We start from the raw sequence: 110,135 nt of genomic DNA, 5'->3' as shown, positions 1-110,135 counted from the left end.
GTCTTGCCGTGATCGACGTGACCGATCGTGCCGATGTTGCAGTGCGGCTTCGTGCGGCTGAACTTTTCCTTGCCCATCGGGGCCTCCTCAATTCGTAATCAGTTGCGGAAGAGAAAGTGCGCTTAGGCGTACTTGGCGATGACCTTGTCGGCCTCGCCGCGCGGCACTTCCTCGTAGTGATCGAACTGCATCGTGAAGTTGGCGCGTCCCTGCGAGAAGGAGCGCAGCTGGTTCACGTAGCCGAACATGTTCGCCAGCGGCACCATCGCGTTGATGACGTTGGCGTTGCCCCGCATGTCCTGGCCCTGGATCTGGCCGCGGCGGGAATTCAGGTCACCGATGACCGAGCCGGTATACTCCTCGGGAGACACCACCTCGACCTTCATGACCGGCTCGAGCAGCACCGAACCGCCCTTCTGGAGCGCCTCGCGGAAGGCCGCGCGGGAGGCAATCTCGAAGGCGAGCGCCGAGGAGTCGACGTCGTGGTAGGCGCCGTCGATCAGCTCGACCTTCACGTCGACCACCGGGAAGCCGGCGAGCACGCCCGCGCCGAGGACCGAGTTGAGGCCCTTCTCGACGCCGGGGATGTACTCCTTCGGCACCGCGCCGCCGACGATCTTCGACTCGAAGGCGAAACCGGCACCCGGCTCGTTCGGCTCGACCACGAACTTCACCCGGGCGAACTGACCGGTACCGCCGGTCTGCTTCTTGTGGGTGTAGTCGATCTCCTGGCGGCGGGTCAGCTTCTCGCGATAGGCGACCTGCGGCTGACCGATATTCGCGTCGACCTTATAGGTGCGGCGCAGGATATCGACCTTGATGTCGAGGTGAAGCTCGCCCATGCCGCGCAGAATGGTCTGGCCGGATTCCTGATCGGTCGAGACGCGGAAGGACGGATCCTCGGCGGCGAGCTTCGAGAGCGCGATGCCGAGCTTCTCCTGATCGGCCTTCGACTTCGGCTCGACGGCGATCTCGATGACGGGCTCCGGGAATTCCATCTTCTCGAGGATGACGGCGTCCTTCGGGTCGCACAGCGTGTCGCCGGTACGGGTGTCCTTGAGACCGGCCAACGCGACGATGTCGCCGGCGAAGGCTTCCTTCACGTCTTCGCGGTTGTTGGCATGCATCAGCAGCATGCGGCCGACGCGCTCCTTCTTGTCGCGCGACGAGTTGATGACGTTGGCGCCCGACTCGACCTTGCCCGAATAGACGCGGCAGAAGGTGATCGTGCCGACGTGGGGGTCGTCCATGATCTTGAAAGCGAGCATGGAGAAGGGATCGCTGTCGCTTGGACGGCGCACCACCTCTTCCTCGGTCTTGAAGTCGAGACCCTTGATCTCGCCACGATCGGCCGGCGACGGCAGGTAGTCGACGACGGCGTCGAGGAGCGGCTGAACGCCCTTGTTCTTGAAGGCCGAGCCGCACAGCACCGGATGGAAGGCGCGCAGCTGCACGGCGCGGCGCACGAGCTTGCGCAGCGTCTCCTCGTCCGGCTCCACGCCGTCGAGATAGGCGGTCATGGCGTCGTCATCGAGCTCGACGCAGGCCTCGATCATCTTGGTGCGGTATTCCGCAGCCTGATCGGCGAGATCGGCCGGGATCTCCTCCTCGGAGAAGTTGGCGCCGAGCGCCTCGCCGGACCACACGATCGCCTTCATCTTGATGAGGTCGATCACGCCCTTGAAGTTCGACTCCGCGCCGATCGGCAGCTGGAGGCAGACCGGCTTGCCGGCGACGCGGCCGATGATGTCGGCGACGCACTTGAAGAAGTCGGCGCCGATCTTGTCCATCTTGTTGACGAACACGACGCGCGGCACGTCGTACTTGTCGGCCTGGCGCCACACGGTCTCGGTCTGGGGCTCGACGCCCTGGTTGCCGTCGAGCACGCAGACGGCGCCGTCGAGCACGCGGAGCGAGCGCTCCACCTCGATGGTGAAGTCGACGTGGCCGGGGGTGTCGATGATGTTCAGGCGCTTCTCGCGCCAGAAGCAGGTCGTCGCGGCGGACGTGATGGTGATGCCGCGCTCTTGCTCCTGCTCCATCCAGTCCATCGTGGCGGCGCCCTCATGGACTTCGCCGATCTTATGGGACTTTCCGGTGTAGTACAGGATCCGCTCGGTCGTCGTGGTCTTGCCGGCATCGATGTGGGCCATGATGCCGAAGTTGCGGTAGTCCTCGATCGCGTGCGTGCGGGGCATCGGGGTCTCTCCGGAAGAAGCGGGCTAGGAGCGCGGCCCCTTGGCCGCGCTCGACAGGCGAATTACCAGCGGTAGTGCGAGAAGGCGCGGTTGGCCTCAGCCATCCGGTGGGTGTCTTCACGCTTCTTGACGGCGTTGCCGCGGTTGTTGGCGGCGTCGAGCAGCTCGGCCGACAGGCGCTCGATCATGGTGCGATCGTTGCGGCCGCGGGCGGCCTGGATCAGCCAGCGGATGGCGAGGGCCTGACGGCGCTCGGTCCGAACCTCGACCGGCACCTGATAGGTGGCGCCGCCGACGCGGCGGGAGCGGACCTCGATCGCCGGAGCGACATTCTCGAGAGCAGCGCGGAACACCTCGATCGGGTTGGCCCGGGCGCGGTTCTCGACGATGTCGAAGGCGCCGTAGACGATCCGCTCGGCGGTCGACTTCTTGCCCTCGTACATGATCGAATTCATGAACTTGGTCAGAACGACATCGCCGTACTTCGGGTCCGGGATGATCTCGCGCTTCTCGGCAGAGTGACGACGGGACATCTGTTTGCTCTCAGAAATATCGACTTATGCACCTCGCGCAGGCCGCCTTGAGCATGACGCCGGCGACATCCTTGCGAGGCCGTGGAAACGACCGTCCGAAGCGACTTACTTCGGACGCTTGGCGCCGTACTTCGAACGGCGCTGCTTGCGGTTCTTGACGCCCTGCGTGTCGAGCACACCGCGGAGGATGTGGTAGCGCACACCCGGAAGATCCTTCACGCGGCCGCCGCGGATCATGACCACGGAGTGCTCCTGAAGGTTATGGCCCTCACCGGGGATGTAGCCGATCACCTCGAAGCCGTTGGTCAGGCGCACCTTGGCGACCTTACGAAGCGCCGAGTTCGGCTTCTTCGGGGTCGTGGTGTAGACGCGGGTGCAGACGCCGCGCTTCTGCGGGCAGGCGTTGAGCGCCGGCACCTTGTTGCGCGCCTTCTGCGCCTTACGCGGCTGGGCGATCAGCTGGTTGATCGTCGGCATCCTGTGCCCTCTTCATCCGGCCGCCCTCGAGCGACCAAAGTCTGAACTGTCGAAGCCCCTTGCGGGGCGCCCGCACCGCGGGAGAACCCGCGGCAAAACGAATAGCGCCAGAGGCCGGTAAGGGCCTTTGACGATGGTGAGGCAGAGGATCACGCCGGAAACCGACGCGTTCTTACCCGCTGATCTGACGAATACGTCAGGGTATGATGCCGGTATCGGTCTGACGACGGTCGCCGAAGCCCCTGGCCTCGACCCGAAAGCGACTCTCGATCCACCGGAGTGGCGCGCTTCTAAACGGGGGACTCCGGGGCGTCAATGCCCGTGGGGCATAAAGTTCGGTGAAGATCGGCCCGGATTTGACGTTCCGTGGGCGTGTTTCGCGCGCTCATCTCTATTCGGCGGCGTCGGAGATGCGAAACGCCTCGATTCCCTGACGTTCCGGATTGATCGCCGCCAGCGCGCGCTTGGCCGTTTCGAGCGGGTGCTCTGATTCGATTCGTACCGACGTCAGATCCGGGCTCTTGTAGACGGTGACCACGGTGTCCATCACCTCGGTCAGCGTCGTGCGCTTGTCCTCCGGTGCGGCGATCAGGAGCTGCAGGCCCCAGCCGGCGAACAGATCGACCAGCGACTGGCTGTTGCGCACGTCGAGCTTCGAGAAAGCCTCGTCGAGCAGGCAGAGGCCCAGGCCCGGGGCGTCCTCGCCGGGGCGGTCGCCGGGATAATAGGCGGAGGCCATGGAGGCCGCGATCGCGACGTAGAATGGTGCCTGCGCTTCGCCGCCGGAGCCCCGCAGGGCCCGGCTGGACAGAGTGGTGCGGTTGCCCGCCCGGTCTCTCATGCCGATCTCGTAGACGAAGTAATTGCGGTAGTCGGCGAGTCGAACGGCGTTCTCCTCGCCCTCGATCAGGGCCGTGATCTCGGCGAGGGCCGCCGCGAGATGCGCGTTCCCGGCCAGGGCGCCGTCCTCGGCTGCCGGCAATACCGCCTGGGCGGCATCGGGCGAGCGGGCGACCTCGGTGGCGAGCTGATGGACGGCGGCGTAGCGCCGGTCCAAGGCCGCCTCGAAGGCGTAGGTCTGGCCGGTGAAGGTCTGCGAGGATAGGCGCTCGTTGAGCGCGTCGAGGCGGGCCTGCATCCGCTCGAACTTGTCGGCCAGGCGCGTGAGCAGATCCTCGGTCATCAGCCGCCGCATCTCGGCCTCGGCCCGCAGGGACTGATCGCGGTAGCGGCGCAATTCGTGCCCGGCCACCTCGTCGCGGGCGCGCACGGCCCAGGCATAGCCGAACGAGGCCGGCGTCTCGCCGGAGCCCAGCGGGTTCTCGACGCGCCAGGCGGCGCAGTACTCGGTGAGATCGCGCTCCGCGGCGCGGCCCTGGTGACGGGCGGTCTCGGTCGCCTCGCGGGCGGTCGCGCGGGCCTGGGACGCCAGCGCGGCGAGCGCCTTCGCGTCGAGATCGGCCCGGGCGGCCCGCGCCCCGGCGATCCCGTCCGTCACCCCCGGCGCATCGGCGGGCGCCGGCCCGGCGAGGCGGATGCGCACGGTGTCGCCGGAACTCCAGCGCTTCACCGCCGCGCGATACGTCGCGAGGGCGGCGCGGGCCGCCTCACGGCCCTGGTTCCGCTTTGCCTTCAGCCCGGCCTCCTCGGCCAGCAGGGCGTCGCGCTTGGGCTCCAGCACCTGCACCAGTTCGGTGAGGTAGGCCGAGCGCTCCCGCGCCAGTTCCTTGAGCTCTGCCTCGATGGCGCCGTTGTCGGCCTTGGCCACCGCCTCCTGCTCGGTGGTCAGTGTGCGGCGGCGGCCCTCGATGGCATCGGCCTCCTCCCGCAGGGCCGCCACGTCCACGGGCGTCTCGGCCAGGCGCGCGCGCAGCTGCGCGGCGATGCGGGCGGCCTCGCGCATCACGTTCGCCTCGGAGCGCAGGCTCCGGGCCTCGATCTCCGCCTCCTCCAGCCGCCGACGGGTCTCGGCCGTGGGACCGCGCTGGCCGCGGGTCATCATCAGCGGCACGGGGCGCACCACCGAATAGGCCATGCCGGAGGTCGAGCGCCCGCTCGGCGCCACCGCCCGGCCCATGCGGGCCAGGGCGGCATCGTCCGGAGCGAGGTCGTAGCCGCCGAGCCGGGCCGCGAGGAACGCTTCCGCATGGGGGCTGTCGGTCTCGATCAGACCCATCGGCCCGTCGTCGATGCGCCGCGCGGCGCGGCGGGCGGTGTCGGTGGTCTTGACCAGAAGGCAGCGGAAGAACTGGTTCTTGCGCGCGTCGAGGAGCGCGAAGGCGCGGTCGAGCCGGTCGGGCTCGACCACCAGGGCCTCGCGGGCGCGGCCGAGCAGGCCTTCGAGCGCCGGCCCCCATTTGGGATCGACGATCTCGGCGAGTTCGCAGATCGGCACCGCCTCGATGCCGAGCCGGCCCAGCTCCTCGCGAAACGCGTCCGTATCGGCCGAGAGTCGGGCGGCGGTGGAGCGGCCGGACTGGACCTGGGCCGAAAGGGCGCGCACCTCGTTCTCGCGCTCACGCGCCTTGAGGCCGAGATCCTCGGCGGCACTCTCCAGAGAGAGCGACAGGTCGGGCATCTGCCAGAGCCCTTCCAGGAGGCCCGCCAGCGGACCGCCGGCCCTGAGCGTCTCCTCCGGCGGGGCCTCGCGGCGCAGCCCCGAGCGGGCGCAGGCCTCGACGATGCGGACGGCATCGGGCGCGACCCGGCGCAGGGTCGCGCTCACGCTCGCGAGACGTCCGGCATCCTGAACGAGGCCGACCACGTGACCGAGGCGCACGGTGAGGTCGCGCCGGTCGCGGGCGAGCATCGCGAGGCCGGCATTCGAGGCGGCGAGCCGCGCCTCCGCCGCGCTTCCGGAGAGGAGCGCTTTCCGGGCCGCGATCTCGGCATCGATCTCGCGCACGAAGCCCTGGCTGGTCGCGACGCTCTCGCGGGCGATGCGCAGGCGCTCGGCCACCTCCGCCAGCGCCTCGCGGTTGCCGGCCCAATCGAGAATGCGTCGGCGCAGATCCGCGCCGGCGGCCCGAACCTCGTCGAGAGCCGCCGCGAGGCTCGCCCGCGCCCATTCCTCGTAGCGTTTGCACAGACGATCGAGATGGGCGAGGCGCTTCTCCAATTCCTCGATCGTCTCGAGCAGCCGTCGCCAGGTCTCGATCGACTGGCGGATGCGGGCGACATCCAACGGCTCGGGCTCCAAAACGAAGGAACGGACGAAGGCGCTGGTGTCGAAGATCGGCTTGAAGGCGACCGCGTTGGAGAAGGTGCGCAGGAACTGGCGCGGATCGGGGACGGGCGCGCCCTCGCGCAGGGTCGCCAGCACGGCGGCGGTGAAGCGCTCGCCCGAGGTGCGGTATTCCTCGAACGTCTCGGAGCGGCGACGCAGATCGGCGGCGATCTCGGACCAGGGCGCGACGAAGCTGCCCTGGTCGGTCTCGCGCACGTAGTCGGCGATCTCGAAGCGGTGGCCGACGGCGACGAAGCGGGAGAGCGTCTCCTCCTTCGGCTCCTCGGCGCGCGCCGCCAGCGCCAGCCCGACGGTGACGATGCGCCCGCTGCCCGCATGCTCGAAGACCAGGGCGATGACGGTCTCGCAGGCCTCGCGGGTCGGGCGTCCGCCCTCGGCCGGATCGCTGATCCAGCCGAGGCAGTAATCGCGGACGGTGCGGGCGGAGCGGCCGGAGGCGGAGGCGTTGAGTGCGAGACGGCTGGCATTGTTGCCGGCCAGGACGGTGCCGACGGCGTCGAAGATCGTCGACTTGCCGGCCCCTGTCGGACCGACGAGCGCCGCCGCGCCCCGGATGCGGATCTGCTCGCGGCGGATGAGGTACCAGTTCGAGATCGCGATGTCGGTGAGGCGATACACGGCGCGCCCGCCAGCCCCTGTGGTTGCCCGGAGGGTCAGGGGCATGGACGCTGCGGCCCGCCCGCGCAAGGGCCGGGCCGGCGACACCGGGGGATGGCCGCCCCGCTCCCCGCGCGGAGAGAAGCGGGACGACAGGATCAGGCGAGGGCCGCGCCCTGCGTGAAGCGGCGCGACAACCAGTCGGCGGCGGCGGCGAAATCCGCCTGCGACAGGTTATGCCCCGCGGGCTGGACCGTGTGGGTCACCTCCGCCCCGGCCGCTTGGAGGTCGTCCACGAGCCGCGCCGCGTTGTCCGTGGGCACGATCGGGTCGAGGGCGCCCGACAGCAGCAGGACCGGACGTCCGCCGAGATCGACGGAGGGACGCTCCGAGAGCGGCACCATCGCCCGCAGCAGTACCGCCCCGGCCAGCGTTTCGGGATGCAGGAGAAGCGTTGCCGCGGCGATGTTGGCACCGTTCGAGAAGCCGACGGTCACCGGCGCCGCGAGCCCGTATTCCGCCCGCGCCTGCGCCACGAAAGCGGCAAGATCCCCCGCGCGACGGCGGACATCCGCCTCGTCGAACACGCCTTCGGCGAGCCGCCGGAAGAAGCGGGGCATCCCGTTCTCCAGAACCGGACCCCGCGGCGAGAGCAGAGCGGAACCCGGCGAGAGGGCGCGGCCGAGACCGATCAGATCGTTCTCATCGCCGCCGGTGCCGTGCAGCAGGAGAAGCGGCGGGGCTGCGGAATCGGCGCCGGGCTCGAAGCGGTGATGGAAGCCGGCGAGAATGTGGATGGTCATGATGGCCTCCTCCGTGGAGAGCGATGGTTTCTCGCGTCGATGATGTCGGCGTCTCCGGCTCCCTTCTCCCATTTTCGAGGAGAAGGGAGCCCGAAGACCCGCGCCGGGCGGTCACGCCACCTTGGGCAGCACCGCCTCGATCCGCCCGCGATGCGGCTCGAGGAAGGGCGGGAGCTTGAGGGCGGTGCCCAGCGCGTCGGACGGCTCGTCGATGGCGAAGCCCGGCGCGTCGGTGGCGATCTCGAACAGCACCCCGCCCGGCTCCCGGAAGTAGATGGAGCGGAAGTACTGCCGGTCCCGCTGCTCGGTGACGGAGAGCCCGTGATCCCGGCGCAGCGCCTCCGCCATCGCCTCCTGCGCCGCATCGTCGGCGGCCCGGAAGGCGACGTGATGGACGGAGCCCGCCCCCTGGCGACCGGGCAGGAAATCGCCCACCGATCGCAGGGTCACGAACCCGCCGAGAGCGGCGCTGCCCTTCAGCCGGGTCTGCGTGCCCTCGCTGCCGACGGGCTCGAAGCTGAGCACGCCCGTCAGGATCGCCGCGGTCGGCCCCGCCGCGCGCAGGAGCAGGGTCACACCGTGGAACCCGCGGATCGCCTGATCGGGGGCGATGCCGGACGCTGCCCAGGCGACCTCATTCTCCGCCCCCTCGACCCCGACAAGGGCGAGCGGCATCCCATCGGGATCGCGGAAATGCAGAACCGTCTCGCCGAAGCTCTGCACCGGCGCCTCGTGGGCGACCGCCATCGCGACGAAGCGGTGGGCCCAGGCGCCGATCGATGCCTTGGGCACGCGGAACGCCGTTTCCGAGACTTGGCCCACCCCGACGCGGCCGGGAGCCGCGTGCTCGATGGGGAAGAATGTGAGGATCGTCCCGGGCGTACCGGCCTCGTCACCGAAGTAGAGATGATAAGTACCGGGATCGTCGAAATTGACGGTCTTCTTGACGAGGCGCAGCCCGAGCACGCGGGTGTAGAAATCGACGGTGCGGGCGGTCGGGCCGGAAAAGGCCGTGACGTGGTGGATGCCGTGCTCGGACATGGGGTGGCTCCTGTCTCAAGGATCGCTGCTCAAGGATCGCTCCTCGAAGATCTTGGACGATCCGCGTGAGCCCAATCTGGCCCTTGCCTTGTCCCGCGAAAACAGAAACGATCGAAACGTATCGTTTCGGAAATTTGCGAATGACCCGTCTTCCGGATTTCGAGGCCTGGGCGGTCTTCGCCACGGTCGCGGAAGGCCTGTCCTTCTCCCGTGCCGCCGACGATCTCGGCCTGTCGAAGGCGACTGTGTCGAAGGCCGTGGCGCGGCTGGAAGCGCGGCTCGGCGCACGCCTGTTCCACCGCACCTCGCGTCGCCTCGCCCTGACGGAGGCCGGCCGGGCCGCCCGCGAGGATGCCGCCAACCTGCTCGCGGCCGGCGAGGCGGCGGAGGCGCGGGCGCTCGACGCCAACGGTGTGCCGCGGGGGCGGGTGCGGCTCGCCGCGCCGATGTCGTTCGGGGTGGCCCATGTCGCGCCGGTGCTTCCGGACTTCCTGGCGGCCTTCCCGCAGGTCTCCGTCGACCTGCATCTCTCGGATGCCCAAGTCGATCTCGTCGGCGGCGGCTTCGATCTCGGCCTGCGGATCGCGGCGCTGGCCGATTCCTCGCTCCGGGTGCGGCGGCTCTGCGGCGTGCGCCGCTCGCTGGTGGCCACCCCCGGCTACCTCGACCGACACGGCCGGCCGGAGCACCCGGACGACCTGCGACGCCATTCCTGCCTCGGCTACGCCTATCTGCCGACCCCGGACCGCTGGCATTTTGCCGACGCGTCCGGCGCCGCCGCGTCCGTGGTGCCGGAGGGGCCGCTGCGCGCCAACAACGCCGACGCCCTCGCGCCCGCGCTCCGGGCCGGGCTCGGCCTCGCGGTCCAGCCGGATTTCACCATTTGGGACGACCTTCGCGCGGGCCGGCTGGAACGGGTGATGCCCGACTGGCAGCCCCCGCCCATCGCGCTGAACCTCGTCATGCCGCCCGGCCTGCCGCGACCGGCGCGGGTGAGCGCGCTGATTTCTTACCTGGAACGGGCTTTCTCCGCCGTCCCGTGGGCGCAGGAGGTGGAACCAGTCGGTTCCCCCGCTTCCCTCCGACATGCAACCTCATCCTGAGGTGCCGCGTAGCGGCCTCGAAGGAGACCTCCAGCCGATCGCGCGATCCCTGGAGCTCTCCTTCGAGGCCCGCCGAGGCGGGCACCTCAGGATGAGGGGATCGGGTTGGGGGCGGTGGGCAGAACCGCGGTCTCACCCTGCGCCGCTCCGCCCCTCCCCGGCGGAAGCCCAGGCCCGCACCTGATCCATCCAGGCATCCGGCGAGAGCACCGCGATCCCCGGCATGACGGTGAGCGGCGTCACCCGCTCCAGGCGGTCGCGCTCGCCCAGCCGCAGGGCGCCCTTTCGGGAGAACAGGCGCAGGATCTCGATGAGGCGGGCTTCGTCGGGCGGGTCCGAGCGGGCGGCGGAGCGGATCGAGTCGGCAATGTCGTCCGTGGTGCATTCCACCGTGCCGTCGGTGGCGACCCGGGAGTCGCGAAGCCCCTCCTCGTAGGCCAGCCGCAGGGCCAGCAGCACCAGGGTCTCGTCCTTGCGCAGCCGCTCGCCTTGCGCGTCGTGGCGCACGCCCTCGGGAGGCAGCGCCAGAAACACCATCTGATCGCGGTGGGCCACCTCGAAGCGGTAGCCGAGGCAGGCGAAGTAATCGCGGAAGAACGGCGCGTAGTGCCGCGCGAGTTCGTAGGAGCGACCGATGCCGGATGTCGCGGCGTAGATGCATTGCCCCTTGAGGATCACTTGGAGGGCGCGGGTCAGTTCCTCCTCGCTCGGTACGGGGCTGCCGGGCGGGGGCGGCTCGTCCCCGTCGAGAATGGCGCGAAAGGCGTCGAGCATGGGGATCAGCGGTTCTCGCGGGTCTCGGCTTCGGCGGGCGCCCCGCGCCGGCCCTTCGGTTCGGCGACGCGCTCGATCGTGAAATCCGGGCAGTCGATCCAGTCGTTGGTCAGCCGCCCCTCCCCCGGTGCGAGGCGGTAGCGCGCGCGCAGGGCCCCGTCGAACAGCACGTCGATCTCCCGCAGACGCTGGAACACCACGAAGGCATCGACATCCGCGATCGCGATGTCCGAGCCGCGCAGGCTTCGCCCGGGCTTCAGCCGCGCGTCGAGGAACGCCGCGATCCGCTCCGGCGTCACGGTGGTGCGGCGGCGGAAGGCGTCCTTGGCGAGCACGAAGGCCTCGATCGCCGGATCGGTCTCGATCTCCGGCAATGGCTCCGACTCGATGGCGCGCCGCGGCATGCGCGGGTTGGTGAGTTGCGGTGGGCCGATCGGCGGGCGCAGCAGCGAGACCTCCGGGGCCGGCATGTCGGCAAACGCCGCGTCCGGGGCTGCGCCCGCCGCGCGGAGGGCCGCGGCGACGCGCTCGATCCGGTCCGCGTCGCGGGGCTCGCGGTAGCGGAGCGTCGCCGCGATGCGCCGCTCCAGCCGGGCCACGACCGCGGCGACGGCGTCGAGATGCGGGTCGAGTCCCTCGAAGATCGCCAGGATCTCCACGAGATCGGTCCGCACCATGCGTTCGGCGGCAGCCAGATCCCCGGCGCGCCCCTCACGCAGATTGCCCTCGGCGAGCACCCGGAGGGTCAGCGGATCGCGCAAAGCCCGTCCGGCCTCGCGCACGATCCCGGAGCGAAAGCGGAACGGATTGAAGCGCGTGTGCAGCGTCCGGTAATCGGAGACGAGGTGGCGCTCGACGAATTCCTCGAAATAGAGGCGCAGGGCGGCACCGACATTCTGCTCGCGCAGGATGCGCTCCTCGACCTTGCGCAGGCCGCCGGCCAGTCCGCGCAGGTGCGCCAGGAAGGTGCGGGCGGCCTTGGCGGCGTTGCGCAGGGCCTCCGAGCGGTCGGCCGGGTTGGCGATGGCACTCTCGAGGGCGCCCAGCACCTCCAGCACCGCCCCCCCGTAGGATCGAGTCTCGCCCCGGTCGATCCGGGCCAATTCCTCGATCAGGATGCGGGCCTCAGGGTCGAAATCGACCACCGGCACGTAGCGTTCGCGCCGCTCGACCAGCCAGCCTGCCTCGATGAGGCGCCGATAGACGTAGGAGCGGCGCTCGATGGGATCGGCCGGAGCGGTCTCGTCATCGGCGATCTCGGCCTGCGACCAATCGGCGGAGAATTCGCCGATGGCGACGATCAGGTCCGCTTTGCGCAGCGGCTCGGCGGCGTCGCCGAACACCGTGGCATGCAGGTGCAGCAGCAGGGCCGCGTTGAAGACGCGGCTCGGCGAGGCAAGCGGGCGAAAGAGGTCGTCGGCGAGATGGGTGAACAGCATGGCGGACCTGAGCGCAGGCAAAGCGCGGTGCGTCCCGCGGGTCAATGCCGGGCCCGTCGCGGCAGGCCTGCGCAATCGGCGTCACCCCGCTTCATCCCCGGCCTTCCGCGTTCGACCCCATACCTCCGGTGCTGCTCCGGTGATCCGGCCAGGACACGGAAGGCATGCCCGAACCGTACGCGCTCCGAAATCTCACTACGGGCGAGACCCGGCGTATCGACGGCGCCGTGCGGATGCATCGCCTCGGGGGGCCACCCGTTGTCCCAAGGGATTCCCGGAGGCCACCATGCGCATCGAGACCGTCTTCCTGTTCGACCTCGACGGCACGCTCGTCGACAGCGTCTACCAGCACGTGCTCGCCTGGAAGGAAGCGCTCGACGCGGAGGGCATCCCGCTGTCGGTTTGGCGCATTCATCGCAAGATCGGGATGAGCGGCGGCCTCTTCACCCATCAGCTGCTCCGCGAGACCGGCCTCGACATGGACCCGGATCGTATCGACCGGCTCCGTCGTCTTCACGCACAAGCCTATGGCCGCCTCTCGACGGGCGTGGTGCCGCTGCCCGGCGCCCGCGAACTCCTCCAGACCCTCACCGACAACCGCATTCCCTGGGCCATCGCCACGAGCGGACGGATGGAGACCGCCAGCCACAACCTTCTCGCCCTCGGCGTCGACCCCGGACGCGTACCGGTGGTGACCCGAGACGACGTGAAATACGCCAAGCCCGATCCGGACCTGTTCCTGGCGGCCGCCGAACGGCTCGACGCACCGATCGAGCATGCGGTGATCGTCGGCGATTCGATCTGGGACATGCTGGCCGCCCGGCGCTGCCGCGGCCTCGGCGTCGGTCTCCTGTCGGGGGCTACGGCACGGAGGAGCTGGAGCGCTCCGGCGCGGTACGGGTCTACGACGATCCGGCAATGCTGCTCGATCATCTCGACGAGGTCGGCGGTCGACGCTGAAGGCCCACCTTGACACTCAAGGTTAGCGGGCCGGACGGGAGCCCGTCTGGACGCGCCAAATCTGTATGCAGGATCCTGTCGATTGGATGAACGGCCGGTTGAAGGGTCGTTCATGCGACAGGACGTAGCGTCAACATCACCAACTCGGGAGTGAACCGATTCCGATGCGCGACCGTTGGGGAGCCATCGGATCAATGATCCCCCCTCATGGAGATGTCTTCACAATGAAGAAGCTCGCAGTCCTCTCCGCCGCCGCCGTGCTGGGCGTCGGCGCCCTCACCTCGACCGGCGCCGAGGCGCGCTGGCGCGGCGGTGGCGGCGGCGCGATCGCCGCGGGCGTGATCGGTGGCCTCGCCGCCGGCGCCCTGGTCGGTGCCGCGGCGTCCAACAGCTACGGCTACGGCGGTGGTTACTACGGCGGTTACGGCTATGCCCCGGCCTACGGCTACAGCTACGCCCGCCCGGCCTACGGCTACCGCAGCGTCGGCTACTACGACGACGGCTACTACGCCCCGCGCACGTATTACCGCCGCAGCTACTACGGTGGCGGCTACGGTTACGGTGGTGGCTACGGTGGCTACGGCTACGGCTGGTAAGACCGCCCACGCTTGAGGCGTGACGAAGGCCGCGCTCCCGAGGGGCGCGGCCTTTCTTCGTTTCAGGCCCTCGAACCTGCGTCGCGGGCCGCGATGGTCTCGGACCACACCACCGAACGGCGTGCCATACCGATATGCTGGCGCTCGTACATCCGTCCCTCGACCTTGATCGCCGCGCGCTTGGCGTTCTCCGGCAGATTGAAGGCCTCGATGACGAGACGGGCGCGGCGCACCTCCTCCTCGGTCGGGGCGAAGGAGGTGTTGGCGGGCTCCAGCTGGTTGGGGTGGATCAGCGTCTTGCCGTCGAAGCCGAGATCGCGGGCCTGTCGGCACTCGGTGCGGCAGCCGTCGACGTCGGAGATGTCGTTCCACACGCCGTCGAGGATGGTCAGGCCCTCCGCCCGGGCGGCCGCGAGCGTCAGCATGATCCAGGGCAGCATCGGCACCCGGCCCGGCACGAGTTGCGCCCAGGTGTCCTTGGCCAGATCGTTGGTACCGAGCACGAAGCAGGTCAGCCGGGTGCGCCGGTCACGCCGGGCCTTGGCGATCTCGTGGATGTTGAGGATCGCCGCGGGCGTCTCGATCATCGCCCAGACGGCGATGGAATCGGGCGCGTCGAGGGCTTCCAGATGGTCGGCGATGCTCTCGAGGACGGCGGGCGAGGACACCTTCGGCATCAGGATCGCGTCGGGCTTGGCCTCGATCGCGGCGCGCAGATCCCCTTCGCCCCACGGGGTCTGGGGCGCGTTCACGCGGATCACGAGTTCGCGATGGCCGTAACCGCCGCCCTTCACCGCGGCGCAGACCTGCTCGCGAGCGAGTTCCTTTTCCTCCATCGACACGGCGTCCTCGAGATCGAGGATCAGCGAATCGGCCGGGAGGGTCTTGGCCTTCTCCAGGGCCCGGGCGTTCGAGCCCGGCATGTAGAGTACGCTGCGGCGCAACCGCAAATCCGACATCGATGGTCTCCTCCGTTAGGCGGGCATCGATGCCGCGCCGCACCATTTTGAATGCGGAATACGAGAGAACCGGTTCGGTTGGAAGCGGCCGGGCGCAGTTCTACCTTAGCGGTACGGCCGGCAACCGCCAGAGGCCGCGTTTTTCCCGTTCCGGAGACCCACCATGCCCCTCATGCGCTTCGACCTGCTGGAAGGACGCAGCGATGCCGAGCTGAAAGCTCTGCTCGATGCGGCGCACGAAGCGATGCTGGAAGCCTTCAACGTTCCCCCCGGCGACCGCTACCAGATCGTGACCGAGCACAAGCCCACGCGGATGATCGTGGAGGATACCGGGCTCGATATCCCGCGAACGAAGGACGTCGTGGTGGTGCAGATGATCACCCGGCCGCGCGGTCGCGAGAAGAAGGAGTTGTTCTACCGGCTGCTGACCGAGAAGCTCCAGGCCGCCTGCGGCATCGCGCCGGCGGATGTCATGGTCTCGACCGTGGAGAACACGGACGAGGATTGGTCCTTCGGCCATGGCCGGGCGCAGTTCCTCACCGGGGAATTGTGAGCGAGGCGGCGCCCTCCGCCACGAGCCACTCGACGAAGGCGGCGAGGGCGGGCGTCTTGTCGGCGTCGAACGGCGTCAGCACGAAATAGCCGGGCCGCTCGACGACGATGCCCGGATAGGGGGCGGCGAGCCGGCCCTCCGCGACCGCCCGGTCGAGCACTGGGAACGGTCCGATGCCGAGCCCGGCGCCGTCCTCCAGAGCCTGCAGCGTGACGAAGAAATGGTCGAAGATCCGGGGGCGTGCGCCCTCGGGTCGGACAGCGCCCGCCGCCGCGAGCCAAGCGCGCCAGTCGCCCGGTCGCGTCTGCGTCCCCAGGAGGACGCGACCTTCGAGATCGCCGGGGCTGGCGAGGGGCGCTCGCAACAGAAGGGCCGGGCTCGCCACCAGCGTGTCGACCTCCGCCAGGAACGGCACGGCATAGTGCTGCGGCCAGGGTTCCGGCCCGCGTCGGATGGCGAGGTCGAAGCCCCCGCGCAGTTCCTCCTGCAGGGTCGTGGTCGTCGTGACCGTCACCTCGGTATCGGGCCGCGCCGCCCGGAAACCGTCGAGGCGCGGTATCAGCCAGCGCATCGCGAAGGTCGTCGGTGCGCTGACCCGCAGCACCCGCGGTGCGAGCGGTCGGCCGCAGATGTCGGCGGCTTCCGTCAACCGGTCGAAGGCGAGGCTGATCTCGGTGGCGAAGACCCGCGCCGCTTGCGTGGCCACCATCCTGCGCCCGACGCGGGCGAAGAGCGGCTGCCCGAGCCACGCCTCCAGGGCCGCGACCTGCCGGCTGACCGCGCCGTGGGTCAGGCCGAGTTCCGTGCCGGCGGCGGCGTAACTCCCGGCCCGCACGGCGACCTCGAACACGCGCAGGGCATGGAGAGGCGGCAGGTGGCGCATGGCCGATCGCTCCGATCCGTGAGGAAAACGCACGATATCGGTGATCGAACCGGGCCTGATACCGGAATTGTCACGGATCTAATCTGGACGGAGCTCCAAGAGAGGATCGTGCCGCGTGAGCCGGACCCTGGATATCGACCGATCGGATCGCGCGCTGCCGGAGGCGACGACGACGCAACGGCGCAGCCTGGGCGGCGCCTGCATCGCCCACGTCTTGCACGATGGCTACACCGATCTGCTCTACGTGCTCCTGCCGGTCTGGCAGGCGGAGTTCGGGCTGTCCTATGCCGGGCTCGCGGCGCTTCGCAGCCTCTATTACGGCACCATGGGCGGGCTCCAGGTGCCGGCCGACCGGATCGCCGGGCGCCTCTCGATCCGCGCGGCGCTCGCTCTCTCGACGCTGGTCGCGGCGGCGGGTTTCGTCGTGATGGGCCTCAGCGGCGGATTGTTCGGGCTCTGCGCCGGCCTCGTCCTGGCCGGAATCGGCTCGAGCATCCAGCATCCGCGCGCCTCGTTCCTCGTCTCGGACGCCTACGGGCGCGCCGCGCGGGGGCCGCTCGGCATCTACAATTTCGCGGGCGACATCGGAAAGGCGACGTTTCCGGTGGCGGTCGCCGTGCTGCTCGGTGTCCTCGCATGGCGGCCGGTGGCCGGCTTGATGGCGCTCGTCGGGCTCGTTGCGGCCGTCACGCTGGTCGCGGTGCTGCCCCGCCGGCCCCTGGTGCCGGCGCCGACGCGAGCCGCGAAGAGCGGGGCGGGTTCATCCCGGACGGGCTTCACCCTGCTGATGGCCGTCGGCGCCCTCGACACCGCCACCCGAATGGGAACCCTGCTGTTCCTGCCGTTCCTCCTGGAAGCCAAGGGCGGGACCGGCACCACCACCGGTCTGGCCCTGGCCCTGGTCTTCGCGGGCGGCGCCTTCGGCAAGGCCGTGTGCGGCTGGCTCGGCGAACGGGTGGGCGTGGTGCGCAGCGTCGTCGTCACCGAAGCGATCACGGCGCTCCTCGTCGCCGCCCTGCTGCCTTTGCCGCTGGTGCCGACCCTGGTCCTGCTGCCAGCGCTCGGGGTCGCCCTGAACGGCACCTCCTCCGTGCTCTACGGGACCGTGCCGGATCTCGCGCCCCGCGGCGATACCAGCCGGGCCTTCGCCCTGTTCTATACGGCGGTGATCGGCTCGGGCGGGATCGCCCCCATCGCCTACGGTGCCTTCGCCGACCGGGCAGGCGAGACCGCCGGTTTGCTCGCCGCCGCCGCCACCGCCCTCGCGACGGTGCCGCTGGTGCTGGCTCTGCGCGGGCCACTCAAGGCAGCACAAACGCATACCCAGGAATGATCCCAGGCCGAACGCACCGTCCATTCTGCAGATGTAGGCATCCGGCAAGAACAAGCGCGACTATTCGGGCCCGGACCCCGTTTCGCGAAGTCACGACAGCTCCGACAGGTCACCCTTTCGTCAAGATCGACCGTCAGAGGCGTCCCTACACTTCTTGAGGGGACGAACCTGATGCGAATGATGTGCCTCGGCCTTGCGGTGGTGGCCGGCCTCTCTGTTTCGGCACCGGCACAGGCCGAGAGCCGCACCGCGATGGGCGTCGGCGCGGGTGCGGTGGCGGGCGCGCTGGTGGGCGGACCCATCGGCGCCGTGGTCGGCGCGGTGGCCGGCGGCGTCATCGGGTCGAACAGCGAAGCGCGCCCCCGCAGGACCCGTCGCGCCCGCGCCGCGGCGCGTCACCGTCAGGCGCGTCTGACCTCACCGGCCCCGCGCCGCTCGGCGATGGCCGAACCGCCCGCCTCCGCGGAACCGACCCGCACCGGCAGCACCGGCCCGGCTTCGGTGAACGCGGCGCCCGCCCCGGCAGGGTCGGGCTGGCGCGATCCGCGCTGACAGCGAACCGCTTGGGGCCGGGAAAGTGTCACTCCGGCGCCACAGCCAGGGAAATGCGCAAGCGTGACCGGCCCCTTGCCATTTTCATGACGCGTTGCAGCGCGCAGGATCGTCCTACGCCATGTCCGAGAGCGAGGAAGCGATGGTCGATCCCGACAAGCCGGACAGATTTCCATCCCCGATGGGCGAGGCCGACCTCTCGGTCGGCCGGGTGACCAAGGGGGTCGCCTACGCCATCGGCAAGCGCCTCTCGGTCGAGCGCGACGCCGCCCTGCCCGACCGCCTCGCCCGTCTCGTGGACCGCCTTCATGCCGGCCCCCTCGGCCGCTCTTCCCTCAAGCCTCGTCGAGTAGCCTGAATGTCCAAGTTCGAACGCGCCCTCAACGACGCCAACGTGGTCGCCTTCCCGTCCGCCGCCACGGAAGCGGTCGCCGACGAGAACGTCGCCTCCATCATCGAGGTGCTGCAGGATCAGCTCAAGCTCGCCCGCGAGGGCAAGCTGCGCTCGGTCGCCGTGGTCTCGGTGTCCCACGACGGCGGCGCCATCGGCACCCAGTGGTCCTGCGCCCACGGCGACGTGGCGAGCCTCATCGGCAAGCTCACCGTCCTGTCCCACGACATGATGGCCGCCCGGAACTGATCACCTTTCGGGGATCTCGACCGCAACATGAAAGGGCCGGCGCCTGAAGGCGTCGGCCCTTTCGATTCCGGGTCGCTGCGTCGCGGGGTTTCCGGACGAGGGTGGCGATCACCGCCTCCGGCAGCGATCCACCCCTATCGGGGCGGCCTCAGGCCTCCGAAGTCTCGCGGAAATACGGCTCGACCGGGCCCTTCAGCTTCACCGTCATCGGGTTTCCGGCCCGGTCGAGGGTCTTGCCGGCGGAGAGCCGCACCCAGCCCTCGCTGACGCAGTATTCCTCGACATTGTTCTTCTCGACGCCCTTGAAGCGGACACCGACGCCGCGGGCGAGGATCGCCTCGTCGTAGAACGGGCTGTTCGGATTGACCGACAAGCGGTCGGGAAGCTGGTCAGACATCGGCGCTGTCTTCGGTTGTGAGCGAATGCGGGCCGGTTACGGCAATCGCGGCGGCGTCGCAACGGCGCGCTCGGCCCGCACTGCGGCGATCAACGCGTCGATCTGCCCGCTCTGAAGCAGCGGAATCCACCGCTGCACCGTGTCCTTCGGGAATTCCCACCAAGCCGTTTCCAGAAGTGCGGCCACCGTCGCCTCGTCGAAGCGGCGGCGCACGATCCGCGCCGGGCTTCCCACGACTACCGTGTAGGGGGGCACGTCGCGGGTGACGACGGCCCGGGCGCCCACCACAGCCCCGTGCCCGATGGTGATCCCTGATAAGATCAGGCAGCCGGATCCGAGCCAGACATCGTGCCCGATCACCACATCACCTTTGGAGAGGTGGTGATCGGGCGCATCGGCCCCCGGCCACAAGTCCGGCATCGCCGTGAAGGGGTAGGTCGAGACCCAATCCAGCCGGTGACCGCCGCCGAGCTGAATCTCGACCTTGTCGGCGATGGAACAATAGCGGCCGATCGTCAGCCGCCGCCCGGATTCCGGGAAACGCACCTTCGGTCGGCCGTAAGAATATGGGCCGATTAGATAATTCCATCGGCGCGCCAGGACACGGAGATGCAGCCGTGTCTCGTTGTGCGGGTTGCGCCCCCGCTTCAGCCGTTGCAACAGATGCCTCAACGGCGCACCCCTCCGCGATGAGAGGCGACGGTGCGCGACGAGGATGCGGGAGAGGACGGCATCGCCATGGCCGACAATATGTCCGAGGATCTGAAATCCGGGGCGCTCGTCTACCACCGCCTTCCCAAGCCCGGAAAGCTGGAAATTCAGGCGACCAAGCCGCTCGGCAACCAGCGCGACCTCGCCCTCGCCTACTCGCCGGGCGTGGCGGCCGCCTGCATGGCGATCCATGAGGACTCGCAGGAGGCCGCGACTCTCACGATCCGCCAGAACCTCGTCGCGGTGCTCACGAACGGCACGGCCGTGCTCGGCCTCGGCGATATCGGCCCCCTTGCCTCGAAGCCGGTGATGGAGGGCAAGGCGGTCCTCTTCAAGAAATTCGCCGGTATCGACGTGTTCGACATCGAGGTGGACGAGAAGGACGTCGACAAGCTCGTCGACGTGGTCTGCTCCCTGGAGCCGACCTTCGGCGGCATCAACCTCGAGGACATCAAGGCGCCGGAGTGCTTCGAGGTCGAGGAGCGCTGCCGCGAGCGGATGAACATCCCGGTCTTCCACGACGACCAGCACGGCACCGCGATCATCGTCGCGGCCGCCGTCCTCAACGCGCTCGAACTCGCCGGCAAGCAGCTCTCCGACGCCAAGATCGTTACCTCGGGCGCGGGTGCGGCGGCACTCGCCTGCCTCAACCTTCTCGTCTCGCTGGGTGCGACGCGCGAGAACATCACGGTCACCGACATCAAGGGCGTGGTCTACAAGGGCCGCACCGAACTGATGGACCGCTGGAAAGAGGTCTACGCGCAGGAGACGGAGGCGCGGACGCTCGCCGAGGTGATCGGCGGCGCCGACGTGTTCATCGGCCTGTCGGCCGGCGGCGTGCTCAAGCCCGAATATCTCGAGAAGATGGCGGACAAGCCGCTCATTATGGCGCTCGCCAATCCCTATCCCGAGATCATGCCGGATCTCGCCCAGGAGAAGCGCCCGGACGCGATGATCTGCACCGGGCGGTCGGACTTTCCGAACCAGGTCAACAACGTCCTGTGCTTCCCCTACATCTTCCGCGGCGCGCTCGATGTCGGCGCGCATGCCATCAACGAGGAGATGAAGAAGGCCGCCGTGAAGGCCATCGCGGCGCTCGCCCGCGAGACGCCCTCCGACGTCGTCGCCCGCGCCTATGGCGGCGAGGCGCGTCCCTTCGGACCGCGCTCGCTCATCCCGAGCCCGTTCGACCCGCGCCTGATCCTGCGCATCGCCCCGGCGGTCGCCAAGGCAGCGATGGATTCGGGCGTCGCCGGGCGCCCGGTGGAGAACATCCAGGCCTACACGGATTCCCTCGACCGGTTCGTGCACCGCTCCGGCTTCATCATGAAGCCGATCTTCTCCAAGGCGAAGGAGGATCCCAAGCGCGTCGTCTACGCCGAGGGCGAGGACGAGCGGGTGCTGCGCGCCGCCCAGGCGCTGGTGGAGGACAAGGTCGCCCGCCCGATCCTGATCGGGCGCCCGCGGGTCATCGAGACGCGCATCAAGCGCTTCGGCCTGTCGATCCGCGCGGGCGACCATTTCGACCTGATCGATCCCGAGGACGATCCCCGCTACCGCGACTACGTGTCGACCTATCTCGAAGTGGCGGGCCGGCGCGGGATCACCCCCGATCTCGCCCGCACCCTGGTGCGCACCAACAACACGGTGATCGGTGCGCTCGCCGTGCGGCGCGGCGAGGCGGATGCGCTGATCTGCGGCCTCGAAGGGCGGTTCGAGACGCGCCTGCGGGTGATCCGCGACATCATCGGCCAGAGCCCGGACGTGCTCGACTTCGCGGCGATGAGCCTGATCGTCACGAAGAAGGGCGCCTACTTCCTCGCCGACACCCATGTCCGCCCCGATCCGTCGGCGGAAGAGATCGCCGACGTGGCGATCGCCTGCGCCGGCCATGTCGCGCGCTTCGGCCTGACGCCGAAGATCGCGCTGCTGAGCCACTCGGATTTCGGACAGTCGGATTCGGTCAGCGCCCGCAAGATGCGCGGCGCGCTGGAGCAGATCCGTGCCCGCGCCCCGAAGCTTCAAGTCGATGGCGAGATGCAGGCGGATTCCGCCCTGTCGGAACTGGTGCGGGACCGGGTGCTGCCGGGTTCGAGCTTCAAGGGTGCCGCCAACATCCTGATCTTCCCGAATCTCGACGCGGCCAACATCGCCTTCCAGTTCGCCAAGGTGCTGGCGGATGCCCTGCCGGTCGGCCCGCTCCTGATCGGTCCGGCCAAGCCCGCCCACATCCTGACGCCGTCGGTGACGGCCCGCGGCATCGTCAACGTCACGGCCGCCGCCGTGGTGGAGGCGCATGCGGGCTCTGTGGCCGAGATCGCGGCGATGGCCGAGCCGGGGGCGACGCCGGTCTCGGAGTGAATGGACGCGTGACGCCGACGAAACCCTCTCCCATCTCGGGAGGGGGTTGAACGCGCAGTGGCTCGCTTTACACGGCCGGCCACGCCTCTCCCTTCGCCGGCCGATGCGCTGAAAAGCATCCGCCCGGAAACACCGCGGCCACGCCCGGCCGCTTCAGGCGCAAGTCCCAGACCCGCAGTTCCGCGTAGCGCAGGTTCCAGGTCCGGCCGTCGCCGGAGTGCGTGAGGAAGCTGCGCTCGAAGGCGAGCAGCTGCGTCGGCATCGGCGGGTGCGGGCCCGCGGCGGTGTCGATGTCGAGGGCGAGGCTGTCCTGGCGACCGGCCTCGAAGGCCCGCAGGGCGTCGAGCAGGGCGTCGTATTCCAGTCCGTCGACGCAGAGCTGAAGGCAGACCCGCGGCGCGAAGGCTGCCCCCGGATCGAGGGGATGTTCGCGCTGCCATGTCAGCGAGAAGCGCCCGCCCTCGGTCTCGGGCAGGATGAGAATGTGGTCTTCGCCCACGCCGTCCAGCGCCCGCAGGCGATCCGGCTCGATCGGCGACGGAGCGGCCTCGCGGCCCTCCGCCCGGCCGTCGTTGCGAAAATGAACCAGCGGGTTGACGCCGGCCGCCACCACGTCGGGGTACCGGGCGAGGTAGAGAGCGGTGCTGAAGGCCGGGCTCGGATCGAGTCCTCGGGCCGCTCCCTCCCGCAGATAATGGCGCACGGGATCGAGCCGGGTCGCGCCGCTCTGGCGACGGTAGAAGACCGTGTCGAAATCCGCGTTCGGATTGTGGCCGGACCGCGCGCCCAGCCAGACGTAATGCAGGAAGGGGTCGAGGCCGCTCTTGGCCACGCCCGGATGACGGGCGCGGTAATAGGCGGCGTCGAACAGGCGCGGCACCCGTCCGTACAACGCGCGGCGCAGGAGGCCCGAGACGAGGCCGACGAGGCGGGTCGTGGGAGACAGGGCGCTCATGCGACGGTCTGGGCCTCGCACAAACCGCGCAACGCGGCGCGGAAGACGGACGGGTCGCATTCGGCTCGAATACGGGCGAGTCCTTCGTCGCGCACGCTGCGCCACAAGGCGGCGTCCTCGTGCAGGCGGATCAGGGCCGAGGCGAAAGCGTCCGGATCCCGCCAGTCCCGGGCGAGCAGGCCCGTACCTTCAGGCCAGCCGAGCTGCTCCGAGAGAATCGGCGTGGCGAGACAGGGCAGGCCGTGGGCCACCGCCTCGTGGACCTTGTGCGGAATGCCCGCGGCGAAACGGGTCGGCGCCAGGAAGACCCGGGCGGCGTCGAGATAGGGCTCCGTACGCGGCACCCGACCGGTGATGCGGACGCCGTCGCGGATGAAGCGGGCGCGGATGGTATCGGCGATCTCTCCGACGAGGGTCAGCTCGGCCTGGGGCAGCTCTGCACGCACGAGCGGCCAGACATTCCGGAAGAACCAGTCGAGGGAATCGACGTTCGGCTGCCCCTCGCGGCCGAGCGCGCCGACGAAGACGAAGCCGGAGCGCGCGGCGAAATCCGGGCTCGCTGCTGCCGGAGCGAGGGCGTGTCCGAGCACGGCGACGTTGCACGCCGCGTAGCGCGCGAGCACCCGCGCCTCGGCGGGCGAGACGCAGACCACCGCATCGGCCAGCCCGAAGCGGCGCGCCTCGCGCTCGGCCTGCCATGCGAGATCGGCCGCGACCGCGTGGCCGCCGGTAGCCGCCTCGGTCACGAAATCGCGCAGGCAGAAGAGAGCCTCGGAATCGAAGATCACCCGGGAGCGTGCGAAGCCGCGCGGATCGAGTCCCTGCGCATTCAGGGCCTGGAGTACGAACAGGATGTTGTGCGGACGGCTGACCCAGAGCACGTCGTAGACGTCGCGCCGCTCGCGGATGAGCCGGGCGAAGCCCTCGTCGCCGCTGGCGTGACAAATCTCGATGCGCCCGTCGAGATCGCGATAGCGCTGGGATTCCTCCGCATCCGCCTCGTAGTTCGGGAAGAAGGTCACGGCATAGCCGAGCCCGGCCATGGCGTTGAGGATCGCGTTGGCGCGGGGCAGGCCGGCGCCGAGATCGAGGTGAGGAACCTGATCGTCGACGTAGAGAACCCGCAGGCGCCAGGGATCGTGGTCGAGGCTGGCGCCGGGTCGCGGTTGAGGCCCCTGTGCGAACAGGTTGGCGCGGTGCCGATCGCGGAAACGGGTGCGGTTGCGGTCGAGCAGCGCCTCGACCTCCTCGCGCTTGGCGCTGGTGGCGTTCTCGTAATGGATCGCGGTGGCCCGCGGCTGCACCAGGACCCGATAGCCGGCCTGATGGCAGCGCAGGCAGAGATCCGTGTCCTCGTAATAGGCCGGTGCAAAGAGCGGGTCGAAGCCGCCCAGTTGCTCGAACAGGGCGCGCTCGATCATCAGCACGGCACCCGAGACGTACCCGACATCGCGGGTGACCGCATGCTCGGGCGCCAGGGGATCGGGATCGCCGCGCCCGTGCGGATACGTGAGTGCCGCGTCGTCGCGAAAACCCGCCCCGGATTCCTGCAGGAAGCCGCCGGGGAAAACGAGGCGGGCGCCGACGATGCCGACATCCGCCTGATCCCGGAACGCTGCAACCATGGCGGCCAGGGCACCCGGCATCAGGTCGACATCGGGGTTGAGGAACAGGATGAAGCGCCCGCGCGCCCGCGCCGCCCCCGCGTTGCAGGCCGGGCCGAAGCCGGTGTTCTCGTCGTTCTCGATCAGCGTGACGCCGTCGAGGCGGGGATAGAGGGCACAGGTTTCCGGGCTCGACGCATTGTCGACGAGGATCACCTCGAAGCCCACCCCGGCGAGGGACTGCTGGCCGCAGAGGCGATAGAGGGTGAGGGCCAGGAGATGGCGGGCGTCGCGGGCGACGATCACCACGGAGACGTCGGGCTCGGGCTCGGGCCGAAAGGCGAGGCGCACGCCGTTGCGGTGGATCGCCTCCCAGATCAGCGCGGCCTCCACGAGCGCGGCGCGACGGCCGATCTGCGGATCGACGGTGTCCAGACGCGGAATGGGGGGCGTGTCGCTCATGCTGCGGACGCCTTCAGGATGATGCGGCCGATGCCGTCATCGGTCAGGATGAGCAGGCGTCCGTCGCCTGCGGGTGGCTCGGCGGCCTCGCGAAAGCTCAGGCTGACCGGAATTGGAGCGGGCAGACGCCCGGTCTTGTCCGTGTAGGCCGCGGGCCGGCGCAGTTGCAGCGGCGTCACGCGCTCCAGGCGCAGTTCGATGGCGACGCCGTCGCCGATCCAGAATGCCACGGCGGGATGCGTGCCCGAGGCCAGCACGCCGGGCAGGAGGGTCGCGATCTCGAGCCGGTCGCCGGCCCGTCCGACGACCTGCCCCCTCGTCTCCCAATCCGCTTCCATGTCGGCGAAGGCGAGCGCCAGGGCGGCGCGGGCGGCCTGTGGCAGCGCGCGGGTCCGGACCCATTCGGGCGCGAGCGCGACGTCGAGGGTGCCGAGACTGGAGACTGTGCCACCCGTCTCCGCAGCCCGCGCGAACCAGCGCCGACGCTCCGGCGCATAGGGTGCGGCGCTGCCGTCGCCGGGCCGCCGCTCGGTGGCGACGAGCACGCCGCGATCGGGATCGGTCGCGGGGAGGGAGCGCGCGGAGGATTCGCCAGTGAGGACGAGACCGCCGCCCGAGACAACCGAAGGCTCACCGATCCCGGCAATATCCGATGATCCGAGCCCATCTGCTCGCGTCGTCCGTGGGAGGGGGTGTTCGCGGGCCGCCTCATGCGCACGAAGCAACGCGATCAGTTCAGCTTCCGCCGCCTCCGTCACCGCCGCGTAGCGCGTGAACAGCCGCTCGCTCGCCGCCGTCAGCCGGGCCAAGGCTTCCCGATCCGCCACGACCGACAGCACCGCCGCCTTCACCGCGTGCGCGTCGCGACAGCGATGGGCCGGGTCCTCCGGCTCGAAGCCTTCCAGGCCGATCTCGGTGCCGATCACCGGGCGCCCGAACGACAACGCCTCGCCGACCTTGATCTTCAACCCCGAGCCCATCAGCATCGGCGCCACCACGAGATCGGTCTGCGCGTAGAAATCAGCGAGACGATCGAGATATCCGAGCAGCCGCACGCCGGGGCCCTCGATGCCGGTCAGGCTGCGGCAGATCTCGCCCGCGATCACGAGTTCGGGCCGGTCCGGCGTCCAATCCTCGGCCCAGGCCCGGGCGAAGCGGCCGATGGAGAAGAGGTTCGGATCGTTGCCGTGGCCGAGGAAGCCGATGCGGCCGACGCGGCTCGGCACCGCGAACGGCTGCTGAGGCGGAAACCGAGGTGGGAGCAGCAGGGTGCGGGTCGAGGAAATGCCGGCAAAGTACCGGGCTTCCGCCGCCTGGATCGCCAGTACCGCATCGGCGCGGTTGAGGCCCGCCGCCTCGCCCGCGACATCGGTGTAGAAGAAGTTCGGCTCAGCACGGAACGGGCGATACTGGGTCTGACGTCCCGCGAAGCGATCATGGGTGTCGATCAGCTTCAGGACGCCGGACGGCACCCGTCTCAGGGCGGCGGACAGGAAGACGTAGTTCACCAGCGCCGCGCCGGTCTCGGGAAACTCCGAGAAATACCAGTCGACGAACGGGCCGAGTTCGGCCGGACACCAATCGTCGATGTCGAAGAAGGGCGCCCGCGTCTTGAGCGGGATCACCGCCCGCGGTTCGATCAGGAAGACGTTGCGAAACGCCGCGCCCATGGCGGCCAGATCGGTCGGCGGATGCTGGCCGAAGCGGCGATAGATCTGATCCTCGTGGGCGACATAGGCGAGATCGACCGCGAAGCCGCCGCGGATCAGGGCTTCGCAAGTAGCCACCAGCCGGCGGCGGTTGCCGGCGCTCGCGGGGGCGGCGGGCATCGGTGCGAGGACGAGGATCGCCGGTTCGCTCGCCATCACGCGGCCCGGACGGTGAGCGGCGTGAAGCCGTGAGCGTGGAGCGCGAAGGCCGCGCGGATGCCCTCCGGCCTCGTCCCCCAGAGCGGATCGAGCGCGAGCTCTGTCCGGGGACCGCCAGCGAAGCGAAGCCGACCCGCCGCGACCCGGACGCAGCTCCAACCGTCGGCGGCGTGCAGCAACAGGGCGTGCGGCACGGCCGTGCCGGTCAGCGCATGGTGCGGCCCTTCGGCGATCAGGGCGGGCGCCCCGTCCTCCGGCGCGAAGGCAGCGAGCGCCGTCTCGATCAGCGGAAACAGGCCCGCCAATGCCGGCAGACCCGCGGGGCCAGCCGTGAGCAGGGCACGGGCGAGCAGTTTCCGCTCGGCGCCGCCCAGTGCATCGGGCGAGGCGGCTTCGGGGCGGATCGAGAGATCGCGAAAGTGGGTGGCGAGGGTGAGATCGCTGCCGGGAATGCCTTCGAGCGCTACCAGGCAGACGGGTCCACCGGTTGCACCCTCCTCCAGGCCGGAGAACGCCCAGGTCGCGAGCGTCACGCCCTCGGGCGCCGCGATGCCGAGGGGTATCGGCAGCGAGGGCGGCAGGGGAAAGCGGAGCACGGCGGTGCTCTGAGAGCCGGCGAAGAGCTGGCCCGGGGTCGGATTCAGGCTCATGCGGATTGCGACGGAAATCCCGGGCGCGTCCTCATCCTGTGGCGGCGGCGCGCACCAGCCTCAGGATGAGGGGGATGGGTGGGATGAGCCTGGGTTCGCATCAGCCCCGTGCATCCGCGAGGGCCTGAAGGATCCGCGCCCAGGAGCGCGTCCCCTTGTGGAAGCTCGACAGCTCGTACTTCTCGTTGGGCGAGTGGATCCGGTCATCATCGAGGCCGAAGCCGATCAGGAGCGTGTCGAGGCCCAGGATCCGCTTGAAATCGCCGACGATCGGGATCGAGCCGCCCGCGCCCACGGCGACGGCCTCGCGTCCCCATTCCTCGGCGAGCGCCCGTTTGGCGGCGTCGAGCTGCGGCATGTCGTAGGGCAACGCCACGGCGCGGGAGCCCTTGTAGCAGATCACCTCCACCGAGCAGTCGGCGGGCACCCGCTCACGTACGAAGGCCTCGAAGGTCCGGGCGAGCTGCTCCGGGTCCTGATCGTCCACGAGGCGGAACGAGACCTTGGCCGAGGCCTGAGAGGCGATGACGGTCTTGGTGCCCTCGCCCGTGTAGCCGCCGATGATGCCGTTGACGTCGCAGGCGGGCCGCGACTGGATCAGCTCGATCGGCAGGCGCCCGCGCTCGCCCGCCGGTTCCTTGAGACCGATCGGCCCGAGGAAGTTCTCCGCGGTCAGGCCGAGGCCGCGCCACTGCTCCAGCAACGCGGCCGGCGGCTCGCGCACGCCCTCGTAGAAGCCCGGCAGCGTCACGCGGCCGTCCTCGTCATGCAGAGCGGCGAGGATTCTGGAGAGAACATGGATGGGGTTCGCCGCCGCCCCGCCGAAGAAGCCCGAATGCAGATCGCGGTCCGCGCAGGTGACCTTGACCTCGAAATAGGCCAGCCCCCGCAGAGAGGTGGTGATCTGCGGCGTCTGCCGGTCCCACATGCCGGTGTCGCAGACGAGCGCCACATCGGCCTTCAGCCGTTCGCGGTTCTGCGCGACCCATTCTGGCACGCCCTGCGATCCGTTCTCCTCCGCCCCCTCGACCAGGATCGTGACGCCGACCGGTAGGTCGCCGTTCATGGCGAGATGGGCCCGGCAGGCCTCGACGAAGGTCATCACCTGACCCTTGTCGTCCGACGCCCCGCGCGCGACGATTCTCTTCGAACCGTTCTCCTCGGCGATCCGCGGCTCGAAGGGTGGCGTGTGCCACAGGTTCAAGGGATCGACCGGCTGCACGTCGTAATGGCCGTAGAACAGGACGTGCGGTGCGTTCGCCTTGGGCCGATGCGCCAGCACGACCGGATGCAGCGAGGTCTCCTCCACGCTGGTCTCGAAACCGAGCGCGGTCAGGTTGCCGGCGAGCCAGGCCGCCGCCTCGCGGCACTGACCGGCATAGGCCGGCTCGGTCGAGATCGACGCGATGCGCAGCCACGCGAACAGCCGCTCCAAAGAATTGTCGAGGTCGCGGTCGATGTCGTTGAGGACGGGATCGAGCGTCGCGGACACGGGCGGCTCCTGGGGCGGACGGCGATGTGAGCCGAGCTAACACCGCCGTGCCGCCACGAAAAGCCTCGCGTCGCCGGGGCAGTCCCGAACCCTCTCCCGAACCCGCGGGCGACATCGTTGTCGCACCGCAATCAACCGCGCGTGTGCCGATCGCCCGGAACGGCTGCACCTTGGAACGGTTATGGAATCGACCCCGGCGTGGGCTTCAGGCCCGCCCTCCCATGACGCGAACCCCCGCCCGGCTTCGAGGAGGCGATCCTCCCGGCCGTCGCGGGGCAACGCCTCGCCACGGACAACACCATGCTTATCGACAGCGGTTCGCCCGGCGCGGTCGGAACCATCGGCATCACCTTGACGATCAACGGCGAGCGCCGCGAGATCGCGGTGGCGCCCTGGACGACGCTACTCGACCTCCTGCGGGAGCGCCTCGATCTCACCGGTACCAAGAAGGGCTGCGATCACGGCCAGTGCGGCGCCTGCACGGTGCTGGTCAACGGCACGCGCATCAATTCCTGCCTCGCCCTCGCGGTGATGCAGGACGGGGCCGAGATCACCACGGTCGAGGGGCTGGCGAGCCTCGCCGCGCGGGAGGGCAAGAACAGCCTGCACCCGATCCAGGAAGCCTTCGTCGAGCACGACGCCTTCCAGTGCGGCTATTGCACGCCCGGCCAGCTCTGCTCCTCCGTGGGCCTGATGAACGAGGGTCACGCCAAGACCCGCGACGAGATCCGAGAGGCGATGAGCGGCAATCTCTGCCGCTGCGGCGCCTACACCAACATCGTCGATGCCATCGAGGACGTGATGCAGGGAGCCGGCCGATGAACCGCTTCGATTACGTCCGCCCCAGCACCGTCGCGGAGGCCGTGCAGGCGCTCGGCGCGGACCCGGACGCCCGCTTCATTGCCGGCGGCACCAACCTGATCGACCTGATGAAATACGATGTCGAGCGGCCGGGCCGGCTCATCGACATCACCCGCCTGCCGCTGCGCGCCATCGAGGCAAAGGATGGCGGGCTTCGCATCGGCGCGCTCGTGACCAACGCCAGTGCGGCCTACGACGCGCAGGTGAAGGAGCGCTACCCGCTCCTGTCCAGCGCGATCCTGGCGGGCGCTTCGGCCCAGCTGCGCAACGCCGCCTCGACCGGCGGCAACCTGCTGCAGCGCACCCGCTGCTACTACTTCTACGATACCGCCACGCCCTGCAACAAGCGCGAGCCGGGCTCCGGCTGCGGCGCCATCGGCGGCGTCAACCGCATCCACGCGATCCTCGGCGCGAGCGAGCATTGCATCGCCACCCATCCCTCCGACATGGCCGTAGCCTTGGCCGCCTTGGAGGCCGTCGTGCAGGTGAGCGGGCCGAACGGCGAGCGGGCGATTCCGATCTCGGACTTCCATCGCCTGCCCGGCGACGATCCGGCCAAAGACACGAACTTGGCCCCGGGCGAGATCATCGTCGCCGTCGATCTGCCGGCCAAGACCTTCGCCACGCATTACACCTACCTGAAGCTCCGCGACCGGCTGTCCTACGCCTTCGCGCTCGTCTCGGTCGCCGCCGCCCTCGAACTCGACGGGGACACGATCCGCACCGCGCGCCTGGCTCTGGGCGGCGTCGCCCACAAACCCTGGCGCAACACGCAGGCCGAGGCCCTGCTGCAGGGCAAGCCGGCCAACCGCGAGACCTTCAAGGCGGCAGCCGACCTGGTCCTGCAGGAGGCGAAGCCCCAATCGACCAACGGCTTCAAGATCGAGCTGGCGCGTCGCGCCATCGTCCGCGGCCTCGAGCAGGCCGCCGCGGGCACGCCCCAGTCCCAGTCCGACAAGCGCATCCAGTAAGGAGCCGTCCATGACCGTCCAGTTCAGCCCGGCGGCCGGCCGCGACCGTTTCGTCGGCCAAGCCATCAGCCGCGTCGACGGCCCGGCCAAGGTGACCGGCCTCGCCAAATATGCCGGTGAATTCGCCGCTCCCGACCTCGCCTACGGCGTCGTCGTCTCGAGCGCCATCGCCAAGGGCCGCATCAAGCGCATCGACGCCGCCGCGGCCGAAGCCGTGCCCGGCATCGTCAAGGTGATCACCCACCAGAACCGCCCGGCGACGTCGCAGAAGCCGGAGGATTACCAGGACGCGGTGGCGCCTCCCGGCGCGCCGTTCCAAGCCTTGGCGAGCGACCGCATCGTCTATTCGGGCCAGCCGATCGCCCTCGTCGTGGGCGAGGATTTCGAGACGGCGCGCTACGCCGCCTCCCTCGTGCGCGTCGAGTACGAGACCGCAGCGCCCCTCACCGACCTCACCGCCCAATCGGGCGCGTCCTACGATCCGCCGATGAAGCGATCCGGCATCAAGCCGCCGCCGGAGCCGTGGGGCGATGCCGCACAGGCGTTCGACACGTCCGAGATCCGCGTGAACGCGCAGTACCGGATGGCCGACGAGCACCACAACCCGATGGAGCCGCACGCCTCCACCGTCGTGGTGGAGAAGGACGGCACCTACACGGTCTACGACAAGATCCAGGGCGTCTCGAACACCCACGACTACATCGCTGGCGCCTTCGGCCTGAAGCCGGAGCAGGTGCGGGTTCTGAACCCCTATCTCGGCGGTGGCTTCGGCTCGGGTCTACGGCCGCAATATCAGCTGTTCCTGGCGATGCTGGCCGCGAAGGATCTCGGCCGCTCGGTCCGGGTGACGCTGACCCGTGACCAGATGTGGTCCTTCACCTACCGTTCCGAGGCGATCCAGACGGTCTCCCTCGGGGCCGACCGCTCGGGCAAGCTCACCGCGCTCAAGCACGACGCGGTTCAGGGCACCTCGACCTACGAGGATTACCAAGAGGTGATCGTCAACTGGTCGGGCGTTCTCTACGATTGCGACAACGTTGCGCTCACCTACAGCCTGACCAAGCTCGACACGCCGACGCCCGGCGACATGCGGGCCCCCGGTGCCGTGACCGGCGTCTTCGCCATCGAGACGGCGATGGACGAACTCGCCCACGCCACCGGGCAGGATCCGGTGCAGCTCCGACTCAAGAACTACACGGAAGGCGATCAGACCGAGGACAAGCCGTTCGGCTCGAAGGAGTTGAGGGAGGCATTCCGTCAGGGTGCCGAGCGGTTCGGTTGGGACAAGCGTCAACCCGAGCCCCGCTCCATGCGCGACGGCCGCGAACTCGTCGGCTGGGGCATGGCGACGGGCATCTGGGAATCGATGATGATGCAGTCGAGCGCGCGGGCCGTGCTCGGTGCGGACGGGCGGTTGGAAGTCGGCAATCAGACCGGCGACATCGGCACCGGCACCTACACGATCCTGACCCAGATCGCCGCCGACACCCTGGGCCTGCCGATGGATCACGTCACGACGAAGCTCGGCGACACCAAGCTCGCCCAGGCACCGGTGGCGGGCGGCTCATGGACCGCCGCGTCCTCCGGAACGGCGGTCATGAAGGCCTGCCGCGATATCGCCGAGCAGGCGTTCAAGCTGGCGCGCGGCATGGACAACTCGCCCCTCGCCAACGTCGATTTCGAGCGCGCGGTCTTCACCGGCGGGCGCATCGAGGTCGCCGGCGATCCCTCGAAGGGCGTCGCCCTCACGGACATCCTGAAGGCGACCGGGACGGAACGGCTGGAGGCGACCGCCGAAGCTGCGCCGGACAAGGACTTCGAGGAGGCGTACAACGCCTACACCCATTCCGCGATCTTCGCCGAAGTGAAGATCGACGAGGAACTCGGCGTCCTGCGCTGCACCCGCGTCGTCTCGGCGATCGCGGCGGGCCGAATCCTCAACCCGAAGACGGCGCGCAGCCAGATTCTGGGCGGCATCGTCATGGGGATCGGCTCGGCGCTGCATGAGGAGTCGATGCTCGATCACCGCATCGGCCGCTTCATGAACCACAATCTCGGCGAGTATCACGTGCCGGTCCACGCCGACATCCACGACATCGATGTGATCTTCGTCGATGAGGAGGACAAGGCGAACCCGCTCGGCGTGAAGGGCCTCGGCGAGATCGGCATCGTCGGCGTGGCCGCCGCGATCTCGAACGCCGTGTTCCACGCCACCGGCAAGCGTATCCGCCACCTCCCGATCACCATCGACAAGATCGTCGCCGAAGGCTGAGCGGCCTTTGACGCAGAATACTCGGAGCGGCCCGACGCGTGAGCGTTCGGGCCGTTCTCGTGATCGGCAAGCGCCTGTCCGTACGAGACAGCACGAAACGAAGACGCTTCCACCCGTTCGGGGTTACGGTTTACCGGGGCTGCGTTTGCTGCGAAGAGGGCGGCCTGTCAGGGCCGGCTGAGCCGGGACGAGGGCTCAGGACACGAGCTCAAGACAAGGGCGAGGACAGGGGCCGGAACGAGGGTATGCGCCGCATTCTGCGAAAGATCAGACGCCGCTTCGCCAAGACCGCGCCGCCGCCCCCGCCGCCGCCATTCCGGCACGAGTACAAGCGCACCTGGGAGGCGCTGGCCGAGACGGAAGACAGCGCCAAGATGGCGGTGAGCGGCTATCTCGACGAGGGTATGTACCGCAGCCATGGCCTCAAGACGAAGGCCATGCTGGAGGACACCGTCGGGCTGAAGCCGGACGACGTGATCCTGGAGATCGGTGCGGGCGTCGGGCGGGTCGGCGCCGTGCTCGCCCCCGGCTGCAAGCGATGGATCGGGGCGGATGTCTCGTCCAAGATGGTCGGGCATATGCGCCGCCGGCTGGCCGACCTGCCGAATGCCGAGGCGATCGAAATCAGCGGCCACGACCTCGCGCCGATCCCCGACGCCTCGGTCGATCTGGTCTATTGCACCGTCGTGTTCATGCATCTCGAGGAATGGGAGCGCTACCGCTACGTCCGCGAGGCGTTCCGGGTGCTGCGCCCCGGCGGTCGGCTGCTCGTCGACAACGTCAACGCCCTGGATGACGGGGGGTGGGCCTTCTTCGAACACCTGTTGTCCTTCCCGCCCGAGAACCGCCCGCCCTTCGTGAGCAAGACCTCGACGCCGCAGGAACTCGTGAATTATCTCACCCGCGCCGGCTTCCACGGGATCGGGCAGCGCAATGTCGACCTCTTCATCGTCGTGCACGGCGTGAAGCCTTAACACCGGGCCAAACCAGCGCTCGCGATCTCGATATCGTCGCGGGGCGGGCTTGTGCGCCTCGCCGACGGTGCCGGACCCGGCATGATGCCTCCGGCACCGGCCTTGCTCGGGGTCCGGTGTGACCTTGGCATGGAGTGCGGACCTGTCGTGAACACCCTCCTGGTCTTCCTCGGCGCGGGCCTCGGCGGCGTCCTGCGCCACGGGGTCAACGGCGCGGCCTTGCGCTTCGGCCAAGCCTTTCCCTGGGGGACCCTCACCATCAACGTGGTCGGCTCGGTGCTGATGGGTGTCGTCACCGGGTGGTTCGCCCTGCGTGGCGGCCCACCCCAGGCGCGGCTCTTCCTGGCCACCGGCGTGCTCGGCGGCTTCACCACCTTCTCGACCTTCTCGCTCGAAGCCGTCACGTTGATCGAGCGTGGCGATTGGGGTGCGGCGCTCGCCTACGTGCTGGTCTCGGTGCTGGCCGGCATCGCCGGCCTCGCCCTGGCGCTCGTGGCCATGCGGCACCTGCTGTGAGGGATGCACCCATGAGCGACCTGTTCTCGTCCTGTCGCTTCTGGGCTCTTCTCTCGGCCGCCTTCGCCGCGGCGACCGCGATCCTCGCCAAGGCCGGCGTCGAGGGCGTACCGCCCGATGTGGCCACCTTCCTGCGCACCGTGGTGATCCTCGCCCTGACCGGCGGCATCGTCGTCTGGGCCGGGCAGGTTCCAGACCTGGCCCGCCTGCCCGGCCGGACCGTCGGCTTGCTCGTTCTGTCGGGCCTCGCCACCGGCGCCTCGTGGCTCTGCTACTTCCGGGCGCTGAGCCTCGGCGAGGCCTCTCGCGTCGCCCCCCTCGACAAGCTGAGCGTCGTGCTGGTCGCGCTGTTCGGAGCCGCCTTTCTCGGCGAGCGGCTCGCGCCGCATCACTGGCTCGGCGTCGCCCTGATCGCTCTCGGAGCAGGGTTGCTGGCATGGCGGGGGTGATGCGGGCGAGCCTGACGCTGCTGGCCCTGGCCGGCGCCGACCCTGCCGGGGCCGATCCCTTCGTCGATGCGGCCGGGATCGTGCCCGGGCTCACCGTCGAGATGCGCTATGCCTGCTCGAACAATTTCGTCGGCCGCCCCATCGCCGGCTACGAGGCCCCCCGCTGCCTGCTGACGCCGCCGGCCGCCCGGGCGCTCGCCCAGGTCCAGGCCGATCTCGCGCCGGAGGGCCTGGGGCTCAAGGTGTTCGACTGCTACCGGCCGGTTCAGGCGGTGGCGGATTTCGCCACCTGGGCCCGCGATCCGGCCGAGATCCGGATGAAGGCTGACTATTATCCTCGGATCGACAAGGCGGATCTGTTCCGCCTCGGCTACATCGCCGAACGCTCGTCCCATTCCCGCGGCTCGACCGTGGACCTGACCCTGGTGCGGCGTGCCGACGGCGCCGAACTCGATATGGGCACGCCGTTCGACCTGTTCGACGAGGCCTCGGCCACCGACTCTCCGCGGGTCAGCGCAACGGCGCGCGCCCATCGCAGGCGCCTGCGCGCGGCCATGATTCGCGCGGGCTTTACCCCCTATCCACAGGAGTGGTGGCACTTCACCCTCGCGCGCGAACCGTTCCCGCAAACCGCCTTCGACCGACCCGTCCGATGAGCGCGCCCTGTGCGACGTCTCAAACCGCCGAAAAATGGCGTCTTTTCAGGACCGATTGAATTCTTCTAAATTGAGAATGGTACCCCGGCGAGCCAGAGCAAGTTAAAGCTCTTCCAATGTTTTCCGCAGGACTTGCGATGATGGGAAAACGCGCGCCATCATCAGGTTATGGCGCACATCTTCAGCTTTCCATCGTCGTCCCGCCCCCGCTCGACGCGGCCTGCTGCGGAAACGCTTCCGGCGCGATCCGAGCCCATGCTCGAAACCTTGCTCGACGGCTTGCGCAGCATGTGGTGGGACGGGTCCTCCCTCGGCCTGAGCCGGGCCGGACTCGAAGCCCTGATCGGATTGGAACCTGGCGACGCTACCCCGCGCCGGAGGCTCTGGGCATGAGCGGCTCCTCGCAAGCCAAGGTCACACAGGCCCCCTCGGCCGAGAGCAGGGCTCAGACGGCTCTGGAGCGTGCCCTCACCGTGGCGTTCTGGCAGGCGCTTCAGCAACGGCCGATGCCGGCCATGGCCGCCTTGGAATGCGCCGCCCGGACGGTCGGCGCCCTCTACCGGCAGGTCGCCGCGGCGCATGGCCCCCATGGAACCTGCCCCTGCGGCTGGGAGCCAGACCCCGAAGCCGACCTGATCATGCTCGAAGCGATGCTGGCCGCCGGCCTGATGCATCCTCCGGCCGCCGCGGACCTCGCCACCATGGTGCCCGCCGGGCGGGCGTGAGCGGCCGGCCTCCCGGCATGTCATGACCCCTGCCCCGTCTCGCGTGCCCTTCAAACACCGATGCATGCGAGCGGTACACTGACGAGGGCGGGACAATTCCGGAAGTTTAGGCCACCTCCCCGAAGTCCGCTCTCGCTTTCGGATTCGTGGCGATTGCTTCGCGATTTCGCCGTTGAACCGGCTTTGATGGCGATCTCGCGCGGCCGGCCCGCGCGACCTTCCATGCCGCGGCTCGGGAATGACAACCCCGCACGAGGCCGACGACAAGACCCGCAGTTCCACGCGTCCAGGCCTCATCCGAGGCGCGCCTGAATCGCTTCGCGACGGGGAAGCGACTTCTTCCTGATCCTCCGAGCCTCGCGGCCACCGAGAGCAGCGGGCTCAATCCGCGTTGAGGACTGCGGGATCGCTTCGGCAGCAGTTCCTTCGCATTCGCCGGTCAAAACAGGGCGCGGCCGGGAAGGAGGGGCCGGGCCAGCATGCCCGGTGACAGTCTCTTTCAAGAAATTGCGGTGACTGCGCCTATGGGCGCTACCGGTTGGGGCGCGTCCCGATACGGTCGGCGAAACTGCGCAAGCATGGGTCTGGAGCCAGGAATCTGTCCCAGGCGTGAGGGCCGCGGCCATGATGGTTCACGGGGCGGAGCGCGGGCCTGTCAGTCCGCGTCAGTTCCTCACGGCTGCGAGGGCCTGCAGCCTGCCCAGTGATCGCAGCGCTTCGATCCGAGCGGGCGAAGCGGCCCCGGCTCCCGTCCTGATTGACGCTTTGGATACCATTGCGGCCGATCCTGAGCCGGACGCGGGGCCGATTCGACCCCGCGAGCCGGGAGTGTCCCATGGATCAGCTCTATCGCGGCGTCGAGACCTCGCTTCTCGTTCTCAGTCTCGCCCTCGTCCTGGCGGTGACCGCCATCCCATCCTTCTCACCCCGCGCGGCGCTGGAAGTGACGCTGCCGATGATCAGCGTCTCCGCCAGCGACGCGCCCTGATGCTTCAGCGCGAGGCGACCGGGAGCGGCCCGTCCGTTCCCCGACGCCGCAGCGTCAGCAGACCGGCGACGATCGCGATGAAGAGGATGGCGAGCTGCGTTCCGAGGGCTTCCCAGCTGCCGTTGCTGAGGTCCCATTCGGACACGAAGGCCGGCATGCCCTCGGTGGTGTAGGAGATCAGCTGCTGCTCCTGCACCTCCTGGAAGGCTTGCCCGATCATGCGCAGGCCCATCAGGAACAGGAAGGCCGAGGTCACGACGAACATCGGCCGCAACGGCAAGCGGAAGGCGAGCCACTGCATCGCCACGAACATCGCGGCCAGCGCCACGGTGGCGACTGCGAGACCGGACAGCAGCGCCGTGTCGAAGCCGCTGCCGCCCTTAGCGAGAGCATGCAGGAACAGGATCGTCTCGGCGCCCTCGCGGAAGACCGCGAGGAAGGCGATGCCCGCGAGCGACAGAACGGTGCCGGCCCCCAGGGCCCGCTCGGCCAGCCGGTTCAGATCCGCCTGCCAGGCCTTCGGATCCTGTCGCACGAACATCCAACCGCTCATGTAGAACATGAGGATGGCGGCGGCGACCATGACGACCGCCTCGAACAGATCGCTGTGGTTACCGTCGTAGAAGACTTGGAACACCCAGGCCGTTCCGAGGCTTGCGACGACGGCTGCGAGCGCACCCATATAAATCGGTGCGATCCGGTCGGGCGCACCGGCCCGCCGCAGGAAGGCGGCGAGAGCCGCGATCACCAACATCGCCTCCAACCCTTCGCGGAACAGGATCGTGAAGGCCTGTACGAAGGTCGATCCATTTTCCATATCGACGACTCCTGGGTTCGCTCCGACAGCGGGCGTGCCGGCTTGAGACGGAAAGAGACACGGCCCCGCTGAGCCCGTCGCTTGATTAAAAATCCTCAAGCAAAACAACGCAAAGGAGGATTTGAAACGATTCTAAACAAGTCGCGTGATCGTCTGATCGGCAACGATTCGGTTAATGTTCACGCGTGATCTGCCCTACAACTCTTCGCGACGGCGCGGCAAGCATTCCTCAGCCTCGCAGCCTCGCGGCGAATGCACGCTTGTCCCGCCAGGCGGACAAATTTCCGCCTCTTTTCCGATCCGGGGCGAAACCATGCCGGCCGGTCAGGGATTGATAGGCAAAGGCACGGCGTGGCTTGCGGAGCAGGTCATCGGCCCGTGCGCAGCGAGCACAGGGAGCGCGCCCCAGTTTGGCGCGCAGGCAATTGATCATGACCTCCAAGTTTTCCGCCGCGGCCGGTCTCGGCCTTGTCCTGTTCGGCATGGGTGTGGCCACGGCGATGGCCGCTCCAGGCGGCGATCGCGACACGCGGCAAATGGCGGAGGCGACGCAGGTTCGCCCCGTCTCCGACATTCGCCCCGCCGAAGCAGAAGCCGAGGATGACGGTGCCAATTGCAGCAAGCTGCGGCGGCGCCTCTGGATCGAGGGCGAGGGTTGGCTCGTCCGCCGCGTCACGATCTGCCGCTGATCGCGGCCCTCTCCGCAATCTGCATCGCTGGCGCCGAACCTTGGGCCGGAACGAGCATGGGCAGACGGATTTGATCCCCCGAGTCGCCGCCCGGGCGGCGCGCCTATCCGGAGAGCCGATGCCCACCCAGCCCCGACGCCCCGCCCGCCTCCTCGTTGCGGGTGCCTTGCTCGCGCTTGCCTGCGGGAGTGCGACGGCCCAGCCTCTGTCGTATGGCGGCTACGGGCAGCCCGTTTACGGCGCCCCCAGCTACGCCTTCGCGGGCAACGCCGTCAGCGGCGCCTATATCGGTGCACCTTTCACCCGCGTTCCCAGCCCGAGTCGCCTCGTACCGCCCGCCTGGGGCTACGGCACCTACGGTGTGCCGACGGTCGCCGGCATCCGCGAGGCACCGTCGGCGCGCCCGGCGCTCTACGTGATCGAGCGCCAGGGCCGTGCCCAGACCCGTCTTCTGCCCCGCCGGAGCGCCAAGGTCGTATCCCGTAGAAATGACGGCCGCTGGACCGATGTCGGCCCTCAGGCCGGGATCGGCGCCGCCGAACGATCGGCCATCGAGGGCAGCGGCGCTCAGGTCGTCTCGGTCCGCGTGCCATCGCGGTAACCGACCGCGCCGCACGAAACCGGCAGCATCTCGTGACCGCCCGTTAAGAAGTCTTGTGCACGATCCGCCCGACGGGACAGGGGAAGATCGTGCACATCGTCATCGTCGATTCGAGCCGCGTCATCCTCAAGGTCGTCGCTGGGATGCTGGAGCCGCGCGGCCATGTCGTGACTCCCTTCACCGATTCGGCAGAGGCCCTGGCCTACGTCACCGACAATCCCCGTGTGCGGGCGCTCATCACGAGCCTCGAGGTCCGTCCTCTGTCCGGGCTGGAATTGTGCTGGTCGGCCCGGTTGCTGGCCGAGGCCAGCCGGCCGCTCTCGATCATCGTGATGTCCTCGGTGCGCAACGCCCGCAACCTGTCCGAGGCTCTCGACAGCGGCGCGGACGATTTCATCGACAAGCCGCCGGGTGCGGAGGAACTGCAGGCTCGTCTGCGCGCCGCCGAGCGTCTCACCAGCCTCCAGAGCGAACTGATCCGCCTCGCCGAGACGGATTCGCTCACGGGCCTTCTGAACCGCCGTGCCTTCCTCCAGCGCACCAACGAGGCGGCGGAGCGCGCGGGCTCGTTCGGCCGGCTCTCGGCCATCCTCCTCGACATCGATTATTTCAAGCGGATCAACGACGAGTACGGCCACGATATCGGCGACGTGGCGATCAAGGCCGTGAGCAGCCTGATCGAGGAGGCGGGCATTGCCGGACGCCTCGGAGGCGAGGAATTCGCCGTGGTCCTGCCCGGCCATAGCCTGACCGAGGCGGAGGGCTTGGCCAATCGCCTGCGCCTCAAGGCGATGGACTTGCGCATCCGTTCCCCCCGGGGGCCGGTGCGCCTCACCTGCTCTTTCGGCGTCAGCGAATGGGGTGAGGGCGAGACCGTCGAGGGATTGCTGAAGCGGGCCGATATCGCCCTCTACGAAGCCAAGACAAGCGGCCGCAACCGCGTGGTCTCGGCCATGAACGACCTCGTGCTGGCTCGGACGGGCTGAGCACCCGGCTGTCGTCACGGATCGCTGGCGCGGCACATGTCCCACGGGGCGTTCCGAAGCGGGACAGTCGCTTCGAGGTGACCTCGGTATTTTCTCCGGAATAGACGATTCACCCCCCTGAACCGGCCCTAAACGCCTGGAACGACTCTTGTTCTGTCTCCCGTACGATGCGGCGCCGTCTCGCGCCGACACGGAAGGGGGAGCGGCATGAGTTCAGCCGTTGACGTTCTCATCATCGACGAGCCGCCGGGCCTCGACGCGACCCAGCGCGCCATCTTGGAACATGAGCCCACGCTTCGTACGGTCGGCGAGGACGATGACCTCATGATCGACGGGCGACCCGTGGTCGCCCTCGTCTTCGTCCATGAGGCCGAGCCCGAGGCGGGCTGCGCCCGGATCGCGGCCCTGCGCGACGGACGCCCCTGGTTACGGGTGCTGGTGGCGTTCCGCAGCCTCGATGCGAATGCGATGTTCCAGCTGATCGCGGCCGGCGCCGACGCCTTCGTCGGACGCAGCAGTCCGGCTCGCGAGATCTGCGCCGCTCTCCTGGCGCTCAGCGGCATGGCGCCGTCGGCGGATCGCCTCGGGACGGAGCCTTGCGAGAAGACGGCCGATCCCGTCGCCCTCACGCCGCGTGAGGCGGAAGTGCTACGGTTCCTCAGCGCCGGCTTCAGCAACAAGGAGGTCGCCCGCCGGCTGTCGCTCAGCGTGCGGACCGTCGAGACGCACCGGCTCAATCTGCGCCGCAAGACCCAGACCGGCCGCCTCAAGGACCTCGTCTCCCTCGCACGGCAGCTCGGCCTCAAGCCCGTGCTCGACACGGAGCCGCCGCGATCGCCAGCGCGTCACGCGATCCATGCGGCGGGGCTCTGACGACGCGTCCGATCTTTCGGACTAGGCCGCACGGCCGATACCGAACGATACGGATCAAAACTGCATTTATCGATATTTTAATACGATCGACCAATCTTCGCCGAGTACGGGAAGGTCGACGGATGCAAGTACACCGGCAGTTGCTGTCGTGGCAGATCGATGAGACTCCTGCCGCGGGGGATGGAACGATTCCGGCGCTCACCGCCGAGGTCGGTCGCATTGCTCAGGACAAGATCGGGCAGATTCAGCGGATCACCGCCCAGACCAAGATGCTGGCACTCAATGCGCTCATCGAGGCGGCCCGCGCCGGGGAACAGGGACGCGGCTTCTCGGTGGTGGCGCAGGAGGTGCGGGCCATCGGGACGGCGGTCGAGACCCTGTCGCGCGAGCTGGAGACGCAGCTCTCGGCCCGCATCACCGCGTTGCAGCGCGCCACCGATGCGGTCAGCGAGGACGCGCAGGGCGAGCGCCTGACGGACCTCGCTCTCAACGCCGTCGAACTCATCGACCGCAATCTCTACGAGCGGACCTGCGACGTGCGCTGGTGGGCGACCGATCCATCCGTCGTCGCCTGCGCGGCCCATCCCGACGCCGCCGCGGCCGCCTTCGCCACCGAGCGTCTGGGGGTCATTCTCTCGGCCTATACCGTCTATCTAGACATCTGGCTGTGCGGGCGCGACGGCACCGTTCTGGCCAATGGCCGCCCCGATCGCTACCCGGCCCTTCGGGGGCACGACGTCGCTCGGGAATCCTGGTTCCGCACGGCGATCGCGCAGCGTGGGAGCGATGCCTACGTGGCCGGTGAGGTTCGTGCCGAAAAGCTGCTCGACGGCGCGCCGGTCGCGACCTACGCGGCGCCGATCCACGACGGATCGGGCACGGGCTCCCCATGTGGCGTGCTTGCCATCCATTTCGACTGGGAGCGTCAAGCGCGGGCGATCGTCCAGGGCGTTCGCATCGGCGCCGAGGACCGGGCCCGCACCCGCGTACTGCTGGTCGATGCCACCCGGCGCATCCTCGCCGCCTCGGATGGGGGCGGCGTCCTCACGGATACGCTGGCCTTCGATCCCGGAACCCGCGAGAGCGGCACCGTTCGCGATGCCGCCGGCACCGTCACGGCCTTTCACCGCACGCCGGGCTACGAAACCTATCGCGGCCTCGGCTGGTACGGCGTGATCGTCCAGCGCAAGGCGTGAGCTTCCGCCCGGCTCACGATCCCTCCACCCTGACGAGGCCCACCTGAGCGAGGCTCACGGCGGGTTTGCCGGGAAGGAGAGGCGAGCGAACCCCTTACGCCGCCTTCTCGGTCGCGGTTCGCTTGGCCGCCGTCGTGCCCTTCCGCTTGCCGGTTCGACGCGGCGCGTCCGGTGCGGTCACCTCAGCGAGACGGCCGCGCAACAGGCCGAGCACCGCCGCTTCCTCGGGGCGAAGGGTATCGAGGCCGTTGCGCAATTCCCCCTCGACCGCGTCCTTGATCTGCAGGAGCAGCCCACCTTCGAGGTAGCAGCCGAGGATCTCGGGGTGGATGTAGCATTTGCGGCAGATGGTCGGGGTGTTGCCGAGCCGGGCCGCCACGCCCTCGATCGCCGCCCGCAGGTTCTTCTTGGCGCCGGCCTCGCTGTCGAAGGCCTCGAACTCGCGCAGGGCCAGAGCCGCCAGGACGGTCCCGGCCCAGGTCCGGAAATCCTTGGCGGTGAAATCCTCGCCCGTGATCTCGCGCAGATAGGCATTGACGTCGGACGAGGTGACGTCGCGACGCTCACCCGCGTCGTCGAGATACTGGAACAGCTCCTGCCCCGGCAGATCCTGGCACGCCTTGACGATGCGGGCGACACGACGGTCGCGCACCGAGACCGACCATTCCTTGCCGCTCTTGCCCTTAAAGCGGAAGCGCATCTCCGAACCCGCGATCTTCACGTGCGGATCGCGCAGGGTGGTGAGGCCGTAGCTCTTGTTGGATCGGGCATAATCGTCGTTGCCGACACGGATCAGCGTCGTCTCGAGCAGGTGAACGATGGTGGCCAGCACCTTCTCCCGCTTGAGGCCGCGCTGGCTCATATCGGCGTCGATCCGGGCGCGGATACCCGGTAACGCCTCGGCGAAGGCCATGATCCGATGGAACTTGGAGGCCTCCCGCGCCTCGCGAAAACGGGGATGATAGCGGTACTGCTTGCGCCCCTTCTCGTCGCGGCCCGTCGCCTGGATATGGCCGTTCGCATGCGGGCAGATCCAGACATCGGTATAGGCCGGCGGGATCGCGAGGCTCTTCAGACGTTCGATCTCCGCCGCGTCCCGGATCGGCGCGCCCTTGGTGTCCAGATAGCGGAACCCCTTGCCGCTGCGCTTGCGCCGCAGGCCCGGCCGGGTGTCGTCCACGTAGCGCAATCCCGCCTCGCGGGCGGCCTCGCGCGGCTCGGCCACTCCGGCCCCGCCCCCGTCCGACAGCATGGCGACCTCCCGCCTCATTCTATTCACGACTCTGCGACGTTGAACGAGAACGGGAAGACGGGGCGGCCTGTTCCGGGACGATGCGCAGCGTCCGCTCCTTGCCGGGGGATCGGCCGTGCTATGGCCAGCGGATGAGCGCATCGCATGCCCGCAGGACCCTCGTCTTCGTCGTCACGGAGGATTGGTTCTTCGCCTCGCACTTTCTGCCGATGGCCCGCGCGGCGATCGGCATGGGGCTGTCGGTCGCGGTGGTGACGCGGGTGCGCGAGCACCGCGCCGTGATCGAGGCGGAGGGCGTCCGGGTGGTGCCGCTGGAGGCCGAGCGCTCCAGCCTCAACCCGATGACGGCGGGCTACGCCGCGGGCCAGCTCTCCGGCATCCTCAAGGCCCTGAACGCCGACATCGTCCACTGCATCGCCCTGCGCGGCATCCTGGTCGGGGGAACGGCGGCGGCGATGGCCGGCATTCCCCGCCGGGTCTTCGCTCTGACCGGCCTCGGCCTGCTCGGTGCCCGTGAGGATGCCACCGGCCGCCTGTCGCGGCTCGCCCTCAAGGGCCTGATCCGGGGACCGTTGGCGAGCCGCCAGACCCGCTTCCTCCTGGAGAATCCGGACGACGCCCGCGCCCTCGGCCTCGATCCATCCGACACCGCGGTCACGATCGTCGGCGGCGCGGGCGTCGATCCCGACGCCTTCGCGCCCCGCCCGCTTCCGCCCCCCTCCCCGCTCAGGATCGCCATCGTGGCGCGGATGCTGTGGTCGAAGGGCATCGACGTGGCGGTGGAGGCGGTGCGCCGCGCCCGCGCCGGGGGCGCGGCGGTCGAACTCTCGCTCTACGGCGCGCCCGATCCGTCGAACCGCCGGGCGATTCCGGAAGACACCCTGCGCGGGTGGGCCGGCGACGGCGTGACCTGGCACGGGCCCACCCGCGACGTGGCCGGAGCGTTCGCGGCCCATCATGTCGGCTGCCTGCCCTCGCGCGGCGGCGAGGGCCTGCCGCGTACGCTCCTCGAAGCCGCCGCCTGCGGGCGCGCCCTGTTGACCAGCGACGTACCGGGCTGCCGCGCCCTGGTGCGAAACGGGGTCGAGGGTGTGCTGGTGCCGCCGGGTGACGTGGACGCCCTCGCGGCGGCGTTGACCCAGCTCGCCGCCGATCCGGATCGGGTGGCACGGATGGGCGCGGCGGCGCGGACGCGGATCCTGGAAGACGGCTACACCGAGGCGGCGGTCGCGGCCTCCGTCGCGACGATCTACGCGGAGCTTCTCGCATCGTGACGCCCGCCCGCGCCCCCCTCGCCTTCATCCGCTCCCACACCCGCCTGCGGCCGGTGCCGCACGCGCCGGAGATCGCGCTGCATGTCGCCGACGAGGCGACGGCGCTCTGGCAGAAGACGGAGGAGGAGTTGGAGGCGATCGGCCTGCCGCCGCCCTTCTGGGCCTTCGCCTGGGCCGGCGGGCAGGCGCTGGCCCGCTACATCCTCGACCATCCGGAGACGGTGGCGGGGCGATCCGTCACCGATTTCGCCTCCGGATCGGGTCTCGTCGCCATCGCGGCCGCCAAGGCCGGCGCCGCACGGGTGCTGGCGAGCGATCTCGACGCCTTCGCGCTCCACGCCATCCCCCTCAACGCCGCCGTCAACGGCGTCGCCGACCGGATCGCGACGACCGGCGCGGACCTGATCGGGAGCGATGCCGAGTGCGTGCTGGCGGCGGACGTCTTTTATGAACGCGACCTCGGCCAAGCGGTCGGGGATTGGCTAGCAAGGCTACACGCGGCCGGTCGCACTGTTCTCATCGGCGATCCGGGCCGTTCCTACTTGCCGCGAGAGCGGCTGGTACCACTCGCGACCTATGAAGTCCCGGTCACACGCGATCTCGAAGACGCCGAGATCAAGAAATCGTGCGTTTGGACTTTTCGCTAGAGCGCGCAACCCCATCCTGAAAACGCCGAACTTGGTGTTCAGTCAGCATTCAAGCCGCGCGATTTCAATGCGGTAACGACCCGACGCGGATGCGCGCCGGGCAGGAGATGCGTCCATGTCCTGGTCGTCCCGTATCCTCGCAGCCCTGCTCTGTGTGGTGATTGGCCTTGCGCCGGGGCTGTCGGCCTCGGCCCAGGACACCGCGCGAAGCCAGAAGCGCATCGCCCTCGTGATCGGCAACGCGGCCTACGAGGCCGGTGCCCTCGCCACCCCCGCCAACGATGCCGGCCTCGTGGCGCAGACGCTGCAGGCCGCGGGCTTCGACGTGGTGGGTGCCCGCGACCTCGACGAGGATTCCCTGCGCAAGGCCCTGCGCGACTTCACCGATAAGGCGCAGAGTTCCGGTCCCGACACGGTCGCCTTCGTCTACCTCGCGGGCTACGGCCTCCAACTCGCGGGCGAGAACTACTTCGTGCCGGTCGATGCCCGCATCCCGGCCGCCGCCGACGTGCCGTCCCGGGCGCTGCGCCTGTCCGACTATACCCGCCAGCTCGCCGCCCTGCCGCTCGCCGCCCGCTTCGTTGTGCTGGACGGGGCGCGCAACGCCCCCTTCGCCCGGACCGGCGACCCCCTCGCGGGCGGCCTCGCCCTGACCGAGGCAGAGCCCGGCTCGCTCATCGCCTTCAATGCCAGCCCCGGCACGGTCGGCCCGGACGAGAAGGGTCCCTACGGCGCCTACGCCACGGCCCTCGTCGAGATGATCCGTGAGGGCGGCCTCGCCCCGGCTCAGGTGTTCGATCGGGTGCGCCTGCGCGTGGACGAGACCACCAAGGGTGCCGAAGTGCCCTGGCACTCCTCTCGGATCGACGCACGCTTCTCCTTCTTCGAGCGTGCGGCGGATGCGCCCGCGATCGGTCGGCCCGAGGAAGTGGCGTCCCTGCGCGCGCGTCCGCTTCGGGAGATCGGCGCCCGCGATGCCTACGCGGTCTGCCTGCAGCGCGACTCGATCGACGGCTACCAGGAATTCGTCCAGGCTTATCCCCGCGACGACATGGCCAAGCGCGTGCGCGCCCTCATCGCCGCCCGCCGCGAGGCGGTGACGTGGCGCCGCACCTGGATGGCCGACAGCCGGGACGCCTACTGGTCCTATCTCGACCGGTACCCGCGCGGACCGCACGCCTGGGACGCGCGCCGCCGCCTGCGCCAACTCTCGGCCGCGCTCGAACCGCCGCCGCGCTTCGTGGCGATCAGCTACGACGTTCCGCCGCCCCCGCCGGAGGAGATCGTCTATGTCGAGCGCCCGGCGCTCTATCTGGATGATCCGATCTACGCGTTCGCGCCGCCGCCGCCACCGCCGCCGATCTTCCTGCCGCCGCCGCCGGCCTACATCGTCGAACTCGCGCCGCCGCCGCCGCCGGTGGCCTATTACGCCTTGCCGACGCCGCTCTTCGTGCCCGTGCCGACCTATGTCAGCGCGCCGACCTATGTCGAGCCGCCGCCGAACAACGTCATCTATCAGAACATCCACAACGTCACGGTCATCAACACCATCAACGAGCGGAACATCGCCATTTCCCGCGATCCCGGCTCCGCACCGGCCGTCTCGCCGGGGCTCGCTGCCGGGGCGGGGGCGGTGGCCGGCGCCGCGATCGGTGCGGCGGCGGCCCGCGTGGCTCTGCCCCCGGCGGTGGCACAGAAAGCGGCCCTGCGCAGCCCGCCGACGAATTCGGCCCCGGGAACGCCGGGCTCGTTCGGCACTGCGCAGTCCGGCAACCCGCAACCGGGAACCGCACAGCCCAACACCGCTCAGCCGGGGCGCTCGGGGCCGTTGCCGGGCTCCGTCCCAGGCCAAGTGGCGCCGCAGCAGGCGGGCCAGCCCCAGCCCGTGCCGCCGCAAGCCAGCCGCCCCGGTGTGGCGCAGCCGAACGCGGTACAGAGCCAGCCCGGCCAGCCGAATACGCCCCTGGGCGTTGCCGGTCGCAACCCGCCGGCCCAGGCCCTTCCGGGAGCGAACGGCCAGCCGCTCCCGGCGCAGCCCGGCCGTCCGGGCGTCGCCCAGCCGGCCACCCCGAGTCAGCCCAGCGCCCCGGCCACCAATCAGCCGGCTCCGCAGCAGGCGGGCCGTCCTCTGCCCGGCGCGAACGGGCAGCCGCTGCCCCCGCAGCAGGCCGCACGTCCTGCGACGGGACAGCCGCTTCCGGCCCGCCCGGACGCCGCGCCCGGACGGGCCCAACCGGGCCAGCCCTTGCCCGGCGCGAACGGACAGCCGCTGCCGCCGCAGCAGGCCGGGCGCCAAGCCCCCCCCGGCAGTCCGACGGCCAGCCCCGCCGGCCGGCCGCAAGGTGTCAGCCCGCAGGGTGCCGAGGCACCCGACCGGCCCGCGCCCCAGCAGGCCGGCAGGCCAGGCCCTGCACCGGCCGGCCTCGCTCAGCCCAACGCTTCCCAGCCGAGCGCCGCCCAGCAGCGGCAGGATGCGGCCGCCCAGCGCCGTCAGCAGATCCAGGATCAGCAAGCCCAGGCCGCGCAGCAGCGTCAGCAGCAGGCGGATCAGGCCCGGCAGGCGGCCGCTCAACGCCAGCAGCAACAGGCGGATCAAGCCCGGCAGGCGGCGGCTCAGCGCCAGCAGCAGCAGGCGGATCAAGCCCGGCAGGCGGCAGCCCAGCGTCAGCAGCAACAGGCGGATCAAGCCCGGCAGGCAGCCGCCCAGCGTCAGCAGCAACAGGCGGATCAAGCCCGGCAGGCAGCCGCCCAGCGTCAGCAGCAGATGCAAGCGCAGCAGGCAGCCGCCCAGCGCCAACAGATGCAAGCGCAGCAGGCCGCCCAGCGTCAGCAGATGCAGGCGCAGCAGGCTGCAGCTCAACGTCAGCAACAGATGCAGGCGCAGCAAGCGGCGCAACAGGCGGCGCGCCAGCAGCAGCAGATGATGCAGCGCCAACAGGCCATGCCGCGTCCGGGCCCGCCTCCGGGCGGGAATGGCGGGGGACATGGCTGCCCGCCCGGCGTGCCCTGTCGCTAGGGAAACGGCCCGTTCGATCGTCGAAGGCGTTCGGACGGGCTGAGGCGGAATCGACCGGGAGCGTCGCTCGAACCCGCCGCCCAGGAGAGGTTTCGCCTGTGGGCGCGGCGTTCGCGACGATCAACGCGCATCCGAATCGAGCAAACCGCAGCGCAGTCTCCCGGATCGTCGGAAATCGCGCCCTTGCGATCCCGAGATGGATCGCGCATGCGCCCGATACGGATGGTTCGGGCCCGCGCAGAAACAGATGCTCGACAGATTGCTCCATGCCGGCGCGAGCATCGCCCTGCTCCTCGCAGTAGCGTTCGCGTTCTCCCTGAACCGGCGGGCGGTCCGGCCACGGGTCGTGCTGGCGGCACTCGCGCTTCAGGTCGGGATCGGAGCGCTGATCCTGTTCGTGCCGGCCGGGCGGGCGGGCCTCGAGCGCGTTGCCGGACTCGTCACGACGATCCTGTCCTTCGGCGACAAGGGCACCGCCTTCCTGTTCGGCGGCCTCGTCGAGCCGCGGATGTTCGAGCTGTTCGGGGGCTCGGGGTTCATCCTGGCGCTGCGGGTCCTCCCGCAGATCCTCTACGTCTCGGCGCTGATCGGCGTGCTCTACCATCTCGGGCTGATGCAGCGCCTCGCGCGCGTCCTCGGCGCGGGATTGCGGCGCCTGCTCGGTACGTCCTCGATCGAGTCGTTCTCGGCGGTCATCACCATCTTCATCGGCCAGAGCGAGATCGCGGTCGCCCTTCGGCCGTTCCTGACGCTTCTCACGAGCGCGGAGCTCTTCGCCGTGATGACAAGCGGGGCCGCCTCCACCGCCGGCTCGATCCTGGCCGGTTACGCCGCCCTCGGCGTCCCCATGGAGTACCTGCTGGCGGCCTCGTTCATGGCGATTCCCGGCGGGCTCCTTTACGCCAAGATCCTGTTCCCCTCCGAGGAACCGTCCCGCGTTCTGACGACGCGCGTCGAGTTCGGCGAAGCACGGGCGGCCAACCTGATCGAGGCCGCCGCGGACGGCACCCAGAAGGGCCTCGGCGTGGCGGTCGCGGTCGGGGCCATGCTGATCGCCTTCGTCGGGCTGATCGCCCTGCTCAACGCCCTGATCGGATGGATCGGCGGGCTTGCCGGCTTTCCCGACACGTCGATCGAGGGCATCCTCGGATGGCTGCTCTCCCCCCTGGCCTGGCTGCTCGGGGCGCCGTGGGAGCAGGCGCGCCTCGTCGGCGGTGCCATCGGCCAGAAGATCGCCTTCAACGAGTTCCTGGCCTACGCCACCCTCTCGCCGACCCTGAAGGCCGGCACGCTCGATCCGCGTACGGCGGCGATCGTGTGCTTCGCCCTGTGCGGCTTCGCCAACCTGACCTCGGTGGCGATCCAGCTCGCGAGTTTCACGAGCCTCGTGCCCGAACGCCGGGCCGAGATCGCCCGCCTCGGCCTGCGCGCGATCCTGGCCGGCACGCTCGCCAACCTCACGAGCGCGGCCATCGCCGGCCTTTTCATCGCGACCTGACGTTTTCCCTTCGCATCGCCATATGGCGGGCATGGATGGAGCGGGAGACGGAACCATGACGGTCACGGCGCAGGCGGTCACCGCGAAGGATTGGGACGCGCGGGTCGATCGCGCCTGTGCCAAGCTGCCGGAGCGCGGCCAACGGATCGTCGCATGGCTGCGGGAGCCCGCCCGCTTTCCCGTTCGGGTCGTGGCCGCGATTCTGCTGATCCTGGGCGGCATCTTCTCGATCCTGCCCGTGCTCGGCCTGTGGATGCTGCCCCTCGGCCTCGCTTTGCTGGCGCAGGACGTGCCGGCGCTCAAGGTGCCGATGGAGAAGACCGCCCTCTGGATCGAGCGGCAATGGCGGCGCCTGAAAGACCGGTTCAAGAAGGATGGGACTGGAACGGACCGCCGCGACTGATGATCCACCTCGTCTCCTTGATCGAGAGCGACAGCGTCAATTCGAGTGGTCCCAAGCCTTTCGGCGGCGGCGGCACCTTGAGCCCGACCGGGACGATCCGGAGGCCTAGATCGTCCACGGGCCGAAGCCCGGAGGACCGATCGATCTCCGATTTCGACACGGTGCCGTCTCGCTCGACCGTGTAGCGCATTTGGATCCATTGCCGGGCGAATGTGGAGACGGGAAGCCCGTCGATCCGGCGGCGAAAGAAGAGGTCGAGCTCACGCTGGTAGGCCGCCATTTCCGCCGGCATGACGGCCGGCCGCGCGTGGAATCGCAGGGGCACCGTGACGGTGAGTTTCGGAAGCACCGCGGCCGGGAGGGGCGGGAGCTTCAGCCCGACCGGAACGATCGTCAGAGCGACGCGGTCGGTCATCTTGTGGCCCGACGACGCCTGGATTTCCGATCGCGTCACCACGCCATCCCGCCCGATCGTGAAACGAACCGCGACCATTCCGGCCGGCGGGCGATGCCGGAGATTTTCCAACCGCTCCATGAGGATCGGGAGGATCGCTTCCCGATAGGCCCGTAGGCCCTCCTGATCGTTCGCCTCGTTGGCGCGTGCCGCGGACAGGCTGACGAGGCCGAGGAGCAACAGACCCAGCACCCAGATCGCACGCCGCACCATTCCCGCACGCTCCCGTCGTCGCGCTCAAGCTTGTAGGCGGCATCTTCGTCCTTCAACGAAAAATTGCAACATTTGTTATGAATCACTTCGCGTCCGGTTGCGGCATCGCGTTCACCGCCTGTCGCACCGCCTTGACAGTCAATGCCGGGCGGTCGACCCATCGCAGCCGTGAAGTCGGTCGAGAACGCGTTCTTCGGAGACGAGTGGTGAACCCGGTGCGTCTGTCCCTCCGCCGCCTGGCGGTCGCCATCCTGCTCACGGGGGCGGCGACGGTGACCTCCACCCCGCCCGTTCGCGCTCAGGCGGTCCAGGCCCAGGACGCCGTATTCCCACCGAGCTCCCGTTTCGGGTTCTCGGCGCCCGCGGGGATGACGGCCTCGAAGCGCTTCACTGGGTTCGAGCGTCGGGGCGGCGGCGCCGTCGTCTCGGTGGTCGAGTTGCCCGGCCCGGCCTACGAGGAGATGAAGCAGAGCTTCACCGACGAGACCCTGAAGACGCAGGGACTCGTCGTGCGCAGTCGCGAGCCGGTGACGCTCGCCGATGGTCTTGAGGGCGTGCTGTTCACCGGCGAGGCCACCGCCGCCGAGGGCATCCCCGCCGTCAACAAATGGCTCCTGATCGTCGGCGGCGGCGACGTCACCGGCCTCATCATCGCTCAGGTCGCGGTGGGCACCGAGAGCGATGAGAACATCCGGGCAATGCTCACCAGCGTGAAGCTGCGCCCCGCGCTCAGCCTCGACGAGCAGGTCGCCGCCCTGCCCTTCCGCATCGGCGATCCGGCGGGCTTCCGGCCGGTTCGGGCACTCGCCGGCAACTCGGTGCTCATGACGCTCGGCCCCCGCGACCAGATCTCCGCCATCGAGCAGCCGATCCTCGTGATCGCCCAGGCGACGCAGGCGCCGACGCCGCAGGAGCAGCGCGACGGCCTCGCCCGTCAGGCCCTGTTCGCCAACCAGACCATGAAGGACTTCCAGATCGAGCGCTCGCAGAGCTACCGCCAGAACGGCGTCGACTGGCACGAGATCGTGGCCCGCGCCGTCGACGTCCCGACGAGCACGCCGGTGGTCGTCGCCCAGACGATCCGCTTTAACCCGGACGGCTACATCCGCGCCGTCGGCGTCACCCGCGCCGAGCAGCGCTCCGACGTGCTGCCGCTGTTTCGGCAGGTGGTGGACAGCCTGCAGATGAAGTGAGGGTCAGGCGGGCGCCCTCACCCCCCGATCCCCCGCTCCTTCAGGCTCACCCCGATCTCCTCCAGCACCGCCGGATCCTCGATAGTCGGCGGCATGGCGAAATCCTCGCCGTCGGCGATGCGCTTCATCGTGGCGCGCAGGATCTTGCCCGAGCGCGTCTTGGGCAGGCGCCCGACGGTCAGGGCGAGGCGGAACGCCGCCACGGGGCCGATCTCGTCGCGCACCTTGGCGACGAGTTCCCGCTCGATGGTCTCCGGCGCCTTGTCGACCCCGGACTTGAGCACGACGAAGCCGCAGGGCGCCTCGCCCTTGAGGGCATCGCGGATGCCGATGACGGCGCATTCGGCCACGTCCGGGTGCGAGGCCAGCACCGCCTCCATGCCCCCGGTGGAGAGGCGATGGCCGGCGACGTTGATGATGTCGTCGGTGCGCCCCAGGACCGTGACGTAGCCGTCCGCATCGACCACGCCGGCATCCGAGGTGTCGTAATAGCCGGGGAAGGTGGTGAGGTAGCTCTGCTGGAAACGCGCATCGGCGTTCCACAGGGTCGGCAGGCAGCTCGGCGGCAGCGGCAGCTTGAGGGCGATGGTGCCCATCGTGCCCGTCGGCACCGGCTTTCCGGCCTCGTCGAGGACGTGGAGATCGTAGCCCGGCATGGGCTTGGCCGTGGAGCCGTGCTTCACGGGGAGCGGCTCGACACCGAGCGGATTGCCGGCGATGGCCCAGCCGGTCTCGGTCTGCCACCAATGGTCGATCACCGGCTTGCCGAGCGCCCGCTCGGCCCAGGCGACGGAATCCGGGTCGGCCCGCTCGCCGGCCAGGAACAGGGCGCGCAGGCGCGACAGGTCGTAATCGGCGAGCTTCTCGGCGCGCGGATCTTCCTTCTTGATGGCGCGCAGGGCCGTGGGAGCGGTGAACAGCGTCGCGACGCCGTGCTCGGCCGCGACCCGCCAGAAGGCGCCGGCATCCGGCGTGCCGACCGGCTTGCCCTCGTAGAGCACCGTCGTGCAGCCGTGCAGCAGCGGCGCGTAGACGATGTAGGAATGGCCCACCACCCAGCCGATGTCGGAGGCGCAGAAATACACCTCGCCGGGCGCCACGTCGTAGAGATGAGTCATCGACCAGGTCAGCGCGACGCAGTAGCCGCCGGAATCGCGCACCACGCCCTTCGGCCGCCCGGTCGTGCCCGAGGTATAGAGGATGTAGAGCGGATCCGTCGCCGCGACCGGCACCGGATCGGCCCGCCGCCCGTCGCGCTTGGCCTGCTCGACGCTGTCCGCCCAATCGCGATCGCGGCCTTCCGTCATCGCGGCGACGGCCTGGGGCCGCTGCAGGACGAGGCAGGCATCCGGCTTGTGGGCGGATCGGGCGATGGCGGCATCCAGCAGCGGCTTGTAGGCGACGATGCGGGACGGCTCGATGCCGCAGGAGGCCGCCAGGATCACCTTCGGCGCCGCATCCTCGATGCGCGCAGCGAGTTCGTTGGCGGCGAAGCCACCGAACACCACCGAGTGGATCGCCCCGAGCCGGGCACAGGCGAGCATGCCGAACAGGGCCTCGGGCACCATCGGCATGTAGATGACGACCCGGTCGCCCCGGCCGACCCCGAGATCGGCCAGCAAGCCGGCCAGGACCGCCACCTCGTCCCTCAGTTCGGCGTAGGTGATGGTCCGCCGGGTGCCGGTGACCGGTGAATCGTGGATGATGGCCGGCTGATCGGCGCGGCCGCCCTCGGCGTGGCGATCGACGGCGTTGCGGCAGACGTTGAGGCGGGCCTCCGGGAACCAGCGGCCATAGGCGCCCTGACCGGCATCGAAGGCGCGTGTTGGCGCGACGTCCCAATCGATCGCCCTGGCGGCCTCGAGCCAGAAGCCTTCGCGATCGTTCAACGACGCGGCGTGGAGATCGGCGTAGAGGCGCGGGGCCTGGGTCACGGGAACGTCTGACATGGGGCGTCTCGGGGCTTCCTCGATGGCCCGGTTCGGTCCGGGCTCGTCGGCGGCGATGATAGCGCGGATTTGCACGCCGCACCCCGAAAACGAAAGCCGCCGCGCTGGTTGCCCAGGCGGCGGAGAACGCGATCGACCAAAAGAAAAGGCCCGGCGGCGTTTGCCGCGGGCCCCGGGGGCTGCGCCTAGTGCAGTGTCTCGCTGGATTGCAGGCGCTGAATTTCGTCCTTGAGCTGCAGTTTCTTACGCTTGAGTTCGGCGATCCGAAGGTCGTTGGTGGAAGGTGACTGGATCGCGTCGTGGAGCTCGCGCTCAAGGGCGTCGTGCTTGGCGGCGAGCTGGCTCAAATGCGTCTGCAAGGACATGAGGTGTAGCTCCTCTATCGTTTCCGACTCGGGCAGACTGACACGGATTCGCGGCCCTGTCGAAGCCATTCGGCGGCAAAATGGATGCGGCTCTAACAAGCTGATTTCAAATTTCGCGGTCTTGGCGAAACGTTCTTTCCCGCCGTCATCCCCGCTCGAATCGGGCGTACCAAGCCTGCCGCCTTGCCCCGCCGGAAGGCTTGGCGCATGGTCGCGCCGGTCGGTGCGATGGCGTGTTTCGAGCGATGATGGCGGACGAGGTTGCCAACGATGTGAGCCCGGATCCGGCGGGCGAACTCACCCGTCTGCGCGAGGAGCACCGGGATCTCGACGAGGCCATCGAGGCGCTCAAGCTCAGCGTGGCGGGCGATCAGCTCCAGATCCAGCGGCTGAAGAAGCGCAAGCTCGTGCTGCGCGACCGGATCTCTCATCTCGAAGATCAGATGACGCCCGACATCATCGCCTGAGGCCGGGCGCCCGCGCGGTTCGGTTATTTCGCCAGATAGGCCGTGACGCTGGAGACGCGGGTGCCGACCATGCGGACGGCCTTGCGCAGACGCTCGTCGGAGACCTGCAGCAGATCGGCCCAGTGACGGCGGCTGGCGGTGTCGTGGATGTCGATGTGGGACGGGGTGCGGGCGCGCGTGGTCGGGTCCTGAACGGACATCGGAAGGCTCGCTGATGTGAAGGAAGGCCGAAAAGGCCGTTTCGCTCACAACGCGGAGGAGTGGTTTCGGCTCCGGACGATCCGCACGATCTGCAGCTTTTTCTTAAGGTATCCGCGGCTTGGCGGCCGCGCGGGTCCGGCCGCGCTTGCGGCCCTGCGCGCACGCCTGTTATGCGACCCGCTTCGCGGGCCGGGCCCGCCCCTCGGTCAGAGCGGATCAGGACGACGATGGCGGGATCTCCCCCGATCGCGATCATCATGGGAAGCCAGTCGGACTGGGCGACCATGCGGCATGCCGCCGAGACGCTCGACGCGCTCGGGCTCGTCTACGACGCGCGCATCGTCTCGGCCCATCGCACCCCCGATCGGCTCGTCGCCTTCGCCAAGGGGGCGCGGGAGGCCGGCTTCAAGGTGGTGATCGCGGGCGCGGGCGGTGCGGCGCATCTGCCGGGCATGGCCGCGGCGATGACCCCGCTGCCGGTCTTCGGCGTCCCGGTGGAATCGAAGGCGCTTTCGGGGCAGGACAGCTTGCTCTCGATCGTGCAGATGCCGGCGGGCATCCCCGTCGGCACGCTCGCCATCGGACGGGCCGGCGCCGTCAACGCGGCCCTGCTCGCCGCCGCGGTGCTGGCGCTGACCGATCCCGATCTCGCGGCCCGTCTCGATGCGTGGCGCGCGCGGCAGAGCGAATCCGTGGCCGAGCGGCCGGACACTACCCAACCCTGACAGATTCTCAGATCGCGATGACCCTCTCCACGCCTCAGCAGGTTCGGCCCGGCGCCACCCTCGGCATCGTCGGCGGCGGCCAGCTCGGCCGCATGATCGCGCTCGCGGCGGCGAATTACGGCCTCAAGGTCCATGTCTACGCCCCCGACGCCGACAGCCCGGCCTTCGATGTGGCCGCGGCCCATACGGTCGCGCCCTACGAGGACGAGACCGCCCTCGCGGCCTTCGCGGATGCTTGCGACGTCGTCACCTACGAGTTCGAGAACATCCCGCACGCGACCGCCGCGGTCCTCTCCGAGCACGCCACCGTACGTCCGAGCGCGCGGGCGTTGCTGACCACGCAGGACCGGCTGGTCGAGAAGGATTTCGTCAACGGTCTCGGCATCCCGACGGCGCCTTACCGGGCGGTCGAGACCGCGGCCGAACTCGATGCGGCTCTGGCCGATCTTGGGCGCCCGGCAATCCTGAAGACGCGTCGGTTCGGCTACGACGGCAAGGGCCAGCGCAGCATCCGCGCGGGTGACGATGCGGCCGCGATCCTGGCCGGCTTCAACGGCGTGCCCTGCATCCTGGAGGGCTTCGTCCCATTCCTGCGGGAGATCTCGGTGGTAGCGGCCCGCGGGCCCGACGGCGCCTTCGCGGCCTACGAACCCTGCGCCAACGAGCACCGCGACCATATCCTGGCGCTCACCCGCGTGCCCGCCCCCGGCCTCGACGCGGCGACCGGCGCGGCGGCGATCGACATCGCCCGGGCCATCGCCGAGGCGCTCGATTACGTCGGCGTCCTCGCCGTGGAGCTGTTCGAGGTGGAGGGCCCGGCGGGCGCGTCCCGCCTCGTCGTCAACGAGATCGCACCGCGGGTGCACAATTCCGGACATTGGACCACGGAAGGCGCCCTGACCTCGCAATTCGCCCAGGCGGTCCGCGCGGTCTGCGGCTGGCCCCTGGGCGACACCGCCCGCACCGGCGGCATGGCGGTCGAGATGGAGAACCTGATCGGCGATGCCGCCGACCGCTGGCCCGCGCTGCTGGGCGAGCCCGGCGCGCATCTCCACCTCTACGGCAAGGCCGAGGCCCGGCCCGGCCGCAAGATGGGCCATGTCACACGGTTGGTTCCGCCGCAGACCGAGGGCTAGGATCAGCCCGTAAGGTTGGTACCGGCTTTCGAAGAAAGCCGCCGCGATACAGAAGCTGAGCGGATCGCGCTGGATCCGAAATCCTGGGCGACCTGTCAGGCTCCGCTCTCGTTGCCAACCGACGTCTGCGCGTCCCGCAATTCGGCCACCAGCCGCACGAGCTGGGGTTCGCGGAACGGCTTCTGCAGCAGCGGCACGCCGGAGAATTGCTCCGGCACGGCGGCCGCATCGTAGCCGGTCGCGAAGAGATAGGGCACGCCGCGGGCATCGAGCGCTTCGGCCAACCGGTAGGCCGTCTCCCCGCGCAGACCGATATCGATGACGGCCGCGTCGAGCGGCTGGGCGAGCCCCGTCTCCATCACCTCGGGCAATTGCCCGAATGGGCCGACCACGGCCCCTCCGGCCCGCTCGATGACCCTCTGTGTTTCATGGGCGGTGAAATACTCGTCCTCCACCAGGAGGATGCGGAGGCCCGCCAGAGGGTATTGCGACGCCATTACCAAGACTCGTTCAACGATGCGGCCCAAATGGCCGCTGAGGAGACCCGAACGCCATGCGTTGCATCGTCACGGTATCGTGATGAGATGGGGCTCACAACGATGCCGTGACGGTCGCCCAAGATCGGGTCGAGAATTCCGGCACTCGGCGATAGGCCTTCATCGTAAAGCCTGTCGCGCATCGGCAACAGCCGACGAAAGTCCAACCTGAGCAGAACCTCTCCTTCGCGGCCGCCAAGGAGGGGCCACACCTTCGCCACATCGCAGCGCTTGAGCAGCGGGATCGGGCGTCGTTCTCGCGGACCTTAAGCGCCCGTTCACCGTGTTGCGGCAGCGTGTGCCCGACGCGAGGCGAACAGGTCCGCCGGGGCCGGCATCCGCGGCGGCGACGCGGGGGAGATACGGGAATGATCGGGATGACGCTGCAGGGGCCGAAGGCGAGGCTGGTCGGCGCCGTCGCACTGACGGCCGCGGCGCTCGCCGGCTGCGAAACCTACGGCACTGCGACCGCGCCGCGCCAGTTCGCGGTGGTCGAGGCCGACACGACGGGGGCCACCAACGTCAACATTGCCTCGCTGTCGGACGTGATCTCCCGCAATCCGTCGGATGCCGGTGCCTACAACACCCGCGGGGCCGCCTATGCCCGCTCAGGCCAGTTCGGCGAGGCGATCACCGATTTCTCGAAGTCGATCCAGCTCGACCCGAACTCGGCCTCGGCCTACAACAACCGCGCCCTGGCCTATCGCCAGACCGGCCGCACCGATGCGGCCATGCAGGACTTCTCGAAGGCCATCGCCAACGATCCGAACTTCTCCGCCGCCTATATCGGCCGTGCGAACCTGGAGCGGGCACAGGGCGATCTCGACGGCGCCTTGAACGACCTCAACGTCGCGATCCGCCTGGCCCCCGAATCGGCGGAAGCCTATCACGCCCGCGGTCTCGTGCGGCAGAAGCAGGGTCACAACCCGGAGGCGGTGGGCGACTTCGCCGCCGCCATCGATCGCAATCCCTTCGTCGCGGCCCCCTACGCCGCCCGAGGGCAGAGCCTGATCGCCATGAACCAGTACGACAAGGCGATCGAGGACTTCAACGCGGCGCTCAACGTCAACTCGAAGGATTCCGCGTCCTGGGCCTATCGCGGCCTCGCCTACGAGAAGACGAACCGTCGCAAGGAAGCGACCGAGAGCTATCAGCAGGCAGCCCGCCTCGATCCCAGCAATGCCATGGCCAAGCAGGGGATCGGCCGCACGCAGGGCGGCGGCGGCTTGTTCTGAGAAGTTCGAAGCGAGGACGAACCGGGTCTCATACCGCGAAGTTTCCCTGGCGAGGGTCTCGTCTCCGCTGCCGTCCGGCACGGAGACGAGCAAGACGCCGAGGGAACGTGATGATGCCACGATCCGAATTGCTTGCAGGGCGGAGCGTCCTCGTCGTCGAAGACGAATACTTCATCGCCGACGACATGCGGCGCATCTTCGAAGAGGGCGGTGCGACGGTGATCGGCCCGGTCGGCAGCGTCGGCGACGCGCTCAAAGTCATCGCCGATACGCCGAAGATCGACGGGGCGGTGCTCGACATCAACCTGCGCGAGATCATGGTCTTCCCGGTCGCCGATGCCTTGAGGCAACGCGGCGTCCCCTTCGTCTTCGCCACCGGTTACGAGCAGGCCGCGATCCCGCCGCACCTGCGCGACGCGGTTCATTGCGAGAAGCCGGTCGAGGCCGCCCGCATCGCCGAGATGCTGTTCGGCCGTTCGGCTCGCTGAGCGTGCGAGCGTCGTCCCGTCAGACCGGGGGAGACGCCTCCGGGCGGCGATGCTCGCTGGCGATGCGCCGGACCGTGCCGGTGTTCGAGCGATAGATCACCGTCTCGGTCTCGATCCGACCCGGGCGGAAGCGTACGCCGCACAACAGCGCTCCCGTGGTCACGCCGGTCGCCGCGACGATTACGTCGCCGCGGGCCATGTCGTGCATGTCGTATTTCCGGGTCGGATCGGTGATGCCCATCTTGGCCGCCCGCGACCGCTTGTCGGCGGAATCGAGGATCAGCCGGCCCTGCATCTGGCCGCCGATGCAGCGGAGCGCCGAAGCCGCGATCACGCCCTCGGGCGCGGCACCGCTGCCCATATAGATGTCGACACCGGTCTCGTCCGGCTTGGTGCAATGGATGATCGCGGCGATGTCGCCGTCCGAGATCAGCCGAATGCCGGCACCCGTGGCGCGAATTGCGGCGATCAGGTCCATATGCCGGGGCCGGTCGAGGATGATCGCGGTGATGCCGGACGGATCGACCCCCTTGGCACGGGCCAGCGAGGCGATGTTCTGGGCCGGGCTCCAATCGAGATCGACCGTGCCGGGGGGATAGCCCGGCCCGATGGCAATCTTCTGCATGTAGACGTCGGGAGCGGCCAGGAGGCTGCCGCGCTCGGCCACGGCCATCACGGCGATGGCACCCGGCATGTCCTTGGCGCAGAGGGTCGTGCCTTCCAACGGATCGACGGCGATATCGACCGCCGGGCCCGTGCCGTTGCCGACGCGCTCGCCGATGAAGAGCATCGGTGCCTCGTCGCGCTCGCCCTCACCGATCACCACGGTGCCCTCGACCGCGAGCACCATCAGTTCGGCCCGCATGGCATCGACGGCGGCTTGGTCGGCCTCCTTCTCGCGACCATGGCCGCGCAGCCGCGCCGCCGCGATGGCGGCGGCCTCGGTGACGCGCACCAATTCGAGGGTCAGACCCCGCGCCGTGGGATCGCTGAAGATTCCGGTATCGGCCGCCGACATCGCCCTGATCCCCTCGTCCCGGAAAGCCCGGCCGTCGCCGCCGCTGCCAGAACCGCCTACATGCACGGGAGTTCATGCAGCAACCGTCGACAGTCGAAAAGCCCGGCAAAATCCTGCCGGCACGGCATCCCCGTTATTCGCGTTCGATGCGGATCAATTGGGGCGCTTCCGCGAGCAGCCCGTCCCGGTCGATGGCGGCCAGCGCCTCGCGCACGGTCCCCTCGGTGGCCGCGTAGGTGATGAGGACCAGCGGCACCGGCTGGCCGGAACGACCCTGCGGATCGGTCGAGGCGGCCTTGGCGGATCGGCGCTGGACGATGCTCTCGATGGAGATCCCGGCCTCCGCCATGCGGGTCGCCACGCCCGCAGCGACGCCGGTGCGATCGTGAACGGTGAGGCGGATGTAGTAGCCGCCTTCGTGACGCTGCATCTCGACCCGGCGGGGCGCCGCCAGCCCGGCGACCGGGCGGCCGAAGGTCGGGCGCCGCACGCCCGCGGCGATGTCGGCGATGTCGGCGACGACCGCCGAGGCCGTGGCGTTCCCGCCAGCGCCGGGGCCGATCAGGGTCAGTTCACCGACCGCATCGGCATCGACCGTCACGGCGTTGGTGACCCCCATGACCTGGGCGATGGCCGAGGCCTTGGCCACCATGGTCGGGTGGACGCGCTGCTCGATGCCCGCCTCGGTCGCCTGGGCGACACCGAGGAGCTTGATGCGGTAGCCGAGTTCGTCGGCCATGGTGAGATCGAGCGGCTTGACGCCGGAAATGCCCTCGACGGACACGCCGTCCGCGTCGATCTCGACCCCGAAGGCGAGGCTCGTGAGGATCGCGAGCTTGTGGGCGGTGTCGAAGCCCTCGACATCGAAGGTCGGATCGGCCTCCGCATAGCCGAGCGCCTGCGCGTCCTTGAGGCAGGCCTCGAAGGTCAGCCCCTCCGCCTCCATTCGGCTGAGGATGTAGTTGCAGGTTCCGTTGAGGATTCCGTAGACGCGGCTGACGGCATTGCCGGCCAGGCCCTCGCGGATCGCCTTGATGATCGGGATGCCGCCGGCCACCGACGCTTCGTAGGCCAGCGCCACGCCCTTCTCCTCGGCCGCGTTGGCCAAAGCCGCGCCGTGGCGGGCGAGCAGCGCCTTGTTGGCGGTGACCACGTGCTTGCCGGCGGCGATGGCCGCCTCCACCGCATCCTTGGCCGGACCGTCCGCACCGCCGATCAACTCGACGAAGACGTCGATCTCCTCGGAGCGGGCCAAGGCCACCGGATCGTCGAACCAAGCGAAGCCGGACAGGTCGAGGCCGCGGTCGCGGCTCCTGTCGCGGGCCGAGATGGCGGTGACGGCGACCGTGCGGCCGGAGGCGGACAGCGCCTCGGCGCGACGCGCCACCATGCCCAACACGGCGGCGCCGACGGTGCCGAGACCGGCAATGCCGAGGCGAAGGGTCTGGGTCATGGGCGTGCCGTCTCGATTGTTCGGATGCGCGGCCCGGGCGGCGGTGGCTTTTCCCGGAGCCTCGAAGGGAGGCCGGCGAGAGGCGCGACGGCGCGTCCGGAACGGCGGGCACTTCTGCAACGATTTCGGCAGGCACGCAAGGAAACCGGGCTCGCCCCGACCGGCCGCCCGGGGACGGGGCGCGCCCCTTGAGCGGGAGGCCAGAAGCAACGGGAAGAGTATTGAGCAATAAACAGTCGAGAGGCTGGTATTTTGGTTTATTACAATACAATACTGCAACAAATTTGAAGACTGCAGCCTATTCGGAGGACTGCATCCTATCTAAAAGATGAAATCAACACAGAAAAAATCATAAGCCCCATCGCTGCGGCGACGCGCCTTGCGGCACTGTTCACTCTCGCCTCCGCGCAGGGCGGGTCGGCGGCGCCGACGGCCGTGCCGGAGAACGGCGCCTCGCCGGCCCGCAAGGCCCACCCGAGGAAGGCCGGCGACAACAGTGGCTCGGCACCGAATTTCCGGGATCCCGGCAGCAGCACGGGATCCGACGGCAATGCCACCCGGGATTCCTGCACGACCCCGAGCAAGATCCGGTCAAAGGCGCCGGGGACGGATGCTGCTGCCGGTCCCCGCGCCGTTCGATCACCGGACCGTAACATCGGGCCGGTGCGCCGTGCCGAAGGGGCGTCAGCCCTCCTCGTCGTTGTCGGAATCGTTGTCGATCAGGTCGGAGACGTCGTCGTCGCCGTCCTCTTCCTCGAGGAAGGTATCGTCGTCGCCGCCGGAGCTGGCATCGTCGCCGCCCTCCTCGTCGTCGACGCTGATATCGGCATCGTCGGTGGATTCCGCCTCATCGAGAGAGACGATTTCCGGGCCGCCCTTCTCCTCTTCCTCCTCGTCGTCATCCGCGGCGCGGCTGGCGATCGGCGGAGCGACGCGACTGGTGGCGACTTGGTAAATCGTGCCGCATTTCGGGCAGGTCGCCGGGTCGCGGTCGAGATCGTAGAACTTGGCACCGCAATTCATACACTGGCGTTTGACGCCAAGTTCCGGTCTAGCCACGGCAGCGAACCTCTGGGCAGATGTCGAAGGAAGGGGTCTGGGGAAGCGGCCCCGTTAGTCGCACCCCCTGCCCATGTCAAATGGGTTCGCGGTCCGTCCGAATACCTCGGCAAACCGACCGAGAAGGCCGTTCGCACCGACCACGAATAAAGAAAGGCGCGCCATCGTCGGGATGCGCGCGCCTTCAGGTGGTTCCGGGTCTCACAAAGGAACTGGCCAGAGGATTATCGTATCCCTCCGGCGTGCGATGTGCCTCGATCGCCACAGATCCCCGGCCCGCCGCCGTCATCGATCCGTCATAGAGCGGGCCTTCAGGCTTGGGGCGGCGGAGCCTCCGCCGCGCTCGCCCGCGATGCCGGATCAGGACGGGTGTCCGTGCGGCGAGCCAAGACACTCTGGCGCCGGTCGACGGCGACGCGCAGGAGGCGGATCAGAGGGACGTTGCTCGCCGACGGTCCGCGCTCGACGGCGTGAAGGACCGCTTCGAGGGCGACGACGCGCTCGCTCGGTCGGGCATACGCCGCTTCCAGCTCGGTCAAAGCATCGTGGATCCGCTCGGACAGGGTCGAGTCGGCAGCCGCAACGGCTTGGTCGATCGTGTGCAGGCAGCGGCGCACGGGCAGCATGGCGTCACATCATAGACATATGTTGTCGGCTGTCGATCCGGCCACCCGTACAGGCCCGTATCGCCAGAGCCGATCTCCGTTCGCCACGAGAACTGGGCATGAAAGCCCGGACGGGCCTTCCGGATGACGCGGACGGGCCCGCATGGTAACGGGCCGCAATCCTGCCGGCCCCCGTACCCGGCGCGGAGGTCCCTCGACCGAAGCGTCACGCGAGGTCTCGGCTCCTCTCTCTCGCCGGAAGCCCTGGACTCTCGTGTCGCACGATTCCGCACCGCAGCCCCTCACCGCGCGTCCGGGCCACGCACTTCGTGGCGACCTGAAGCCGCCGGGCGACAAGTCGATCTCGCACCGGGCGATGATTTTCGGGCTGCTGTCCATCGGTGAGACGCGGGTCGAGGGCCTGCTCGAAGGCGACGACGTGCTCCGCACGGCCGAGGCAGCCCGGGCCCTGGGTGCCTCCGTCAGCCGCGAGGGCGAGGGGCGCTGGCGCGTCGTCGGCACCGGCATCGGTGGAATGCAGGATCCGGCCGGCGTGCTCGATTTCGGCAATGCCGGCACCGGCTCGCGGCTGATGATGGGCGTCGTCGGCGGCCAACCCGTCACCGCGACCTTCGATGGGGACGCCTCGCTCCGCAAGCGGCCGATGCGGCGCATTCTCGATCCGCTGCTGCAGATGGGCGCGCAGATCGTCTCCGAGGCCGAGGGCGGGCGCGTGCCGCTGACGATCAGGGGCCCGCGCGAGGGCATCCCGATCCGCTACGAGCTGCCGGTGGCCTCGGCCCAGATCAAGTCGGCTGTGCTGCTCGCCGGGCTCAACGCACCGGGGGTCACCACGGTTATCGAGCGCGCCGCCTCCCGCGATCATACCGAGCGGATGCTGCGCCTGTTCGGGGCGGACGTGACCGTCGAGCCCTATGGCGAACACGGCCACGGCCGAGCCATCGCGCTCACCGGCCAGCCGACGCTGCGTGGCACCGACGTGATCGTGCCGGCGGATCCGTCCTCGGCGGCCTTCCCGCTGGTGGCGGCGCTGATCGTGCCGGGTTCCGACGTGACCTTGCGCGGCGTCATGATGAACCCGCTGCGCACCGGGCTCATCACCACGCTGATCGAGATGGGCGCCGCGATTGAGCGCCTCGACGAGCGCGAGGAGGGCGGCGAGACGGTGGCCGATCTGCGCGTGCGGGCGAGCCGCCTGCGCGGGGTCGACGTTCCCGCCGAGCGCGCGCCATCGATGATCGACGAATACCCGATTCTCGCGGTCGCCGCGGCCTTCGCCGAGGGCACCACCCGGATGAACGGACTGCACGAATTGCGGGTGAAGGAATCGGATCGCCTCGCCGCGGTCGCGGCGGGCCTGGCCGCCAACGGTGTCGATCATCGGATCGAGGGCGACGACCTGATCGTGACGGGCAACGGCGCGGCGCCGACGGGCCGCGGCACGGTGGCGACGCATCTCGATCACCGCATCGCCATGGCCTTCCTCGTGATGGGAATGGCTTCGGCCCATCCCGTCACGGTCGATGACGGGGCGATGATCGCCACGAGCTTCCCCAGCTTCCGTCCCACCATGGCGGCGCTCGGCGCCGAGATCGTCGAAGAGGCGGCCACCGCATGAGCGCGCCGCTCGTCATCGCCATCGACGGCCCGGCCGCCTCCGGCAAGGGCACCCTGGCCAAGCGCCTGGCCGCGCATTTCGGCCTGCCGCATCTCGATACCGGCCTGCTCTACCGCGCCGTGGCGCTGACGCTGATCGATGCGGGCACCGATCTCGGCGACGAAGCCGCCGCCGCCCGCGCCGCCGCCGCGCTCTCGGCCGAGGGATTGGTCGATCCGCGCCTGCGCGAGCGGGCGATGGGCGAGGCCGCCTCGCGGGTCTCCTCGGTGCCGCAAGTGCGCGCCGCCCTCCTATCCTGGCAGCAGCGCTTCGCCGCCGGCCCGGAAGGCGCGGTGCTCGACGGGCGCGACATCGGCACGGTGGTCTGCCCGGACGCGCGGGTCAAACTCTTCATCACCGCGACCCCCGAGGAGCGGGCCCGGCGCCGCCACCGCGAACTCGCCGGCCGCGGCGAGGCCGCCGCGCCCGAGGCGATCCTCGCCGATATCCGCGCCCGCGACGCGCGGGATTCGAGCCGCGCCGCCGCCCCGCTGATGGCCGCACAGGATGCCGTCATCCTCGACACGACCGAACTCGATGCGGATGCGGCCTTCGCTGAGGCACTCGCCATCGTGACCCGGCTCGGCGGCCTGTCCCGCGCCTGATCGCGGACGACGCGGCGGTCCCGGCCGGACTGAGGTCAGCGCCTCCCGTCCCGGCCGGCGATCCAATCGTCGATCCGGGCGGCGAGTCGGGTCGGATCACCGGAGAGCCGCAGCCGCTTGATGCGGGCCGTGTCCCCGGCCACGAGCGCCACGTCGCCCCGGCGCTGGCCGAGGCTTCGAGCCACGAAGGCGATCAGTGCCGCATTGGCCGCCCCATCCACCGGTGCTGCGGTCACCCGCAGGCCCAGAACCGGTCGCCCGTCCGCCTCGACGCGCACGCCGTCGAGGCCGTCGCGTGCGGCTCTGGGTGTCAGACGGACGGTGAGGACCAAGCCGCCGGCTTCGACGCTGTAGGGCTTCGATCCGTCGGCTCCGCTCAGAGGATCACCCCCGAATCGAAGGTCTCGCGGCGGAACGGCAGCCGGAAGCGCGCGGCGAACCCCTTCGCGGTCGGGCGCACGACGGTGGCATAGCGCAGGCCGATCCGGATCACGGTGCCGGCCGGCGGCAGGAGATCGTCGGGCGCCTCCACGCGCAGGGCGACGCCCGTCATCGACAGGTCGATGATGCGCGCCGCCACCACCCGCCGGTCGGTCAGGCAGAGTTCGGTGCGGTCGTTCACCGGCACGAGGCGCGGCGACCGGCGCTGCTCGCCGGAGCGGGTCTCATGCCACGCGAGGCGGGCGGCGATACGGTCGCGCCGCGCTTCGCCCGGATCGAAGCCGAGGCGGAAGCGCGACCGCTCCACCCAGGCGACGTGCCCGTACAGGGCGCCGATACCGCCGAAGTAGCAGATCACCCGTTCGCCCAGACCGGGTCGGGCAGCGCAGGCGATGTCACTTCCGGAGGTGGTGAGGTGCTGCGCGAGACAGGCATGCTCCGATCCGTCCTCCAGCAGGCATCGCCCTTCGACGTCGAGGAAGCCGACGTGGCGCCAGGGTGCGGCGGGAACGGGGGTGGATATCGATGGCTCGGCCATCTCTCGCTCCGGATGTCGGATCGATCCGGCGCCAGATCGGAGGATGATCGCGCCGAACGTCTCGACCGGCCGATCCTGCGCGCGGCAGCTTAAGGATCGATGACCCGCCGGAAGTGTCGCCCCGGCCGCGCGTCGCCCGGAGCGGGGCATCGCACCCCAACCGACGTCGCTCGCGTTTGCCGAACCCCTCGCCCCGCCGGACGGCCTCAGGCCGGAGCGTCGCACCCACCGGCATGCGGTCACGCAACACCGCGAACATCCTTGATCGCGGCACTGGACAGGGCCGAAGCAGCTTGATTAACATTTGTGAGTTTTATGGGTGGCGGTGCCTGTCCGAGACCCGACGATGCCGAGTCGCCGCTACGATACCGACACGATGTACCGCCTGCTGGTCCAAGGCGTGGCGGATTACGCCATCTACATGCTCGACCCCGACGGCACGGTGGCCAATTGGAACGCCGGGGCGCAGCGGGCGAAGGGCTACACCGCGGACGAGATCGTCGGAAAGCACTTCTCCTGCTTCTACACGCCGGAGGACCGGGCCGACGGTCTGCCCTGGCGCGGCCTCGCCACCGCGCGGGCGGAGGGCCGCTTCGAGGCGGAGGGCTGGCGGCTGCGCAAGGACGGGACCCGATTCTGGGCGCATGTCGTGATCGACCCGATCTACGACCAGGACGGCACCTTCCTGGGATTCGCCAAGATCACCCGTGATCGGACCGAGCAGCGCGTGAGCACCCTCAACCTCGAGGCCACGCGTCGAACCCTCGACCTCGCCCTGTCGAACATGTCCCAGGGGCTGTGCCTGATCGATGCCGATGGGCGATTGCAGCTGGCCAACGAACGGTTCGCCGAACTCCTCGATATCGCCCCCGGCGCCCTGCCGATCGGCCGGAGCGCGCATGCCTGCCTGAGTGCGGCCCTCGGCACGGCGGCGGCGGACGCCTTTTGGCACGATCACCTGCAGCCCGCCCTGCCGACGAACCGCCCGGCCATCTCGGAGATCGTCGGGCCCGCGCGGGTCCTCTCGGCCACCACCCGCCCCCTCGCCGGGGGCGGCTGGGTCTCGACCTTCACCGACACCAGCGAGCGCCGCCGCTACGAGGATCGCATCCGCTACCTCGCTCACCACGATCCGCTCACGGGCCTCGCCAACCGGGCGACGCTCCATGAGCATCTCGCGGCGACGCTTCGGTTCGCGGGGCCGGGCGGCAAGCGGAGCGACGACGAGCGCCGGGCTATCCTGTTCCTCGATCTCGACCGCTTCAAGCCGGTCAACGACACGATGGGCCACGCCGTCGGCGACCGGTTGTTGCAGGAGGTCGCCCAGCGGCTGCGCGTCTCGGTGCGGGCGGGCGATCTGGTGGCACGGCTCGGCGGCGACGAATTCGCCGTGGCGCTCGATGCCATCGAGATGGCCCATCTGCCGGTCGTCGCTGATCGCATCATCGCAGCGGTGAACCGCCCCTTCTCCTTCGATGGGCGGACGCTCACCGTCGGCGTCAGCATCGGCATCGCCATCTCATCCGAGACGGCGAACACCCCGGACACGCTCCTGCGCGACGCCGACCTCGCACTCTACCAAGCCAAGAACGACGGGCGGAACCGCTATCAGATCTACGAGCCGAGCATGGGCGAGGTCGTCACCGCCCGCGCGATGCTGGAGACCGATCTGCGCCAAGTGGTTCGCGACGGCGGGTTGAGCCTGCATTATCAGCCGATCGTGCGTGCCCGGACTTCGGCGACCATCGGTTTCGAGGCGCTCCTGCGGTGGCACCGGACGGACGGCACATCGGTCCCGCCCGCCACCTTCGTGCCGTTGGCCGAGGAAGCCGGATTGATGACCGATCTCGGCGCCTGGATCCTGAAGGAAGCCTGCAGCGAGGCCGCGCGCTGGCCGGACCACGCCACGGACGGAAAGCCGGATCGGCTCACCGTGTCGGTGAACGTGTCGGCGACCCAGCTGCGCAATCCCCACTTCGCGAGACGGTGGAAGAGGCCCTCGCCGCCAGCGGCCTGCCGGCGGACCGGCTCGAGATCGAGATCACCGAGACGGCGGTGCTGGACAACCGGGAGCTGGCTCTCGCCCTCCTCCAGCGGATCGCCGCCCTCGGCGTGCGCATCGCGCTGGACGATTTCGGCACCGGCTACGCGTCGCTGAGCTTCCTGCACAGCTTCCCCCTGAGCCGGATCAAGATCGACCGCAGTTTCGTGCAGGGTCTCGGGCGCGATCCGCAATCGACCGCGATCGTGCGGGCCATCCTCGGGTTGTCGCGCAGTCTCGGCCTGGCCGTCACCGCCGAAGGTGTCGAGACGGAGAGACAGCGCCGCATCCTCATCAAGGAGCATTGCCAGGACCTGCAGGGCTACCTGTTCGGTCGCCCGGAAGCGCGACCACGCCTACCCGGCGCCGCGGCGGGGTCCGACGCGCCGCACGCGGCCTGACCGGGGGCATCCGACGGCCGTCGCGGCCATAGGCGCTCATGGCTGCGCCAGCCGGTCCAACTCCGCAGCGAGACGAGCCCGGCCACGGCGGACCCGGCTCTTCAGCGTGCCGACCGCGACACCGCAGATCGCCGCAGCCTCGCCATAGGAGAAATGCTGCCCGCCGACGAGGATCAGGGCCTCCCGCTGCGGGTCGGGCAGGCGGCGCAGGGCCTCCCGGAACTGCACCGCCTCCACCCGCGGATCGGACCGTCGAGCGACCGGACACGCCTCGTCCCACCGGCTGGGTGGAAGTCGCGGTTCGGCATAGAACCGCGCGCGAAGCAGGCCGAACAGCCAAGCCGTGACCTGCTCGCGCGCGATGCCGCCAGCGCCGGTCCAGGCGTGAAGCAGCGTGTCCTGCACGAGATTGTCCCCGCGCGCGTCGTCATCGGTCAGGGAATGGGCAAAGGCGCGCAACGCCGGGACGGCCCCGAGCAGCCACTCGCGCAGATCGGGATCCACCGGCATGGCGGCGGAACGCGTCATTGGCATCGCGAAGCCCCTCCCCTCCGGGCTGCGGGGGGCGGCCGGTCAGCACGCGCGATATCCTCGGCGACCGGCGGCCCCCTCCCGGCGCGCAGAGCGGCCGGGCCGAGGAGGGCTGTAGGGCGAAGCGGTTGAATCCCCTCTGAAACCGTCGTTCAGCCAAACTTCATCGTCCGGAACATCCGGCCCGCCACCCATCGCTTGCGTGGCTCGGAGCAGGCTGGTAGCGAGACGGGCAGTGCCGGTTTAGCTCAGCTGGTAGAGCAACCGCCTTGTAAGCGGTAGGTCGCGAGTTCAAGTCCCGCAACCGGCACCACTTTTTCCGGCGAGATGTGAAACTGTCGGTTCCGGTTTCAACTCGTCGCCCGAATTTGCCCTCGGCGATCTCCAGCTCGCTCCGCCTCTGGAATGGATAAACCGCCCGAGCTGAAGCTAGGGGGGCACGTTACACCTGTGAGGAACACGGTAGGCCCGCACGTCAGCCGCCACGGGAAATGTGAAAGCCGAACACCCCGAGAAAGCTGGTGCCGATCGAGACCAGTATCCAGGCGATCACCTTCCACGTCCGCGTCTCGATCCCGGTCACCCGCCTTTCAAGCCCTTCGATGTGTCGATCGACGGCCTCGTGCTGGGCTTCGACCTCGGCGCGCGAAACTCGGTGGCCAACATCGAGATGCATTGGGCGTCGCGCGCATCGGCGGTGTCCTGCATCGCCTTCTGCCGCTCGACCATGCGCGCGAGGTCAACATGAATCCGCAGCAGCAGCTCGTCGCCGAGATCGGGAGCATTCGATATGGCGGGGCCTCAGGTCGATGAGAATGCCGTTACGGCATCGCCGTGACGCCGATCGCGGCAGATTCAGGCAACGGAGGCGGAAGCGGGTCGGCCGGACCTGGCGCGCGGTCGGGACGATCTGGTGAAGCGCTGGCTCGAGCACCTTGGCTGTGGTGCTGTCCGCTCAAGGTCGAGCGACCGGAAGATGCGCGCGGCGAGCCCGTTCGGGCCGCCGACGAGGCGGACGATCCAGCCCGGCGTCGAGTCGAGCGCTTTCGCCACCGCCGCCGAGCCGCCGCCTGACGGCGCGGGATCAGTACGGCCGGGCGGTTCCACATCAGGATCGCATCAGCCGCATCCGCGCGATCACCAGCGCGCAGACGCCGCAGCACGGTCGCCCACAGCATCGGCCCGCGCGTCACCTCGACCCTCGCGGTGATGAACTTGCCCCCGTTCGAGAATTCCTTGCTGAGCTTGCGGAATGCCTCAGCCCACTGCACCACATCGAGATGGGGCGGCGGGGTCAGGCCGCGCCGCCATGAACGCCAAAAACTCTCGGTCGGATGCGTCGGCCGTCGCGCACGAGTGCATCCAACTCGTCGGCGACGGCCGGGAGGTCGGTCATAGCGGAATCGGCAAGGAGAGGCGCGGAGAGGCGGCGCTGAAAACACAACGCCTCGCGGCCGTCTCCGGCCCGGGGCGCATGTCTGACTCTTACCGATCGTGAGCGGATTGACGGGGCGGTCGCCAATCGAAGCGGTCACTGGGTCTCGTTCAGCCTGAGCTCGGCTATCAAACTATGAGCTGCGTCGCGCGATATGCTGAATTTGACTCGCAGTAGCTTAGAGCGTTGCCTCCCAGACTATCCGGGCCCTCGATCAACCGGAACCTCGCTGCCGATTGCCGGGCCTTAGGCAGCCGCGCGAGCGAGGGCGGGCAGGTCTGCCCCAGCCTCGATCTCGGCAGGCGAGGGCAGACGTCCGAGGCCGAGCAAGTGCAGAAAGGCGGTGAAGGCTTCGTTGCGACCGACGCTGCAGGCGGCTGTAACCCTGTCACCCATGACGTAGTAGGCGATGAAGTCGAGGGCGGCGGGATCCCCCTGCATGATGATACGGTCGAAACCTTTGGCGTAGCCGCCGTAATCGAGCCGCTTGTCGCCTTGGTTGCTCCAAAAGAATGGTGCGCCCGCGAACACGCCGTCCCGGCCGAGGATGGCATGAGCAACATGGGTACCGTGCTGCTGAGCGAGGCGCCAATGCTCTATCCGCGCGGTCTCGCCGCTCGCCTTCTCCGGAAAGGCGGCGATATCGCCTGCGATCCACACGCCCTCCGCGAGCCTGAGGTCGCTGCCGACCGTGATGCCGCCGCTCTCGTCGGGCTCGATGCCCGCAAATAGTTGCGTTTCCGGCTGAGCACCGGCTCCGACGAGGACGATATCGGCCGGAAGGTGCCCTCCGTCCTCCGTCTCGACAGCTTCGACGCGTTGCGCACCGGCAAGCCGGGCAACGGAGCCGGTCTCGAAAACAACGCCGTTGCCGATATGGTACTGCATCAGGGCTGAGCCCACCGCCTCGCCGAAGCGCTTGGCGAAGGGTACCTTCTCGCGTGCCAATATGGTGACGGAAAGCCCGCGCTTCTTCAGGAACGCGGCAGCTTCCATGCCTATGAAGCCGGCCCCCACGACGACGATCTTTTTGCCCTCGTCTGCCGCCTCGCTCACATGGATCGCGTCATCGAGACTGCGAAGGGTAAAAACCCCATCGAGGTGGTTGCCGGGAAAGTCCGGCATCACCGCGCGGCTTCCGGTGGCGACGAGGATCGCATCAGCCTCCAAGGTCCGGTTGTCCCTCAGGGTGATGGTGCGTCGAGAAGGATCAATTTGGGTGACCTCCTCGATGACATGCTCGATTTGGTTGGACTGGACGAAATCGGCCTCGATCAGCACCTTTTCCGGCGGGGTCGGCTTGGCCAGGAACTGTTTGGACAGTTTGGTCCGGTCGTAGGGAGGGTGCGCCTCGCGGCCGACCATAGTGATGCGGCCGCGATAGCCTTCGCGGCGGAGGGTCTTAACGCAAGCGGCGGCCGCCGCGCCCGATCCGACAATAAGCACACTCTCCACGGATGTGTTCGCTGTCTTCGTCGCCGCGCGTTCCGGCGTGAGGGTCGCGACGGCTTCCGACCCCTCGATGCGAACAGGAAAGCGCTTCAGGGAATCGAGGGCGGGCGGCTCCTCCAGACTCCCGTCGACCAGCGCGAAAGCAGCCTTGTGCCAGGGGCAGTAGAGGCGCTCACCGCAGATCTCGCCTTTGGCGAGGGGCGCTCCAAGATGCGGACATTTGGCTTGAAAGGCACGCACGCCAGAGGCGTCGCGCACGAACAGCACCTTCTCATCCCCGGCGGCCCCCTCCTTCATACCTCCCATCGGGATCGCATCGAGGGCAAGGCGGATCTCGGTTCCGGGCATGGCGGGCGTCACTCCTGGCGAGCGCCATCGCGCCCGGCTATCAAGTCGCCCAACCCATTCAGGTTGCCTGTTCCGCAGCGCGGAGCATGGAGAAACGTGGATCCTCCAGATCCACTCAAGCCACCTCCGTCGCCGAGCGTTGCTACCAGTTCTGACTCTTCACCCGGCCATTGCCATTGCTGGATGCAGCGGCGGAAGACATGAGAACCGACCTTTCCGGGCCTTCGGCATCAGTCGCATCAAATTGCGCTTGGGTTCGTAGGCTGGCCTGTCCGCTGAGTGAAATGCGGTTGAGATACCGAAGCTACCGGCAGCTCGAAATGCGCGGTTTTCGTGCATCCGCCCATTCGGTCCCTAGGGACGTACAGGCAGCTGACACCTGGTAGTCTCGGCCCCTGTTCTCAGCAAAAACCAGTCCGCCTTGGCTGGCTTCAACGCGCCATGAGTTGACGCTGCGCCCAATTTTACGAAGTTTCATTCAAGGTTGGCTGCATTTATACAGCAGCTTTTTGCCAAAATACATTGATGGAATCAAATTTACTGGCGTACTAAGCCATGGTTGGTCGTTCATTGAGGCGGCTAACTCAAGCTTCTACAGCGCCAATCTGTCGAAGCATGCCGAGATTGTCCATGAGCGCCCAGTGCTCGACCAGCTGCCCGTTGGTGACGCGGAAGTAGTCCATCACGGCGATATCGACCCCGTTGCCCGTGGCCGGAGTTCCCTCGAACTTGCCCGTATGCCGCCCGGTGAAGCGCAATCGCGCCAGCACTCGGTCACCCTCCGCGATGACCTCTGCAATGTGCATCTCGATATCCGAGAAAGCGCCGTGCAGCACCTCGCCGAGCTGGGCGACACCGTCCGGGCCCCGGACCTCGAAGTCGAGGCCAGGGTCGTGGCGTACGAAGTCCGAGGCGATGAAGCGCTGCCACCACGCCGCGTCCCGGTCCCGGAACGCCGTGAAGTAGGCGCGGACCAAGTCCTTGTTCGCTTCCGTCGACATGGATCCCATCCCTCAGCGCGGCTCGACCTTGATGCATGTGAAGGCGACGGGCAGTGGTTTCCCGCCCTCCATCTTCCTCGTGAAGGATGCCGCGTTCGCGGTCGTCGAGGCGAAGGCGTGCTCGGCGTCTGGACTGTCGACCGGCAGCACGTAGTCCTGACCGCCCTCAATGCCCTTCGTGGGGTCGAAAACCCGGATGGTGACGTTGAACGTCTTCAACGGCGTCTTCGCCGGTTCCTCCGCCCGAACGATGCCCATGCAAGTCGTGGTGAGGGCCGCTACCGCGGCGAACGTCCCGAGGCTTCGCATCACCGTCTTTCTCAGTGGCCAGCCGGCTCGTGAATCGGGCAGCCGTTGAAGCGCTGCCGGAACTCGGCCGAGTGGCGGTAGGGCGCGTTGCGGGCGCGGTTGATGTTGCCGAGCGGCCGGTGCGCAGCAAGCCCGGTCCAGACCGCGAAGCGCATGCGCTCGTTCACGGCATCGACGCGCTCGGCGTTCCAGCTGTCCTGCGGCCGTACCGTGATGATGGCCACGCGCTGAAACGGCGCCTCCTCCTCGTCCCACTGCACCGTGGGATCCTCGACCGGCTGTCGTTCGAGGTCGCGGCAGAGCTGCACCCGGAACTCCCAGACCCCCTCGATGCCGGCCATCTCGGACCGGACGGTCTCTCGGATCGCGTCCGGGCGTCCAGAGGCGTCGATCTCGGTCCCGGTCAGCGCCTTGAGCGCCGGAGCAACGGGAGCGACCGAGAACTTGGCGATGTGATCGCCGTACCGGAACGGGGTGACGCTGTAATAGGTCTCGCCGAGCGGGTCGACGTTCGGCGCGCCGCCGAGCGAGCCCAGCGTCGGGCTCTCGATACCGATCGCGGTCAGCGCCTTGTTGACCCCGCGCAGCACGGTGGAAGCGGCGACCTTAACACCCTCGATCCGGTCGGTGGTCTTGGCCAAGAGCTTCAAGCTGCCCAGGAACTTCTCGGTGTTCGACGCCTGGAAGACCGGGCCGTTGACCATGACAAAGTCCTGGGTCGTCCCTTCCGCGTCCGGCAAGCGCTCTCCAGCGACGTCCAAGACCTTCAGGGCAAGGCCGCGGGGCAGTGAGACCGCGTCCGGCAGGATGTCGCCGGCATTGGTCGACATCCGCATGTAGACCTTGTGCTCGCCCGGCGTCGCGAACAGCCCTTGTGCGAGCTCAGGCGGCAACCCCGCGTCGATCGTCAACGTGCCCTCCAGGATGCCATGCGACTTGGCATGGACCGAGCGAACGGCATGGCCGGAGTCGTTCGCGACCGTCTCCAGGATAATGTCGAATGTCTCGTTGAGCTGCTCGATGGTCCGGGCCTCGTCGGGCCTCACGACCTCGACGTCGGGGCTGTAACGGACAGGTGCTTGCAAGGTCTCGTCCCTCGTTCGTCTCGGGACAGAACGGGGCGGAAAGGCCGACGTTCCGGATTGCGCCCCACTCAATCACTCGTGAACGATCTTGGGAACGTCGCCGCGCCGGGATGCTTGTTCCGGGGCGACCCAACCTGGGCTTGCGGGCACGCGGGCTTCCGGCAGGGCGGGAATGGAAAGCGTTCGGCTGTTCCGATGGCCGCGGCGCACGAGAGAGATCGGCATGACCTACCTTCGCTACGCCCCCGACATCGAGCGGCCCGCCCCGAACGAGCAGGAGACCATCGACGGCATCATCCAGGGCATGACCCAGCAGTCGCGGACGGTGGAGAAGCGTGAACATCATGCGGTCCGCGCCAGCCACGCCAAGAGTTCCGCCTGCGTCACGGGCGAGATGACGGTGGCCGCGGGCCTGCCACCCGAACTGGCTCAGGGCCTGTTCGCCACGCCGGGGACGTACCCGGTCGCGGTACGCTTCGCCCAGGGTCCGGGCGAAACCCTGGGCGACCGGGTCTCGACCCATCGCGGCATGTCCATCAAGGTCTTCGGCGTGAGCGGCGAGAAGCTGCCCGGCCACGCGGTCGATACCCAGGACTTCGTGCTGGCCACCGGCACCACCTTCCCATCCGGCACCGCGGCGGGCTTCCTGCGCGACGGCACGGTCATCGGTCGGTCGACGGGCCTGCCGGAAGGGGTGAAGAGCGCCGTCTCCTCGACCGCGCGCAACCTCAACAAGGTGCTGCACGCCTTCGGCACGGAGAGCGCGATGGCCGATTTCTTCGGCCACCCGTTCAGTCACCCGCTGGCCGACAGCTACTTCAGCCAGGCGCCCGTCCGCTACGGCGACTACGTCGCCAAGCTCGGGGCTGTACCGTCCGCCGACGCCCGGCGTGCGTTGTCCGAGTGGCGGCTCGACCCGCACCAGGACGAGGACGGGTTCCGGCATGCCGCTGTCGCCTTCTTCCGCGAGAATGACGTCGTGTTCGAGCTGAAGGCGCAGCTCTGGGCGGACGCCGAGAAGCAGCCCATCGAGGATTCCTCGGTCGATTGGCCGGTCTCGGTCAGCCCCTACCGTACGATCGCCACGCTCCGCCTGCCGCGCCAAGACGCCTATGGGTCGGACCGGGTTCGCTACTTCGACGAGGTGATGACCTTCCGCCCGGCGCACAGCCTCGCGGCGCACCGGCCGCTGGGCTCGATCATGCGGGCCCGTCTGCAAGTCTACCAGGCGCTCAGCGACTTCCGGCACAGGGAGAACGGTGTGAGTGCAGAGGACACCGCTTCGCTAGAATGCATTCCGGCCTGAGGAGCGACCATGCCCCGAAGCTCACGCGTCCAGGGGGCATGCACCTCGTAGCTGTTTGAGAGGCCGTGGCCGTCGTCTCATCTGGGGACGACGGCACCTTCGGCACCCCTCCGTATCGACTGAACGACCTCGTCTCGCCGGGCCCAGATGGCGGGGACCGCCATCTGGGCCCGGCGAGACGCCAACCCTCCGATCGGCGCGCGCGAGACCCGAACAGCGTCAACCGTTCGCTGACCGATCTTGTCGGTTAGGCTCCCGTATCCTGTGTCGCAGGCGCCCGGGCCGGCAGCACCCAGTTCGGGCGAACGAAGTGGCAGGTGTAGCCGTCTGGCCGACGCTCCAGGTAGTCTTGGTGCTCCGGCTCGGCCTCCCAGAAGGGTCCTACGGGCGCCACCTCGGTAACCACCTCTCCCGGCCACAGACCGGATGCGTTGACATCGGCGATGGTAGCTTCGGCGACCTGACGTTGATCGTCGTCGACGTAGAAGATTGCCGAGCGGTAGCTGAGGCCCCGATCGTTACCCTGCCGGTTCGGGGTGGTCGGGTCGTGGATCTGGAAGAAGAACTCCAAGATGCGTCGGTAACTCGTCCGGGCCGGATCGAAAACGATCTCGATGCCTTCGGCATGCGTCCCATGATTTCTGTAAGTAGCATCCGGCACGTCGCCACCCGTGTAGCCGACCCGGGTCGCCAGCACGCCGTCCTGACGACGGATCAGGTCCTGCATGCCCCAGAAGCAGCCGCCTGCCAGCACCGCTCTCTCGCTACCCATAACGCTTCTCCGTGAGCCGCTCGAACTCCCCCACAGATGGGGTCCTGGACCTCGCTTCGCCCTGCGACCCCGTATCCCTTCTCGATGCGGGATCACGGATCAGTGCCCCCGGTCTCCAAAGCCGGCTTAGGATCATGAGCCGCCTTGGCAGCAAACAAGACTCCAGCGCAAACTTCGACACTATCGAGCGCCCGAAAAGGGCGATTTTCACGCGCCACTATCATCTGCGTTCTGCGGTACCGGGCGCTGGATATATGGTGGTTTTGACAAGACGGCTCAACCTGAGATCTTCTCACTTCTGGGACACGGCACCGCACGTCAAGCCAAACTCAACTAGTTATGCGCCAAACCGCCGCTTTCGACGCGTCACAAACGGTGGTTTCAAGTGGGCTACTATCTTGCCCGTGACCGCTGCATCGTTCGTCCAGCGGATCACCTTGGCGATCCCAATTCGGCCCTGTAATTCCGCTGTCCAACTCGACAGTCCGACGTCCATAGAGCTCGCCGCCAACGTTCAGCGCCCGTCGAAATCCTCGGCGATCGTGATGGCGCGTAAAGCATCGCCCCTGCAGATGGAAAGTGGCTGACGAACCGAGGGGGGGCATCGGCTTCTGACAGGATCAACGTGATCGCCTTGTCGGGGCCCGGTCAACTTCCCCGCGCGGCCAGCTCGATGAGAGCGGCGACCTCGGGCGCATGCGAGATCAGCGAGAGGTGGCTCGCACCGAGCGAGACAACGTGGGCGTCCATGCGTTTGGCCAGGAAACGCTGCAGATCGCGATTAATCGTGCGGTCGTCGTCCGACACCGCGTAGTAGGTCGGCTTCATGTGCCAAGCGGCCTTCGTCGTTCTCGCCTGGGTCAGAGCTTTGCGAAAGGGCTGCTGCGCCGCGTACAGGATCCGCGCGCGGGCGGGCGCGATGTCGCCGGCGAAGTCGCGTAGGAACGCGTCCTCGCTTAGGCGCCCTTCGTCGCCATCGAAGAGGATACCGGCGGTGGCAGGTGTAACCGCGAACTTCTTCCCCAGCGCGGCGAAATCCTCGCCGGCATCCGGCGCCCGCGCGGCGATGTAGACGAGAGCGGAGACGTTCTCGGCGTCCCCGACCTCGGAGATGATCGTGCCCGCGAAGGAATGACCCGCCAGCACGGTCGGCCCCTCGGTCCGTGCAAGCACGCGCCGGACCGAATCGGCGGCCTCTTCGAGCGTCGTCAGCGGGTTCTGCACGGCCGTGACGGTCAGGCCCGACATCTGGAGGCGACCGATCACGTCGGACCAGCACGAGCCGTCCGCGAAGAGGCCGTGCACGAGTACGACGTTGCGGGCGGGAACCGCTTGGCTCCTCGTCTCGGCCCGGGCCGGCAGTGAGAGAGTTCCTGCAGCCGCGATCGAGCCGGCCAATATCGTTCTACGGTTCATCATTGGTCACTCCGAAGTTCTGCTGCCGTCGTTCGAGGCAGCGTGAGAAGGAGGCACGTCTATCGTTTGAGCTGGAGCATCGCGGCCGAAGCGGCGAAGTAGACGGCGCCGAAGGCGGCGTAGAGCCCGACATCAGCGACGCTGACGATCAGCAACGGGCTGAGCGCCATCATGAGGATATGCGCGGCTGCCAAGCTCGATTGCGCGCCGCTCAGAATTTGGGGCCATTGCCCGCTGACGCTGCGCCGGCGCCGGATGCCGGTCGCGAGTTGGAGGAGGCCCGATAGGCCGGCCCAGATGCCGATCACGCCGATGGCGGCATGGAGATCGTGACTGAACGCTACGGTGAGAACGATCGCCAGCGTGACGATGGCGCTGACGATGACGTTGAGTGCCTGTGAGGGGTTCGCACGCAGGCCGCCGTTGCGCGCGGCATCGACGCCATTCGCGGCGCAATCCCACAGCGGGTAGATGATCAGGAGGGCGATCCCGACCGTCGGCTGCGCCTTGCCGATCGTGTAGGCAAGGGCGACCCATGCGGCCGAGAACAGCGCCCGGGTGCCGTAGTACCGTTTCAGCCAGGACGAAGACGAAGCGGCGGAGGCTGGTGCGAGCGCGGCGGTCGAGATCATGGCGATCTCCCTGAGTTTGAGAGGAATGGGCGCGTGCCGGCTGTCCCGATGCGCATGGATGCATCGGGGGAGGGCATCGGCGACGAGAGATTGAAGGCGACCGTGCGGGCCGCCCGGTGGGCTACAGGCGGAAGCGGCGCGGAAGGAGCCATCGCGCCGCGGCGGCGACAGCCGCGATCCCCACCGCGTACCAGACCGCGATGTAGAGTGGGTCGTTGGCCGGGCAGCAGACGGTGAAGACCAGCGCGCCGCAGGTCGCTGCGGCCAAGCCCGTTGCCAGCGCGCTGCGCTTCGGATGGACCGGTGCCGCGCGGCGCATCAGGACCGCGAGCAAGCTCATCAACGGCAGCGACAGGACGACGATCGCAATCGCGCAACGCAGACCGCGTGCCGGGGCCAAGCGTTCGATCAGCAGCTGGCCGCTCTCGGCGGAGTTCGTCACGACGACGCCTGCGACCATCACGAGGACGGCGAGAGCGAACGCGAAGGCGAGTTCGCGGCGCGAGGCTGCCGGCGGTGCGAAGGACCGGAGCGCGACCGCGCAGCTCACGCCGGCGAGAAGAGCGAGCCCGCCGATCTTCCAGGCCATGAAGGGGGAAAGGATCACCTCGCCCATGTCCGGTCGCATGCCGCCGGCCATCAGGATGAGGGCCAGCTCACCGGCGGCGAGCACGATGAGGGCGCCGACCTCGCAGCGCACGCTGCGCCGCCGCACGGGAGCAAGATCGGCCGACAGGCCGAGAATCAGGGCGTCAGTGGAGGTCATCGGCGTCCTCGATCAGGGCGGTCAGGCGCGCGAGCCCTCGATGGATGTTCATCTTGACGGCCGACGCTGTGAGGCCCGTCTCCCGACACGCGTCCTCGATGCTGTAGCCCTGCAGCTTCACCATCCTGATGGCGTGGGCCTGCGCGGGCCGGAGATGCACGAGCAAGCCAGTCAGCGTCGTCGCGCACATCACCGCGGATTCGTGATCCGCGACCGCGAGATCGTCCGATAACTCCTCCGTCGGGCGACGCGCGATCGTGCGGAGCTGATCGACCCACTTGCGCTTGGCGATCGCCGCCATCCACGGGCCGAAGGGTTGGCGGGGATCGAACGTGTGGCGTCGCCGGTGGATCGCGAGCAGCGCCTCCTGCACGGCATCGTCGACGTCGCCGGGCGGCAGCCGGCGTCGGAAGTAGCGGTGCAGCCAATCGGACGTCTCGTTCAGAAGCCGGCGGTAGGCACCCCCATGCCCATCCTGCGCGGCCGCCATCAGCGCGCTCCACGCATCGGGGCCGGCCGGATCCACCGCACGGTCCTTCGTGCGATCCGGTGGATCGTGCGGCAGGCTCATCAGCCCCAAGGCGGATCGAAAGCTCATGACGTGCTTTTCGCCGTCGGACGCTCGCCGGTCACAGGGCGAGCGAAATTTTCTGATATCTCGGCTGAGCCTGGCTCTTCCGTAGGGGCCGTCGACGGGCACCCCTCCTTGGTGCGGTTACCGCCACCTCGGCGGCTCTACACAGCGAGCCAACCTAGGGCGGCCATGCACGAACCCAGCACTGTCGATCCATTGCGGCCCGCCATCTCCTACGCCTTCGGATATACGATCAAAATGGAGAACTGACCAGGCATTCAACTAAGTGTGGTCGTACTTTCGCTACTTTCGGAGCTCGAGAGAGGCAATATTCGGCGTGTTCGCTCTCATTAAAGCCGAGCACAAGCTGAAACACTGCCTAAGGTCGATCTTGAACATAGGATCCGGCTATGGATCAGCCCGGCGCGAGGCCGAGGATCGAGCCGAGCGGCACGATCAGCGTAGCGCCAACGTAGAAGCCGTCCTTGGAGCGGTTCGGGGTGAACGGGTTCCAGTAGGAATTACCGTTGACGAGGTACTGGACCACGGGTTCGAAAAAGATGCCCTCGCCGAGCGCAAGATGGGCGTTGGCCTCAAATACCAGCTTGTCCCGCGAATAGGCGCCGCCGCGCCCGCCCGAGATCAGGTTGGCATCGCCGAGGAAGAGCGCGTAATCGGCGGCGATCCGTTGCCAGTTCACCTTGATGCCGTATCGGTCGAGGGGACGGCTCTGGTCGGGCGTCTGGAGGGTGAGTCCGGCGAACGCGTTCCAGCGGATCGGGATCGTCGGATCCGGGGCGTAGGCGAGGCTGGTATAGGCCTGGATCGAGGTTGGGTTGAGGTTGGCGGCATCCCCCCCGCCATCGGCCCGCCAGACCACTTGGGAGCCGGTGAGGATCACGCCGGAGGTGCCGGAGCGCTGCAGGACGGGATCGCTCGGATTGAGCCCCTTCGAGCGCCCGAACACGGTCCGGAAATTATCCTCATGGTCGGCGGTGTTGTAGAAGCCGGTCAGCGCGACGCGGCCCGGATAGAGGTCGGTCGCGAAGGTGGTCGCGCGGCCGATCTCGGCCAGGGTCACGACGCCGTTCAGGGGTTCGGTGCCCCAATCGTAGCCCGAGGAGAAGTTGGCGCGCCCCGTCACCGCGAAGGCGCCTGCCTGGACGTAGCTTTCCGGGCTGACCTTGAAGGCGACGTTGCCGCCCCAGACGCCGTAGAGCGGCGAGGTGAGGCCGGCATTGATCTGCAGGATATCCTGGAAGCAACTCGCCGCCGATTGGCAAGGCGGTAGCGCGTAGTATCGATTCGGATGCGTGCGCCCGACTTCGACGGAGAGGCGGTCGTCGAGCAGGCGCTGCTCGTAGGTGAGCGTCGACAGGCGGGCGAAGTCGCGGTTGAAGGTCGGCTGGTAGCCGACGGTGCTGTCGCCTACATCACCGTCCATGTTGCGGTTGTTCCAGCGCGCGCCGATGAAGAGTTGCGTGAAGTGGAACAGGCCGCCCTTGATGCCGGCGAGCCGTTCGAGGTCGGCATCGAGACTCAGCAGGTAGTAGGTCGAGTGCGAGAGCTGACCAGTGCGCAGACCCGCGCTCGGGTTCGCGTAGAAGAAGTCGTACACGTTCACGTCGAAACTCAGCCCAGCCCGCGCGAGGTCGGCGGCGTAGGGGGCAAGCGGCCCGTGCCACTTGACGCTCCCGTCGGGCGCCACGCCGATGGCGCCCGGATCGGTGCGCGGACCGGCCTCTCCCGTGAAGCTTTCCACTGCGCTCGGCGACTGCGCCAGCGTGGGCCCTGCCGCGAGCGGCAGGAGACATGCCATCTGCACCAGGCGGCGCAGGGAAGGCAGCACGGGAAACGACAAGGGCAGGCTGTGTGTCATCGGACTCGTCTTAGGCAGCCGCGCAAGCGGCGTCGTTCCGGCGCGGAGGCCGGCGCAGGGAGGCGGATCGGGGGCGACCCGAAGCGCAGGAATTTGTGTGAGAGAGGAACCGATGCATCCACCGCACCGGCTTTCACGATCAGGACGCGATGAGGGATAAACTGTCGGAAGCCATCCCCGCATCGTCCGTATACTAGCAATAATCTGGATTGAAGCGCTTTTCGTCAATGAAATAGATTGGTTTTTTTATGCTGGTATATTGGGACGGCTTTCCATTCCCGCAGTCGGTTAAGGAACGACCGAACCGTTCCTCACGCCGGTTGCCGCTCCCTCGCGGGGGCGGTGACGCGAGGGCCGAGATAGAATCGCTGGATGTCGTCGCGGGCCCGCAATGTCTCCGCCCCGCCTTCCAGGACCGAGAGGCCGTTCTCGAGCACGACGGCGCGGTGCGCGTGGCGAAGCGCCAGGGTGACGCTCTGCTCGGCGATCAGCAGAGTCAGCCCTCGCTCGCGGTTGAGGTCGACCAGCACGCGGTAGATCTCCGCGGTCACCTTGGGGGCGAGCCCCATCGAGGGCTCGTCGAGCACGAGCAGGCGAGGACGGCCCATCAGGGCGCGCCCGATCGCGGTCATCTGCTGCTCTCCACCCGAGATCAGACCGGCCGGCAGGCGGCGTTTCTCCGTCAGGCGCGGGAACAGCGCGTAGACCCACTCCAGATCGGCCCGCAGGTCGGCCCGGCCCGAGCCGCGCCCGAGGCCGCCCGCGATGAGGTTTTCCTCGACGGTGAGGGCGCGGAAGCAGTGGCGCCCCTCCAGCACGCCGACGAGGCTGGCGCGTACGAGGGCGTCGGTCCGGGTGCGCGACACGTCGCGACCGGCATAGGCGATGCGCCCGGCCCTGATCTGCCCGCGGGTCGCCGGCAGCAGGTTCGAGATCGCGCGCAGCAGCGTGGTCTTGCCGGCGCCGTTGGCGCCGACGAGGGCAACGATCTCTCCCTCGCGTACGACGAGATCGACGCCGGACAGGGCCTGTACGGCGCCACCGTAGACCGCCTCCAGCGCCTCGACGCGCAGGAGGCCGCCATGGCGATCCGAGGTCACTTGCCCTCCACCGAGGCGCGCTTGCCCGTGTCGCCCGCCCGCTCCTCCGCCTCGCAATCGCGGGGCGTAAGGCCGCGCTCCTTGGCGTAGGCCGTCGAGGAGGCTTCGATGATCGGGCGGAGCGCCGCCCAATCGGGCTTGATCCAGTCGGAGACGACGCTCCACTTCGCCCCGTCCCACTGCTGGAAGGTGACCCGGCCCTCGCCCTCGTGGTTTGCGCAGGTGACGTTGATCGAGTGGAACAGGCCCTTGGCGCCGAGCTTGGCGACGCGGGCCTCGTCGAGGCGCAGGTGCTCGAAGCCCCAGCGCACCTCGTCGCCGGTGAGCGTCCGGCGACCGAATTTCTCCTGCGCGATCCGCACGGCCTCGACGTTGAGGATGCCGTTGAGCACGCCGAGATTGTGATAGACACTGCCGATGCGCTTCTTGTCGGCGAGGTTGCCCGCGCCCGTTTCGTAGACGCCGCGCACGATTTCCTGGATCACCGGATACTGCGTGCCCGAGGCCTGGGTGGTGATCGCGACGTAGCCCTTGGCGGCGTCGCCCGCGGGGATCACGTCCTCCTCCGAGTTGGACCAGACGTTGCCGACGATGCGGCTCGCCGGGAAGCCGGTCTTCTGCGCGGTCTTGAGCGCCACCGGGTTCATCACGCCCCAACCGCGCAGCACGACATAATCGGGCCGTAGGCGGCGGATGGTGAGCCACTGCGATTGCTGCTCGTTGCCGGGATGCGGCACCTCGATCTGCTCGACCTTGAAGCCGTGCTGCTTGGCGAGCTGCTCGTAGATCGGGATCGTCTCCTTGCCGTAGGGCGAGCCGTGATAGAGCACCGCGATCGTCTTGCCCTTGAGCTTGTCGAGCCCGCCCTCGCGGGTGGCGAGATATTCGACGATGCCCGAGGTCTCGCTGTAGGGGTTGAGCAGCAGCGGGAACACGAACGGGAAGACGCGACCGTCGGTCGAGTCGGTGCGGCCGTGGTTGATCGTGATGAGCGGCACCTTGTCGGCGGTGATGCGGTCGATCATGGCGTAGGCGATGCCGACGGAGAGCGGGTTCCAGGCGGCGATGCCGGGCCGGGACTTGAGTCGCTCGTAGACCTCGACGCCGCGCTCGACCTCGTACTGGGTCTCGCCCTCGCTCCACGTGAGCTTGACCCCGTTCACGCCGCCGTCACGGCTGTTGATGAGGGTCAGGTAGTCGATGAAGCCGCCGAAGAAGCCGGTCCCGCCGGCGGCATAGGGCCCGACGCGGTAGCTCTGCAGCGGAAAGTACTGTTCGTCGGCGCTCGCCGCCCCGCCGAGGGCGAGGAGAGCGGCGCCGGTCAGAAGTGCGCGGGCCAAGGCTTTGCGGGGCATGGACGATCCTTCGGTGGGAGGGTGGCTTCAGGAGCGCGGCGAGAGCCGGCGGAAGGCGCGGTCGAGGAGCGCGGCAAGGCCCGCGGGCTCGCGGATCAGCACGGCGACGATGAGCGTTCCGAGGACGATGCGCTGGACCATCTCCAGCGTGCCGGTGTCGAAGCCGTCGCCGAGCAATGCGGTGCCGAGGCGCGACAGGAGCAGCGGCAGTACGACCATGAAGCCCGCGCCGAGGAAGGCGCCGCGCAGCGTCCCGAGCCCGCCGATGATGACGATGAACAGGATCTGGAACGAGCGATCGAGGTTGAACCCCGCCGGCTCGACCGTGCGCAGATAGGCGAAGGCCCACAGCACGCCCGCGATCCCGACGATGAAGGAGGAGAGCGCGAAGGCCAAAAGCTTGGTGCGCGCCACCTTTACCCCGACGATGCGGGCGGCGGTCTCGTGATCGCGGATCGCCACGAGGTTGCGCCCGGTCGGCGAGCGTACGAGGCGCCAAGCCAGGACCGTCAACAGCGCGACGATCGTCAGCGAGAACAGATAGCGCCCTCGGGCGTCGTCAAAGGAGAGACCCGCGATCACGAGACGCGGGGCATCGATGATGCCGGACGGCCTGTCGTTGGAGAGCCAGCCGATCCGATTGAGCGCCCAGGCGACGAAGAACTGCACGGCGAGCGTCGAGACCGCGAGGTAGAAGCCGCGCAGCCTCAGGGCCGGCAGTCCGGCGATCACGCCGGCACTCGCCGCGATCAACCCGGCGAGGAGGATCGTCGCCGGCAGCGGCAGGCCGGGCAGACGGAGGGAGAGGTTGAAGGCGGCGTAGGCCCCCACTGCCATGAAGGCGGCCGAGCCGAGCGAGAGCAGGCCGGCATAGCCGGTGAGCAGGTTGAGCCCCAGGCCGGCGAGCGCCAGCGCCAGGAACGGCGTCAGGATCGCCTCGAACAGGTAGCTGGTGCCGACGAGCGGTACGAGCCCGTAGGCGATCGCCAGCAGCAATAGGATGCCGGCGGCGCCCGTGCGGCGCGGCTGGGCCGAAGTGACGGGGAGAGCGGTCGCCACGGCCTTACACCCGCTCGACGCTGCGCTGGCCGAACAGGCCGGACGGCTTGATCAGCAGGAAGGCGAGCGCCGCCACGTAGGCGATCCAGCCCTCGATGCCGCCGCCGATGAACGGCTCGAGATAGACTTCCGCCAGCTTCTCGGCGGCGCCGACGATCAGCCCAGCGACGATGGCGCCGGCGATCGAGTCGAAGCCCCCGAGCACCAGCACCGGCAGCGCCTTGAGGACCACGAGCGAGAGCGAGAACTGAACGCCGAGCCGCGCTCCCCAGAGCAGGCCCGCCACCAGCGCGACGATGCCGGAGGCGATCCATACCGCCGACCAAATCCGCGGCAGCCGCAAGCCCGCATTGAGCGCGGCCAACGGATCGTCGGCAACCGCGCGGAAGGCCAGCCCGGTGCGGGTGAAGCGGAAGAACAGGGTCAGAAGCGCCACCATCAAGCCGGCAAGCGCGGCGGCGAACAGGTCGAACCGGCTCACCAGCACGCCGGCGACGTCGAACGGGGTGTCGTCGATGCCGAGATCGAGGGCGTGGACCTGCGTCCCCCAGGCAAGCTGAGCCGCACCCTCGATGACGTAGGCGACGCCCAGCGTCGCCATGAACAGGGTGATCGGCGGCTGGTTGACCAGTGGGCGCAACACCGCCCGCTCGATGGTGAGCCCTACCACGACCATCACGGCGAGCGTCGCGGCGAGCGCCGCCGGGAAGGGAAGACCGCGCTCGATCAGGCTGACGAAGGTGAGGGCTGCGAACAGCACCATCGCGCCCTGCGCGAAATTGAGGACGCCGGAGGTCTTGTAGATCAGCACGAAGCCGATCGCGACGAGGGCGTACATCACCCCCGAGAGCAGGCCGCCGACGACGACCTCGATGAGAAAGGCGAGATCGGGGCTCATGCCGCCTTCGCCTCGCTGTCGGTGTCATCCTCGGCCCCAAGATAGGCCGCAATCACCGCCGGATTCGCCTGGATCTCGTGGGGTGTACCCGTGGCGATCCGGCGGCCGTGATCGAGGACCGTGATCCGGTCGGACAGGCGCATGACCACGCCGATATCGTGCTCGATCAGGACGATGGCCGTCCCGAGCGTCTCCCGTGCGGCCAGTACGAAGCCGCTCATCTCGGCCTTTTCGGCGGCGCTCATGCCGGCCATCGGCTCGTCGAGGAGCAGCAGACGCGGATTGGCCACGAGGGCGCGGGCGAGTTCCACCCGCTTCTGCAGGCCGTAGGGCAGGCTGCCGGCGGCGCGCCCGCGGAACATCCCGAGTTGGAGAAAGTCGATGACGGATTCGGCTCGCGCCCGATGCTCGGTCGCCTCGCGGCGCGCGGCGGATAGGCCGAGAAGCTGCGCGGTCAGCCCCGCCCGCTGGGCGTTTGCCAGCCCCGACAGGACGTTCTCGACCACGCTCAGGCTTTTGAAGAGCGCGAGGTTCTGGAAGGTCCGCGCGACACCGAGCTCCGCCAGCCGCTGCGCCGGAACCCGGGCGAAGCGCGTGTCGCCGATGCGCAAGCGCCCGGCCTGTGGGGCATAGAGCCCGGTGATCGCGTTGATCAGCGAGGATTTCCCGGCCCCGTTCGGTCCGATGATTGCGTGAATTTCACCTGCTGCGACCGAGAGATCGATCTCGGCGAAGGCCACCGCACCGCCGACGCTGAGCGACAAACCCTCGACGGCCAGGATGTCTTCATCCCCCGCTCCCATCCGACGCCACGGAGCCGGGGCGGTGGCTGCTCGGGACGATCGCGGATAAGCCGGCCGGCTGGGCGAGGCGGTTCGGCGATCAAGTACAAACATTGAATTCAAAACCGTCGAACGGAAACAGTCATGCGCCAGAAGATGGATCACGAGCTGTATCGATGGTTGTCAGCGAGGCGATCGTCGGTTGCTATAAGAACATTACCGAACTTAATCACTTATAATGAGCCTACATCCCGCCCGTCAAAAGCATTAAATCCCTTTTTTTCATGAAATCATGGACGACAATGTTGCCCGATCGCTAAGTCAGATAAGAATTTAACTCGCGTCAGGGAGGGGGAGCGCTCACTTAGGCCCATGGCCCGTGCCACTTCAGGATCCGGTCCCTACAGTTTGCGGCGGCAGGATACGGGATACGGCCGAGGACGAAGCGCGTCTGAGACAGCCGACGAACGACGATCGGGCGGCACATCGCATTCATCTGCCGATACTCTACCGAAACTACATAAGTAAGTTCGCTCTCCACTGGAATTATGACAGTATATTATAAAAGATCAAACTTTAATTTTCTAATGATATGAAATAAAAGCCTATTATATAATAGCGGGCGGCCCGGATGTGGTGTTGTCGAAAGAAATTATTTGCGATCTCATCTGTCCAACGACATGTAAAATACAATCATAATTTTATACAGAAATATAAAAACATTCATTATTCGAAATGGATAATTATCACAATACGATTTCGGTAATCGCAAGAAAAATTACGGCATTACAACGTATTGCAGATCGTAATTCAACGTATTTGCAGAAATTTCAGAAATATGATCGTTATCGCTTCGTCACAGGAGCTAATTTGCCACAACGTGTGCGTAGTACAATCCCTTGGGCCGCGCTGTTGTGAAGAGCGCGTCACGGCAAGGATATTCTTAAGGACTCAAATTTACCGTGCAATGCATTATAGCCTAGATCGTACCTACCGGATTTCAATCTATGCGTGCGCCGGGAGGATATAGACGATCAAGTGCCTGGTTCGATCATTGGTCCGCCCGCACGACTTGGATCGTGCTCGCAGCGAGCACTGGCGCTCTGATCGGCATTGACCGTGCATTCCCTCTGGTAGGAATGGGTCCTTCCTATATTCCGCTCATCGCTTTGGCCGGGTGGCGCCTCGGCTTGGCCCCGGCCTGCCTGGTCGCTCTCGGTGCTGCGTTCCTCAATATCTTTCCAAACCATGTTGCGGAGGCGGTACCACTCGCGGTGGCCTTGGCCAGGGGAATCCTGAGGCTCAGCACCTACGCCTTCATCGTTGCTCTGACTGTTTCGCTGCGTCGCTCATACGAGCGTGAACGTGCCGCAGCCCAGCGGGACGACCTCACCGGCGCGCTGGCGCGGGCCGCTTTTGACGAGCGCGCGGCTGCCATGACTTCTTTAACTGCGCAGGGTCGAAACGCGCTGGCCGTCGTCGTAATCGACGTCGACGGCTTCAAAGGCATCAACGACCGCCACGGACATGCAGCGGGCGACGACACGCTGCGCGCTCTGGCCACATCGGCGGCGGCGGCCTTGAGCAAGAACGACTGTTTGGGTCGCTTGGGTGGCGACGAGTTCGCTGCCATCTTGTGCGCGGCGACGGTCAGCGAGGCCCATCACAGAGTCGAGGCGTTGCATCGGGCTCTCTCGGAGGGACTCGCCCGCGCCGAGGTTGCAGTGACGGTAAGCATGGGGGCCTGCATCCTCGGATCAGGTGCGTTGGCCGACGTGGCTGCGGTCATGCGCGACGCCGACCGGTCCATGTACAACGCGAAGGCTTCCGGACCAGGAGCTTACCGCATCGGCTATCCGGCGACCCGTTAGGGGCGACTGACGGCGTATGGCTGTCTGCGATCAACGCGATGTCACGCGTCAACAGTTTCCGCAACAGGCCGGCTCATGGGCCGCCAGCGGTCGAGCTCTCGATCGATGACGCGCTCGGTTCCTTGCATGAACTCAGTAGATGACAGGCCTGGGGCAAGTCTGGCAAGATAACTGACGACGATGGTGCCAGGCCGCGTGGCAGAGCCCCCGGGCCAGTACAAGCCGGAATTGACGGCCACCGGAACGACGGGAAGTCCGAGCTTGCCGTAGAGCAGTTCAACGCCGCGCTTGAACTGGAGCTGTTCGCTCATCGCACCACGGGTGCCCTCGGGGAAGATCAGGATCGAGCGCCCCGCGGCAACGGCCTCTCGACCCATCTCGATCATCGTACGCAGCGCCTCTCTCCCATTGGATCGGTCGATGATGATCATCGGCGAGCGCCGCAAGAACCAACCCACCACCGGGATCGCCACCAATTCACGCTTGGCGACGATGGCAACGTCGGGAACCAACACCAGAAAGGCCAACGTCTCCCAGGCCGACTGATGATTGGCCACGAACAGGCAGGGCTCGGAGGGAATGTGTTCGCGCCCCTCCTCGACGTAATTCAGGCCGACGATGTGGCGTAGACCGAAGAGGATGCCACGCGCCCAAAGCCGTGTCGCAGCTCGAATTGGGCGCGCCGGCGCGCCAGCCAGAGCGAAGAGAGCCAGCGGAACCAGAAACAGAGCTGTCCATACGGCCCAGTAGCCATTGAACGAGTAATGGCGGATGCGTGCCAATGTGCGGCCTCGAATTTGGCTCAAGCAGGAGCCGATTGCCGGTGCAACGTCCTATGGACGGTGCTTCTGATCCCAGGGTGAACCGGCTCCCGGTACGCAGCCCGTGAGGCGCGATCACGGCATATACGGCATCAGAAAGCCCCAGGCTTAATTTGCGCCTTTTGATTGATTGTCTGATGGTGACAATTTGAACGAGCGCACCTGTCTGTCTATCACGGGCAGTCGTGCCGATTGCCCGGCGGCGTTCTGCCCACCCCAGCAAACCGCTAGTCGACGGGCCGACCGGCGGCGCCGTGATGACGTTTCTTCGGAGGAGTGTTCGAGCCGCCCCTCTCCCCGGCAGGGGGATGGGAGGAATCTCTTCTGACAGTCGAATCGGATGAATTCCCTATGGGAGGTGACACATGGGCACCCCTCGCCCCGAGATGGGGTGTCTCACCGTCACCCCTCAAGCCAGGATCCGTCGATCCTGCGCCGATCCAGTCCCCCCTCGCGAAACGCTCGTCCCGCCTCAGCTCGTCGACGCCGGGCAGGTGCAAGATGTAGCTGCTGGCCCGCTGCCGGCCATGCCGCGCGCTCGACCGCCAGAAGCGCGCGCGTTGAGATGGCGACCTCACTCAGGATCGACGAACGGGCACTACGCATCACGGCCAGGATTCGGTGATTGCGACGGAGTGCGAGTGGGCGCGGCGCCGGCGAGGGCGCGCCCGGCGCTCATGCGCCGCCGCGGCCCGTCAGGCCGGAAGATCGGTTGGGAAGCCGCACGGGCGGGAGAGCGCTGATCGGCTCATGGCGCCGCCCCGCGAAACGTCACGCCGCAGCACGTCCAGCGCCCGGCGTTCCGCGCCACCTCGGCCCGGGTCAAGCCAGCGCGTCCTCAAGGCGCGTCCAATGGAAAACTTTCTGACCGGTGGAAGCGTCACAATGCGTGACAATGACGTGGATCAATGGATAGATCAGGCGGGGCGGCACTATCTTACAAGCCGCGCCCGCGCTTTCTGCGTGCAAGGGCAACCGCACGGCCATCGGTGTGGCGCTGTCCGCCTGAGGACGCGAGGACATCGCATGACCTGGCTCGCAATCACATGGCTCGCTTCCGGCGCTTTCTTCCTCGAGATGGTGGCGCGCGCGCCCCTCATCGACGATGCCGAATGCCTGTGAGGAGCAGCGATCCGACTTTTATCCTCAGATCACCAAGCTCCACATTTCCCACGCCAACAGCCCCATCCATGCAGGGGTCAGGACGCCACCGAGCCCGATGATCCCGAGAAGGACGAGAGCTTTGGCTCGGGACAACACACTCTCGCCGGCACCCAAACTCGGTGCTTCCGCTGGTGTCGCGTGCTGGTCCATGATTTCCGCCTCTCACCGCGCCTGGAATACGTAAGGCAATAGAGGGGCCAAATTGAAGCGCGTAAGAATACGGAGGAAGCATTCATCGTGACACGCTCGCTTTCGGCATTCCTCCGCGCCGTCATTCTGCTCGCTGAAACGCCAACTGACACGTTGGCGCACGCCTGGGCGCTGTAGCCGACGCCGCGGCACCCTGCCCATTACCCATGATGATCTCTTCGTAGCCGTGGCTGCGGACGGAAAAAGGGGTGCAGCCACGGGCCGCGTATCCTCACTGCGCGGTCGGTCAGAGAGGCACTCCGAACGGAAATTTCCTTCACCTTCGAGGACGCTCGGTCCGGGTGGGGAAGCAGCGCAACCTTCGCCGTGAGCCGACGCTCAGCCGCGGAGACGACCACCTTCACCACGTCGCGCCGTGTCGAGATCGCTGCGTCGTCTGCAGGCGCAAGCGGGTCGGTTGGGCCGATCGATGGTTGGTTCTTGAGCCGCCCTTCCGTCAGAGCTCGAAGCGATCGATCTCGCCGAGGAGCGTCACGAAAGCCTGCGCTCCGTGGTCGAGCGCGGCGCGTCCCTTCTCGGCCGTGCCGAGGCGGGCATCGCCGAGGGCACCCGAAGCGTGGAGATCCTGGGTCTTCCAGGCGAAGGCCGCCGGGCGGCCCGCCCGCAGCAGGGTGTAGTCCCGCACCATCGCCACCGTGCGGGATTCGAACGCGGCGATTTGGTCCCCACGGACGAGATCGGGCCGCAGCGCCATCATCAAAGCGGTCTCGATCCCGCCGGCATGAATTCCGTGGCGAATCTCGTCTTCGGGAAACAGACCTTCCGGATAGCCGAACCGGCTCCACGCCGTCGTCACGGCCACCATGCCGAAGCGCCCGCGCAACTCGCCCGCCACGAGATCCATCAAGGCGCTGTTGCCGCCGTGGGAGGAAACGATCACGAGCTTTCGGCACCCCGCCCGGATCAGGCCGGCGCCGATCTCGGTCCAGGCGGCGAGCGCGGTTGCGGCGGTCAGCGTCAGGGTGCCCGGAAAAGCGTCGTGCTCGTCGGACTTGCCGATCGCCTGCACGGGCAGAAACAGCACATCGAGCGCGTCGGGCACCCGATCCGCCACACGGTCGAGATAGCCCTGAGCGATATAGGTGTCGGTGCCGAGCGGCAGATGGGGACCGTGCTGTTCCACCGCCGCCACCGGCAGGACCGCGATGGCGCGAGCCATGGCGCGGGTGCGGATCTCTTCGGTGGTCAGATCGAGCCAGGATCGTGCCGGCATGATGTCGATGACGCCTCAAACCGTGTTGCCGCCCCCTTGGGACGGCAACACGGCGGCGGCGTCAACGGCCCTCTGCGTGGGCTGCGCGGGGCACGCGGGTCTCAGCGCCCGCGGCTGACGAGCCAGCCGAGGCCGAAGGCGGCCGCGGCCACGAGGGCGAGGGTCGTGCCCCGGTTGTCCTCGGCCCGGGCAACCAGGGCACGGCCCTGGCGGCTCGCCTCGTCGCGATAGCGGCGACCCCGGTGGGTGGCCTCGTCGCGCAGGGAGCGGCCGCGCTCGTACGCCTCGTCCCGCAAGGCGCGCCCACGGCTCGTGGCCTCATCGGCGAAATGACGCCCGTCGCGGTGCAGGCCTTCGGCCTCGGCGTGGATGCGGCCATAGGCCGATTGGGCGACCCCGGCCACCTGCTCGTAGGCTCCCTCGACCTGCGGCCGCGCACGGCCCGTCACGGCGCCGAGCGCGGTCCGTCCACGGCCCTTCAGATTGCGGAAACCGCCTTCGATCTGGTCCCTGTTCATCGATTCATCTCCGATGGCGAGGCGCCCGGATCGGCGCCGGAAACAAAAGAAGCCGCACCCGTCGCGGGTGCGGCTCCGGATTCAGAGCCCGATGCCCGTATGGGATCAGAGGCTGTTCTTGACCTTGTCGGCAGCGTTCTTCACGCCGTCCTTGGCCTCGCCGACGGTGCGCTGGGTCTTGCCCTCGACTTCCTGCGCCTTGCCTTCGGCCTGCAGGCGCTCGTTGCCGGTCACCTTGCCGACGGACTGCTTGACGTTGCCGGCGGCTTCGTTGGCGAGACCCTTGATCTTGTCGGTGGTGCTGCTCATCGCGTGTCTCCCTTCGTGACGTGTGCGCCGGGTTGCGGCGCCCTCGGCAAGCGGAACGGTGACAGCGGGCATTGGTTCCCAGCATAGGTTATGGGCAAACCTGTCCTGCGCCGCCTGCATCGGGCCAAGCCCTGCCCTCTGCTTCAAAAAATTTCTGCGCGGCGCCCAAATATTTTCCAGTCAACCTTCCGGTCTCGATGGGTCAAGGATGCTGTATCCAAAATACCGACCGGCTTAGCGTTCGGCCGATCATGAAGTTGTGCGCCGACAGCGCGCCAGACGTCGAGGATTAGGAACCGTTCGATGGCCGCTGACGTCGCCCCGCCCCACTTCGAAGCTGCCGGTCCGGCGGCGCGCGGTCGATGAGCGCCACCATGGATGCCCCCGTGACCCGCTGGATCGGCTTTCGCCACGACGGCGCTGTGGGCTTCGGCCGCCTCGACGGGGAAACCATCACCGAGTTCACGGGCGACCTGTTCGGTGCACCGACGGCGACGGGGCGGACTCTGCCGCTCGCGGAGGTGACGATCGATCTGCCGTGCCGGCCCTCGAAGCTGATCGCCCTGTGGAACAATTTCGGGGCGCTGGCCGAGAAGCTGGAACTGGCGCGGCCCGAGGCACCGCTGTTCCTGATCAAGCCGGCCAACACCTACCGGCCCTCGGGCGCGACGGTGGTCGTGCCGGAGACCGCCGGCCGGGCGCTCTACGAGGGCGAACTCGGAATCGTGATCGGCAAAGTGGACGGCCAGCCCGCCCGCGACCTGTCGGAGGCGGACGCCATGGCGCACGTCTTCGGCTTCACCTGCATCAACGACGTGACCTCCGCGCCGATCCTGAAGGCGGATGCGAGCTTCACCCAATGGGCGCGGGCCAAGGGCCTCGACGGGTTCGGTCCATTCGGACCGGTGATCGCCACCGGCCTCGCGCCCGAGACGTTGACCGTGCGTACCCTGGTCAACGGGCGCGAGCGCCAGAACTTCCCGATCAGCGACATGCTGATGCCGGTGCCGCGACTGGTGTCGCTGCTCTCGCAGGGAATGACCCTGGAGCCCGGCGACATCATCGCTTGCGGCACCTCGGTCGGCTCCGGCCCGATCCCCAAGGGTGCGAATGTCGAGATCGTGATCGACGGCATCGGCACGCTGACGAACCGGTTCGAGTAGCGGAACCATCGATGTCGGCGCCCGATGCGCGGCCCGGTTCGGCGCCGCAGGGCTTTGAAGAGACGTGATGAGGGCGGGCCGCCCGCGGAGCGACGAATCCGCCCGGCCCGAGACGGCAACGACCGCGCGGCCCCGGCTGGGAGCACGCGCAAGACAGTGAGTGAGGGATATGAGCATCGCGATCGTCGGCGCCGGCGCCATCGGCGGCTATCTCGGGGTCAGGCTGGCGGAAGCCGGCGAGGACGTCACCTTCATCGCCCGCTCCAACGCGGCGGCGATCCAGGCGGACGGCATGCGCCTGATCGAGGAGGATGGCACCGAGATCCATTCGAAGACGGTGAAGGCTACCCGCTCGATGCAGGAGGCGGGGGTGCACGAGGTCGTGCTGCTCACCGTCAAGGCGCATCAGGTCGGCCCCATCGCCGCCGATCTGAAGCATCTGATCGGCCCCAACACCGTCGTGGTGACGATGCAGAACGGCATCCCGTGGTGGTACTTCCTGGGCGGGCACGGCGGCGAGCATGCCGGCACGCGGCTGGAGAGCGCCGATCCCGGCGGCCTGATCGCCGATCATCTCGACCCGAAACACGTCATCGGCTCGGTGGTCTATCCGGCCACCGTGCTGACCGATCCCGGCACCGTGAAGGTGATCGAGGGCAACCGCTTCGGCCTGGGCGAGCTCGACGGCTCCAAGTCCGAACGGGTGCTGGCCCTGTCGCAGCGCCTCGCCAAGGCGGGATTCCGCGCGCCGGTCACCAACGACATCCGCGCCGAGATCTGGCTCAAGCTCTGGGGCAATCTCAGCTTCAACCCGATCTCCGCGCTGACCCACGCGACGCTCGAAGACATCTGCCGCTTCCCCGACACGCGGGCGATCGCGGCGGAAATGATGCGCGAGGCCGAGACCATCGCGAACCGGCTCGGCGTCACGTTCCGCCTCGGCATCGAGAAGCGCATCGCGGGCGCCGAGAAGGTCGGCCCGCACAAGACGTCGATGCTTCAGGATGTGGAGGCCGGCCGGCCGATCGAGCTTGAGGCTCTGGTGGGCTCGGTGATCGAACTCGGCCGCCTCACCGGCACGCCGACCCCGCATATCGATACGGTCTTCGCCCTGATGCGTCTCCTGGCCCAGAGCCTGGAGCGCGCCAATGGCCGCCTCGCGATCCAGGGAGCCTGACACCATGCTCCTTCCCGACAATTCCGCCTCGTCCCCCATCGACGCCAAGGAGGCCAGCGTGGCCGCGACCACCCTCTACGACCTGATCCGGGCCGGCGACGATGCGGCCACCGCCTTGTCGAGCCCCGGCGGTGTGCCGCTGACCTTCCAGGCGCTGCGCGCCCTGGTCGACCGCACCGTGGCCGACCTCAACGCCCGCGGCATCGGCCGCGGCGACCGGGTCGCGATCGTGCTGCCGAATGGCCCGGAGATGGCCACTGCCTTCATCGCGGTGGCGGCCGGCTGCACCTCGGCGCCCCTCAACCCGAGCTACAAGGCCGACGAGTTCGAGTTCTACCTGACCGACCTCAAGGCCAAGCTCCTCATCGCTGCCGACGGGTCGGCCTCCCCCGCGGTGGCGGTGGCGGAGAAGCTCGGCCTGCCGGTCGCCCGCCTGAAGGCGGCCCCCGAGGAGGGTGCGGGCAGCTTCACGCTCACCTTCGACGACGAGGCCGCCGAACCCGCGGCCAAGGGCGGCCCGGCCAGCTCGGAGGAGATCGCGCTGGTGCTGCACACCTCCGGCACCACCTCGCGGCCCAAGATCGTGCCGCTGACGCAGACCAATGTCTGCGCCTCCGCGCGCAACATCCGCACCGCGCTCCAGTTCACGGCGGAGGATCGCGGCCTGAACATCATGCCGCTGTTCCACATCCACGGGCTGATCGCCGGCATCCTGGCGCCGCTCTCGGCGGGGGGGCAGGTGTCCTGCACGCCGGGCTTCAACGCCCTCAAGTTCTTCGCCTGGATGGAGGAGGTGCGCCCGACTTGGTACACCGGCGTGCCGACGATGCATCAGGCGATCCTGGGGCGGGCGGCCCGCAACGGCGAGATCATCGCCAAGAATCCCCTGCGCTTCATCCGCTCCTCCTCCTCCTCGCTGCCCCCGCAGGTGATGAAGGAGCTGGAGGAGACGTTCTCGGCGCCCGTCATCGAGGCCTACGGCATGACCGAGGCGGCGCACCAGATGGCTTCGAACCCGCTCCCGCCGAAGCCCCATTATGCGGGCTCGGTCGGCCTCGCGGCGGGCCCGGAGATCGCGGTGGTCGATTCCGACGGCGAGCCGTTGCCGGCGGGCGAGACCGGCGAGATCGTCATCCGCGGCGACAACGTGATGAAGGGCTACGAGAACAACGAGAAGGCCAATACCGAGGCCTTCACGAAGCAGGGCTGGTTCCGCACCGGCGATCAGGGCACGCTCTCGCCTGAGGGCTATCTCGCGATCACCGGGCGCCTCAAGGAGATCATCAACCGCGGCGGCGAGAAGATCTCGCCGCGCGAGGTCGACGAGATCCTGATGGACCATCCGGCGGTGTCGCAATGCGTCACCTTCGCGATCCCGCATGACAAGCTCGGCGAGGACGTCGCCGCGGCGATCGTGCTGCGCGAGGGCGTCGAGGCGGGCGAGAAGGACATTAAGAGCTTCGCCTCGGAGCGGCTGGCCGCCTTTAAGGTCCCGGCCAAGATCCTGATCCTCGACGAGATCCCCAAGGGCGCCACCGGCAAGCTCCAGCGGATCGGTCTCGCGCAGAAGCTCGGACTGGCCTGATCGATCGACACGCCCCGCGACCGCACCGGTCGCGGGGTTTTCGTCGGCCGGTGGGCCTCTCTCCCCCCTCCCCTCACCTGAGGTGCCAACAAGGCGAACTCCAGCTGGCGCGCGATCCCTCGAGCCCTCCTTCGAGGCCGCTTCGCGGCACCTCAGGATGAGGAGGATGGGTGGGAGGCGCGCCGCCAAGGGAAGTCGTCGGTCCCGTTTCCCGAGCAAAACCCCAAAACAAAAAACCCCGCCAGAGCGGGGTTTTTTCGTTGTCACGGCGCGCGGCTCAGACCGCCATGCGATCCTCGCCCTCGACCGGCTCGCGCAGCACGTAGCCGCGGCCCCACACCGTCTCGATGTAGTTCTTACCCTCGGAGGCGTTGGCGAGCTTCTTGCGGAGCTTGCAGATGAACACGTCGATGATCTTCAGCTCCGGCTCGTCCATGCCGCCGTAGAGATGGTTGAGGAACATCTCCTTGGTGAGCGTCGTGCCCTTCCGGAGGGAAAGGAGTTCCAGCATCTGGTACTCCTTGCCGGTGAGATGCACGCGGGAGCCCGACACTTCGACCGTCTTCTGGTCGAGGTTCACGATCAGATCGCCGGTGGTGATGACCGACTGGGCGTGGCCCTTCGAACGGCGCACGATGGCGTGGATGCGCGCCACCAGCTCGTCCTTGTGGAAGGGCTTGGTGAGGTAGTCGTCGGCACCGAAGCCGAGGCCCTTCACCTTGTCCTCGATGCCGGCCATGCCCGACAGGATCAGGATCGGCGTCTTCACCTTCGCCACGCGCAGGGAGCGCAGGACCTCGTAGCCCGACATGTCGGGCAGGTTCAGGTCGAGGAGGATGATGTCGTAATCGTAGAGCTTGCCGAGATCGACGCCCTCCTCGCCGAGATCCGTCGTGTACGTGTTGAAATTCTCGGATTTGAGCATCAACTCGATGCTCTGCGCCGTGGCGCTGTCGTCCTCGATCAGAAGTACGCGCATCGTCGGTCCCCACCCCGGCCAGGCCGTATCAGGGCGCTTGAGACAAGCCGCCGCCGGGCGCCCGCCGACGGCCTCGGCGGACGCACCCTCATTCCCACTTCAGAAACGCTATTCCTTAACCGTTAACAAAAGCCGAATCCCGCTTGCAAGGTTCATCTTCTTCGAGTCCGAGGGCGATTCCCACCATGGTTGGCAATCTGTTCTCCGGAGATGATCGGCAAGGCTCCGACGCGGATCGGGCGGTCGGGTTAAGCCGTTCTGATCCTTGAGAATGCCCCGTTTGTTGCAAATGGGAGACATCGCGCGATCGTTATCGCTCACGCTTTTCCGAGGGGCCGGCGGCCGACCCGGCCCGTGCCGATCGGCCCCCGGCAATGTTAAGACATCGGCCGGATCGGTGGCGTGGGGAGGGACCGGGCCCATGGCGAAAGGATGACGGGCGAGCGGGAAACCGGAGGACTGTCCGCGGCGCTCGCCGCCCTGGCCACGGTCGAGACCCTTGAGATCTTCGGGCGGGTCACGGCGATTCGCGGCCTGCTCGTCGAGGTTGCCGGCCCGGTCGCGGCGATGCGGCTCGGAGGGCGGCTCGACGTGGTGGTCGAGGCGGGGGGCGCCGGTACCGTCCCCTGCGAGGTGATCGGCTTCTCGGGCGACCGGGCGCTCGCCATGCCGTTCGGATCGCTGGAGGGCGTGCGCCGCGGCTGCCCGGTCCTTGTGCGCGACGAGGCGGCGGGGGCGGTGCGCCCGTCCCAGGGATGGCTCGGCCGCACCGTCGATGCGCTCGGACGCCCCATCGACGGGCTCGGCCCCCTCCCCCAGGGACCGGCGATCTACCCCCTTCGGGCCGATCCGCCGCCCGCGCATGGGCGCCGCCGCGTCGGCGCGCCGCTCGATCTCGGGGTCCGGTGCATCAACACCTTCCTGACCATGTGCCGCGGCCAGCGCATGGGCATCTTCGCCGGCTCCGGCGTCGGCAAGTCGGTGCTGCTCTCCATGCTCGCCCGCTACACGGCGGCGGACGTGGCGGTGATCGGCCTCGTCGGCGAGCGGGGCCGCGAGGTTCAGGAATTCCTCCAGGACGATCTGGGTGCGGCGGGGCTCAGTCGCTCGGTGGTCGTGGTGGCGACCTCCGACGAGCCGGTGCTGATGCGCCGCAACGCCGCCTACGTGACGCTGGCGGTGGCCGAGTATTTCCGCGATCAGGGCGCGCAGGTTTTGTGCATGATCGACTCGATCACCCGCTTCGCCATGGCACAGCGGGATATCGGGCTCGCCGGCGGCGAGCCGCCCACCGCCAAGGGCTACACGCCGACCGTCTTCTCCGAATTGCCGCGCCTTCTCGAACGGGCGGGCCCCGGCACCGGCGAGGGCGCGATCTCCGGTCTGTTCACGGTGCTGGTCGAGGGCGACGACCACAACGAGCCGGTGGCGGATGCCGTGCGCGGCATCCTGGACGGCCATATCGTGATGGAGCGCCGCATCGCCGAAACGGGCCGCTACCCGGCGATCAACGTGCTGCGCTCGGTCTCCCGCACCATGCCGCGCGCCTGCGATCCGGCGCATCTGCCCACCGTGCGGCGGGCGCGTAAGGTGCTGGCGACCTATGCCGACATGGAGGAGCTGATCCGGCTCGGAGCCTACCGGGCGGGGTCGTCACCGGAGGTCGACGAGGCGGTCGCGCTCATGCCGGATCTGACGGCTTTTCTGGGGCAGGGTAAGGAAGAAGCAACCTCCATCAGCGAGGGTTACGCACGGCTGGCCGCCATCGTGGGCGGCGGGTGAGATGGCATCGCGTCGGGGGTTCGGGTCCGCGAGGATCCGGCGAGCGCGTCCAGCCCTTTCGCCGGCGTAGCGTAGGAGTGGATGGCCCGACATGAAATCGCGTGACACGCTGATCCGGCTGCGGCGGTTCCAAGTGGATGAGAAGCGCCGCCGGGTGGCGCAAATCGAGATGATGATGGCCGATTTCATCCGGATGGCGACCGAGCTGGAGCGCGAGGTCGCCCAGGAAGAGGCCCGCGCCGGCATCACCGACCCGGCCCATTTCGCCTATCCGACCTATGCCCGCGCCGCGACCTCGCGCCGGGACAACATGCGCCAGTCCGCCGCCGCCCTGGAAGGCCAGCTCGCCGAGGCCAAGGCCGAACTCGGCGAAGCCTTCGAGGAACTCAAGAAGGTCGAGATCCTGGAGGATCGCGAGCGCTCCGCCGAGCGCGCGGCGGAAGCCGCCCGCGAGCAGGCCGAGATGGACGCGATCGGGCTGCGCGCCCGGGCTTGAGCCGACCGAAAGGTCTCGTGGCGGCATGAAACCGTCACGATCGGCGGGCAAGAGCCCGCCGCATCGAGCCGGTTGCTTCGGTCCCGCTTGCGATGCGAGCGGCCCTGGCGCAGGAGGGACCGGTCCCGAGGGAGGCGGCCGGTATCCATGAAGAAGATCAGTGAAATCTTTTGGGGCTTGATCGGCCTCGCGGCGGTGGCGGCCTCTTGCTACCTGCTCTGGGGCAAACTCAAGGATCAGTCCTGGGCGAGCATCGAAGCCGCCTTCCTGGCGATCCCGCCGCATCACGTCCTCTTCGCCGCCCTCTCGACCCTCGTCGCCTACGCGGCGCTCGCTTGGTACGACCGGATCGCCCTGCTGCATCTGGGCGTGCGCGGCATCTCGTGGATGTTCGTCTCGGTCTGCTCCTTCACCACCTACGCGCTCTCGCACAATATCGGCGCCTCGGTCTTTTCCGGCGCCCTGGTGCGCTACCGGGCCTACACCGCGAAGGGGCTCTCGGCGGCGCAGGTCGCGGTGCTGGTGGCGCTCTGTTCCTTCACCTTCGGCCTCGGCACGATCCTGCTCGGTGGCTTCGTGCTGGTCTACGATCCGGGCCTGCTGTCGCGGCTCGACAGCCTTCTGCCCGCCGCACTCACCAACCCGCACACCGCCCGACTCGTCGGCTTCGCGCTGCTCGCCTTCGTGGCGCTCTACGTGCTCGGCTCTGTGCTGCGCTTCCGCCCCCTGACGATCCGCTCCTTCAAGATCGAATATCCCCGGCCGCAGATCATGGTGCGCCAGCTCATCGCGGCGCCGCTGGAACTGCTCGGCGCAGCCGGCATCATCTATTTCGCGCTCCCCGACAGCCTGAACCCCGGCTTCATTGCCGTGCTCGGCATCTTCCTCGCCTCGTTCTCGGTGGCGCTCGCCTCGCACGCGCCGGGCGGCCTCGGGGTGTTCGAGCTGGTGTTCTTCACCGCCATGCAGCTCCAGACCGATGCCGAGAAGGCGCCGGTGCTCGCAGCCCTGCTGATCTTCCGCTTGTTCTACCTCTTGATCCCGTTCGCGATCGCCATCGTCGTGGTGGTTCTGTTCGAGCGCGCGCGCTTGTCGAAGGCGCTCCATAAGACCGATCAGAACCCGCCCGAGCCCCCGCTGGTGGCGCCGGGGCTCGACAACCACGTCATCGAGAAGCGCCTCGAGAATAAGGCGGTTTGAGGCTCTCCGATAAGCTTCCGTCGCCGGCATCCGCCTCCGCAGGCTTGAGGCTTCCGCTCCGTTGAACGCCGAAGCCCGCTGCGCGCGGCGTCGGCCCGCGCGGGTCGGCGTCGCCTGCGGGGCATGCATGGCAAGCGATGCTGCGGACCGTTTCGAGCAGGATGACGCCGCGCCCCCGTATGGTTACGTGCCGCCATCGTGGATGGCGGGACAAGCACGCTTGCCCGGCCTTCACGAACGGTTAAGCTTGCAGCATGGGCGCCAGTCCGGCGTCCGGGTCACGAACATCATGGCTTCCATCAAAGTGCGGGTGTCCGAGGACGGCACCTGCTCGATCTGCCGCAACGGCACGATCATCAGCACGGGTCTCACGCGCCATCAGGCCGACCAGTTGGTCGCGGTCCTGCGCGCCATCGAAGGCCACGACTGAGGTTTTTTGCGGCGCCTGCTCAGTGCGCCTCTCCCACCCATCCCCCTCATCCTGAGGTGCCCGCCTCGGCGGGCCTCGAAGGAGGGCTCCAGCGGATCGCGCGTTTCCTGGAGCCCTCCTCCGAGGGTGACGCTGCGCGCCGCCTCCTCAGAATGGGGGAAGCGGGAGGGCGGTGCCATGAGGCGTGAAGGCGGCCCGCTTTCAGCTCACACGGAGCCCACCGTCCGCAGCCGTGCCCGCGGATGGATCTCCGCCTGGCTCATCACCGGGGTCTCCCGGCGGAAGCGCTCGATGATCGAGCGCACGAAGGGCCGTGCCTGAACCGAGGTCACCAGCACCGGCATCTCGCCCATGCGGGCGGCCTGCTCGAAGCGGTCGCGCACGGTGTTGACGAATTCGGTCAGCCGCGAGGGCTGCATCGCGAGATAGCGCTCCTCGCGCTCGCCGATGATGGATTCGAGGAAGGCCTGCTCCCAGGCGGGTGACAGGGTGATGATCGGCAGCGTGCCGTCGGGACCCTGGTACTGCGCGCAGATCTGGCGGCCGAGCCGGGCGCGCACATGCTCGACGATGTCGCGCGGATTCTTCACATGGCCCGCCACCTCGGCGATCCCCTCGACGATCGATCCGAGATCGCGCACCGAGACCCGCTCGGCGAGCAGCAACTGCAATACCCGCTGGATGCCCGTGGTGGCGATCTGGCTCGGGACGATCTCCTTCAGGAGTTCGGTGTGCTCCTTGGGGAGTTCGCGCAGCAGCTTCTGCACCTCGACATGGTTGAGCAGTTCCGAGACATGCGCCTTGATGACCTCGGTCAGGTGCGTCGAGATCACGGTCGCGGCATCGACCACGGTGTAGCCCTTAAGCTGCGCCTGGTCGCGCAGGGCGGCGTCGACCCAGGTCGCGGGCAGACCGAAGGTCGGCTCCATCAGGTGCAGGCCAGGAAGCTGCACCTGCCCGCCCATGGGATCCATCGCCATGAACTGCCCCGGAAACACCTGCCCGGTGCCGGCCTCGATCTCCTTGACCCGCACCGTGTAGGTGTTGGCCTCCAGGCTGACATTGTCGAGGATGCGCACGGACGGCATGACGATGCCAAGTTCCGCCGCGAGCTGGCGGCGCAGGGCCTTGATCTGGTCGGTCAGGCGATCCTGGCCCTCGCCGTTGACGAGCGGCAGCAGGGCGTAGCCCATTTCCAGCTTCAGGTCGTCGAGCTTCAGCAGGTCCGTGACCGTCTCCTCCGCGGGCGCGGCGCCGGGGGTGGCGGGCGAGCCGTCGGCGCTGACCGCCGGCGGTGCCTCGCGCTGCGTCTTGGCGATGCGCCAAGCCGCGTAGCCCGCCGCCGCGCCGAGCCCGAGGAAGGGCAGCATCGGCATGCCGGGCAGGAGCGCGATCAGCCCCATCACGCCCGCCGACATGCCGAGCGCCTTCGGGTAATTCGCCATCTGCTTGCCCAGCGCCTTGTCGGCGGAGCCCTTCACGCCCGCCTTCGAGACGAGGATGCCCGCCGCCGTCGAGACGATCAGTGCCGGCACTTGGCTCGCCAGCCCGTCGCCGATGGTGAGCAGGGTGTAGGTCTTGGCGGCCTCCGAGAAGCCGAGTCCCTGTTGGGCCACGCCGATGACGATGCCGCCGACGATGTTGATGCCGGTGATGAGGAGCGCGGCCACCGCGTCGCCGCGCACGAATTTCGAGGCGCCGTCCATGGCGCCGAAGAAGGAGGATTCCTCCTCGAGCGCCGCGCGGCGGGCCTTGGCAGCCTTCTCGTCGATGAGACCGGCCGAGAGGTCGGCATCGATCGCCATCTGCTTGCCCGGCATGGCGTCGAGGGTGAAGCGGGCGGCCACTTCCGCGATGCGGCCCGACCCCTTCGTGATGACGACGAAGTTCACGATGATCAGGATCGCGAAGACGATGATGCCGATGACGAAATTGCCGCCCATCACGAAATGGCCGAAGGCCTCGATGACGTGACCCGCCGCCGCCGTGCCCTCGTGGCCGTGGCCGAGGATCAACCGGGTGGAGGCGAGGTTCAGCGCCAGCCGCAGCATCGTCGCGATCAGCAGCAGCGTCGGGAAGACGGTGAATTCGAGCGGGTTATCGATGAACAGGCCCGTCATCATGATCAGCACCGACATGATGATCGAGACGGCGAGCAACAGGTCGAGCAGGATCGCGGGCAGCGGGAAGATCAGCACCGTGAGGATGCCCATCACCGCGGTGGCGAAGAACAGATCGGTGCGCTTCGACAGCGCCTGGAGGCTGGCGCGATTCGGCACGAACGCCGAGAGGGAGCCGAGTCCTCCCGCGGGAGCGGCGCTGGCCGTCTCGCTCATGTCGCCGTCATCCCCCGCACGGGCCCACTCGCCTACCCGGCAGGATTTGCCGGGCGCAGGGTTAGCGCCGGGTTAACGGCGGCGGATCGGAACCAAGCCGGAAGCCGAGGGCTTGGTGGAGCACTTCGCCCAGGAGTGCCGAGAGGAGACCGCCATGGCAGGACGAGCCGTCACCGCGCTGTTCGACAGCTACGAGGACGCCGCCCGCATCGTCGATCGGATCGAGGCGGAGGGCGTGCCGCAATCCGAGATCGGAATCGTCTCCCTCGACGCCACCGACCGGCCAAATGCAGCCGGCGAGCCGGGCCCGGTCGCGCGCCCCGCGGAGGCCGAAGCCGCCGATGGGGCCGGCGCCGGGGCCACCGTCGGCACGGTGCTCGGCGGGGGGGCCGGACTGCTCGCCGGGCTCGGCCTGATCGCGATCCCCGGCGTCGGTCCGATCGTCGCGGCGGGTTGGCTGATCACCGCCCTATCGGGTGCCGGTGTCGGCGCCGCCGCGGGCGGACTGATCGGTGCGCTGACCGGCGCGGGCCTCAGCGGCAAGGACGCGGAGACCTATGCGGAGGGCCTGCGCCGAGGCGGCACGCTGGTGACGGTGCGGGCCGACGGTGATCTGGCCGAGCGCGTCGTCGCGTTGATGCGCCGCGGCGGCGCGGTCGATCTCGATGAGCGGGCGGAGGGCTGGCGTTTGCAGGGATGGACCGGCAGCCCCGCCGCACCGGTCGCGACCGCCACGCCCGCGCCCGAACCGGAGCCGGCGCTCGCCCCCGCTCCGGACAACCCGGCCGACCCCACCCTCGCGCCGCCGACCCGCCGCCCGCCCGGGGCCATCGGCTGACGGCCCCGTTCGAGAAAATGCGCCGATAGGCCTCAGCTGAAGAGGTATTTGCGAACGCCGATCGCCGAGCCGAACGCAGCCATCGCACCCAGGGCGATGGCGCTCAGCCAGAGGGCGCGCTTGGGCTCCGTCGAGGAGACCGGCATGATCGGCTCGACCACCGGCGTGAAGAACTCGACCTGCCGGCCTGCCACGATCCGTGCCGACTCGTTGGCGGCCAGCACCCGGCCGTAATAGGCCTCGGCCTCCTTGCGCTGGTTCTCGTAGGCCTCGAACTGGCCGAGAAGGTCCGAGAGAACCTTCTTCCGGCTCGGGTCGGCGCTCGCCATTTCGCTCTCGATCTTCTCGATATTGGCATCGAGATCGCTGATCTGGGTCTTGAGATCCCGGATCGGGCGCGCATCGGGCGAGAGGTCGCGCAGGCCCAGCGTCAGCTGGACGGACAGCGAGATGCGCTGCTTGCGCAGCTCGGAGATCGTCGTGAGATTGGTGGTGTTGGTCGCCGAGGCATCCAGGACGCCGCCGCTGTTGCGCAACTCGCGCACGGCGAGGCGGGTCTTGAGCATGCGCTCCTCGGCCACGGCCAATTCGCGCTCGGTCTCGGCGAGCGCCGCGTTGCGGGCCCGCATGCTGAGTTCGTTCACCATCCGCTCGCTCTCGGCCATGATCGCCTGGGCGAGATTGTAGGATTCGGTCGGGTCGAACGCCGAGACGGTGAGCGTGATGATGCCCGCATGGTTGTCCACCGTGGTGTGGACGCGCTGGGGCCAGTAGCGCATGAAGCGCTCGATCGGCTGGTTCTGCGGGCCGCGCGAGAAGTAGTCGATGCTGTCGCGGGTATACATTTCCCGAACCGGCATCTGCCGTTCCAGGACTTCGACCATCTTTCGGCTGGCGATGTAGTTCGTCGTGATCAGGGTATCCTGGATCACCATCTGCTTGGGCAGGCTCGAATCGGTGCCCGTCCGCTCGCTGTCGACCTTGTCGACGTTGCCCAGGGCCGGCCGCAGGGCGAAGCGGGCTTCCGTCACGTAACGGTCCGAGGCGATCAGGTACAGGTAGACGGCGCCGACGAGCGTCGGCAGCACGAAGACGAGCACGAACAGCAGCGGGATCATCGGATCGCGCTTGATGTGGGTCCGGTAGGCGCGGATGCCCTTCTTGCGATCGGAGTGGCGGGCGACCCGAGCGAACCGCTTGAGCGACTCGGCCACCGCCGTCGACCGTTCCCCGGTCGTCAGGGGGGCACCGGACGGGGTGCTGATTTCGGTGCTCATACGCCCTCGATGTCGTTGGCGATGGATCGGCGCCAGCCCGTGGTCTCGCGCGGGCTCGCGGCGAAACCGTGTCGGCGATCAGCCGTTCAGGCGGCGATAGGCCGAGATCGCCTCGTCGACCTTGTCGTAGACCACGGCCTGACCGTTCACGAGAATGATGGCCTGGCTGCAATAGGTGCGGATCTGCTCCATCGAATGGGAGATCAGGATGATGTTGGCGGTCGCTCGCCGCATCTCGAACAGCTCCTGGCAGCGCTTCTGCATACGCGCGTCGCCGACCGCGAGGGTCTCGTCGATCAGGTAGGTGTCGAACGGGATCGCCATGCTGACGCCGAAAGCGAGGCGTGCGCTCATGCCGGAGGAATAGGTGCCGACAGGCATGTCCATGTAGACGCCGAGTTCGGCGAAATCCTCGACGAATTCCAGTACCTGACGCGGATCTTCGCCGTAGATGCGCGAAACGAAGATGAGATTGTCGCGTCCGGACATCTTCGGGTTGAAGCCGCCCGAAAAACCGATCGGCCAGGACACCCGCTGTCCCCGGATGATGCGCCCGCGGCTGGCTTCCTCGACGCCCGCGAGCAGGCGCAACGTGGTCGACTTGCCGGCCCCGTTGATGCCCATGATGCCGTAGCTGATCTCCGGCCGCAGGGTGAAATTCACCCGATCGAGGATGATGCGCCGTTTGCCGTAGACGGAGTAGAATTTGGAGACGTTCTCGAAGCGGATCACGGTTGCCAGGCCCCGCCGGTCGGTTGCGGCCTGGAGCCCCGTGCGACGACGGAGGCGAGAGACCGGACGCTCATGCGAGGAGCCCGAGAAAAGCGGCGAATCTGAGAATGGCCGTCGGGACTAGGCGCGGCTGCCCCTATCGTGCCGAGCCGTCATACCGCTGCCGGCAAGCCGGGATGCGCCGCCCGGAACCGTGCCGCCGTGGCAAGGAGACGGTAGAGCACCAGCGCATTGAGGCTGTGCCACAGGAAATGCGTCCCGAGCGGCAGCGCGGCGCAGACCTGGGCATCAATGGTGCGGAAGACGAGCGAGGCGAGGAAGAGGCCGCCCGTGACCAGCACGGCCCGGCCCGCCCAGGCGGTCCGCCCCGCGAGCGCGAGGCCGACGCCGAGGAGCGCCAGCACCGCGGGAAGGTAATCGATCGAGCCGTTGGTGAGCGCGGCCACGTCGCGGCCGGTCAAGGCATCGAGGGCGGGCGACAGGCCGAAGCCGGCCCCGGCGAAGCCGAGGGTCGCCAGCCCGGCGACCCCGGGGGAAAGGCCGAAGAAGCGGGCCAGGGCCAGCCCGAAATAGCCGTAGATGAAGATCGCGATCGGGATGACGTCGGCGAGGAGAGACCAGCGATTGGCGAAGGTGTGGAACAGGAAGGAGCCGATTCCAACCACGCCGACCACGCCCGCGAGGATCTGCACCGGCCGATCGCCCGGCGCGATGCGCGCCGCCAGGAACGCGGCCACGAGAAAGGCGGCGTTGGTCGCCGCGTTGACCGGCTCGGACCAGAAGGCCGCGTCGGTGCGCTCGCAATAGGCCCGCACCGGTTCGAACCAGGACGCGTCCATCGAATCCCTCCCCCCGATCCTCAGGCAATGGCGGCCGTGCCCAGGCCCTGGATCGCCCTCGCCGCCGGCATCTCGGCAGACGGCGGCGCGGAGCACGCGTCGCGGGTTCCGGTGCGCCGCTCGCGCACCGCCTTGCCAGCGCGGCGCGAAGGCCCGATGACGAAGCCATCGGTCGCGCCATTCGCGCTTTGGGGCCCCATGCGGATCACCACCTGGAACGTCAACTCGATCAAGCAGCGGGTCGGGCATCTCCTCGGCTTTCTCGAGGAGGCGCGGCCCGACGTGGTCTGCCTGCAGGAGCTGAAATGCCAGGATGCGGCGTTCCCCCGCGCCGAGATCGAGGCGGCGGGCTACGCCGTCGAGACACTGGGGCAGAAGGCCTATAACGGCGTCGCCCTGCTGGTGCGCGCGCCGCTCACTTCCACGCAGCTCCTCCGCGGCCTGCCGGGTGACGCGGAGGACGAGCAGGCCCGCTACATCGAGGCTCTGGTGCACGGCGAGGGCATCGCGCCGGTGCGGGTCGCATCGATCTACCTGCCGAACGGCAATCCCGCGCCCGGGCCGAAATATGCCTACAAGCTCGCTTTCATGAAGCGCCTGCGCCTCCATGCCCGCGCCATGATGGCGAGCGAGGACGCCCTGGTGCTGGCCGGTGACTACAACGTGATCCCGGAGCCCGTGGACGCTGCCGACCCGGAGGCCTGGACCCAGGACGCCCTGTTCCTGCCCGAGACCCGCCAGGCCTTCCGCGCCCTCCTGGCGGAAGGCTTCACCGAGGCCCTGCGCGCCTGCGATCCGAGCCCCGGTCTCTACACCTTCTGGGATTATCAGGCCGGTTGCTG

The 110,135-nt window shown here is 68.4% G+C and carries 103 protein-coding genes, 1 tRNA gene and 2 pseudogenes (1 of these 106 running past the window's edge); 51 read left to right on the top strand and 55 right to left on the bottom strand.

Translation table 11 applies throughout. The annotated features are described in order from the left end of the window. Positions 1-122 precede the first annotated feature (122 nt). From fusA to OWC43_RS05970, 6 genes are all read right to left on the bottom strand, one after another. Positions 123-2,198: an elongation factor G gene (gene fusA, locus OWC43_RS05995; protein WP_137827430.1), complete on the bottom strand. Its 2,076-nt coding sequence runs from the start codon at positions 2,196-2,198 to the stop codon at positions 123-125. Between the two features lie 62 nt (positions 2,199-2,260). Continuing rightward, positions 2,261-2,731: a 30S ribosomal protein S7 gene (gene rpsG, locus OWC43_RS05990; RefSeq protein ID WP_137827431.1), complete on the bottom strand. Its 471-nt coding sequence runs from the start codon at positions 2,729-2,731 to the stop codon at positions 2,261-2,263. A gap of 105 nt (positions 2,732-2,836) precedes the next feature. After that, on the bottom strand, positions 2,837-3,208 hold the full coding sequence (gene rpsL / locus OWC43_RS05985) for a 30S ribosomal protein S12 (protein WP_004447775.1): 372 nt from the start codon (positions 3,206-3,208) through the stop codon (positions 2,837-2,839). 391 nt (positions 3,209-3,599) lie between these two features. Continuing rightward, a complete protein-coding gene (locus OWC43_RS05980) occupies positions 3,600-7,073 on the bottom strand; it encodes an SbcC/MukB-like Walker B domain-containing protein (protein WP_393958503.1) in 3,474 nt (1,157 codons plus the stop codon). Between the two features lie 137 nt (positions 7,074-7,210). After that, the gene (locus tag OWC43_RS05975; protein WP_393956046.1) at positions 7,211-7,855 is read right to left on the bottom strand and encodes an alpha/beta hydrolase; all 645 of its coding nucleotides are present in this window, start codon (positions 7,853-7,855) and stop codon (positions 7,211-7,213) included. A gap of 111 nt (positions 7,856-7,966) precedes the next feature. Next, on the bottom strand, positions 7,967-8,896 hold the full coding sequence (locus tag OWC43_RS05970) for a ring-cleaving dioxygenase (protein ID WP_393956045.1): 930 nt from the start codon (positions 8,894-8,896) through the stop codon (positions 7,967-7,969). Positions 8,897-9,036: 140 nt separating this feature from the next. Here OWC43_RS05970 and OWC43_RS05965 point away from each other — a divergent pair, with 140 nt between their 5' ends. After that, complete coding sequence (locus OWC43_RS05965) at positions 9,037-9,999, top strand: LysR family transcriptional regulator (protein WP_393956044.1); 963 nt, start codon at positions 9,037-9,039, stop codon at positions 9,997-9,999. 132 nt (positions 10,000-10,131) lie between these two features. Here the strand turns inward: OWC43_RS05965 and OWC43_RS05960 are convergent, their stop codons facing one another. Continuing rightward, positions 10,132-10,773: a DUF4194 domain-containing protein gene (locus OWC43_RS05960; RefSeq protein ID WP_137827435.1), complete on the bottom strand. Its 642-nt coding sequence runs from the start codon at positions 10,771-10,773 to the stop codon at positions 10,132-10,134. Positions 10,774-10,778: 5 nt separating this feature from the next. Further along, on the bottom strand, positions 10,779-12,212 hold the full coding sequence (locus OWC43_RS05955) for a Wadjet anti-phage system protein JetA family protein (protein WP_137827436.1): 1,434 nt from the start codon (positions 12,210-12,212) through the stop codon (positions 10,779-10,781). Between the two features lie 286 nt (positions 12,213-12,498). Here OWC43_RS05955 and OWC43_RS05950 point away from each other — a divergent pair. Beyond that, positions 12,499-13,172, top strand: a pseudogene (locus tag OWC43_RS05950) (HAD family hydrolase). 224 nt (positions 13,173-13,396) lie between these two features. Next, positions 13,397-13,768 (top strand): hypothetical protein, encoded by a 372-nt coding sequence (locus tag OWC43_RS05945; protein WP_393956043.1) that lies wholly within the window; start codon positions 13,397-13,399, stop codon positions 13,766-13,768. Between the two features lie 62 nt (positions 13,769-13,830). On the opposite strand, the gene OWC43_RS05940 is transcribed toward OWC43_RS05945, so the two are convergent. Beyond that, positions 13,831-14,727 carry a CoA ester lyase gene (locus OWC43_RS05940; protein ID WP_137827439.1) on the bottom strand — a complete coding sequence of 299 codons (897 nt, stop codon included), beginning with the start codon at positions 14,725-14,727 and terminating at the stop codon, positions 13,831-13,833. A 163-nt stretch (positions 14,728-14,890) separates the two neighbouring features. On the opposite strand from OWC43_RS05940, the gene OWC43_RS05935 reads away from it, so the two are divergent. Then, positions 14,891-15,280: a tautomerase family protein gene (locus OWC43_RS05935; RefSeq protein WP_091942617.1), complete on the top strand. Its 390-nt coding sequence runs from the start codon at positions 14,891-14,893 to the stop codon at positions 15,278-15,280. On the opposite strand, the gene OWC43_RS05930 is transcribed toward OWC43_RS05935, so the two are convergent. After that, entirely contained in the window at positions 15,264-16,163 is a 900-nt protein-coding gene (locus OWC43_RS05930; protein ID WP_393956042.1) for a LysR substrate-binding domain-containing protein, read from the bottom strand. The two genes, OWC43_RS05935 and OWC43_RS05930, sit on opposite strands and share 17 nt — an antisense overlap. Positions 16,164-16,278: 115 nt before the next feature. Between OWC43_RS05930 and OWC43_RS05925 the strand changes: the two genes are divergently transcribed. From OWC43_RS05925 to OWC43_RS05910, 4 genes are all read left to right on the top strand, one after another. Then, positions 16,279-17,496, top strand: a complete 1,218-nt coding sequence (locus tag OWC43_RS05925; RefSeq protein ID WP_393956041.1) for an MFS transporter — start codon at positions 16,279-16,281, stop codon at positions 17,494-17,496. 171 nt (positions 17,497-17,667) lie between these two features. After that, on the top strand, positions 17,668-18,048 hold the full coding sequence (locus OWC43_RS05920; RefSeq protein WP_393956040.1) for a hypothetical protein: 381 nt from the start codon (positions 17,668-17,670) through the stop codon (positions 18,046-18,048). A 121-nt stretch (positions 18,049-18,169) separates the two neighbouring features. After that, positions 18,170-18,406, top strand: a complete 237-nt coding sequence (locus tag OWC43_RS05915; protein ID WP_137827443.1) for a hypothetical protein — start codon at positions 18,170-18,172, stop codon at positions 18,404-18,406. Beyond that, the gene (locus tag OWC43_RS05910) at positions 18,407-18,688 is read left to right on the top strand and encodes a hypothetical protein (protein WP_137827444.1); all 282 of its coding nucleotides are present in this window, start codon (positions 18,407-18,409) and stop codon (positions 18,686-18,688) included. Positions 18,689-18,836: 148 nt separating this feature from the next. On the opposite strand, the gene OWC43_RS05905 is transcribed toward OWC43_RS05910, so the two are convergent. Next, positions 18,837-19,085, bottom strand: a complete 249-nt coding sequence (locus OWC43_RS05905; protein ID WP_137827445.1) for a DUF3297 family protein — start codon at positions 19,083-19,085, stop codon at positions 18,837-18,839. A 36-nt stretch (positions 19,086-19,121) separates the two neighbouring features. Further along, positions 19,122-19,745 carry a CatB-related O-acetyltransferase gene (locus OWC43_RS05900; protein ID WP_137827597.1) on the bottom strand — a complete coding sequence of 208 codons (624 nt, stop codon included), beginning with the start codon at positions 19,743-19,745 and terminating at the stop codon, positions 19,122-19,124. 78 nt (positions 19,746-19,823) lie between these two features. On the opposite strand from OWC43_RS05900, the gene OWC43_RS05895 reads away from it, so the two are divergent. Then, a complete protein-coding gene (locus tag OWC43_RS05895) occupies positions 19,824-22,157 on the top strand; it encodes an NADP-dependent malic enzyme (protein ID WP_393958502.1) in 2,334 nt (777 codons plus the stop codon). 67 nt (positions 22,158-22,224) lie between these two features. Here OWC43_RS05895 and OWC43_RS05890 read toward each other — a convergent pair whose 3' ends face one another. The 5 genes from OWC43_RS05890 to OWC43_RS05870 form a co-directional block, all read right to left on the bottom strand. After that, entirely contained in the window at positions 22,225-23,112 is an 888-nt protein-coding gene (locus tag OWC43_RS05890; RefSeq protein WP_393956039.1) for a hypothetical protein, read from the bottom strand. Next, a complete protein-coding gene (locus OWC43_RS05885; protein WP_393956038.1) occupies positions 23,109-25,178 on the bottom strand; it encodes a glycosyltransferase in 2,070 nt (689 codons plus the stop codon). The genes OWC43_RS05890 and OWC43_RS05885 overlap by 4 nt, the downstream gene beginning before the upstream one ends. Continuing rightward, the gene (locus OWC43_RS05880) at positions 25,175-27,043 is read right to left on the bottom strand and encodes a glycosyltransferase (protein ID WP_393956037.1); all 1,869 of its coding nucleotides are present in this window, start codon (positions 27,041-27,043) and stop codon (positions 25,175-25,177) included. Before OWC43_RS05880 ends, OWC43_RS05885 begins: the two co-directional genes overlap by 4 nt. Further along, positions 27,043-27,696, bottom strand: coding sequence for a hypothetical protein (locus tag OWC43_RS05875; protein ID WP_393956036.1), 654 nt, complete (start codon positions 27,694-27,696; stop codon positions 27,043-27,045). Before OWC43_RS05875 ends, OWC43_RS05880 begins: the two co-directional genes overlap by 1 nt. 100 nt (positions 27,697-27,796) lie before the next feature. Next, the gene (locus OWC43_RS05870) at positions 27,797-29,188 is read right to left on the bottom strand and encodes a M20/M25/M40 family metallo-hydrolase (protein ID WP_393956035.1); all 1,392 of its coding nucleotides are present in this window, start codon (positions 29,186-29,188) and stop codon (positions 27,797-27,799) included. A 300-nt stretch (positions 29,189-29,488) separates the two neighbouring features. Between OWC43_RS05870 and OWC43_RS05865 the strand changes: the two genes are divergently transcribed. The 9 genes from OWC43_RS05865 to OWC43_RS05825 all read left to right on the top strand — a co-directional run bounded on the left by OWC43_RS05865 (position 29,489) and on the right by OWC43_RS05825 (position 37,600). Next, a complete protein-coding gene (locus OWC43_RS05865; RefSeq protein WP_137827451.1) occupies positions 29,489-30,010 on the top strand; it encodes a (2Fe-2S)-binding protein in 522 nt (173 codons plus the stop codon). After that, entirely contained in the window at positions 30,007-31,020 is a 1,014-nt protein-coding gene (locus tag OWC43_RS05860) for an FAD binding domain-containing protein (RefSeq protein WP_393956034.1), read from the top strand. The genes OWC43_RS05865 and OWC43_RS05860 overlap by 4 nt, the downstream gene beginning before the upstream one ends. A gap of 10 nt (positions 31,021-31,030) precedes the next feature. Continuing rightward, the gene (locus OWC43_RS05855; RefSeq protein WP_393956033.1) at positions 31,031-33,292 is read left to right on the top strand and encodes a xanthine dehydrogenase family protein molybdopterin-binding subunit; all 2,262 of its coding nucleotides are present in this window, start codon (positions 31,031-31,033) and stop codon (positions 33,290-33,292) included. 245 nt (positions 33,293-33,537) lie between these two features. Next, the gene (locus OWC43_RS05850; protein ID WP_393956032.1) at positions 33,538-34,266 is read left to right on the top strand and encodes a class I SAM-dependent methyltransferase; all 729 of its coding nucleotides are present in this window, start codon (positions 33,538-33,540) and stop codon (positions 34,264-34,266) included. Positions 34,267-34,395: 129 nt separating this feature from the next. After that, on the top strand, positions 34,396-34,782 hold the full coding sequence (gene crcB, locus OWC43_RS05845) for a fluoride efflux transporter CrcB (RefSeq protein WP_171015373.1): 387 nt from the start codon (positions 34,396-34,398) through the stop codon (positions 34,780-34,782). An 11-nt stretch (positions 34,783-34,793) separates the two neighbouring features. Continuing rightward, positions 34,794-35,231 (top strand): EamA family transporter, encoded by a 438-nt coding sequence (locus OWC43_RS05840; RefSeq protein ID WP_393956031.1) that lies wholly within the window; start codon positions 34,794-34,796, stop codon positions 35,229-35,231. After that, positions 35,231-35,887, top strand: a complete 657-nt coding sequence (locus OWC43_RS05835) for a M15 family metallopeptidase (RefSeq protein WP_393958501.1) — start codon at positions 35,231-35,233, stop codon at positions 35,885-35,887. The genes OWC43_RS05840 and OWC43_RS05835 overlap by 1 nt, the downstream gene beginning before the upstream one ends. 389 nt (positions 35,888-36,276) lie before the next feature. Continuing rightward, a complete protein-coding gene (locus OWC43_RS05830) occupies positions 36,277-36,612 on the top strand; it encodes a hypothetical protein (protein ID WP_137827458.1) in 336 nt (111 codons plus the stop codon). Positions 36,613-37,447: 835 nt separating this feature from the next. Then, entirely contained in the window at positions 37,448-37,600 is a 153-nt protein-coding gene (locus tag OWC43_RS05825) for a hypothetical protein (RefSeq protein ID WP_393956030.1), read from the top strand. Positions 37,601-37,604: 4 nt separating this feature from the next. On the opposite strand, the gene OWC43_RS05820 is transcribed toward OWC43_RS05825, so the two are convergent. Beyond that, the gene (locus OWC43_RS05820) at positions 37,605-38,417 is read right to left on the bottom strand and encodes an FTR1 family protein (RefSeq protein WP_393956029.1); all 813 of its coding nucleotides are present in this window, start codon (positions 38,415-38,417) and stop codon (positions 37,605-37,607) included. Positions 38,418-38,848: 431 nt separating this feature from the next. Here OWC43_RS05820 and OWC43_RS05815 point away from each other — a divergent pair, with 431 nt between their 5' ends. The 5 genes from OWC43_RS05815 to OWC43_RS05795 all read left to right on the top strand — a co-directional run bounded on the left by OWC43_RS05815 (position 38,849) and on the right by OWC43_RS05795 (position 42,762). After that, positions 38,849-39,106, top strand: a complete 258-nt coding sequence (locus OWC43_RS05815; protein WP_393956028.1) for a hypothetical protein — start codon at positions 38,849-38,851, stop codon at positions 39,104-39,106. Between the two features lie 118 nt (positions 39,107-39,224). Further along, positions 39,225-39,707 (top strand): hypothetical protein, encoded by a 483-nt coding sequence (locus tag OWC43_RS05810; RefSeq protein ID WP_393956027.1) that lies wholly within the window; start codon positions 39,225-39,227, stop codon positions 39,705-39,707. 89 nt (positions 39,708-39,796) lie between these two features. After that, positions 39,797-40,693: a diguanylate cyclase gene (locus OWC43_RS05805; protein WP_393956026.1), complete on the top strand. Its 897-nt coding sequence runs from the start codon at positions 39,797-39,799 to the stop codon at positions 40,691-40,693. A 207-nt stretch (positions 40,694-40,900) separates the two neighbouring features. After that, a complete protein-coding gene (locus tag OWC43_RS05800) occupies positions 40,901-41,566 on the top strand; it encodes a LuxR C-terminal-related transcriptional regulator (protein ID WP_393956025.1) in 666 nt (221 codons plus the stop codon). 122 nt (positions 41,567-41,688) lie between these two features. Beyond that, a complete protein-coding gene (locus OWC43_RS05795) occupies positions 41,689-42,762 on the top strand; it encodes a methyl-accepting chemotaxis protein (protein WP_393956024.1) in 1,074 nt (357 codons plus the stop codon). Positions 42,763-42,856: 94 nt separating this feature from the next. On the opposite strand, the gene OWC43_RS05790 is transcribed toward OWC43_RS05795, so the two are convergent. After that, entirely contained in the window at positions 42,857-44,014 is a 1,158-nt protein-coding gene (locus tag OWC43_RS05790) for a DNA topoisomerase IB (RefSeq protein WP_393956023.1), read from the bottom strand. A gap of 131 nt (positions 44,015-44,145) precedes the next feature. Here OWC43_RS05790 and OWC43_RS05785 point away from each other — a divergent pair, with 131 nt between their 5' ends. The 5 genes from OWC43_RS05785 to OWC43_RS05765 all read left to right on the top strand — a co-directional run bounded on the left by OWC43_RS05785 (position 44,146) and on the right by OWC43_RS05765 (position 50,852). Further along, positions 44,146-45,288 (top strand): glycosyltransferase family 4 protein, encoded by a 1,143-nt coding sequence (locus tag OWC43_RS05785; protein ID WP_393956022.1) that lies wholly within the window; start codon positions 44,146-44,148, stop codon positions 45,286-45,288. Next, entirely contained in the window at positions 45,285-45,935 is a 651-nt protein-coding gene (locus tag OWC43_RS05780; RefSeq protein ID WP_393956021.1) for a class I SAM-dependent methyltransferase, read from the top strand. Before OWC43_RS05785 ends, OWC43_RS05780 begins: the two co-directional genes overlap by 4 nt. 115 nt (positions 45,936-46,050) lie before the next feature. Beyond that, the gene (locus tag OWC43_RS05775) at positions 46,051-48,951 is read left to right on the top strand and encodes a caspase family protein (RefSeq protein ID WP_393956020.1); all 2,901 of its coding nucleotides are present in this window, start codon (positions 46,051-46,053) and stop codon (positions 48,949-48,951) included. A gap of 247 nt (positions 48,952-49,198) precedes the next feature. Then, positions 49,199-50,449 (top strand): NupC/NupG family nucleoside CNT transporter, encoded by a 1,251-nt coding sequence (locus OWC43_RS05770; RefSeq protein WP_393956019.1) that lies wholly within the window; start codon positions 49,199-49,201, stop codon positions 50,447-50,449. 55 nt (positions 50,450-50,504) lie between these two features. After that, a complete protein-coding gene (locus tag OWC43_RS05765; protein WP_171015375.1) occupies positions 50,505-50,852 on the top strand; it encodes a hypothetical protein in 348 nt (115 codons plus the stop codon). On the opposite strand, the gene OWC43_RS05760 is transcribed toward OWC43_RS05765, so the two are convergent. Then, a complete protein-coding gene (locus OWC43_RS05760; protein ID WP_393956018.1) occupies positions 50,815-51,519 on the bottom strand; it encodes an energy transducer TonB in 705 nt (234 codons plus the stop codon). The genes OWC43_RS05765 and OWC43_RS05760 overlap by 38 nt on opposite strands. Before the next feature lie 221 nt (positions 51,520-51,740). Here OWC43_RS05760 and OWC43_RS05755 point away from each other — a divergent pair, with 221 nt between their 5' ends. Beyond that, positions 51,741-52,712 (top strand): hypothetical protein, encoded by a 972-nt coding sequence (locus OWC43_RS05755; protein WP_373324435.1) that lies wholly within the window; start codon positions 51,741-51,743, stop codon positions 52,710-52,712. Positions 52,713-52,729: 17 nt separating this feature from the next. Here OWC43_RS05755 and OWC43_RS05750 read toward each other — a convergent pair whose 3' ends face one another. Next, on the bottom strand, positions 52,730-54,661 hold the full coding sequence (locus OWC43_RS05750; RefSeq protein ID WP_393956017.1) for a propionyl-CoA synthetase: 1,932 nt from the start codon (positions 54,659-54,661) through the stop codon (positions 52,730-52,732). A gap of 185 nt (positions 54,662-54,846) precedes the next feature. Continuing rightward, positions 54,847-55,026, bottom strand: coding sequence for a YdcH family protein (locus OWC43_RS05745; RefSeq protein ID WP_393956016.1), 180 nt, complete (start codon positions 55,024-55,026; stop codon positions 54,847-54,849). A gap of 245 nt (positions 55,027-55,271) precedes the next feature. Between OWC43_RS05745 and OWC43_RS05740 the strand changes: the two genes are divergently transcribed. Continuing rightward, the gene (locus OWC43_RS05740) at positions 55,272-55,493 is read left to right on the top strand and encodes a YdcH family protein (RefSeq protein WP_137827601.1); all 222 of its coding nucleotides are present in this window, start codon (positions 55,272-55,274) and stop codon (positions 55,491-55,493) included. A gap of 23 nt (positions 55,494-55,516) precedes the next feature. Here the strand turns inward: OWC43_RS05740 and OWC43_RS05735 are convergent, their stop codons facing one another. After that, the gene (locus OWC43_RS05735; protein ID WP_091943260.1) at positions 55,517-55,693 is read right to left on the bottom strand and encodes a DUF3606 domain-containing protein; all 177 of its coding nucleotides are present in this window, start codon (positions 55,691-55,693) and stop codon (positions 55,517-55,519) included. Between the two features lie 228 nt (positions 55,694-55,921). Between OWC43_RS05735 and purE the strand changes: the two genes are divergently transcribed. Then, entirely contained in the window at positions 55,922-56,419 is a 498-nt protein-coding gene (gene purE, locus OWC43_RS05730) for a 5-(carboxyamino)imidazole ribonucleotide mutase (protein ID WP_137827474.1), read from the top strand. Positions 56,420-56,436: 17 nt separating this feature from the next. Further along, complete coding sequence (locus tag OWC43_RS05725) at positions 56,437-57,555, top strand: 5-(carboxyamino)imidazole ribonucleotide synthase (RefSeq protein WP_393956015.1); 1,119 nt, start codon at positions 56,437-56,439, stop codon at positions 57,553-57,555. A gap of 95 nt (positions 57,556-57,650) precedes the next feature. On the opposite strand, the gene OWC43_RS05720 is transcribed toward OWC43_RS05725, so the two are convergent. Next, positions 57,651-58,052, bottom strand: a complete 402-nt coding sequence (locus OWC43_RS05720; protein ID WP_393956014.1) for a response regulator — start codon at positions 58,050-58,052, stop codon at positions 57,651-57,653. A 407-nt stretch (positions 58,053-58,459) separates the two neighbouring features. On the opposite strand from OWC43_RS05720, the gene OWC43_RS05715 reads away from it, so the two are divergent. Together OWC43_RS05715 and OWC43_RS05710 are read left to right on the top strand one after the other, a co-directional pair. Continuing rightward, positions 58,460-59,326, top strand: coding sequence for a tetratricopeptide repeat protein (locus OWC43_RS05715; protein WP_137827476.1), 867 nt, complete (start codon positions 58,460-58,462; stop codon positions 59,324-59,326). Between the two features lie 110 nt (positions 59,327-59,436). Beyond that, complete coding sequence (locus OWC43_RS05710; RefSeq protein WP_393956013.1) at positions 59,437-59,814, top strand: response regulator; 378 nt, start codon at positions 59,437-59,439, stop codon at positions 59,812-59,814. 19 nt (positions 59,815-59,833) lie between these two features. On the opposite strand, the gene glpX is transcribed toward OWC43_RS05710, so the two are convergent. The 4 genes from glpX to OWC43_RS05690 form a co-directional block, all read right to left on the bottom strand. Next, positions 59,834-60,832, bottom strand: a complete 999-nt coding sequence (gene glpX, locus OWC43_RS05705) for a class II fructose-bisphosphatase (protein ID WP_137827478.1) — start codon at positions 60,830-60,832, stop codon at positions 59,834-59,836. A 133-nt stretch (positions 60,833-60,965) separates the two neighbouring features. After that, positions 60,966-62,285, bottom strand: coding sequence for a homoserine dehydrogenase (locus tag OWC43_RS05700; RefSeq protein ID WP_137827479.1), 1,320 nt, complete (start codon positions 62,283-62,285; stop codon positions 60,966-60,968). Between the two features lie 684 nt (positions 62,286-62,969). Continuing rightward, entirely contained in the window at positions 62,970-63,344 is a 375-nt protein-coding gene (locus tag OWC43_RS05695; protein ID WP_137827480.1) for a TIGR02300 family protein, read from the bottom strand. 311 nt (positions 63,345-63,655) lie between these two features. Beyond that, a complete protein-coding gene (locus OWC43_RS05690) occupies positions 63,656-63,970 on the bottom strand; it encodes a hypothetical protein (protein WP_393956012.1) in 315 nt (104 codons plus the stop codon). A 253-nt stretch (positions 63,971-64,223) separates the two neighbouring features. On the opposite strand from OWC43_RS05690, the gene aroA reads away from it, so the two are divergent. Together aroA and cmk are read left to right on the top strand one after the other, a co-directional pair. After that, a complete protein-coding gene (gene aroA, locus OWC43_RS05685; RefSeq protein ID WP_393956011.1) occupies positions 64,224-65,588 on the top strand; it encodes a 3-phosphoshikimate 1-carboxyvinyltransferase in 1,365 nt (454 codons plus the stop codon). Then, positions 65,585-66,232, top strand: coding sequence for a (d)CMP kinase (gene cmk, locus OWC43_RS05680; RefSeq protein WP_393956010.1), 648 nt, complete (start codon positions 65,585-65,587; stop codon positions 66,230-66,232). The genes aroA and cmk overlap by 4 nt, the downstream gene beginning before the upstream one ends. Positions 66,233-66,267: 35 nt before the next feature. On the opposite strand, the gene OWC43_RS05675 is transcribed toward cmk, so the two are convergent. Continuing rightward, positions 66,268-66,564: a DUF167 family protein gene (locus OWC43_RS05675; RefSeq protein ID WP_238307909.1), complete on the bottom strand. Its 297-nt coding sequence runs from the start codon at positions 66,562-66,564 to the stop codon at positions 66,268-66,270. A gap of 44 nt (positions 66,565-66,608) precedes the next feature. Beyond that, positions 66,609-67,211, bottom strand: coding sequence for a PilZ domain-containing protein (locus tag OWC43_RS05670; RefSeq protein WP_393956009.1), 603 nt, complete (start codon positions 67,209-67,211; stop codon positions 66,609-66,611). Positions 67,212-67,557: 346 nt separating this feature from the next. On the opposite strand from OWC43_RS05670, the pseudogene OWC43_RS05665 reads away from it, so the two are divergent. Next, a pseudogene (locus OWC43_RS05665) lies at positions 67,558-69,653 on the top strand (EAL domain-containing protein). A gap of 36 nt (positions 69,654-69,689) precedes the next feature. On the opposite strand, the gene OWC43_RS05660 reads toward OWC43_RS05665, so the two are convergent. Further along, entirely contained in the window at positions 69,690-70,181 is a 492-nt protein-coding gene (locus tag OWC43_RS05660) for a sigma factor-like helix-turn-helix DNA-binding protein (RefSeq protein ID WP_393956008.1), read from the bottom strand. Between the two features lie 240 nt (positions 70,182-70,421). Here OWC43_RS05660 and OWC43_RS05655 point away from each other — a divergent pair. Both OWC43_RS05655 and OWC43_RS05650 read left to right on the top strand, forming a co-directional pair. Beyond that, a tRNA-Thr gene (locus tag OWC43_RS05655) sits at positions 70,422-70,497 on the top strand. A 180-nt stretch (positions 70,498-70,677) separates the two neighbouring features. Continuing rightward, entirely contained in the window at positions 70,678-70,932 is a 255-nt protein-coding gene (locus tag OWC43_RS05650) for a hypothetical protein (protein WP_393956007.1), read from the top strand. Positions 70,933-71,865: 933 nt separating this feature from the next. Here the strand turns inward: OWC43_RS05650 and OWC43_RS05645 are convergent. The 4 genes from OWC43_RS05645 to OWC43_RS05630 all read right to left on the bottom strand — a co-directional run bounded on the left by OWC43_RS05645 (position 71,866) and on the right by OWC43_RS05630 (position 75,814). Next, on the bottom strand, positions 71,866-73,419 hold the full coding sequence (locus tag OWC43_RS05645) for an FAD-dependent oxidoreductase (protein WP_393956006.1): 1,554 nt from the start codon (positions 73,417-73,419) through the stop codon (positions 71,866-71,868). A gap of 584 nt (positions 73,420-74,003) precedes the next feature. Continuing rightward, on the bottom strand, positions 74,004-74,420 hold the full coding sequence (locus OWC43_RS05640) for an ester cyclase (protein ID WP_393956005.1): 417 nt from the start codon (positions 74,418-74,420) through the stop codon (positions 74,004-74,006). A 12-nt stretch (positions 74,421-74,432) separates the two neighbouring features. Further along, complete coding sequence (locus tag OWC43_RS05635; RefSeq protein WP_393956004.1) at positions 74,433-74,729, bottom strand: hypothetical protein; 297 nt, start codon at positions 74,727-74,729, stop codon at positions 74,433-74,435. Positions 74,730-74,740: 11 nt separating this feature from the next. Continuing rightward, positions 74,741-75,814 (bottom strand): catalase family protein, encoded by a 1,074-nt coding sequence (locus OWC43_RS05630; protein WP_393956003.1) that lies wholly within the window; start codon positions 75,812-75,814, stop codon positions 74,741-74,743. Positions 75,815-76,037: 223 nt separating this feature from the next. Here OWC43_RS05630 and OWC43_RS05625 point away from each other — a divergent pair, with 223 nt between their 5' ends. Next, entirely contained in the window at positions 76,038-77,120 is a 1,083-nt protein-coding gene (locus OWC43_RS05625; protein WP_393956002.1) for a catalase family protein, read from the top strand. 247 nt (positions 77,121-77,367) lie between these two features. Here OWC43_RS05625 and msrA read toward each other — a convergent pair whose 3' ends face one another. Further along, complete coding sequence (gene msrA / locus OWC43_RS05620) at positions 77,368-77,892, bottom strand: peptide-methionine (S)-S-oxide reductase MsrA (protein WP_393956001.1); 525 nt, start codon at positions 77,890-77,892, stop codon at positions 77,368-77,370. Between the two features lie 134 nt (positions 77,893-78,026). Between msrA and OWC43_RS05615 the strand changes: the two genes are divergently transcribed. Then, a complete protein-coding gene (locus OWC43_RS05615) occupies positions 78,027-78,479 on the top strand; it encodes a hypothetical protein (protein ID WP_393956000.1) in 453 nt (150 codons plus the stop codon). A gap of 61 nt (positions 78,480-78,540) precedes the next feature. Here OWC43_RS05615 and OWC43_RS05610 read toward each other — a convergent pair whose 3' ends face one another. The 10 genes from OWC43_RS05610 to OWC43_RS05565 form a co-directional block, all read right to left on the bottom strand. Beyond that, positions 78,541-79,311, bottom strand: coding sequence for an alpha/beta fold hydrolase (locus OWC43_RS05610; RefSeq protein WP_393955999.1), 771 nt, complete (start codon positions 79,309-79,311; stop codon positions 78,541-78,543). A 56-nt stretch (positions 79,312-79,367) separates the two neighbouring features. Then, positions 79,368-79,940: a DUF308 domain-containing protein gene (locus OWC43_RS05605; protein ID WP_393955998.1), complete on the bottom strand. Its 573-nt coding sequence runs from the start codon at positions 79,938-79,940 to the stop codon at positions 79,368-79,370. 121 nt (positions 79,941-80,061) lie between these two features. Continuing rightward, entirely contained in the window at positions 80,062-80,706 is a 645-nt protein-coding gene (locus OWC43_RS05600) for an NrsF family protein (protein ID WP_393955997.1), read from the bottom strand. Beyond that, positions 80,693-81,277: a sigma-70 family RNA polymerase sigma factor gene (locus OWC43_RS05595; RefSeq protein ID WP_393955996.1), complete on the bottom strand. Its 585-nt coding sequence runs from the start codon at positions 81,275-81,277 to the stop codon at positions 80,693-80,695. The genes OWC43_RS05600 and OWC43_RS05595 overlap by 14 nt, the downstream gene beginning before the upstream one ends. A 418-nt stretch (positions 81,278-81,695) precedes the next feature. Continuing rightward, entirely contained in the window at positions 81,696-83,159 is a 1,464-nt protein-coding gene (locus tag OWC43_RS05590) for a carbohydrate porin (protein ID WP_393955995.1), read from the bottom strand. A gap of 311 nt (positions 83,160-83,470) precedes the next feature. Continuing rightward, complete coding sequence (locus tag OWC43_RS05585) at positions 83,471-84,259, bottom strand: ABC transporter ATP-binding protein (RefSeq protein ID WP_393955994.1); 789 nt, start codon at positions 84,257-84,259, stop codon at positions 83,471-83,473. Continuing rightward, the gene (locus OWC43_RS05580; protein ID WP_393955993.1) at positions 84,256-85,614 is read right to left on the bottom strand and encodes an ABC transporter substrate-binding protein; all 1,359 of its coding nucleotides are present in this window, start codon (positions 85,612-85,614) and stop codon (positions 84,256-84,258) included. The genes OWC43_RS05585 and OWC43_RS05580 overlap by 4 nt, the downstream gene beginning before the upstream one ends. A gap of 27 nt (positions 85,615-85,641) precedes the next feature. After that, positions 85,642-86,673 carry a branched-chain amino acid ABC transporter permease gene (locus tag OWC43_RS05575; protein WP_393955992.1) on the bottom strand — a complete coding sequence of 344 codons (1,032 nt, stop codon included), beginning with the start codon at positions 86,671-86,673 and terminating at the stop codon, positions 85,642-85,644. A gap of 4 nt (positions 86,674-86,677) precedes the next feature. Beyond that, the gene (locus OWC43_RS05570) at positions 86,678-87,571 is read right to left on the bottom strand and encodes a branched-chain amino acid ABC transporter permease (RefSeq protein ID WP_393955991.1); all 894 of its coding nucleotides are present in this window, start codon (positions 87,569-87,571) and stop codon (positions 86,678-86,680) included. Then, positions 87,568-88,467 (bottom strand): ABC transporter ATP-binding protein, encoded by a 900-nt coding sequence (locus OWC43_RS05565; protein ID WP_393955990.1) that lies wholly within the window; start codon positions 88,465-88,467, stop codon positions 87,568-87,570. The genes OWC43_RS05570 and OWC43_RS05565 overlap by 4 nt, the downstream gene beginning before the upstream one ends. Positions 88,468-89,432: 965 nt before the next feature. On the opposite strand from OWC43_RS05565, the gene OWC43_RS05560 reads away from it, so the two are divergent. Then, complete coding sequence (locus tag OWC43_RS05560; RefSeq protein ID WP_393955989.1) at positions 89,433-90,224, top strand: GGDEF domain-containing protein; 792 nt, start codon at positions 89,433-89,435, stop codon at positions 90,222-90,224. A 41-nt stretch (positions 90,225-90,265) separates the two neighbouring features. Here OWC43_RS05560 and OWC43_RS05555 read toward each other — a convergent pair whose 3' ends face one another. The 4 genes from OWC43_RS05555 to OWC43_RS05540 form a co-directional block, all read right to left on the bottom strand. Then, positions 90,266-91,006 (bottom strand): lysophospholipid acyltransferase family protein, encoded by a 741-nt coding sequence (locus OWC43_RS05555; RefSeq protein WP_393955988.1) that lies wholly within the window; start codon positions 91,004-91,006, stop codon positions 90,266-90,268. Between the two features lie 1,849 nt (positions 91,007-92,855). Further along, positions 92,856-93,632, bottom strand: a complete 777-nt coding sequence (locus tag OWC43_RS05550; protein ID WP_393955987.1) for a creatininase family protein — start codon at positions 93,630-93,632, stop codon at positions 92,856-92,858. 101 nt (positions 93,633-93,733) lie between these two features. Beyond that, positions 93,734-94,150: a CsbD family protein gene (locus tag OWC43_RS05545; protein WP_137827504.1), complete on the bottom strand. Its 417-nt coding sequence runs from the start codon at positions 94,148-94,150 to the stop codon at positions 93,734-93,736. A gap of 105 nt (positions 94,151-94,255) precedes the next feature. Next, positions 94,256-94,459, bottom strand: a complete 204-nt coding sequence (locus OWC43_RS05540; protein ID WP_137827505.1) for a CsbD family protein — start codon at positions 94,457-94,459, stop codon at positions 94,256-94,258. Positions 94,460-94,845: 386 nt separating this feature from the next. Here OWC43_RS05540 and OWC43_RS05535 point away from each other — a divergent pair, with 386 nt between their 5' ends. From OWC43_RS05535 to OWC43_RS05525, 3 genes are all read left to right on the top strand, one after another. Continuing rightward, positions 94,846-95,622, top strand: coding sequence for a fumarylacetoacetate hydrolase family protein (locus tag OWC43_RS05535; protein ID WP_393958500.1), 777 nt, complete (start codon positions 94,846-94,848; stop codon positions 95,620-95,622). A gap of 169 nt (positions 95,623-95,791) precedes the next feature. Further along, positions 95,792-96,799, top strand: coding sequence for a 2-dehydropantoate 2-reductase (locus tag OWC43_RS05530; protein ID WP_393955986.1), 1,008 nt, complete (start codon positions 95,792-95,794; stop codon positions 96,797-96,799). A 4-nt stretch (positions 96,800-96,803) separates the two neighbouring features. Then, complete coding sequence (locus OWC43_RS05525; RefSeq protein ID WP_393955985.1) at positions 96,804-98,384, top strand: acyl--CoA ligase; 1,581 nt, start codon at positions 96,804-96,806, stop codon at positions 98,382-98,384. A 277-nt stretch (positions 98,385-98,661) separates the two neighbouring features. Here OWC43_RS05525 and ctrA read toward each other — a convergent pair whose 3' ends face one another. Continuing rightward, positions 98,662-99,363, bottom strand: coding sequence for a response regulator transcription factor CtrA (gene ctrA, locus OWC43_RS05520; protein WP_012452681.1), 702 nt, complete (start codon positions 99,361-99,363; stop codon positions 98,662-98,664). A gap of 432 nt (positions 99,364-99,795) precedes the next feature. Here ctrA and fliI point away from each other — a divergent pair, with 432 nt between their 5' ends. The 4 genes from fliI (at position 99,796) to OWC43_RS05500 (ending at position 103,271) form a co-directional block, all read left to right on the top strand. Next, positions 99,796-101,145, top strand: a complete 1,350-nt coding sequence (gene fliI / locus OWC43_RS05515; RefSeq protein ID WP_393955984.1) for a flagellar protein export ATPase FliI — start codon at positions 99,796-99,798, stop codon at positions 101,143-101,145. Between the two features lie 91 nt (positions 101,146-101,236). After that, entirely contained in the window at positions 101,237-101,641 is a 405-nt protein-coding gene (gene fliJ / locus OWC43_RS05510; RefSeq protein WP_137827508.1) for a flagellar export protein FliJ, read from the top strand. 147 nt (positions 101,642-101,788) lie between these two features. Next, a complete protein-coding gene (locus OWC43_RS05505) occupies positions 101,789-102,841 on the top strand; it encodes a lysylphosphatidylglycerol synthase domain-containing protein (RefSeq protein ID WP_393955983.1) in 1,053 nt (350 codons plus the stop codon). 289 nt (positions 102,842-103,130) lie between these two features. Then, positions 103,131-103,271: a hypothetical protein gene (locus tag OWC43_RS05500; RefSeq protein WP_171015377.1), complete on the top strand. Its 141-nt coding sequence runs from the start codon at positions 103,131-103,133 to the stop codon at positions 103,269-103,271. Positions 103,272-103,477: 206 nt separating this feature from the next. Here OWC43_RS05500 and flhA read toward each other — a convergent pair whose 3' ends face one another. Beyond that, positions 103,478-105,607 carry a flagellar biosynthesis protein FlhA gene (gene flhA, locus OWC43_RS05495; protein WP_393955982.1) on the bottom strand — a complete coding sequence of 710 codons (2,130 nt, stop codon included), beginning with the start codon at positions 105,605-105,607 and terminating at the stop codon, positions 103,478-103,480. Positions 105,608-105,761: 154 nt separating this feature from the next. Between flhA and OWC43_RS05490 the strand changes: the two genes are divergently transcribed. Continuing rightward, a complete protein-coding gene (locus OWC43_RS05490) occupies positions 105,762-106,445 on the top strand; it encodes a hypothetical protein (protein WP_393955981.1) in 684 nt (227 codons plus the stop codon). A gap of 32 nt (positions 106,446-106,477) precedes the next feature. Here OWC43_RS05490 and OWC43_RS05485 read toward each other — a convergent pair whose 3' ends face one another. The 3 genes from OWC43_RS05485 to OWC43_RS05475 form a co-directional block, all read right to left on the bottom strand. Beyond that, positions 106,478-107,722, bottom strand: coding sequence for a capsule biosynthesis protein (locus OWC43_RS05485; protein WP_393955980.1), 1,245 nt, complete (start codon positions 107,720-107,722; stop codon positions 106,478-106,480). Between the two features lie 78 nt (positions 107,723-107,800). Further along, positions 107,801-108,454, bottom strand: a complete 654-nt coding sequence (locus tag OWC43_RS05480) for an ABC transporter ATP-binding protein (protein WP_137827513.1) — start codon at positions 108,452-108,454, stop codon at positions 107,801-107,803. A gap of 152 nt (positions 108,455-108,606) precedes the next feature. Further along, entirely contained in the window at positions 108,607-109,293 is a 687-nt protein-coding gene (locus OWC43_RS05475) for a hypothetical protein (RefSeq protein ID WP_393955979.1), read from the bottom strand. Positions 109,294-109,491: 198 nt separating this feature from the next. Between OWC43_RS05475 and xth the strand changes: the two genes are divergently transcribed. Further along, positions 109,492-110,135, top strand: partial view of an exodeoxyribonuclease III gene (gene xth, locus OWC43_RS05470; RefSeq protein ID WP_393958499.1) — the 5' portion only. Its footprint extends 151 nt past the window's final position; 644 of the gene's 795 nt are visible here — the first part of the coding sequence; it begins with the start codon at positions 109,492-109,494; the stop codon falls past the right edge of the window.

Source organism: Methylorubrum sp. POS3 (genome assembly GCF_043352485.1).
Taxonomy (GTDB): domain Bacteria; phylum Pseudomonadota; class Alphaproteobacteria; order Rhizobiales; family Beijerinckiaceae; genus Methylobacterium; species Methylobacterium suomiense.
The sequence above is the reverse complement of the archived record's forward strand: the minus strand, read 5'-3'. Positions and strand labels throughout refer to the sequence as shown.

Bases quoted from the DNA above. Each gene is read 5' to 3' on its own strand.
- fusA (WP_137827430.1), bottom strand. From the start codon at position 2,198: ATGCCCCGCACGCACGCGATCGAGGACTACCGCAACTTCGGCATCATG.
- rpsG (WP_137827431.1), bottom strand. From the start codon at position 2,731: ATGTCCCGTCGTCACTCTGCCGAGAAGCGCGAGATCATCCCGGACCCG.
- rpsL (WP_004447775.1), bottom strand. From the start codon at position 3,208: ATGCCGACGATCAACCAGCTGATCGCCCAGCCGCGTAAGGCGCAGAAG.
- OWC43_RS05975 (WP_393956046.1), bottom strand. From the start codon at position 7,855: ATGACCATCCACATTCTCGCCGGCTTCCATCACCGCTTCGAGCCCGGC.
- OWC43_RS05970 (WP_393956045.1), bottom strand. From the start codon at position 8,896: ATGTCCGAGCACGGCATCCACCACGTCACGGCCTTTTCCGGCCCGACC.
- OWC43_RS05965 (WP_393956044.1), top strand. From the start codon at position 9,037: ATGACCCGTCTTCCGGATTTCGAGGCCTGGGCGGTCTTCGCCACGGTC.
- OWC43_RS05960 (WP_137827435.1), bottom strand. From the start codon at position 10,773: ATGCTCGACGCCTTTCGCGCCATTCTCGACGGGGACGAGCCGCCCCCG.
- OWC43_RS05955 (WP_137827436.1), bottom strand. From the start codon at position 12,212: ATGCTGTTCACCCATCTCGCCGACGACCTCTTTCGCCCGCTTGCCTCG.
- OWC43_RS05945 (WP_393956043.1), top strand. From the start codon at position 13,397: ATGAAGAAGCTCGCAGTCCTCTCCGCCGCCGCCGTGCTGGGCGTCGGC.
- OWC43_RS05940 (WP_137827439.1), bottom strand. From the start codon at position 14,727: ATGTCGGATTTGCGGTTGCGCCGCAGCGTACTCTACATGCCGGGCTCG.
- OWC43_RS05935 (WP_091942617.1), top strand. From the start codon at position 14,891: ATGCCCCTCATGCGCTTCGACCTGCTGGAAGGACGCAGCGATGCCGAG.
- OWC43_RS05930 (WP_393956042.1), bottom strand. From the start codon at position 16,163: ATGCGCCACCTGCCGCCTCTCCATGCCCTGCGCGTGTTCGAGGTCGCC.
- OWC43_RS05920 (WP_393956040.1), top strand. From the start codon at position 17,668: ATGCGAATGATGTGCCTCGGCCTTGCGGTGGTGGCCGGCCTCTCTGTT.
- OWC43_RS05915 (WP_137827443.1), top strand. From the start codon at position 18,170: ATGTCCGAGAGCGAGGAAGCGATGGTCGATCCCGACAAGCCGGACAGA.
- OWC43_RS05910 (WP_137827444.1), top strand. From the start codon at position 18,407: ATGTCCAAGTTCGAACGCGCCCTCAACGACGCCAACGTGGTCGCCTTC.
- OWC43_RS05905 (WP_137827445.1), bottom strand. From the start codon at position 19,085: ATGTCTGACCAGCTTCCCGACCGCTTGTCGGTCAATCCGAACAGCCCG.
- OWC43_RS05895 (WP_393958502.1), top strand. From the start codon at position 19,824: ATGGCCGACAATATGTCCGAGGATCTGAAATCCGGGGCGCTCGTCTAC.
- OWC43_RS05890 (WP_393956039.1), bottom strand. From the start codon at position 23,112: ATGAGCGCCCTGTCTCCCACGACCCGCCTCGTCGGCCTCGTCTCGGGC.
- OWC43_RS05885 (WP_393956038.1), bottom strand. From the start codon at position 25,178: ATGAGCGACACGCCCCCCATTCCGCGTCTGGACACCGTCGATCCGCAG.
- OWC43_RS05880 (WP_393956037.1), bottom strand. From the start codon at position 27,043: ATGGCGAGCGAACCGGCGATCCTCGTCCTCGCACCGATGCCCGCCGCC.
- OWC43_RS05875 (WP_393956036.1), bottom strand. From the start codon at position 27,696: ATGAGCCTGAATCCGACCCCGGGCCAGCTCTTCGCCGGCTCTCAGAGC.
- OWC43_RS05865 (WP_137827451.1), top strand. From the start codon at position 29,489: ATGCTTATCGACAGCGGTTCGCCCGGCGCGGTCGGAACCATCGGCATC.
- OWC43_RS05860 (WP_393956034.1), top strand. From the start codon at position 30,007: ATGAACCGCTTCGATTACGTCCGCCCCAGCACCGTCGCGGAGGCCGTG.
- OWC43_RS05855 (WP_393956033.1), top strand. From the start codon at position 31,031: ATGACCGTCCAGTTCAGCCCGGCGGCCGGCCGCGACCGTTTCGTCGGC.
- OWC43_RS05850 (WP_393956032.1), top strand. From the start codon at position 33,538: ATGCGCCGCATTCTGCGAAAGATCAGACGCCGCTTCGCCAAGACCGCG.
- crcB (WP_171015373.1), top strand. From the start codon at position 34,396: ATGGAGTGCGGACCTGTCGTGAACACCCTCCTGGTCTTCCTCGGCGCG.
- OWC43_RS05840 (WP_393956031.1), top strand. From the start codon at position 34,794: ATGAGCGACCTGTTCTCGTCCTGTCGCTTCTGGGCTCTTCTCTCGGCC.
- OWC43_RS05835 (WP_393958501.1), top strand. From the start codon at position 35,231: ATGCGGGCGAGCCTGACGCTGCTGGCCCTGGCCGGCGCCGACCCTGCC.
- OWC43_RS05830 (WP_137827458.1), top strand. From the start codon at position 36,277: ATGAGCGGCTCCTCGCAAGCCAAGGTCACACAGGCCCCCTCGGCCGAG.
- OWC43_RS05825 (WP_393956030.1), top strand. From the start codon at position 37,448: ATGGATCAGCTCTATCGCGGCGTCGAGACCTCGCTTCTCGTTCTCAGT.
- OWC43_RS05820 (WP_393956029.1), bottom strand. From the start codon at position 38,417: ATGGAAAATGGATCGACCTTCGTACAGGCCTTCACGATCCTGTTCCGC.
- OWC43_RS05815 (WP_393956028.1), top strand. From the start codon at position 38,849: ATGACCTCCAAGTTTTCCGCCGCGGCCGGTCTCGGCCTTGTCCTGTTC.
- OWC43_RS05810 (WP_393956027.1), top strand. From the start codon at position 39,225: ATGCCCACCCAGCCCCGACGCCCCGCCCGCCTCCTCGTTGCGGGTGCC.
- OWC43_RS05800 (WP_393956025.1), top strand. From the start codon at position 40,901: ATGAGTTCAGCCGTTGACGTTCTCATCATCGACGAGCCGCCGGGCCTC.
- OWC43_RS05795 (WP_393956024.1), top strand. From the start codon at position 41,689: ATGCAAGTACACCGGCAGTTGCTGTCGTGGCAGATCGATGAGACTCCT.
- OWC43_RS05790 (WP_393956023.1), bottom strand. From the start codon at position 44,014: ATGCTGTCGGACGGGGGCGGGGCCGGAGTGGCCGAGCCGCGCGAGGCC.
- OWC43_RS05785 (WP_393956022.1), top strand. From the start codon at position 44,146: ATGAGCGCATCGCATGCCCGCAGGACCCTCGTCTTCGTCGTCACGGAG.
- OWC43_RS05775 (WP_393956020.1), top strand. From the start codon at position 46,051: ATGTCCTGGTCGTCCCGTATCCTCGCAGCCCTGCTCTGTGTGGTGATT.
- OWC43_RS05770 (WP_393956019.1), top strand. From the start codon at position 49,199: ATGCTCGACAGATTGCTCCATGCCGGCGCGAGCATCGCCCTGCTCCTC.
- OWC43_RS05765 (WP_171015375.1), top strand. From the start codon at position 50,505: ATGACGGTCACGGCGCAGGCGGTCACCGCGAAGGATTGGGACGCGCGG.
- OWC43_RS05760 (WP_393956018.1), bottom strand. From the start codon at position 51,519: ATGGTGCGGCGTGCGATCTGGGTGCTGGGTCTGTTGCTCCTCGGCCTC.
- OWC43_RS05750 (WP_393956017.1), bottom strand. From the start codon at position 54,661: ATGTCAGACGTTCCCGTGACCCAGGCCCCGCGCCTCTACGCCGATCTC.
- OWC43_RS05745 (WP_393956016.1), bottom strand. From the start codon at position 55,026: ATGTCCTTGCAGACGCATTTGAGCCAGCTCGCCGCCAAGCACGACGCC.
- OWC43_RS05740 (WP_137827601.1), top strand. From the start codon at position 55,272: ATGATGGCGGACGAGGTTGCCAACGATGTGAGCCCGGATCCGGCGGGC.
- OWC43_RS05735 (WP_091943260.1), bottom strand. From the start codon at position 55,693: ATGTCCGTTCAGGACCCGACCACGCGCGCCCGCACCCCGTCCCACATC.
- purE (WP_137827474.1), top strand. From the start codon at position 55,922: ATGGCGGGATCTCCCCCGATCGCGATCATCATGGGAAGCCAGTCGGAC.
- OWC43_RS05725 (WP_393956015.1), top strand. From the start codon at position 56,437: ATGACCCTCTCCACGCCTCAGCAGGTTCGGCCCGGCGCCACCCTCGGC.
- OWC43_RS05720 (WP_393956014.1), bottom strand. From the start codon at position 58,052: ATGGCGTCGCAATACCCTCTGGCGGGCCTCCGCATCCTCCTGGTGGAG.
- OWC43_RS05715 (WP_137827476.1), top strand. From the start codon at position 58,460: ATGATCGGGATGACGCTGCAGGGGCCGAAGGCGAGGCTGGTCGGCGCC.
- OWC43_RS05710 (WP_393956013.1), top strand. From the start codon at position 59,437: ATGATGCCACGATCCGAATTGCTTGCAGGGCGGAGCGTCCTCGTCGTC.
- glpX (WP_137827478.1), bottom strand. From the start codon at position 60,832: ATGTCGGCGGCCGATACCGGAATCTTCAGCGATCCCACGGCGCGGGGT.
- OWC43_RS05700 (WP_137827479.1), bottom strand. From the start codon at position 62,285: ATGACCCAGACCCTTCGCCTCGGCATTGCCGGTCTCGGCACCGTCGGC.
- OWC43_RS05690 (WP_393956012.1), bottom strand. From the start codon at position 63,970: ATGCTGCCCGTGCGCCGCTGCCTGCACACGATCGACCAAGCCGTTGCG.
- cmk (WP_393956010.1), top strand. From the start codon at position 65,585: ATGAGCGCGCCGCTCGTCATCGCCATCGACGGCCCGGCCGCCTCCGGC.
- OWC43_RS05670 (WP_393956009.1), bottom strand. From the start codon at position 67,211: ATGGCCGAGCCATCGATATCCACCCCCGTTCCCGCCGCACCCTGGCGC.
- OWC43_RS05660 (WP_393956008.1), bottom strand. From the start codon at position 70,181: ATGACGCGTTCCGCCGCCATGCCGGTGGATCCCGATCTGCGCGAGTGG.
- OWC43_RS05645 (WP_393956006.1), bottom strand. From the start codon at position 73,419: ATGCCCGGAACCGAGATCCGCCTTGCCCTCGATGCGATCCCGATGGGA.
- OWC43_RS05640 (WP_393956005.1), bottom strand. From the start codon at position 74,420: ATGTCGACGGAAGCGAACAAGGACTTGGTCCGCGCCTACTTCACGGCG.
- OWC43_RS05635 (WP_393956004.1), bottom strand. From the start codon at position 74,729: ATGCGAAGCCTCGGGACGTTCGCCGCGGTAGCGGCCCTCACCACGACT.
- OWC43_RS05625 (WP_393956002.1), top strand. From the start codon at position 76,038: ATGACCTACCTTCGCTACGCCCCCGACATCGAGCGGCCCGCCCCGAAC.
- msrA (WP_393956001.1), bottom strand. From the start codon at position 77,892: ATGGGTAGCGAGAGAGCGGTGCTGGCAGGCGGCTGCTTCTGGGGCATG.
- OWC43_RS05615 (WP_393956000.1), top strand. From the start codon at position 78,027: ATGAGCCGCCTTGGCAGCAAACAAGACTCCAGCGCAAACTTCGACACT.
- OWC43_RS05610 (WP_393955999.1), bottom strand. From the start codon at position 79,311: ATGATGAACCGTAGAACGATATTGGCCGGCTCGATCGCGGCTGCAGGA.
- OWC43_RS05605 (WP_393955998.1), bottom strand. From the start codon at position 79,940: ATGATCTCGACCGCCGCGCTCGCACCAGCCTCCGCCGCTTCGTCTTCG.
- OWC43_RS05600 (WP_393955997.1), bottom strand. From the start codon at position 80,706: ATGACCTCCACTGACGCCCTGATTCTCGGCCTGTCGGCCGATCTTGCT.
- OWC43_RS05595 (WP_393955996.1), bottom strand. From the start codon at position 81,277: ATGAGCCTGCCGCACGATCCACCGGATCGCACGAAGGACCGTGCGGTG.
- OWC43_RS05590 (WP_393955995.1), bottom strand. From the start codon at position 83,159: ATGACACACAGCCTGCCCTTGTCGTTTCCCGTGCTGCCTTCCCTGCGC.
- OWC43_RS05580 (WP_393955993.1), bottom strand. From the start codon at position 85,614: ATGCCCCGCAAAGCCTTGGCCCGCGCACTTCTGACCGGCGCCGCTCTC.
- OWC43_RS05570 (WP_393955991.1), bottom strand. From the start codon at position 87,571: ATGAGCCCCGATCTCGCCTTTCTCATCGAGGTCGTCGTCGGCGGCCTG.
- OWC43_RS05565 (WP_393955990.1), bottom strand. From the start codon at position 88,467: ATGTTTGTACTTGATCGCCGAACCGCCTCGCCCAGCCGGCCGGCTTAT.
- OWC43_RS05550 (WP_393955987.1), bottom strand. From the start codon at position 93,632: ATGCCGGCACGATCCTGGCTCGATCTGACCACCGAAGAGATCCGCACC.
- OWC43_RS05545 (WP_137827504.1), bottom strand. From the start codon at position 94,150: ATGAACAGGGACCAGATCGAAGGCGGTTTCCGCAATCTGAAGGGCCGT.
- OWC43_RS05540 (WP_137827505.1), bottom strand. From the start codon at position 94,459: ATGAGCAGCACCACCGACAAGATCAAGGGTCTCGCCAACGAAGCCGCC.
- OWC43_RS05530 (WP_393955986.1), top strand. From the start codon at position 95,792: ATGAGCATCGCGATCGTCGGCGCCGGCGCCATCGGCGGCTATCTCGGG.
- OWC43_RS05525 (WP_393955985.1), top strand. From the start codon at position 96,804: ATGCTCCTTCCCGACAATTCCGCCTCGTCCCCCATCGACGCCAAGGAG.
- ctrA (WP_012452681.1), bottom strand. From the start codon at position 99,363: ATGCGCGTACTTCTGATCGAGGACGACAGCGCCACGGCGCAGAGCATC.
- fliI (WP_393955984.1), top strand. From the start codon at position 99,796: ATGACGGGCGAGCGGGAAACCGGAGGACTGTCCGCGGCGCTCGCCGCC.
- fliJ (WP_137827508.1), top strand. From the start codon at position 101,237: ATGAAATCGCGTGACACGCTGATCCGGCTGCGGCGGTTCCAAGTGGAT.
- OWC43_RS05505 (WP_393955983.1), top strand. From the start codon at position 101,789: ATGAAGAAGATCAGTGAAATCTTTTGGGGCTTGATCGGCCTCGCGGCG.
- OWC43_RS05500 (WP_171015377.1), top strand. From the start codon at position 103,131: ATGGCTTCCATCAAAGTGCGGGTGTCCGAGGACGGCACCTGCTCGATC.
- flhA (WP_393955982.1), bottom strand. From the start codon at position 105,607: ATGAGCGAGACGGCCAGCGCCGCTCCCGCGGGAGGACTCGGCTCCCTC.
- OWC43_RS05490 (WP_393955981.1), top strand. From the start codon at position 105,762: ATGGCAGGACGAGCCGTCACCGCGCTGTTCGACAGCTACGAGGACGCC.
- OWC43_RS05485 (WP_393955980.1), bottom strand. From the start codon at position 107,722: ATGAGCACCGAAATCAGCACCCCGTCCGGTGCCCCCCTGACGACCGGG.
- OWC43_RS05475 (WP_393955979.1), bottom strand. From the start codon at position 109,293: ATGGACGCGTCCTGGTTCGAACCGGTGCGGGCCTATTGCGAGCGCACC.